Origin of the sequence: Mesorhizobium sp. C372A (genome assembly GCF_030323245.1) — a bacterium.
Lineage (GTDB): Bacteria > Pseudomonadota > Alphaproteobacteria > Rhizobiales > Rhizobiaceae > Mesorhizobium.
The window spans coordinates 1,879,708-1,993,778 of sequence record NZ_CP100475.1; the positions used below are offsets into that span (position 1 = coordinate 1,879,708).

General features: G+C 64.0%; 100 protein-coding genes, 1 tRNA gene and 1 pseudogene (2 of these 102 only partly in view). 63 read left to right on the forward strand and 39 right to left on the reverse strand.

The annotated features are described in order from the left end of the window. The 7 genes from NLY42_RS08835 to NLY42_RS08865 all read left to right on the forward strand — a co-directional run. On the forward strand, window positions 1-1,401 hold the 3' portion of the coding sequence (locus tag NLY42_RS08835; protein ID WP_023756508.1) for a sugar ABC transporter ATP-binding protein. 117 nt of this gene lie to the left of the window's left edge; 1,401 of the gene's 1,518 nt are visible here — the last part of the coding sequence; its start codon lies beyond the left edge, outside the window; it ends in the stop codon at window positions 1,399-1,401. A 1-nt stretch (window position 1,402) separates the two neighbouring features. Beyond that, entirely contained in the window at window positions 1,403-2,374 is a 972-nt protein-coding gene (locus NLY42_RS08840) for an ABC transporter permease (protein WP_023694460.1), read from the forward strand. 2 nt (window positions 2,375-2,376) lie between these two features. Further along, a complete protein-coding gene (locus NLY42_RS08845; RefSeq protein ID WP_023755614.1) occupies window positions 2,377-3,324 on the forward strand; it encodes an ABC transporter permease in 948 nt (315 codons plus the stop codon). Window positions 3,325-3,450: 126 nt separating this feature from the next. After that, complete coding sequence (locus NLY42_RS08850) at window positions 3,451-4,476, forward strand: BMP family protein (RefSeq protein WP_023670460.1); 1,026 nt, start codon at window positions 3,451-3,453, stop codon at window positions 4,474-4,476. A 175-nt stretch (window positions 4,477-4,651) separates the two neighbouring features. Beyond that, window positions 4,652-6,163, forward strand: a complete 1,512-nt coding sequence (locus NLY42_RS08855; protein ID WP_023756509.1) for an ABC transporter ATP-binding protein — start codon at window positions 4,652-4,654, stop codon at window positions 6,161-6,163. 281 nt (window positions 6,164-6,444) lie between these two features. Continuing rightward, complete coding sequence (locus NLY42_RS08860) at window positions 6,445-7,500, forward strand: ABC transporter permease (RefSeq protein ID WP_023755612.1); 1,056 nt, start codon at window positions 6,445-6,447, stop codon at window positions 7,498-7,500. Beyond that, window positions 7,497-8,441, forward strand: coding sequence for an ABC transporter permease (locus tag NLY42_RS08865; protein WP_023683938.1), 945 nt, complete (start codon window positions 7,497-7,499; stop codon window positions 8,439-8,441). Before NLY42_RS08860 ends, NLY42_RS08865 begins: the two co-directional genes overlap by 4 nt. Window positions 8,442-8,465: 24 nt before the next feature. Here the strand turns inward: NLY42_RS08865 and NLY42_RS08870 are convergent, their stop codons facing one another. Next, a complete protein-coding gene (locus tag NLY42_RS08870; protein WP_023686096.1) occupies window positions 8,466-9,233 on the reverse strand; it encodes an SDR family NAD(P)-dependent oxidoreductase in 768 nt (255 codons plus the stop codon). Between the two features lie 232 nt (window positions 9,234-9,465). Between NLY42_RS08870 and NLY42_RS08875 the strand changes: the two genes are divergently transcribed. After that, window positions 9,466-9,621 carry a hypothetical protein gene (locus NLY42_RS08875; RefSeq protein ID WP_023670454.1) on the forward strand — a complete coding sequence of 52 codons (156 nt, stop codon included), beginning with the start codon at window positions 9,466-9,468 and terminating at the stop codon, window positions 9,619-9,621. Between the two features lie 170 nt (window positions 9,622-9,791). Continuing rightward, complete coding sequence (locus tag NLY42_RS08880) at window positions 9,792-10,751, forward strand: LLM class flavin-dependent oxidoreductase (RefSeq protein WP_023732922.1); 960 nt, start codon at window positions 9,792-9,794, stop codon at window positions 10,749-10,751. Between the two features lie 195 nt (window positions 10,752-10,946). On the opposite strand, the gene NLY42_RS08885 is transcribed toward NLY42_RS08880, so the two are convergent. After that, window positions 10,947-11,615, reverse strand: a complete 669-nt coding sequence (locus NLY42_RS08885) for a cysteine hydrolase family protein (protein ID WP_023686098.1) — start codon at window positions 11,613-11,615, stop codon at window positions 10,947-10,949. A 325-nt stretch (window positions 11,616-11,940) separates the two neighbouring features. Here NLY42_RS08885 and exbB point away from each other — a divergent pair, with 325 nt between their 5' ends. The 12 genes from exbB (at window position 11,941) to NLY42_RS08945 (ending at window position 24,954) form a co-directional block, all read left to right on the forward strand. After that, a complete protein-coding gene (exbB, locus tag NLY42_RS08890) occupies window positions 11,941-12,930 on the forward strand; it encodes a tonB-system energizer ExbB (protein ID WP_023756510.1) in 990 nt (329 codons plus the stop codon). A gap of 6 nt (window positions 12,931-12,936) precedes the next feature. Then, complete coding sequence (gene exbD / locus NLY42_RS08895) at window positions 12,937-13,395, forward strand: TonB system transport protein ExbD (RefSeq protein WP_023752670.1); 459 nt, start codon at window positions 12,937-12,939, stop codon at window positions 13,393-13,395. Then, window positions 13,392-14,348 carry an energy transducer TonB gene (locus NLY42_RS08900; protein ID WP_023756511.1) on the forward strand — a complete coding sequence of 319 codons (957 nt, stop codon included), beginning with the start codon at window positions 13,392-13,394 and terminating at the stop codon, window positions 14,346-14,348. Before exbD ends, NLY42_RS08900 begins: the two co-directional genes overlap by 4 nt. A 171-nt stretch (window positions 14,349-14,519) precedes the next feature. Next, the gene (locus tag NLY42_RS08905; protein ID WP_023700174.1) at window positions 14,520-15,614 is read left to right on the forward strand and encodes a transporter substrate-binding protein; all 1,095 of its coding nucleotides are present in this window, start codon (window positions 14,520-14,522) and stop codon (window positions 15,612-15,614) included. Beyond that, on the forward strand, window positions 15,611-16,225 hold the full coding sequence (locus NLY42_RS08910; RefSeq protein ID WP_023755966.1) for an ANTAR domain-containing response regulator: 615 nt from the start codon (window positions 15,611-15,613) through the stop codon (window positions 16,223-16,225). The genes NLY42_RS08905 and NLY42_RS08910 overlap by 4 nt, the downstream gene beginning before the upstream one ends. Beyond that, window positions 16,203-17,105, forward strand: coding sequence for an ABC transporter permease (locus NLY42_RS08915; protein WP_023755965.1), 903 nt, complete (start codon window positions 16,203-16,205; stop codon window positions 17,103-17,105). Before NLY42_RS08910 ends, NLY42_RS08915 begins: the two co-directional genes overlap by 23 nt. A gap of 13 nt (window positions 17,106-17,118) precedes the next feature. Beyond that, complete coding sequence (locus NLY42_RS08920) at window positions 17,119-18,039, forward strand: ABC transporter permease (protein WP_023698726.1); 921 nt, start codon at window positions 17,119-17,121, stop codon at window positions 18,037-18,039. Between the two features lie 76 nt (window positions 18,040-18,115). Further along, a complete protein-coding gene (locus NLY42_RS08925) occupies window positions 18,116-19,711 on the forward strand; it encodes an ABC transporter substrate-binding protein (RefSeq protein WP_444849001.1) in 1,596 nt (531 codons plus the stop codon). Next, window positions 19,701-20,645, forward strand: coding sequence for an acetamidase/formamidase family protein (locus NLY42_RS08930; RefSeq protein WP_023755964.1), 945 nt, complete (start codon window positions 19,701-19,703; stop codon window positions 20,643-20,645). The genes NLY42_RS08925 and NLY42_RS08930 overlap by 11 nt, the downstream gene beginning before the upstream one ends. 187 nt (window positions 20,646-20,832) lie before the next feature. Further along, window positions 20,833-22,614 carry an ABC transporter ATP-binding protein gene (locus NLY42_RS08935; RefSeq protein ID WP_023755963.1) on the forward strand — a complete coding sequence of 594 codons (1,782 nt, stop codon included), beginning with the start codon at window positions 20,833-20,835 and terminating at the stop codon, window positions 22,612-22,614. Window positions 22,615-22,742: 128 nt separating this feature from the next. Further along, a complete protein-coding gene (locus NLY42_RS08940; RefSeq protein ID WP_031202896.1) occupies window positions 22,743-23,693 on the forward strand; it encodes a hypothetical protein in 951 nt (316 codons plus the stop codon). 49 nt (window positions 23,694-23,742) lie between these two features. Next, the gene (locus NLY42_RS08945; protein ID WP_023755962.1) at window positions 23,743-24,954 is read left to right on the forward strand and encodes a hypothetical protein; all 1,212 of its coding nucleotides are present in this window, start codon (window positions 23,743-23,745) and stop codon (window positions 24,952-24,954) included. A gap of 48 nt (window positions 24,955-25,002) precedes the next feature. Here NLY42_RS08945 and NLY42_RS08950 read toward each other — a convergent pair whose 3' ends face one another. From NLY42_RS08950 to NLY42_RS08960, 3 genes are all read right to left on the reverse strand, one after another. After that, entirely contained in the window at window positions 25,003-28,389 is a 3,387-nt protein-coding gene (locus NLY42_RS08950) for an acyl-[ACP]--phospholipid O-acyltransferase (RefSeq protein ID WP_032896430.1), read from the reverse strand. Between the two features lie 130 nt (window positions 28,390-28,519). Further along, window positions 28,520-28,807 (reverse strand): YiaA/YiaB family inner membrane protein, encoded by a 288-nt coding sequence (locus NLY42_RS08955; protein WP_023668598.1) that lies wholly within the window; start codon window positions 28,805-28,807, stop codon window positions 28,520-28,522. Window positions 28,808-28,918: 111 nt separating this feature from the next. After that, on the reverse strand, window positions 28,919-29,605 hold the full coding sequence (locus tag NLY42_RS08960; RefSeq protein ID WP_023755960.1) for a PspA/IM30 family protein: 687 nt from the start codon (window positions 29,603-29,605) through the stop codon (window positions 28,919-28,921). Between the two features lie 107 nt (window positions 29,606-29,712). On the opposite strand from NLY42_RS08960, the gene NLY42_RS08965 reads away from it, so the two are divergent. Both NLY42_RS08965 and NLY42_RS08970 read left to right on the forward strand, forming a co-directional pair. Further along, window positions 29,713-30,321 (forward strand): TetR/AcrR family transcriptional regulator, encoded by a 609-nt coding sequence (locus tag NLY42_RS08965; RefSeq protein ID WP_023755959.1) that lies wholly within the window; start codon window positions 29,713-29,715, stop codon window positions 30,319-30,321. Between the two features lie 102 nt (window positions 30,322-30,423). Further along, the gene (locus NLY42_RS08970) at window positions 30,424-32,385 is read left to right on the forward strand and encodes an acyltransferase family protein (RefSeq protein ID WP_081726890.1); all 1,962 of its coding nucleotides are present in this window, start codon (window positions 30,424-30,426) and stop codon (window positions 32,383-32,385) included. A 47-nt stretch (window positions 32,386-32,432) separates the two neighbouring features. Here the strand turns inward: NLY42_RS08970 and NLY42_RS08975 are convergent. Further along, a tRNA-Ala gene (locus NLY42_RS08975) sits at window positions 32,433-32,508 on the reverse strand. A 148-nt stretch (window positions 32,509-32,656) separates the two neighbouring features. On the opposite strand from NLY42_RS08975, the gene NLY42_RS08980 reads away from it, so the two are divergent. Both NLY42_RS08980 and NLY42_RS08985 read left to right on the forward strand, forming a co-directional pair. Next, window positions 32,657-32,947 carry a YggT family protein gene (locus NLY42_RS08980; protein WP_023668602.1) on the forward strand — a complete coding sequence of 97 codons (291 nt, stop codon included), beginning with the start codon at window positions 32,657-32,659 and terminating at the stop codon, window positions 32,945-32,947. A 13-nt stretch (window positions 32,948-32,960) separates the two neighbouring features. Further along, window positions 32,961-33,275, forward strand: coding sequence for a DUF167 family protein (locus tag NLY42_RS08985; protein ID WP_023755958.1), 315 nt, complete (start codon window positions 32,961-32,963; stop codon window positions 33,273-33,275). Between the two features lie 3 nt (window positions 33,276-33,278). Here the strand turns inward: NLY42_RS08985 and NLY42_RS08990 are convergent, their stop codons facing one another. From NLY42_RS08990 to NLY42_RS09000, 3 genes are read right to left on the reverse strand one after another with little or no spacing between them, the layout of a single operon-like run. Further along, window positions 33,279-34,160 carry a MurR/RpiR family transcriptional regulator gene (locus NLY42_RS08990; RefSeq protein WP_023681445.1) on the reverse strand — a complete coding sequence of 294 codons (882 nt, stop codon included), beginning with the start codon at window positions 34,158-34,160 and terminating at the stop codon, window positions 33,279-33,281. 10 nt (window positions 34,161-34,170) lie between these two features. After that, window positions 34,171-35,238 (reverse strand): ABC transporter ATP-binding protein, encoded by a 1,068-nt coding sequence (locus NLY42_RS08995; protein WP_023755957.1) that lies wholly within the window; start codon window positions 35,236-35,238, stop codon window positions 34,171-34,173. Window positions 35,239-35,240: 2 nt separating this feature from the next. Continuing rightward, window positions 35,241-36,011, reverse strand: a complete 771-nt coding sequence (locus NLY42_RS09000) for an SDR family oxidoreductase (protein WP_023755956.1) — start codon at window positions 36,009-36,011, stop codon at window positions 35,241-35,243. A 177-nt stretch (window positions 36,012-36,188) separates the two neighbouring features. On the opposite strand from NLY42_RS09000, the gene NLY42_RS09005 reads away from it, so the two are divergent. The 4 genes from NLY42_RS09005 (at window position 36,189) to NLY42_RS09020 (ending at window position 41,050) form a co-directional block, all read left to right on the forward strand. Next, the gene (locus tag NLY42_RS09005; RefSeq protein WP_023755955.1) at window positions 36,189-37,421 is read left to right on the forward strand and encodes an ABC transporter substrate-binding protein; all 1,233 of its coding nucleotides are present in this window, start codon (window positions 36,189-36,191) and stop codon (window positions 37,419-37,421) included. 425 nt (window positions 37,422-37,846) lie between these two features. Beyond that, window positions 37,847-38,716: a carbohydrate ABC transporter permease gene (locus NLY42_RS09010; protein WP_023726098.1), complete on the forward strand. Its 870-nt coding sequence runs from the start codon at window positions 37,847-37,849 to the stop codon at window positions 38,714-38,716. Further along, window positions 38,713-39,537 (forward strand): carbohydrate ABC transporter permease, encoded by an 825-nt coding sequence (locus NLY42_RS09015; RefSeq protein WP_023755954.1) that lies wholly within the window; start codon window positions 38,713-38,715, stop codon window positions 39,535-39,537. The genes NLY42_RS09010 and NLY42_RS09015 overlap by 4 nt, the downstream gene beginning before the upstream one ends. Before the next feature lie 25 nt (window positions 39,538-39,562). Continuing rightward, window positions 39,563-41,050 (forward strand): M81 family metallopeptidase, encoded by a 1,488-nt coding sequence (locus tag NLY42_RS09020; protein WP_023755953.1) that lies wholly within the window; start codon window positions 39,563-39,565, stop codon window positions 41,048-41,050. A 147-nt stretch (window positions 41,051-41,197) separates the two neighbouring features. On the opposite strand, the gene NLY42_RS09025 is transcribed toward NLY42_RS09020, so the two are convergent. The 6 genes from NLY42_RS09025 to NLY42_RS09050 all read right to left on the reverse strand — a co-directional run bounded on the left by NLY42_RS09025 (window position 41,198) and on the right by NLY42_RS09050 (window position 46,646). Further along, entirely contained in the window at window positions 41,198-43,252 is a 2,055-nt protein-coding gene (locus tag NLY42_RS09025; RefSeq protein WP_023755952.1) for a M3 family metallopeptidase, read from the reverse strand. A gap of 88 nt (window positions 43,253-43,340) precedes the next feature. After that, window positions 43,341-43,754: a hypothetical protein gene (locus NLY42_RS09030; RefSeq protein WP_023755951.1), complete on the reverse strand. Its 414-nt coding sequence runs from the start codon at window positions 43,752-43,754 to the stop codon at window positions 43,341-43,343. Between the two features lie 67 nt (window positions 43,755-43,821). Then, window positions 43,822-44,466, reverse strand: coding sequence for a carbonic anhydrase (locus NLY42_RS09035; RefSeq protein ID WP_023668613.1), 645 nt, complete (start codon window positions 44,464-44,466; stop codon window positions 43,822-43,824). A 149-nt stretch (window positions 44,467-44,615) separates the two neighbouring features. Continuing rightward, on the reverse strand, window positions 44,616-45,380 hold the full coding sequence (locus tag NLY42_RS09040; protein ID WP_023755950.1) for a DUF429 domain-containing protein: 765 nt from the start codon (window positions 45,378-45,380) through the stop codon (window positions 44,616-44,618). After that, entirely contained in the window at window positions 45,377-46,261 is an 885-nt protein-coding gene (gene pdxY / locus NLY42_RS09045) for a pyridoxal kinase PdxY (protein WP_023755949.1), read from the reverse strand. Before pdxY ends, NLY42_RS09040 begins: the two co-directional genes overlap by 4 nt. 133 nt (window positions 46,262-46,394) lie before the next feature. After that, a complete protein-coding gene (locus NLY42_RS09050; RefSeq protein WP_023755948.1) occupies window positions 46,395-46,646 on the reverse strand; it encodes a hypothetical protein in 252 nt (83 codons plus the stop codon). 163 nt (window positions 46,647-46,809) lie between these two features. Here NLY42_RS09050 and NLY42_RS09055 point away from each other — a divergent pair, with 163 nt between their 5' ends. The 7 genes and pseudogenes from NLY42_RS09055 (at window position 46,810) to ppa (ending at window position 51,860) form a co-directional block, all read left to right on the forward strand. After that, window positions 46,810-47,442 (forward strand): LemA family protein, encoded by a 633-nt coding sequence (locus tag NLY42_RS09055; RefSeq protein WP_023755947.1) that lies wholly within the window; start codon window positions 46,810-46,812, stop codon window positions 47,440-47,442. Between the two features lie 239 nt (window positions 47,443-47,681). Next, window positions 47,682-48,452 carry a TPM domain-containing protein gene (locus NLY42_RS09060; protein WP_198022225.1) on the forward strand — a complete coding sequence of 257 codons (771 nt, stop codon included), beginning with the start codon at window positions 47,682-47,684 and terminating at the stop codon, window positions 48,450-48,452. Window positions 48,453-48,501: 49 nt separating this feature from the next. Continuing rightward, window positions 48,502-48,957 (forward strand): annotated as a pseudogene (locus NLY42_RS09065) (TPM domain-containing protein); the annotation flags it as partial. 35 nt (window positions 48,958-48,992) lie between these two features. Beyond that, window positions 48,993-49,883: a TPM domain-containing protein gene (locus NLY42_RS09070; protein WP_023681431.1), complete on the forward strand. Its 891-nt coding sequence runs from the start codon at window positions 48,993-48,995 to the stop codon at window positions 49,881-49,883. 6 nt (window positions 49,884-49,889) lie between these two features. Next, window positions 49,890-50,528 (forward strand): TPM domain-containing protein, encoded by a 639-nt coding sequence (locus tag NLY42_RS09075; protein WP_023755945.1) that lies wholly within the window; start codon window positions 49,890-49,892, stop codon window positions 50,526-50,528. A gap of 168 nt (window positions 50,529-50,696) precedes the next feature. Then, window positions 50,697-51,203 (forward strand): GNAT family N-acetyltransferase, encoded by a 507-nt coding sequence (locus NLY42_RS09080; RefSeq protein ID WP_023668622.1) that lies wholly within the window; start codon window positions 50,697-50,699, stop codon window positions 51,201-51,203. A gap of 123 nt (window positions 51,204-51,326) precedes the next feature. Beyond that, a complete protein-coding gene (ppa, locus tag NLY42_RS09085) occupies window positions 51,327-51,860 on the forward strand; it encodes an inorganic diphosphatase (protein WP_023668623.1) in 534 nt (177 codons plus the stop codon). Between the two features lie 217 nt (window positions 51,861-52,077). Here ppa and NLY42_RS09090 read toward each other — a convergent pair whose 3' ends face one another. Continuing rightward, the gene (locus NLY42_RS09090; RefSeq protein WP_023668624.1) at window positions 52,078-52,674 is read right to left on the reverse strand and encodes a hypothetical protein; all 597 of its coding nucleotides are present in this window, start codon (window positions 52,672-52,674) and stop codon (window positions 52,078-52,080) included. Window positions 52,675-52,929: 255 nt separating this feature from the next. Continuing rightward, complete coding sequence (locus NLY42_RS09095; RefSeq protein WP_023755944.1) at window positions 52,930-53,547, reverse strand: TetR/AcrR family transcriptional regulator; 618 nt, start codon at window positions 53,545-53,547, stop codon at window positions 52,930-52,932. A 73-nt stretch (window positions 53,548-53,620) separates the two neighbouring features. On the opposite strand from NLY42_RS09095, the gene NLY42_RS09100 reads away from it, so the two are divergent. Together NLY42_RS09100 and NLY42_RS09105 are read left to right on the forward strand one after the other, a co-directional pair. Continuing rightward, window positions 53,621-54,904, forward strand: a complete 1,284-nt coding sequence (locus NLY42_RS09100) for an MFS transporter (RefSeq protein ID WP_023835196.1) — start codon at window positions 53,621-53,623, stop codon at window positions 54,902-54,904. 260 nt (window positions 54,905-55,164) lie between these two features. Next, window positions 55,165-56,739, forward strand: coding sequence for an alkaline phosphatase D family protein (locus tag NLY42_RS09105; RefSeq protein ID WP_023700189.1), 1,575 nt, complete (start codon window positions 55,165-55,167; stop codon window positions 56,737-56,739). A 47-nt stretch (window positions 56,740-56,786) separates the two neighbouring features. Here NLY42_RS09105 and NLY42_RS09110 read toward each other — a convergent pair whose 3' ends face one another. Next, entirely contained in the window at window positions 56,787-57,119 is a 333-nt protein-coding gene (locus tag NLY42_RS09110; protein ID WP_023681425.1) for a hypothetical protein, read from the reverse strand. A 143-nt stretch (window positions 57,120-57,262) separates the two neighbouring features. On the opposite strand from NLY42_RS09110, the gene typA reads away from it, so the two are divergent. Continuing rightward, entirely contained in the window at window positions 57,263-59,092 is a 1,830-nt protein-coding gene (typA, locus tag NLY42_RS09115; RefSeq protein ID WP_023755943.1) for a translational GTPase TypA, read from the forward strand. Between the two features lie 55 nt (window positions 59,093-59,147). Here typA and NLY42_RS09120 read toward each other — a convergent pair whose 3' ends face one another. Together NLY42_RS09120 and NLY42_RS09125 are read right to left on the reverse strand one after the other, a co-directional pair. Continuing rightward, entirely contained in the window at window positions 59,148-59,777 is a 630-nt protein-coding gene (locus NLY42_RS09120) for a DUF1062 domain-containing protein (RefSeq protein WP_023700190.1), read from the reverse strand. Between the two features lie 339 nt (window positions 59,778-60,116). After that, a complete protein-coding gene (locus NLY42_RS09125; RefSeq protein ID WP_023700191.1) occupies window positions 60,117-61,151 on the reverse strand; it encodes an L-idonate 5-dehydrogenase in 1,035 nt (344 codons plus the stop codon). 139 nt (window positions 61,152-61,290) lie between these two features. On the opposite strand from NLY42_RS09125, the gene NLY42_RS09130 reads away from it, so the two are divergent. After that, window positions 61,291-61,905, forward strand: coding sequence for a LysE family translocator (locus NLY42_RS09130; protein WP_023668632.1), 615 nt, complete (start codon window positions 61,291-61,293; stop codon window positions 61,903-61,905). 25 nt (window positions 61,906-61,930) lie between these two features. Here the strand turns inward: NLY42_RS09130 and NLY42_RS09135 are convergent, their stop codons facing one another. Next, window positions 61,931-62,371 (reverse strand): hypothetical protein, encoded by a 441-nt coding sequence (locus NLY42_RS09135; RefSeq protein ID WP_023700192.1) that lies wholly within the window; start codon window positions 62,369-62,371, stop codon window positions 61,931-61,933. A gap of 3 nt (window positions 62,372-62,374) precedes the next feature. Further along, entirely contained in the window at window positions 62,375-62,938 is a 564-nt protein-coding gene (locus NLY42_RS09140) for a peroxidase-related enzyme (RefSeq protein WP_023755942.1), read from the reverse strand. Window positions 62,939-63,069: 131 nt separating this feature from the next. Here NLY42_RS09140 and NLY42_RS09145 point away from each other — a divergent pair, with 131 nt between their 5' ends. After that, a complete protein-coding gene (locus NLY42_RS09145) occupies window positions 63,070-67,860 on the forward strand; it encodes an NAD-glutamate dehydrogenase (RefSeq protein WP_023755941.1) in 4,791 nt (1,596 codons plus the stop codon). 63 nt (window positions 67,861-67,923) lie between these two features. On the opposite strand, the gene NLY42_RS09150 is transcribed toward NLY42_RS09145, so the two are convergent. Continuing rightward, the gene (locus tag NLY42_RS09150; RefSeq protein ID WP_286489119.1) at window positions 67,924-69,102 is read right to left on the reverse strand and encodes an integrase core domain-containing protein; all 1,179 of its coding nucleotides are present in this window, start codon (window positions 69,100-69,102) and stop codon (window positions 67,924-67,926) included. Window positions 69,103-69,443: 341 nt separating this feature from the next. Between NLY42_RS09150 and NLY42_RS09155 the strand changes: the two genes are divergently transcribed. Next, complete coding sequence (locus NLY42_RS09155) at window positions 69,444-70,823, forward strand: MFS transporter (protein ID WP_031203244.1); 1,380 nt, start codon at window positions 69,444-69,446, stop codon at window positions 70,821-70,823. A gap of 44 nt (window positions 70,824-70,867) precedes the next feature. Here the strand turns inward: NLY42_RS09155 and purH are convergent, their stop codons facing one another. From purH to NLY42_RS09170, 3 genes are all read right to left on the reverse strand, one after another. Further along, window positions 70,868-72,484, reverse strand: a complete 1,617-nt coding sequence (gene purH, locus NLY42_RS09160) for a bifunctional phosphoribosylaminoimidazolecarboxamide formyltransferase/IMP cyclohydrolase (RefSeq protein WP_023755501.1) — start codon at window positions 72,482-72,484, stop codon at window positions 70,868-70,870. Between the two features lie 106 nt (window positions 72,485-72,590). Beyond that, window positions 72,591-74,315, reverse strand: coding sequence for a heparinase II/III family protein (locus tag NLY42_RS09165; RefSeq protein WP_023755502.1), 1,725 nt, complete (start codon window positions 74,313-74,315; stop codon window positions 72,591-72,593). Window positions 74,316-74,532: 217 nt separating this feature from the next. Continuing rightward, on the reverse strand, window positions 74,533-75,375 hold the full coding sequence (locus NLY42_RS09170) for a helix-turn-helix transcriptional regulator (protein WP_023829324.1): 843 nt from the start codon (window positions 75,373-75,375) through the stop codon (window positions 74,533-74,535). Window positions 75,376-75,549: 174 nt separating this feature from the next. Here NLY42_RS09170 and NLY42_RS09175 point away from each other — a divergent pair, with 174 nt between their 5' ends. Then, on the forward strand, window positions 75,550-76,401 hold the full coding sequence (locus tag NLY42_RS09175) for a phytanoyl-CoA dioxygenase family protein (protein ID WP_502882132.1): 852 nt from the start codon (window positions 75,550-75,552) through the stop codon (window positions 76,399-76,401). A 19-nt stretch (window positions 76,402-76,420) separates the two neighbouring features. On the opposite strand, the gene NLY42_RS09180 is transcribed toward NLY42_RS09175, so the two are convergent. Both NLY42_RS09180 and htpX read right to left on the reverse strand, forming a co-directional pair. Then, window positions 76,421-77,806: an RsmB/NOP family class I SAM-dependent RNA methyltransferase gene (locus NLY42_RS09180; protein WP_023756516.1), complete on the reverse strand. Its 1,386-nt coding sequence runs from the start codon at window positions 77,804-77,806 to the stop codon at window positions 76,421-76,423. Then, window positions 77,797-78,822 carry a zinc metalloprotease HtpX gene (gene htpX, locus NLY42_RS09185; RefSeq protein ID WP_023755504.1) on the reverse strand — a complete coding sequence of 342 codons (1,026 nt, stop codon included), beginning with the start codon at window positions 78,820-78,822 and terminating at the stop codon, window positions 77,797-77,799. The genes NLY42_RS09180 and htpX overlap by 10 nt, the downstream gene beginning before the upstream one ends. A gap of 105 nt (window positions 78,823-78,927) precedes the next feature. Here htpX and NLY42_RS09190 point away from each other — a divergent pair, with 105 nt between their 5' ends. Next, window positions 78,928-79,134, forward strand: coding sequence for a DUF1674 domain-containing protein (locus tag NLY42_RS09190; RefSeq protein WP_023688862.1), 207 nt, complete (start codon window positions 78,928-78,930; stop codon window positions 79,132-79,134). 86 nt (window positions 79,135-79,220) lie between these two features. On the opposite strand, the gene NLY42_RS09195 is transcribed toward NLY42_RS09190, so the two are convergent. Continuing rightward, window positions 79,221-79,886 (reverse strand): HAD-IA family hydrolase, encoded by a 666-nt coding sequence (locus NLY42_RS09195; protein ID WP_023755505.1) that lies wholly within the window; start codon window positions 79,884-79,886, stop codon window positions 79,221-79,223. Between the two features lie 180 nt (window positions 79,887-80,066). Between NLY42_RS09195 and NLY42_RS09200 the strand changes: the two genes are divergently transcribed. Further along, a complete protein-coding gene (locus tag NLY42_RS09200) occupies window positions 80,067-80,936 on the forward strand; it encodes a transglutaminase-like domain-containing protein (RefSeq protein ID WP_023726116.1) in 870 nt (289 codons plus the stop codon). Window positions 80,937-81,323: 387 nt separating this feature from the next. After that, window positions 81,324-82,592: a class I SAM-dependent methyltransferase gene (locus tag NLY42_RS09205; protein WP_023755506.1), complete on the forward strand. Its 1,269-nt coding sequence runs from the start codon at window positions 81,324-81,326 to the stop codon at window positions 82,590-82,592. Between the two features lie 100 nt (window positions 82,593-82,692). Here the strand turns inward: NLY42_RS09205 and NLY42_RS09210 are convergent, their stop codons facing one another. Together NLY42_RS09210 and acs are read right to left on the reverse strand one after the other, a co-directional pair. After that, the gene (locus NLY42_RS09210; protein WP_023755507.1) at window positions 82,693-83,433 is read right to left on the reverse strand and encodes an MOSC domain-containing protein; all 741 of its coding nucleotides are present in this window, start codon (window positions 83,431-83,433) and stop codon (window positions 82,693-82,695) included. A 6-nt stretch (window positions 83,434-83,439) separates the two neighbouring features. Next, a complete protein-coding gene (acs, locus tag NLY42_RS09215; protein WP_023755508.1) occupies window positions 83,440-85,395 on the reverse strand; it encodes an acetate--CoA ligase in 1,956 nt (651 codons plus the stop codon). 306 nt (window positions 85,396-85,701) lie between these two features. Between acs and NLY42_RS09220 the strand changes: the two genes are divergently transcribed. Next, window positions 85,702-85,974, forward strand: a complete 273-nt coding sequence (locus NLY42_RS09220; RefSeq protein WP_023668649.1) for an usg protein — start codon at window positions 85,702-85,704, stop codon at window positions 85,972-85,974. 59 nt (window positions 85,975-86,033) lie between these two features. Here NLY42_RS09220 and NLY42_RS09225 read toward each other — a convergent pair whose 3' ends face one another. Next, entirely contained in the window at window positions 86,034-87,068 is a 1,035-nt protein-coding gene (locus NLY42_RS09225; protein WP_023755509.1) for an aldo/keto reductase, read from the reverse strand. A gap of 43 nt (window positions 87,069-87,111) precedes the next feature. Then, on the reverse strand, window positions 87,112-88,293 hold the full coding sequence (locus NLY42_RS09230) for an MFS transporter (RefSeq protein ID WP_023755510.1): 1,182 nt from the start codon (window positions 88,291-88,293) through the stop codon (window positions 87,112-87,114). Between the two features lie 127 nt (window positions 88,294-88,420). On the opposite strand from NLY42_RS09230, the gene NLY42_RS09235 reads away from it, so the two are divergent. Beyond that, on the forward strand, window positions 88,421-89,329 hold the full coding sequence (locus NLY42_RS09235) for a LysR substrate-binding domain-containing protein (RefSeq protein WP_023755511.1): 909 nt from the start codon (window positions 88,421-88,423) through the stop codon (window positions 89,327-89,329). Window positions 89,330-89,380: 51 nt separating this feature from the next. Here NLY42_RS09235 and NLY42_RS09240 read toward each other — a convergent pair whose 3' ends face one another. The 3 genes from NLY42_RS09240 to NLY42_RS09250 all read right to left on the reverse strand — a co-directional run bounded on the left by NLY42_RS09240 (window position 89,381) and on the right by NLY42_RS09250 (window position 91,590). Next, window positions 89,381-90,430, reverse strand: a complete 1,050-nt coding sequence (locus tag NLY42_RS09240; protein WP_023755512.1) for an aldo/keto reductase — start codon at window positions 90,428-90,430, stop codon at window positions 89,381-89,383. A gap of 153 nt (window positions 90,431-90,583) precedes the next feature. Beyond that, the gene (locus NLY42_RS09245) at window positions 90,584-90,838 is read right to left on the reverse strand and encodes a type II toxin-antitoxin system Phd/YefM family antitoxin (RefSeq protein WP_023700209.1); all 255 of its coding nucleotides are present in this window, start codon (window positions 90,836-90,838) and stop codon (window positions 90,584-90,586) included. 89 nt (window positions 90,839-90,927) lie between these two features. After that, on the reverse strand, window positions 90,928-91,590 hold the full coding sequence (locus NLY42_RS09250; RefSeq protein ID WP_023755513.1) for a YggS family pyridoxal phosphate-dependent enzyme: 663 nt from the start codon (window positions 91,588-91,590) through the stop codon (window positions 90,928-90,930). Window positions 91,591-91,737: 147 nt separating this feature from the next. Between NLY42_RS09250 and leuS the strand changes: the two genes are divergently transcribed. Further along, window positions 91,738-94,365, forward strand: a complete 2,628-nt coding sequence (gene leuS / locus NLY42_RS09255; RefSeq protein ID WP_023755514.1) for a leucine--tRNA ligase — start codon at window positions 91,738-91,740, stop codon at window positions 94,363-94,365. After that, window positions 94,352-94,927, forward strand: coding sequence for an LPS assembly lipoprotein LptE (locus tag NLY42_RS09260; protein ID WP_023755515.1), 576 nt, complete (start codon window positions 94,352-94,354; stop codon window positions 94,925-94,927). The genes leuS and NLY42_RS09260 overlap by 14 nt, the downstream gene beginning before the upstream one ends. A gap of 89 nt (window positions 94,928-95,016) precedes the next feature. On the opposite strand, the gene fsa is transcribed toward NLY42_RS09260, so the two are convergent. After that, window positions 95,017-95,673 (reverse strand): fructose-6-phosphate aldolase, encoded by a 657-nt coding sequence (gene fsa / locus NLY42_RS09265; RefSeq protein ID WP_023698236.1) that lies wholly within the window; start codon window positions 95,671-95,673, stop codon window positions 95,017-95,019. Between the two features lie 90 nt (window positions 95,674-95,763). Between fsa and NLY42_RS09270 the strand changes: the two genes are divergently transcribed. The 4 genes from NLY42_RS09270 to NLY42_RS09285 all read left to right on the forward strand — a co-directional run bounded on the left by NLY42_RS09270 (window position 95,764) and on the right by NLY42_RS09285 (window position 102,102). Next, window positions 95,764-97,947 (forward strand): primosomal protein N', encoded by a 2,184-nt coding sequence (locus tag NLY42_RS09270; protein WP_023755516.1) that lies wholly within the window; start codon window positions 95,764-95,766, stop codon window positions 97,945-97,947. A 280-nt stretch (window positions 97,948-98,227) separates the two neighbouring features. Continuing rightward, on the forward strand, window positions 98,228-100,432 hold the full coding sequence (locus NLY42_RS09275) for a TonB-dependent receptor (protein WP_023755517.1): 2,205 nt from the start codon (window positions 98,228-98,230) through the stop codon (window positions 100,430-100,432). A gap of 15 nt (window positions 100,433-100,447) precedes the next feature. After that, window positions 100,448-100,822, forward strand: coding sequence for a hypothetical protein (locus tag NLY42_RS09280; RefSeq protein WP_156033769.1), 375 nt, complete (start codon window positions 100,448-100,450; stop codon window positions 100,820-100,822). Beyond that, window positions 100,819-102,102 (forward strand): MFS transporter, encoded by a 1,284-nt coding sequence (locus tag NLY42_RS09285; RefSeq protein ID WP_023755519.1) that lies wholly within the window; start codon window positions 100,819-100,821, stop codon window positions 102,100-102,102. The genes NLY42_RS09280 and NLY42_RS09285 overlap by 4 nt, the downstream gene beginning before the upstream one ends. Window positions 102,103-102,113: 11 nt before the next feature. Here the strand turns inward: NLY42_RS09285 and NLY42_RS09290 are convergent, their stop codons facing one another. Continuing rightward, window positions 102,114-103,280, reverse strand: a complete 1,167-nt coding sequence (locus NLY42_RS09290) for an MFS transporter (protein ID WP_023726130.1) — start codon at window positions 103,278-103,280, stop codon at window positions 102,114-102,116. Window positions 103,281-103,399: 119 nt separating this feature from the next. On the opposite strand from NLY42_RS09290, the gene NLY42_RS09295 reads away from it, so the two are divergent. The 5 genes from NLY42_RS09295 (at window position 103,400) to NLY42_RS09315 (ending at window position 110,202) form a co-directional block, all read left to right on the forward strand. After that, window positions 103,400-105,187, forward strand: coding sequence for an IucA/IucC family protein (locus NLY42_RS09295; RefSeq protein WP_031244845.1), 1,788 nt, complete (start codon window positions 103,400-103,402; stop codon window positions 105,185-105,187). After that, window positions 105,184-106,248: a GNAT family N-acetyltransferase gene (locus tag NLY42_RS09300; protein ID WP_023755520.1), complete on the forward strand. Its 1,065-nt coding sequence runs from the start codon at window positions 105,184-105,186 to the stop codon at window positions 106,246-106,248. Before NLY42_RS09295 ends, NLY42_RS09300 begins: the two co-directional genes overlap by 4 nt. After that, the gene (locus NLY42_RS09305; RefSeq protein WP_050591145.1) at window positions 106,245-108,065 is read left to right on the forward strand and encodes an IucA/IucC family protein; all 1,821 of its coding nucleotides are present in this window, start codon (window positions 106,245-106,247) and stop codon (window positions 108,063-108,065) included. Before NLY42_RS09300 ends, NLY42_RS09305 begins: the two co-directional genes overlap by 4 nt. After that, the gene (locus tag NLY42_RS09310; protein WP_023726134.1) at window positions 108,062-109,396 is read left to right on the forward strand and encodes a lysine N(6)-hydroxylase/L-ornithine N(5)-oxygenase family protein; all 1,335 of its coding nucleotides are present in this window, start codon (window positions 108,062-108,064) and stop codon (window positions 109,394-109,396) included. The genes NLY42_RS09305 and NLY42_RS09310 overlap by 4 nt, the downstream gene beginning before the upstream one ends. Before the next feature lie 110 nt (window positions 109,397-109,506). Continuing rightward, window positions 109,507-110,202 (forward strand): aspartate/glutamate racemase family protein, encoded by a 696-nt coding sequence (locus tag NLY42_RS09315; RefSeq protein ID WP_023726135.1) that lies wholly within the window; start codon window positions 109,507-109,509, stop codon window positions 110,200-110,202. 16 nt (window positions 110,203-110,218) lie between these two features. Here the strand turns inward: NLY42_RS09315 and NLY42_RS09320 are convergent, their stop codons facing one another. Further along, window positions 110,219-110,407, reverse strand: a complete 189-nt coding sequence (locus tag NLY42_RS09320; protein WP_023726136.1) for a hypothetical protein — start codon at window positions 110,405-110,407, stop codon at window positions 110,219-110,221. A 138-nt stretch (window positions 110,408-110,545) separates the two neighbouring features. Here NLY42_RS09320 and NLY42_RS09325 point away from each other — a divergent pair, with 138 nt between their 5' ends. The 4 genes from NLY42_RS09325 to NLY42_RS09340 all read left to right on the forward strand — a co-directional run. Then, complete coding sequence (locus NLY42_RS09325) at window positions 110,546-110,941, forward strand: AGROH133_08824 family phage infection protein (RefSeq protein ID WP_023684099.1); 396 nt, start codon at window positions 110,546-110,548, stop codon at window positions 110,939-110,941. A 246-nt stretch (window positions 110,942-111,187) separates the two neighbouring features. Next, window positions 111,188-111,748, forward strand: coding sequence for a F0F1 ATP synthase subunit delta (locus NLY42_RS09330; protein WP_023755522.1), 561 nt, complete (start codon window positions 111,188-111,190; stop codon window positions 111,746-111,748). Beyond that, window positions 111,748-113,277, forward strand: a complete 1,530-nt coding sequence (gene atpA, locus NLY42_RS09335) for a F0F1 ATP synthase subunit alpha (RefSeq protein ID WP_023684101.1) — start codon at window positions 111,748-111,750, stop codon at window positions 113,275-113,277. Before NLY42_RS09330 ends, atpA begins: the two co-directional genes overlap by 1 nt. Before the next feature lie 34 nt (window positions 113,278-113,311). Then, window positions 113,312-114,071: the 5' portion of a F0F1 ATP synthase subunit gamma gene (locus NLY42_RS09340; protein ID WP_023698225.1), read on the forward strand. It continues 125 nt past the right edge of the window; only the first 760 of its 885 coding nucleotides appear in the window; its start codon is at window positions 113,312-113,314; the stop codon falls past the right edge of the window.

Consider the following 114,071-nt stretch of genomic DNA (forward strand, 5'->3'; position numbering starts at 1 on the left):
GCGCTTAACGGCGTCGATTTTCATGTCGCATCAGGCGAATGCGTCGGGCTGGTCGGCCACAACGGCGCCGGCAAGTCGACGCTGATGCATATGGTGGCCGGTACGCTGCAGCCCGATGGCGGTGAGATCGCGGTGCGTGGCAATGCCGAAACCGACTACTCGGTGGCGCGCGCGCTGAAACTCGGCATACGCTGCGTGTTCCAGGAACTGTCGCTCTGCCCTAACCTCAGTATCGCGGAGAATACGCGCATCAACCATCCGGCGCTCACCGGCTTCGGCTGGCGACGCAAGGCGGCTGCTCTCATTGCCGCCAAGCTGGACGAAATCTTTCCGGATCACGGCATCTCGGCAGACGACATTGCCGGCGATCTCTCCATCGGCCGGCGGCAGATGGTCGAGGTGGCGCGCGCCTTCACGGTGACGCGCGATCCGCTCGACCTGGTCATTCTCGACGAGCCGACCTCTTCGCTGGACGCGCATACTGCGGGCCAGCTGCTTGCCTTCGTGCGCCGTTTCGTAGCCACCGGGGGCAGCTGCATCCTGATCTCGCATGTGCTGGGCGAGGTGCTGCAGAATGCCGACCGCATCGTGGTCATGCGCGACGGCAAGGTGGTCGCCACGGACGTTGCAAAAGCGTTCGACCGCGACCGGCTGGTGGCCACCATGGGCGGCGCGGAAGCGCGCGAGAAGATCGCGGCGGAGATCGCCGCCAGGCCGGCGGCGGGCCCGCTCAGGGTGCGGGCGCGGCCCGAGCGGCAGCAGGACGGCAAGGAGCTTGTCGCTCGCGCCGGCGAGATCATCGGGCTTGCCGGGCTTGCCGGCCATGGCCAGACCGACCTGTTGCTGGCGATCTTTGCCGCCGCGACGCGTAGAAGGCTTGATATCGAGGTGACCGCCCCGGTGGCGCTGGTGGCCGGAGACCGCCAATCGGACGGCATTTTCCCGCAATGGTCTATTGCCGAAAACATCGGCATCCGCTCGCTGGCGCGGCTGCGCGAAGGGCTGCTGATCTCGCCGCAGCGCGAGGCCGAGCTTGCTGAGTTCTGGAAGCAGAAGATCGGCATCCGCACGCCTGACATGACCAACAACATCTTCTCGCTGTCCGGCGGCAACCAGCAGAAGGCGCTGTTTGCCCGCGCACTGGGTTCCGATGCGCAGATCGTGCTGATGGACGATCCGATGCGCGGCGTGGACATCGGCACCAAGCTTGAGGTCTACGATCTCGTGCGCGAGGAGGCGGCCAAGGGCCGGACCTTCCTCTGGTACACCACCGAGACCGAAGAGCTCGACAATTGCGACCACATCCATGTCTTCAAGAACGGCCGCATCGTCGCCAATCTCACGCGCGACGAGCTGACCGAGGAAAAGATCATCCAGTCCTCATTCGGCGACGCGGCCTGAGATGACGGCAGTCGCTCCCGGCCCGACGTCCTCGCCGCGCAGCAGCGCGGCCCGCGCGCGCCTGCTGCGCAGCCTGTTGCCGGCGCTGTCGCTGGCGCTGGTGGTTATCGCCATCGCCTGGCTCAACCCACGCGCCATCAGCTATTTCGGCTTCAGCCTGATGTTGAACCTCGCTATTCCGATCGCGCTGGCGACGATCGCCCAGATGTTCGTCATCGCCGGTAATGAGCTCGATCTGTCGATCGGCACCTTTGTCGGCTTTGTCGGCTGCGTCACCGCGACCTGGCTGAAGGACGCGCCGCTGCTCGGCGTGATCATCCTGCTCGGCTCCATAGGCGTTTATGCGCTGCTCGGCGCACTGATCCATCTGCGCAATCTGCCGTCGATCGTGGTGACGCTGGGCATGAGCTTCGTCTGGCAGGGGCTTGCCATTCTGGTGCTGCCCAAGCCCGGTGGCAAGGCGCCGGACTGGCTCTTGTCGCTGATGGCCTTCAAGCCGCCCTTCATTCCGTTCCCTATCATCGCCGCGCTGGCGATCGCAGCGGTGGTGCATTTTGGGCTGATGCGCACCTCCTATGGCGTCATCCTGCGGGGATCCGGCGGCAATCCGGCGGCGCTCAGGCGCGCTGGCTGGTCGCTGCTTCGAACCAAGATCGTGCTGTTTGCGCTGACCGGCCTATTCGGCGTTCTGTCCGGCATGGCGCTGATCGGCATCACCACCTCGGCCGACGCCAATATCGGCAATGGCTACACGCTGCTGGCGATCGCCGGCGTCATTCTCGGCGGCGGCGAGTTCGTCGGCGGCCGGGTGTCGCCGATCGGCGCCGTGCTCGGCGCGCTGACACTGGCGCTGGCGGCATCGCCTCTGCTCACCTTCATGCACATTCCGCCGGACTGGCAGGTCGCGGCCAACGGCGCCATCCTGATCATCGTGCTGGCAGCCCGCGTCCTGATCAGCCGCAGGGAGAGGTAGCGATGACATTTGTGAAATCGCTTGTCGCCAAACCCTGGATCTGGTCGTTCATCGGCGCGATGTTCGTCTGGCTGGCGACCATCGCTTTCACCGGCGGCTATGGCGGCGGCGGCATGATCACGGCGGCACTTTCGCTTGCCGTGTTCACCGTGATCGTCGGCGTCGGCCAAATGTTCGTCATCACGCTCGGGCCAGGCAATGTCGACCTGTCGCTGCCGGCCAATATCGGGCTCGCCAGTGCCGTCGCCATGAAGGTCATGGGCGGCAGCGATTCCATGATCGTGGTCGGGCTGCTCGCCGCGCTCGCCTGCGGCGCTGCCATCGGTGCCGTCAACTATCTCCTGATCTGGGCGCTGAGGATCCCGCCGATCATCGCCACTCTGTCGGCCAGCTTCATCATCCAGTCGATCGACATCAGCTATGGGCGTGGCCTGCAGATCAAGCCGCCGCCCGGCTTTGCCGATTTTGCCAACTGGCAAATCCTGGGCATTCCAGTGCTGGCGATCCTTACCGTATTGTTCACCATCGGTGCGGCCATCGCCTTGCAGCGCATGATCTATGGCCGCTCGGTGCTGGCGATCGGCCAGAACATCCGCGCCGCGTGGCTTGCCGGCGTCAATGTCGGCCGCACCCGCTTCCTCACTTACACGCTGTCGGGCGCGCTCGGCGGCATGGACGGGGCGCTGCTCGCCGGCTATTTCCGCGGCGCCAATGTCGATATCGGCAACGAGTACCTGCTGGCCTCGATCGCCGTCGTCGTCATCGGCGGCACCTCGGTCGCCGGCGGCAAGGCCAATGTTCCCGGTGTCTGGGGCGCGGCGCTGTTCCTGGTGCTGCTTCTGACCATGCTCAACACGTTCGGCGTCAGCGCCGGCGTTCGGCTGTTGCTGACCGGGCTGATCATCGTCGGCGTCATCACCGTAGCCGGTGGCGAGAAGGCGGTACGCTAGCGCCGGCTCCTGCCAGCGACACGGCCAAATTTGACCATGTGGACAAAAGTCCGCACCCGTTCCATAGTTCCGCGTCTGATTTCGGAACAGCCGGCTCGACACGGCTGTCAAACAGAGGGGCACTAGATGGAAAACCGGAAAAACAAATCGCAATCGACCGGCCTGTCGCGGCGCGACGTGCTGGAACTCGGCGCACTTGGCCTGGCCGCAGCCATGCTGCCGGGTGCAGCCTTCGCCAAGGACAAGAAGCTGAAGGTGGCGGCGATCTTCGCCACGCCGATCGAGGAGCCGTGGGACAACCAGATCCACGTCGCCCTTCAGAAGGCCGAGAAGGAACTCGGCATTGAATACAAATGGTCGGAAAAGGTGCAGACCGCCGATTTCAGCCGCGTCATGCGCGAATATGCGCAAGGCGGGTATCAGTTGGTGCTGGGCGACGCCTTCGCCGCCGAGCGTGAATCGCGCCGCACGGCAAAGCAGTTCCCGAAGACGGCATGGCTGTTCGGCTCGGGCGCCGGGCCGGCCGAGCCCAATTTCGGCGTCTTCGACAACTGGATCCACGAGCCGGCCTACCTCTCCGGCATGATCGCCGGCAAGATGTCGAAGTCGGGCACGATCGGCGCGGTGGCGGCCATGGGCATTCCGGAAGTGAACCGGCTGGTCAACGCCTTCTTTGCCGGCGCCAAGGAGGTCAATCCCAACATCAAGAAGAAGGTCGCCTTCATTGGCTCGTTCTTCGATCCGCCCAAGGCCAAGGAAGCGGCGGTCGCCCAGATCGATGCCGGCGTCGATGTCATCTATGCGGAGCGCTTCGGCGTCATCGAGGCGGCGGTGGACAAGAAGATCCTCGCCATCTCCAACATGTCCGACCAGTCGAGCCTCGGCCCCGACACGGTCATAACCGGGCCGGTCTGGGACATGTATCCGACGGTCGAGCAGGCGATCAAGCTGGTCAAGGCCGGTGTCTTCACCGCGCAGGACTATGGCGATTTCTCGCGCATGGCCAAGGGCGGGTCGTTCCTGGCGCCCTACCATAAATTCGACAAGACGCTGCCGGCGGATGTGAAGGATCTGGTCGAGAAGAAGAAGGCCGAGATCCTGGAAGGCAATTTCCGGGTGGATGTGGATGAGAACACGCCGGTTTCGGATTAGCTCGGCGCACCCCCTCCCCCTTGAGGGGAGGGTGGCCCGCAGGGCCGGGTGGGGTCCTCCGCGAAGTGCTCCATCCTGCTAAGTCATGGGTTGAGGCAGTTGAGGTGACCCCACCCGCCTCGCTTCGCTAGGCACCCTCCCCTCGAGGGGGAGGGGTATCTCCGCAGGAGCATCCTTGTCCGCCCCTCTCATCGAAATGCGCGGCATCACCAAGAGCTTCGGCGCCGTCAAGGCGAATGAGGCTGTCGATCTAAGCGTCGCCCCAGGTGAGATCCTCGGCCTGCTGGGCGAAAACGGCGCCGGCAAGACGACGCTGATGAATGTGCTGTTCGGCGCCTATGCGCCGGATGCCGGCGAAATTCTTATCCAGGGCAAGACCGTGCGGATCACCAGTTCGGCCGATGCGCTGGCCGCCGGCATCGGCATGGTGCACCAGCATTTTCATTTGGCGCCAAGGCTGACGGTCCTGGAAAACCTTCTGATTGGCATTCCCGGCAAATCCGGCCGCATCGACCGCGCCGGCGGACTTGCCCGGTTGTCCGACATCAGCCGTCAGCATGGGCTGACGCTGGACCCCAACCTGCCTGTCTCCGCGCTGTCGGTCGGCGAGCAGCAGCGGCTCGAAATCGTCAAGGCGCTGTTTCGCGGCGCCAGGCTGTTAATCCTCGACGAGCCGACGGCGGTGTTGGCGCCGGGCGAGGTCGACGGGCTGTTTTCGGCGCTGCGCTCGATGGCGGCGCAGGGGCTCGGCATCATCTTCATCTCGCATAAATTGAACGAGGTGCGGGCGCTCACCCATCGCTGCACCGTATTGCGGCACGGCCGCGTCGCCGGCCGTGTCGACGATCCGGCGAACACGACATCGGCAGAAATGGCGCAGCTGATGTGCGGCCATGAGATCGTGCCGCCGGCAAGAGGACCTTCGACCCCAGGCGCGGCGGTGCTGACGCTCGACGGTATTTCCACCTCACGGCATTCGGGGACGCCGCTGCGCGACGTATCGCTTGCCGTTCGCGCGGGCGAAATCCTCGGCATTGCCGGGGTCTCCGGCAATGGCCAGCGGGCGCTGGCCGAGGTGATTTCCGGCACGCGCGCGCCCGACGCCGGCGCGATGACGATAGCCGGCAAACCTGCTACGCGGTTCTCGCCGCGCGAGGTGCAGGCGCTCGGCCTTGGCCGCATCCCGGAAGACCGTATGACGACCGGGCTGGTCACCAATCTGCCGCTCGCCGATTCCATGGTGTTGCCGCGCATTGGTACTGCGGCTTTCAGCAGCCGGGGCCTGCTCAAGCCAGATGCGATCCGCGCCTTCGCCGAAGAACAGATCAAGGCCTATGACATCAGGTGCCCCGGGCCGATGACCCGCGCCGGCGCGCTGTCGGGCGGCAATCTGCAGAAGGCGCTGCTGGCGCGCGAACTGGCTTTCGACCCGAAGGTGCTGATCGTCTCGCAGCCGACGCGCGGCCTCGACATCGGCGCCGCCCGCTTCATCCACGAAAAATTCCTCGACATGCGCGCGAAGGGCTGCGGGATCATCGTCATCGGCGAGGATCTCGAAGAGCTGCTGGTGCTCTGCGACCGCATCGCGGTGATGTATGAGGGCCGCATCGCCGGCACGCTGGACAGCGCCGATGCGAACATCGCGCGGCTTGGGCTGCTGATGACCGGGGCGGAGGGCAGAGCCTAGATGGACTTTCTCACTCGGTTCCTCGCAGAAACCTCAAATAATACTGCCCGCTTTTGGCTGACTTTAAGCGTCAGCGCTGCCCCTCACCTGCCTGCCGGCATCCTCTCCCCGTATAGAGACGGGGAGAGGGGCTCTCACCCATGGTTTCGCCAATCGCCACAGCTGCAAGAGGGGAGTTGCATAGGGCCCAGATCCCTTCTCCCCGTGTCTATACGGGGAGAAGGTGCCGGCAGGCGGATGAAGGGCGGCGCGACCGTCTGGGCGGCGGAGGGGCATAGCTGATGTTCCGCCTCGAAGCCCGCAGTTCCACCCCCGCCTGGTTCAATCTCGCTTTGCCGCTGCTGGCCATCGGCGCAGCGCTGGTCCTGTGCAGCGGCCTCATCGCGCTGGCCGGCGCCGGCGTGCTTGAGGCCTATGGCGTGATGCTGTCGGCCTCGTTCGGCGACAGCTATGCCATCACCGAAACGCTGGTGCGCGCCGCCCCGATGATCTTCACCGGGCTGGCTGTGGCCGTCGCCTTCCGGGCCAAATTCTGGAACATCGGCGCCGAGGGCCAATTGCTGGCCGGCGCCGTGGCCAGCTGCTTCGTCGGCGCCATCCCAATGCCGGGCGCGCTGGCGATCCTGTCGATGGCGCTGGCGGGCGCTGCTGCCGGTGCCGCGGTAGCGCTGGTGCCCGCGACGCTCAGGGTCAAATTCAAGGTGGATGACGTCGTCAGCTCGCTGCTGCTCAACTCGGTCATCTACTATGCGCTGATGGCGCTGATCGAGGGGCCGTGGAAGGACTCGTTCAGCGGCTATCCGATCTCGCCGCCGATCGAGGATTCGGCGAATTTCCCGGTGCTGCTCGAAGGCACAAGGCTGCATCTGGGTGTCATCGCCGCGTTGATCGCGGCACCGTTGATCTGGCTCCTGATCGTGCGGACCACGCTCGGCTTCCGGATCAGGGTCACCGGCGAAAGCCCGGAAGCCGCCCGCTATGGCGGCATACATGTCGAGCGGGTGCTGATCTCGACGGCGCTGCTGTCGGGCGCGCTGGCCGGGCTTGCCGGCGTCGGCGAGGTCGGCGGCGTGCATTTCCAGGTGATGAGCGACATTTCGCCGGGCTATGGCTATTCCGGCATCGTCGTTGCCATGCTGGCCAGGCTCAATCCGCTCGGCGTCGTACCGGCGGCGATCTTCCTGGCCGCCGTGATGACCGGCGCCGAAGCGATGTCGCGCGCCACCGGCGTGCCGGCGTTCCTCAGCGATGTCATCCAGGGCACGGCGCTGCTCGCCATGCTGGTGGCGCTGCTGTTCACGGCCTATCGCATCCGCCGCGTCGGTGCCGCCTTATGAGCGCGGTGTTCGAACAGATCTTTCAGGTCGGCTTCCTCGCCGCCATTATCCGCATCGCCACGCCGCTGGCATTTGCCACGCTGGGCGAGATGTTCTCCGAGCGGGCCGGCGTGCTCAATCTCGGTATCGAAGGCATCATGCTGCTCTGCGCGATGACCGGCTTCACCGCCGCCAGCCTCAGCGGCAGCCTGTGGCTCGGCGTGCTGGCCGCGGTGTTGACCGGCATGGCGATGAGCGCGCTGCATGCGCTGTTCACGGTGGCGCTCGGCCTCAGCCAGCATGTCTGCGGCATCGGCGTTACTTTGTTCTCGTCCGGCCTTGCCTATTTCCTCTACCGTCTGACCTTCGGCCAGCAATCGGTGCCGCCCAGCATCAAGGGTTTTCAGACGGTGCCGATCCCGCTGCTGTCGGATATTCCGGTTCTGGGGTCAGCGGTTTTCAACCAGTTTGCGCTGGTCTACTTGGCAATCATTGCCATCCCGCTCGCTGCTTTCGTGCTCGACCGCACGCCTTGGGGGCTGTCGGTGCGGATGGTCGGCGAGAACCCGCGCGCCGCTGATTCCGCTGGGGTCAGCGTCATCGCCACGCGCTTCCAGGCGGTCATCCTCGGCGGTGCGCTGATGGGGCTTGCGGGCGCCTTCCTCACCATGGCACAGTTCAACGCCTTCACCTTTGGTGTCGTGTCGGGCCGTGGCTGGGTGGCGATCGCGCTGGTCGTGTTCGGCCGCTGGGACCCGTGGCGCTCTGCGGGCGCGGCGCTGCTGTTCGCCTTCGTCGATGCGCTACAATTGCGCATGCAGGCGAGCGGCCTCGGGCATATTCCCTATGAGACGTTCTTGATGCTGCCGTTCATTTTCACCATCGTCGCGATGGCCGTGATGTCACGCAACGCGGTTGCGCCGTCGGCGCTGCTGAAGCCGTTTCGACGAGAAGAGCGGTAAGCGAGTAGGCCAAGCCTGGGATACTCACATCGCCGTAAAACCATTATCGACAAACAGATGCGTCCCGTTAACGAAGCTGGACTCATCGCTGGCGAGGTACAGCGCTGCCTTGGCCACTTCCTCCGGCTCACCGATGCGGCCCTGCTGTGCGGCCAATGCGGCGTCCGACACGTCGACGCCGAGCTTGCCGAGATCGGCGACCTCGCGCAGGCCGTGCGGCGTGCGGATGAAGCCGGGACAGACGGCGTTGCAGCGTATGTTGCGGTCGCGGAATTCGACTGCGATGGCGCGCGCGAACATGTGGCAGGCGCCCTTGGTGGTGTCGTAGAGCACCTCCATGGGTGTGGCCGCCACAGCCGAGATCGACGAGGTGCAGACGATCGAACCGCCACCGGCAGCGATCATGCCCGGCAACACGGCGCGCGTCATCAGGAACATCGAGCGGACATTGACCGCATGCAGCCAGTCCCATTCCTGCACTGTCGTCTCCAGGAACGGCTTTATCACGATGGTGCCGGCATGGTTGAACAACACCGTGGCCGGGCCGAGCCTGGCAGTCGCCGCCTTCACTGCGGCCTCGACCTGCGCCTCGTCCGAGACGTCGGCCACCCAGTGTTCGGCGATATGTCCCCGCGCGCGTATCGCCGCCGCAGTGGCTGCCGCCGCCTCGCCATTGCGGTCGATGATCGCCACCTTGGCGCCTTCGGCGGCGAACAATTCCGAGGCCGCTCCGCCCATTCCGGTCGCGCCGCCCGAGATGATTGCAATCTTGCCGGCTAGTCTTGTACCCATGTTCTGTTCCCGTTCCCGATCGAAATGATCCGCATTTATGCCGGAATGGCGATGCTATCGCCTATGCAGACGTCGGCCAAGCTTGTCGCTCGCTTGTCGCCAGCAGGGGTCCCCCAGCAATCCAAAACCAAATAATAAGGCATACTGAGAAAATCGTTCTACATATCGCCAAAAAATAGCACTCGACAAAGTCTACTGATTTTATAGATTAATCCGCAAGACGGAGGTCGATATGTCCTATATCCAGAACGCCGAGACGGACCGCACCAGCCAGAGGCTGGCCAATAGCCAGGCTTTCCGCCCGGCCTATGCCGGCGCCTTCGCCTATCTCGTCTTTGCCCTTGCGTTCGTGTTCACCGGGGCAGTCGTGCTCGGCTTGATTCCCTGACCCGTTCAGGCCGAAGGGTGGCGACCTATCGCTTTCAGTGAGTGACCGGAGTTGATGAACCGAATGCGGATGCGCTTTGGCGCTGACCGCTTGTTTTTACGCATGTCGTCGTCTCAAAAACCGGGGCCACTTTTGGGCGACATACATCCAACGTGATGGAGGAGATGGCAATGCCGATCGAGTTCACGCATGTTCCCGGTAAAACGCATGCCGCCGACGCCGGTTCGGCCGTTCCGTTCTTCTATGATTTCGTCGAGACGGCGACAAAGCTGTCGCTGATCGAGGATTCCGGCTTCCAGAACATCGTCGTCGACGACCCGGCCGGGCTGTTGACCAATATGGACATCGCCGCCCAGGCGCTGGACCGCACCTCGTCGCTGGAAGTGGTGCTGACGCACTGGGCCGGCGTGATCGCGCCTGCGGTTGCGGCGCGGCAACTGGCGGCGCTCGACGCCAGGAGCGGCGGCCGGCTGGCGCTGAGGATGCTGAGCGAGCCGCTGGATGACGACGATGCCGAGACGCGTCCGGTCGGCCACACCGTGGTCTGGCAGCGCATCGACGAATATCTGGTGCTGCTGAAGCGGCTGTGGTCGAACGACCGGCCCTTCGACCATGAAGGTGCGTTCTACAGCATCAAGGGTGGCTATGTGCCGCGCAAGGGGCCGCATGGCGTCGATATCACCATCCGCATGGGTGGCCAGTCCGGCACGGCGCTGAAGGTCGCCGGCCGCCATGCCGACGTCTTCGAGCTGGCGCCTGGTTCGCCCGACGAGATCCGCCAGCTGATGGAACGGGCGCGCAGCGCCGCCGCCGAGCATGGCCGCGCCGGCAAGCTGCGTTTTGCGCTTCCGGTCCGGGTCCGCTCGGAGGGTGGCGCCTCTACCGTCGGACACAAGGCGGTCGAACTTTCCGGACCACCGGCGCAGATCGCCCTGTCGCTGCTGTCCTATGCGGCGCTGGGCATCAGCGAGTTCATGATCGTTGGCGTCGACAGGCCGCGCGAGATCGCCGGCGTCGGCCGCGAGACGATCGCGCTCTTGCGTAATTCGCTGGCACGCCGTGAGGCGGAGGTGCCGCAGCCCGGCGCGTTTGCCTCGCGGGGCGGGTCGGATATTCACGCAGCTGGGTAGCGAGATCGCGATCGGGAACGCCGGCGGGGACAGCACCCCCCTCTGTCCTGCCGGACATCTCCCCCTCAAAGGGGAAGATTGGCAGCTTGAGCGCCGGCTCTCAACGTTGGTAATTGGCGAAAGCCGACGTGATGTCTGATCGCCCTCCTTGCGGGGGATGCCCGGCAGGGCAGAGGGGTGCTGTCCCGCCAGCGTCTAATCACCACTCAGCACTGCCAGCGCCTCCAACACCGCGTCAGATTCCGTCAGCGTACCAAATACCCCGTCCTCCACCGTCACCATATGCAGCGCCGCGTCATGCGCGTATTGGTCGCCGCTGGCGCAGGCATCGGCGATGGTCAGGCACTGGAAATTGCGGTCGCAGGCCTCGCGCAGCGTCGTGTGCACGCAGACATCGGTCGTGCAGCCGGAAAAGATCAGATGGGTGATGCCGCGTGCGCGCAGCACAAGTTCCAGGTCGGTGTAGGTGAAGGCGCTGTTGCAGGTCTTGTCGACGATGATGTCGTGCGGCGCGACGTCGATGTCGGCGACGATCTGAAAGCCGGGGCCGGAGCGCAGCAGCACGTCGGTGCCTTCGAGACCCGCCCGCTTGCGGCGCCATCTCTCGTACGGCGTCATGTCGGCCATGTCGCCGCGATATCCCTGCCTGGTGTGAATGATGGTGAGGCCGGCCGCGCGTGCCGCTGATATCAGTCGGTTGACTGTCGGCAGGATGGCGCGCAGCGGCGCGGGGTCATAACCCTTCCTGGCGAAATAGCCGGTCGGCGAGAGGAAATCCTCCTGCAGGTCGATGACCAGCAACGCGGTGTTTGCCGGCACCAGCCGGCCGTCATAGGGGAAATCGAACGGTATCGCCTTGATCATCGCAGCCTGCCTCAATTGCTGCCCGGTATCGTGGCCCAGCAACCCTGCGGCCGTCCATCCCTCAGTGCGACGACACCAGGTAGACCGATCCCAGCACGATGTGCCGTTGAGACATCGCGCCCACAATCGTTGGCCAAAAAAGCCATCTTGTTTGTTGACTAGTAAACTCATGTTTTATAGTCAAGCAGGGCACTCGGCCGCCTGAATTGTTTCCAGCGGCTGTGCCGCGTTTGAGAGAAGCCAGAACCAGTGGCTGGATTTCCGGGGTCGACATTCCGTCACCGACCAGCCGATCGTACGTGCAATGACGAAGCGAGGAAGAAGCGTGTCCAGAAATGGTTTGTTGGCGGCGCTGGCCGCGATCATGCTGTCGGCCGGCAGCGCTGCTGCGCAAGAGCAGCCAAACACGCAGCCCAGGGTGACGACGGAACCCGCTGCAGCTGCCCGGTCGGCGGCCCAGCCTTCCCCGGTCGCAGTCGAACGGCCCGCACCGGCTGCGCCTGTCGCGCCGGCTTCGCCAACTGCCGGGCAGGCGGCGCCGACCGCGCCACAGCCGGCAACCCAGCCCGGTGCATCCGCGCAGGCCGAGCCTTCGGCAATATCGCTGACGCTGCCGCACGATCTGTCGCCCTGGGGCATGTTCATGGCCGCCGACATCATCGTCAAGGCGGTGATGATCGGGTTGGCCTTCGCCTCGCTCGTCACCTGGACGGTGTGGCTGGCCAAATCGCTGGAGATTCTCTTCGGCAAGCTCGGCGCCCGTCGCGCTGCGCGCGCCATCGGCAATGCCGCCACGCTGCGCCAGGCCGGGCGCGCGCTTGGCAACAGTGGCGGCCCCGGTGCGCTTTTGGTGCGGGCGGCCGAGGAAGAGACTGCCCTTTCGGCCGGTGCGCTCGGCCATGTTACCGGCGACGGGCTGAAGGAACGAGTGACGTCGCGCCTGTCGCGCATCGAGGCGGCGGCGGCGCGGCGCGTGTCGCGCGGCACCGGCGTGCTGGCGACGATCGGCTCGACGGCGCCCTTCGTGGGCTTGTTCGGCACCGTCTGGGGCATCATGAACGCCTTCATCGGCATCTCGCAGGCGCAGACCACCAACCTCGCGGTCGTCGCGCCCGGCATCGCCGAGGCGCTGCTCGCCACGGCGATGGGCCTGGTCGCGGCCATTCCCGCGGTGGTCATCTACAACGTCTTTGCGCGGTCGATAGCCGGCTACCGGCAGCTTCTTGCCGATGCCTCGGCCGGGGTCGAACGGCTGGTCAGCCGCGATCTCGATTTCCGCACGGTGCCGCAGGCGCCCGCGCTGGCGGCGGAGTGATGGGCCATGGCGGCTAGAATTCGCGAGGCTATCGATGGCGATCTCGAAGAAAACCACGAGATCAATGTCACCCCGTTCATCGACGTCATCCTGGTGCTGCTGATCATCTTCATGGTCGCTGCCCCCTTGGCGACAGTCGACGTCAATGTCGATCTGCCGGGTTCGACGGCGACGCCAGCACCCCGGCCGGAAACGCCGCTGTTCCTGACGCTGAAGGACGATCTGACGCTGGCGATCGGCAATGACAGCGTGTCGCGCCAGGCTTTCGCCGCGGTGCTCGACGGCAGAACCAAGGGCGACAAGCAGACCCGCATCTTCCTGCGTGCCGACAAGGCGGTCGGTTATGGCGAGCTGATGGAGGTGATGAACCTGCTGCGCGGCGCCGGTTATCTGAAGATCGCGCTGGTGGGGCTGGAGACGGTGCCGGCGGACGCATCCGCGGCGCACCCGGGCGCCGCCCCGTGACGCAACTGGCCGCCGCCGCCCCCGCGGCCGACCCGCCGCGCGCCGGCGTGCGCGAAATTGGCTTGTGGGCGGCTGCGGCCATTGTCATTGTCGGCGCGCATGTCGCGATCGTCTATGCCGTCCAGAGCTTCAGCCTGGCCAACATGGCCGATGGCGGCCCGCCGCCGGCTGTGGCTATCGAGCTGTCGCCGATGATGGTGGCGCCGGCGGTGCGGGTGGACTCAGCGGCCGACGTGGTGACGCCCGAGCCGCCGAACCAGATCGAGGAGGCGGTTGCCGAACTGAAGCCCGTCGTAGAGCCCGAGCCCGGTAAGCCGGAGCCGGTCACCGAGAAGAGGGAAGCGGCTCAACTCGCCGCTCCGATCGAGACGGCAGCGGCCGAGCAGTCCGATCAATCGCCGCCGCTGGATGAGGTGGTGCCCGACATCGTCCCGGCCATAGCGCCGGATGTGGTCATTCCGCTGCCCCAGACCAAGCCGGCGGAGACCAAGCCGGTGGAGGCCAAGCCGATCGAGAAGGCGAAGAAGGCTGCCGAAAAACCCAAGCCGAAACCGAAAGAGAAGAAGGAAAAGGCCGCGCCGGCGAAAGCGGTCGTGACCGCCAGTGTCGATCAAAAGGCAGCGGCGAAGGCGTCGGCGCCGAAGGCTTCGCAATCGAGAGGATCATCAGTCAGTGCAAGCAAATGGAACTCCCAGCTGATCGGATGGATCAATCGGCACAAGCGCTACCCGAGCGCGGCAAGGTCGCGGCGCGCCGTGGGTACCGCAAATGTGACCTTCGTCGTCAGCGCTTCGGGCAAGGTGACCTCCGTCCGGCTGACACGATCTTCGGGGGACGCCGATCTCGATCGCGCCGCGCTCGGCATTCTGCAGGGTGCGACGGTGCCCGCGCCACCGCCTGAGAAGGCCGGGACGGCTGTCGTGGCGCCTTTGATGTTCACGCTGCGGAACTAGAAGCAGCCGGACAAGGCCGATCCCATGACCACGTACTTTCCCGCTTGACTGACCCGCCGGACCGAATACGCTAGCGTAAAATACCGGCCTTGGTCGCCGGGCGGCAAATATGCCTCGCATGCCTCGCCCTCCGGCGCTGGCTGCGGGGCATTGTCATTTCTGAGGATCGGTTTGAAACGGCGTATCGAGATCGGCATCCTGTACTCCCGCTCGGGCAGCTATCAGCTGGTCTCCGATGCGTGCCGGATGGGCGCCATGCGCGCCATCGCCGACATCAATGCCGATCGGAGCTATGGCATCGAACTGGTTCCGGTCGAGCGCGATCCGCAAAGTAATGCCGATCGCTACGCGACTTTGTGCGAAGATATTTTCAGGACCAGCAGCGCGCGCCATGTCGTCGGTTGCGTCACCTCCTGGAGCCGCAAGGAAACCATCCCGGTGCTGGAGAAGGCCGGCGGCATGCTCTGGTATGCCTGTCCCTATGAAGGGTTCGAGGCCAACGAGCATGTCGTCTACATGCACGCCTGCCCCAACCAGCATCTGGTTCCGCTGATGGCGCATGTCGTGCCGCGTTTCGGCGCCAACGGCTTCCTGCTCGGCTCGAACTACATTTGGGGCTGGGAGATGAACCGCGTGGCGCGCGACCTGATCGCGGATGCCGGCGGCAAAGTGCTGGGCGAGCGCTATCTGCGCATCGGCGAGACCGACGTGTCGCGGCTGATCGCGGAAATCCGGGCGACGAGGCCGAGCTTCATCCTCAACAATCTGATCGGCACCTCATCCTACGCCTTCCTGGCGGCTTACCGCGAGCTGGGCGACGAGGATGCGGCATTCAGGCCGGAAAACTGCCCCGTCATCTCCTGCAACCTCACCGAAGGCGAGTTGCCGGCGATCGGCGATACAGGGAAAGGGCATCTGTCGGTCGGGCCCTATTTCGCGCCCCGGCCGGCTGCCTTCGCTTCGTCCTTCGAGGCCTCCGCCTATGCCTCGGTGCAGGTGATGGCCGACGTGCTGTCGCGCGACACTGATGCCGGCCCGGCGGAATTTTCCAAAGCCTTCGCCGAGCGGCGCTTCTCCACCCGGCTCGGGCCGATCGCCATCGACGCCCACTCCCAGCACGCGACGCTGCCGGTGATCATCGGCCGGATCGCCGATGGCTTCTTCGAGGTCGTCAGCCAGGAGGATGAGGTCGCGCCGGATCCATATCTGTCGCGCTACGACCCCGCCAAGACATTCGGCCGTCCGCGTCTGAGAGTGGTGTCATGACCCGGACGCGCATCCCCAATCTCGGCGGCGCGCGGGCTTTCATCCTGCATCGCCCGCATCCGACGGTGCAGGCCATCACCAGGCAATTGTCGGCCATCGGCCTGGCTACGATCGACTGCTGGCCGGAATTGCCGCCGGAAGCTCTCGCCGCCGATTTCGTCTTCTTCGATGCCGATCTCGGTTTCGACGAGCAATTCCCGTGGAAGCCGAGCGAGGCGCCGATGCCGCTGGTGGCGCTGATCGGTTCCGAGGCGCCGGGGCGTATCGAATGGGCGCTGTCGCACAAGGCCGATGCGCAGCTGCTGAAGCCGGTCGGCAATGCCGGCGTCTACAGCGCTCTGTTGATCGCGAGACAGAGTTTCGAGGCCCGAAAACATTTAGCCGGCGAGATAGCGTCGCTGCGCCAGCGCGTCGCCGAGCGCCAGACCATCGTGCGCGCGGTGACGGCCTTGTCGAAAGGCAGCGACGACGAGCGCGCCTATGCGCAGCTGCGTTCGCTGGCGATGAGCTGGCAGATCAGCGTCGAGGATGCCGCGCGTCGGATCGTGGCAATGACAAGCGAGGAAGCGACGGGGGAAGAAGGCGGCGATGACCAGTCCCATCGCGCCTGATCTACCGGTGCGCATGCCGGCAAAACCGCGCGCCGGTGTCTGGCGCCGGCTGGTGAAACGCCGCCTCGCGCTGCTCGGCCTGGTCATCGTCGCCATTGTCCTTGCCGGCGCTGTGCTGGCGCCCCGGCTGACCGGCTATGACCCCAACGAGCAGATGTTCGACGGCCTGACCATCGAGGGCTCGCCGCTGCCGCCCAGCGCCCAGTACTGGCTCGGCACCGACCTGCTCGGACGTGACCTCTTGACCCGCATCCTCTACGGCGCCCGCACCTCGCTCATCATCGGCATCGTCGCCAATGGCGTGGCGCTTTTGATCGGCACTTTGGTGGGCGTCACCGCAGGCTATTTCCGCGGCTGGATCGGCAGCGCGCTGATGCGCTTCACCGATCTGATGATGGCGTTCCCGGCGCTGCTGCTCGCCATCTGCCTGGCGGCAGTGTTTCAGCCCAGCCTGTGGATCGTCGCCATGGTCATCGCGCTGGTCAACTGGGTGCAGACGGCGCGTGTCATCTACACCGAGACATCGTCGCTGGCCGAACGCGAGTTCATCGATGCCGAGCGCAGCATCGGCGCCGGCGCGCCGCGCATCCTGTTTCGCCACATCCTGCCGCATCTCCTGCCCACCATCATCGTCTGGGGCACGCTCGGCATTTCCACCACGGTGCTGCTGGAGGCGACGCTTTCCTTCCTCGGCATCGGCGTGCAGCCGCCGACCGCGTCGTGGGGCAACATCATTTTCGAGAACCAGACCTATTTCCAGGCCGCGCCCTGGCTGGTGTTCTTCCCCGGCGCCGCAATCCTCGCGTTGGCGCTGGCCTTCAATCTGATCGGCGACGCGTTGCGCGACATCCTCGATCCGACGCAAAGGGGCCGGGAATAATGGGGGGCCGGTCATGATCGCCTATCTCGGCCGCCGGCTGATCCAGTCGCTGCTCATCCTGCTTGGCGTCTCGCTGATCACTTTTGCGCTGCTCTACCTCTTGCCGGCCGACCCGGTGCGGCAGATCGCCGGCCGCAGTGCCACGCCGCAGACGGTGGAAAACATCCGCCAGCAACTCGGCCTCGACCAGCCTTTCGTGGTCCAGTACTGGCACTATCTGACGAAGCTACTCAGCGGCGATCTCGGCCGCTCCTACATCCAGCGCTCGGAGGTCACCGAACTCATCGTCTCGCGGCTGCCGGCCAGCCTGCTTTTGATGGTCGGCGCCATCCTTTGCGAATTGCTGATCGGGCTCTCGATGGGCCTGATCGCGGCCGTCAAGCGCGGCACCGCCACCGACCAGACGCTGATGGTCGCCTCCTTCGTCGGCGTCTCGGCGCCGCAATTCGTGGTTGGCCTGTTGCTGCTCTACGTCTTTGCCGTGCGGCTAAGCTGGTTTCCGATCGGCGGCTACGGCACATGGCGCCATCTGGTGCTGCCGTCGTTGACCATGGGCGTACTCGGCGCCGGCTGGTATGCGCGCATGATGCGCTCGTCGATGATAGACGTCCTGCGCCAGGATTATGTCCGCACGGCGCGGGCCAAGGGCCTGGCGCGCAGCGCCATCATATTCCGCCACGCACTGCCGAATGCCATCCTGCCGGTCATCGCCATGATCGGCATCGACATCGGCATCTTCATGGGCGGCATCGTCGTCGTCGAAAGCGTGTTCGGCTGGCCCGGCATCGGTCAGCTGGCGTGGCAGGCGATCCAGCGCGTCGACATTCCGATCATCATGGGCGTCACGCTGGTGTCGGCCTTCGCCATCGTGCTCGGCAATCTGCTCGCCGACATCATCGCGCCGTTCATCGATCCCCGCATCAAGCTCAGATGAAAATGAAACAGAGAAAGGGAACACAACAATGAAAAAGTTTCTCGCATCCACAGTCGCGGCATCCGCCTTGGCCCTCATGCTCGGCATGACAAGCGTCCGCGCCGAAGACACGGTCGATCCCAACGCCAAGCAAGGCGGCGCCATCACCATCACCTACAAGGACGATGTTGCGACCCTCGATCCGGCGATCGGCTATGACTGGCAGAACTGGTCGATGATCAAGAGCCTGTTCGATGGGCTGATGGATTACGAGCCGGGCACCACCAATTTGAAGCCCGACCTCGCCGAAAGCTACGAGATTTCGCCCGACGGCCAGACCTTCACCTTCAAGCTGCGCCATGGCGTGAAATTCCACAATGGCCGCGAGATGACGGCCGACGACGTGAAATATTCGCTTGACCGCGTCACCAATCCGAAGACGCAGAGCCCCGGCGCTGGCTTCTTCGGCTCGATCAAGGGCTATGACGATGTCGCCGCCGGCAAGGCCGAAGGCCTTTCCGGCGTCACCGTCGTCGATCCCTACACGGTGAAGTTCGAGCTGACCCGGCCCGACGCCACCTTCCTGCATGTCATGGCCATCAATTTCGCCCATGTCGTGCCGAAGGAAGAGGTCGAGAAATATGGCGCCGATTTCGGCAAGCATCCGGTGGGCACCGGCGCCTTCAAGCTCGCCGAGTGGACACTCGGCCAACGCATCGTCTTCGAGCGCAATGCGGATTACTGGCACAAGGGCCTGCCGCATCTCGACAAGATCACCTTCGAGATCGGCCAGGAACCGATCGTGGCGCTGCTGCGCTTGCAGAAGGGCGAGATCGATGTGCCCGGCGACGGCATTCCGCCGGCAAAATTCCAGGAGGTGATGGCCGATCCCGAGCAGAAGGCGCGCGTCGTCGAAGGCGGTCAGCTGCACACCGGCTACGTCACCATGAACACTACCATGGCGCCGTTCGACAATGTGAAGGTGCGTCAGGCCGTCAACATGGCGCTCAACAAGGCGCGCATCATCCAGATCATCAACGGCCGCGCCGTGCCGGCCAACCAGCCGCTGCCGCCGTCGATGCCGGGCTACGACAAGGAATACAAAGGTTATCCCTATGACGTAGCCAAGGCCAAGGCGCTGCTGGCCGAGGCCGGTCATCCCGATGGTTTCGACACGCAGCTGTTCGCCATGAACACCGATCCCAACCCGCGCATTGCCCAGGCGATCCAGCAGGACCTGGCGGCCATCGGCATCAAGGCCAGCATCCAGTCGCTGGCGCAGGCCAATGTCATCGCCGCCGGCGGTGACAAGGCCGGCGCGCCGATGATCTGGTCGGGCGGCATGGCCTGGATCGCCGACTTCCCCGATCCGTCGAATTTCTACGGCCCGATCCTCGGCTGCGCCGGCGCGGTGCCGGGCGGCTGGAACTGGTCGTGGTACTGCAATAAGGACCTCGACGCCAAGGCGGCCGAGGCGGATTCTGTGGTCGACCCGGCAAAGGCCGGCGAACGCGACAAGATGTGGAGCGCCATCTACGACAAGGTGATGGAAGACGCGCCCTGGGCGCCGGTCTTCAACGAACAGCGCTTCACCATGAAATCCGCCCGAATGGGCGGCGCCGACAACCTCTATGTCGACCCGGTCCATATCCCGATCAACTATGACAATGTGTACGTAAAAGATGTGCAATAGCTGCGACTACACCATCCATGGGCGCCATCACCATTTCGGCTGGGACAATTCCTTTATCCCGGCCGAGCGGGTGGCGCCCGGCGCGACCATCGAGTTCCAGTGCCTCGATGCCGCCGGCGGCCAGCTGAACGCCGACAGCACGGTCGCCGAAATCGTCAAGCTCGACTTCGCCGGGGTCAACCCGGTGACCGGGCCGATCTTCGTCGAGGGCGCCGAGCCGGGTGACGCGCTCAAGGTGACGATCGAGATGTTCAAACCGTCCGGCTTCGGTTGGACGGCGAACATTCCCGGTTTCGGCCTGCTCGCCGACGACTTCACGGAACCGGCGCTGAACATCTGGAAATACGATGCAGCCGCGCTCGAACCGGCGCTGTTCGGGAAAAACGCGCGCGTGCCACTGAAGCCGTTCGCCGGCACCATCGGCAATGCGCCGGCTGAGATGGGGCTTCACTCGGTGGTGCCGCCACGGCGGGTCGGCGGCAATCTCGACATCCGCGATCTCGCTGCCGGCACGACGCTCTATCTGCCGGTTGAGGTGGCCGGCGCGCTGTTCTCGGTCGGCGATACGCACGCCGCACAAGGCGATGGCGAGGTCTGCGGCACGGCGATCGAGAGCCCGATGGACGTCGTGCTCAAGCTCGACCTTGTCAAGGACGCCAAGCTGAAGACGCCGCGCTTCACCACGCCGGGCCCGGTGACGCGCCATCTCGACGCCAAGGGTTACGAGGTGACGACGGGGATTGGGCCGGATCTGATGGCGGGCGCGAAGGAGGCGGTGGCGCAGATGGTCGATCTGCTCGCTGGGCGTTACCAGATCGATCCGGTCGAGGCCTATATGCTGGCCTCGGTGTGCGGGGACCTGCGCATCAGCGAGATCGTCGACATGCCGAACTGGGTGGTGTCGTTCTATTTTCCGCGTTGCGTGTTTGAATGACGGTACGTCGGCGCCGCACCCCCACCCCGCTGCTTCGCAGCGACCCTCCCCACAAGGGGGAGGGTAAAGCGCTGCCACCCTACCTCCCCCTTGTGGGGAGGTCGGACCGGAGGTCCGGGTGGGGGGCAGCGCCAAGGTTTGTGCGAATGGTGCGACGGAACCAATCCGTCGCAGGGCTCCACCCACAATGACCCTCGCCGACACCCCCGTCCTCTCCATCGCCAACCTCTCCGTCAGCGTGCGCGGCGAGGACGGCGAGCGCAATGTAGTCTCCAACCTGTCGCTGACGCTGGCGCGCGGTGAGACGCTTTGCATTGCCGGCGAATCCGGCTCCGGCAAGTCGATGACCGCGCTGGCGATCATGCAGCTTTTGCCGCAGCCGGCGGCGCGCATATCGTCAGGCATGATCCGTCTTCGGGATGGGAATCGGGGCGACACCGACCTAGCAACCCTCGACGAACGCCAGATGCGGCGCATTCGCGGCGACCGCATCGCCATGATCTTCCAGGAGCCGATGACCTCGCTCAATCCGGTGCTGTCGATCGGCCGGCAACTGACCGAATCCATCGAAGCGCATACCAGCCTGTCGTCGGCGCAAGCCCGCCAGCGCGCGATCGAGGCGTTGAAGGCGGTGCGCATTTCGGAGGCGGAAAGCCGGCTAAAGCAGTTTCCGCACGAACTCTCCGGCGGCATGCGCCAGCGGGTGATGATCGCCATGGCGCTGGCGCTCGAGCCCGACGTGCTGATCGCCGATGAGCCGACGACGGCGCTCGACGTCACCGTGCAAGGCGAAGTGCTGGAGCTGTTGCGCGACCTGCAGCGCCAGCATGGCACCAGCGTCATCCTGATCACCCACGATATGGGCGTGGTTGCCGAAATGGCCGACCGGGTCATCGTCATGCGCGACGGCCGCATGGTCGAAGAAGGCACGACATCGGATATTTTTGCCCGCCCGCAGGCCGACTATACGCGCGAACTGCTGGCTGCCGTGCCGCGCATCGGCAGTGGTGTCGGTCGACAGAAATCCAGGGATGCGATTGACGTCTTGAAACCGGCCAATGTCGCCGAGGTCAACGACCTGCAAGTCCGCTTCGATCTGCGTGGCGGCATCTTTGGCCGGGTCACCCGCCGCGTCCACGCCGTCGAGGGCGTCAGCTTCTCGATCGCGCCCAACGAAACGCTTGCTCTGGTCGGCGAATCCGGCTGCGGCAAGTCGACGACCGCCAAGGCGCTGGCCGGACTGGCGCCGTATAGCGGCGACATCGTCATTGGCGGGCGCAATCTCTCCGGTCTTGGCCGCGACGAGCGCAAGGCGGTGCGCCGTGACGTCCAGATGATTTTCCAGGATCCCTTCGCTTCGCTCGATCCGCGCATGCGCGTCGGCGAGCTCGTCGCCGAGCCGCTGGTGATCCATGGCATCGCCTCCAAGGACGAGCGCCGCGAACGGGTAGGGGCGCTGTTCGAGCGCGTCGGCCTGTCGGCCGACCAGATGGAGCTTTACCCGCACGAATTCTCCGGTGGCCAGCGCCAGCGCGTCTGCATCGCCCGAGCGCTGGCGCTACGACCAAAACTGATCATCGCTGACGAAAGCGTCTCCGCGCTCGACGTCTCGGTGCAGGCGCGTGTGCTCGATTTGCTGAAGGAATTGCAGCGCGAATTCGGCGTCGCCTATCTCTTCATCTCGCACGACATGGCGGTGGTCGAGAACATTTCCGACCGCGTTGCCGTCATGTATCTCGGCCAGATCGTCGAGATGGGCACGCGCGACCAGGTGTTTTCCAACCCGCGCCATCCCTACACCAGGCGGCTGATCGACGCCGTGCCGGTGCCCGATCCGGCGCAGCGCAGAACGCGCTTCGCGCGCCTCGACCAGGAAATCCCGAGCGCCACCCGCAGGATCGGGGAGGCGCCGCTGAAGCTGGCGCTGAACGATGTCGGTGGCGGCCATCTGGTTGCTGCGGAAAGCTGAGCCCGCACTGGCTGGCAGCTGTTCTTTTACTTTGTTGAGTACAACCAAGAACTGCCGTCTCGGGTTTACCGCGTCTTAGGTGGACGGCGGCCACTATACGGTCGGAGTTCTTGCCAAGGGGAAAAATAGTGCTCAAGGCGGTTCTGCAGCTGCTGCCGGGTCGGTTCATGGATGTGCGCATGCGCGTATCCGCCGACTACGAGACGCGCGTCGTGGAGCGGCCCGGGCGCTGGATGAAGGCTGCCGAACTGGAGCAGCTGAGCAGCGATCTGCGGCTGGTAGCGTCCAAGACACTGAAGTTCGGCAGCCTGACCTATGGCGTGTTTTCCGGCGACCGCAGCCGGCTGGAACATTCCATCATCACCATTGTCTACCGGCGCAGCGACCGGCAGCCGATCGCCTTCAACTCGCTGGCGCTGATGGAGATATCGCTCGCCGGCAAGCCCTATGAAGTCTTGCACCTCGGTCTGGTCATGATCGATCCCGACGAGCGCAGCCGCGGACTGAGCTGGATCCTCTACGGCCTGACCTGCTTCCTGATGTTTTTGCGCAATCAACTGCGGCCGATCTGGATTTCCAATGTCACCCAGGTACCCGCTGTCGTCGGCATGGTCGCGGAGGCGTTCAGCAATGTGTTCCCAGGACCGCATGCCGGCGCGCGCCGCTCGCTTACCCATGTGCTTCTGGCGCGGCAGATCATGGCGCGCCATCGCCATGTCTTCGGTGTCGGCCCCGAAGCTGGTTTCGACGAAGAGCGCTTCGTCATCACCAACGCCTATACGGGCGGCTCGGACGATCTGAAGAAGACCTTCGACGAGGCGGCCAAGCACCGCGTCGAGACCTTTAACGAGTTCTGCCACAAAGAGCTCGACTACACGCGCGGCGATGATGTGCTGCAGATCGGACAGATGAGCTTTCAGTCGGCGCGCACCTATCTCGCCGACGCGGTTCCGCGCGGCTCGCTTGCCGCCCTTGCGGTAGCAGGTGCGGCGGCCACGCTGCAGCGGCTGGTTTTGCCGGTGGTACACTGGGCGGATAGCAGCCGCCAATGGAATGTGCTGAGACCATGGACACGCTGATGGCTTCATCCGTGATGATGCCTGGGTGTGAGCTGATGGGCGCTGACCGATGAACCTCGACGGCACGCTCGTGGCCGACACCATCACCTCGCTGGCGGCGCTGTTCGGGCTGCTGATCGTGATATCGGTCGTCGGCGGGCGCGACACCGGCGATCCGCTGTCGCGGCGTTTTCTGTTCGGTTTGCGGGTGCTGGCGGTGCTGCTCGCCTGCCGAATCCTCGACTGGACTACCGGCCTCGCACTCTTCCGCTTCGTCACCATCGCGGCGGCGGGCCTGCTGCCGCTGGCCGCACTGCTGCTGACCGAGGGGCTGTTGCGCCGGCATGCGCCGTTTGCGCTAAAGTTCTTTGCCGCCGGCGGCGCCCTGCTGTTGCTACTGCTGGCGCCGATCTCGGAACGCTTTGCCGAGCCATGGCGGATGGCGGTACTACTTGCCTTCCAGTTCGGAGGTTTTCTCGCCATCGGCTGGCTGGTGATGACGCGCGATCGCGACAGCCTGTCGGCGGCCGAAAACCGCACGGTCGAGCGCATGGCGCTGTCGCTGCTGTTGATCATTCCGTTCATGGTCACCGACTACCGGCCCGGCCTGTTCGAAGTGCCGGTTCGGCTTGGCGGCATCGCCATCCTGTTCCTGTGCTGGCTGACGATCGGCCTTGGACGGGCAAGCCTCGGCCATCGCGACACGATCGGCGCCTTTGCCGTCATTGCGCTGAGCTCGGTGTTTGCCGGGCTGGCGCTGGGCGGCATCGACGATCTCGGCTGGCGCGGCAGTGTGCAGGGCGTGGTTATCGTACTTTCCGCAACGCTGCTGGCAGTCATCTACAATGACAGCGTCAGCCTCACCGCCGAGAAGCGCCGCGACTCGTTGCTGAAGCATATGGCCGAGGGTGATCTCACCGATTCGGCGCGCTTCCTGCGCGGCCTGCAGAGCCATATCCTAGTCGACGGTGCGCTTATCCTGCCGGCAGCCGACCTCGGTGATTTCGACCTCAAGGTGCTGGCCCGGACACTGGAGCAGGAGCCCGTGCGCTCGCTCGCCGATGTCCAGCCGGATTCACCCGTGGACGAGAACATACGCGAGCAGTTGGCATGGCTGTTCGAGAAATATGAGGCGACCCATGTACTGCTGGCGACGCTCGATCCGCTGACCGTGGTGGCGCTCAACATGCCGACGCTTGCCTCATCGCCGGGCGTGGAAATGGAGCTGCGGGCAGTCCAGCGCATGGCGATGCTGATTTCGCAGCGGCAGGCGAAGGGTTGATCATACTGAACGGGCCGGCTCTTGCGTCGGCCCGTTGCCGTAGCCGGGTCAGGCGGCCTTGGTCTTCAAGGCCTCTTCGTCGCGCACCATTTTTGTCACGGCGGCGAAGTCGAGCTTGCCGGAGCCAAGGACCGGTACCTTTGAGACCACCCGCACTTCGGCCGGGACCATCAGGTCCATGGCGCCGTTGGCCTTGGCGTAGGCGAGGAATTCCGCTCGTGTGGCGCCGGATGCCTCAGTGATGAGGATCAGCTTTTCGCCCTTGCGCGCGTCGGGCACCGTGGCGACCGCCGACAGCGAGCCCTTCCACAATTCGCCGGCCAGCGCTTCGACAGCGGCGAGCGAGATCATCTCGCCGCCGATCTTGGCGAAGCGCTTGGCGCGGCCGCGAATGGTGATGAAGCCGCCTTCGTCGATAGCGACGACGTCGCCCGTATCATGCCAGCCGTCCTCCAGCGGTTCGAGCACGCCGGGCTTCTCGGCCCGGAGATAACCGGCCATGACATTGGGGCCGCGCACGAACAGCCGGCCGCCTTCGTCGACGCCGGGGACCGGATCGAGGCGGTATTCCATGCCGGGCATGATCTTGCCGACGGTTCCGGAGCGATTGTACATCGGCGTGTTGATGGAGATCACCGGCGCCGTCTCGGTGACGCCGTAGCCCTCGAGGATGCGTAGGCCGAACTTCTCCATATAGGTCATGCGCGTCGCTGTCTTGACCGGCTCTGCGCCGGCAAAACAATAGCGTATCGAGCGGAAGTCGTAGGGGTGCGCGGTGCGGGCATAGCCGGAGAGGAAGGTGTCGGTGCCGAAGATGATCGTCGCGTTCGAGCCGTAGATCAGTTCCGGCACGAGGCGGTAGTGCAGCGGCGAGGGGTAGAAATAGACCGGCACGCCGGAGATCAACGGCAGCACCGTGCCCGCGGTCATGCCGAAGGAGTGGAAGATCGGCAGCACGTTGAACACCTTGTCGCCCGAATGGAAGTCGATACGCGACGCCGCCTGGGCGGCGTTGGCCAGGATGTTGCGGTGGGTCAGAACGACGCCCTTCGGCGTGCCTTCCGAACCCGAGGTGAACAGGATCACCGCCGCATCGCCGGGCTTGCGTTTCGCGCGTGGCGTCGACTTGCGCAGCAAGCCGAGCAGCTTATCCTTGAGACTGATGGTCTTTCTGAGATCGTCGAGCCACACGATGTCGACCGAGCGACCGAGTTCCTCGACTACAGCGCCGAGCTTTGCCTGTTCGACGAACGCGCGGGACGTCAGCACGGTGCGGACTTCGGCGGCCTTGCAGGCGGACAGAATATTGGCAGCACCTGCGGTGAAGTTCATCATCGCCGGAACCTTGCCGGCGGACATGACGCCGAGCAGCGTCGCGCAAGAGCCGTTGGCGTTGGGCAGCATGATGCCCAGCGTCTGCTGGTCGGCATAAAGGGTCTGGAACTTCTCACCAAGCACGGCGGCAGCCGTGAGCAGCTTGCTGTAGCTGAGAGAACCGGTGACCGGATCCTGAACTGCGAGCTGTTTCATGCCGCGTTCGTTCGCCGTCTCGATGATCTTTTCCAGTACGGTCTTGTCGATGTCCTGGGTGCGGAAAACGAGATCCGACATCACCTGGTAGAGCGCGGAACCCGCCGCGGCGCGGCGCTTGCGGCCCTTCAGCTCCTGCGGCACCTCGAGCTTGACCGGTTCCAGAATAGTCACCTTGACCTTCGGGAACAGGCGGCGGCGCACATGCTGCGAGCTCAGCCGCGAGAAGTAGGTCTTCTCCAGCCCGTCGATGCGCACCGGCACAACCATCGAGCCGGTCTTGTCGGCAACCATGGCGGCGCCGTCATAGACTTTCATCAGGCCGCCGGTCACGGTGATGCGTCCCTCCGGGAAGATCACCAGCGGGTCGCCGCCCTGCACGATCTTGATCAGCGTGCGGGTCGACATCGGCTTGGCCGGGTTGAGCGGCAAGGCGCGGGCAAGTTTCATGAACGGCTTCATCCACCAAGCCTGGGCAATGGTGTAGTCGATGGCGAAGACCGGTTCCTCATCGGTCAGCGTCAAGGCGAGCGGACCGTCGAGGAAGCTGACATGGTTGAGCGCCAGGATCGGCGCCTTGCCGGCCGCCTTGAGGTTTTCCATGCCCTCGACTTCGAGGCGCAGGAAAGCGCGGAACAGGATGGAGACGAAGTCACGGAAGGGGTTCGTCGGCAAATATTTCAGCATCAGCCAGGCGGCAATCGCATTGGCCGCGACGAGGCCGAACAGGATGCCGCCGGTCGAGACCTTCGTCTGGATCAGGGCCATGATGATGCCGCCGCCAGTCATGAAACCGGCATTGACGATACTGACGGCGGCGACGACCCGGGCGCGCCGCGCTTCGGGCGACCAGGCCTGCACGGCGGCGAAGGTCGGCACCACCAGGAAAGCGGCTGAAATGGCCATGCCGGCGAGGTCGATGGCGACGCGGATCGTGTTTGGGCCGGCGAAGAATGCGCCAAGGGTTTCCGCCTGGGGCGACGGCGTCATGCCGGAGATGGTCCAGGCGAGATGCAGGCCGAACAGGGCGAGCAGCGCCGTGCCGACCGGTGCCGGCAACAGCACGATGCGGCCCTGCGACATCCAGGCGGCGATGGCCGAACCGATGGCGATCGAGACGGCGAACACGGCGAGGTAGACGGTGACGGCCATTTCGTTGCCGCCGAGCGAATCCTTGATCAGGACCGGCAGGAGCGAGAGCACGATGGCGCCGATCAGCCAGAACCACGACGTCATCAGGCCGGCGCGCCAGATGCGCGTGTCGGTGCGCAATTCGGCGACCTGGCGCCAGGTCGAGCGGAAGATGTTCTTGTCGATGACAAGGTCGGGCGCCGCCGAACCGGTGGACCGGATATAGCGGCTGACGAGCCAGCAACCGACGGCGAGCGCCATCATGATCGGTCCGAACACCGCGACGCCGATACCATCGGCGGAAACGACGCCGCCAGCTATGGTGCCGCCGAGAATCGCGGCAAACGTGGCTGACTCGATCCAGGCGTTGGCCTTGGGCAGTTCCTTGCGTTCGAGGTGATCGGGCAGGATTCCGTATTTGATCGGTCCGAACAGCGCCGAGATGATGCCGAACATCAACAGCGCCGTCATCAGCACGGGAATGGACGACAGGGCGATGCCGACGACGGAGACACCCGCCGCGGCGATCTCGGCGAATTTCAGACGCTTGGCTATGAGAGCCTTGTCGAAGCGGTCGGCGAGCTCGCCGCCGAGCGCCGACAAGAGCAGGAAGGGAGCCATGAAGACGGCGCCCGCCAAGGTGACCAGTGATGCCGCCTGGTCCGCCGCCAGCGTGAACAGAATAAGGAACACCAGCGTGTTCTTGAGGAAATTATCGTTGAAGGCGGACAGGAACTGCGTCCAGAACAAGGGCGCAAAGCGCCTGGATGTCATCAGATGAGCTGTGGGACGATTGATCGGGGCGATTTCCATAGCGGCGACTTCCATTGGGCAAGACCGGTGAAAATCCTGACTGGATTGATCAGCGGTCTTGCGCGTTGAGCCTTGTTTAGCGGGAACCCGGTTACACTTCGTTACTGCGGCTGACTTCCATCAGCAACTTCTCGGTCTTGGCGTCTTCCAGCCGGTTGATGAAGCGGCTTGCCTCTTCCGAGTCGCGCAGTGTCTTGGTGATGGTGATCGAGGTGTGCACGAGCATGATGGCGGCCATGGCATAAAACCCCTTGGCGGCGAAGCTCGCCTCCATGAAGTAGATGCCGCCGGCCATCATTGTGGCGGCAACGGCGAAACTGGCCATGGTGAAGGTCTTCCAGGCGCTTGAGTCCTTGGGGGAATAGGTGTTCGGGGTCATCGATATGGTCCTTTCGTTTCAAGGTTAGGTTGGTTGGGCGTGGGTCTGTTTCAGGCTGGATACAATCAGGCTGGATACAATCAGACTGGATAACAATCAGGCCGGGTACGATCAGGCCGGCTTGGTCATGGTCTTCGTGAGCCGTTCGAGCACGGCGTCGGCGCTGCTTCTCAGCGGCGCACCGCAGCCGGCGGCCGCAAGCTTCTCTGAGACCGCGGCAGGATCGCCCGACTGTTCCATCTCGGCCATGGCGGCCGCGGTGTCGTCGATCTGCTTTTGCCTGGTGCGCAGGCGCAGCAGCGTCTCCTCGGCGTCCCTGAGCGCCGACAGGCTGGAGCCGGGCGCGCTTTCTCGCAGGCGCTGGGTCGAGTCGACCGCGGCAACGATGCGCTGGCCGCGCTGCAATTCGCGCAGGCGCATTTCGGAGACGCGGATAATCCGCTTGAGACGCTCAATCTCGGTGCCGAAGCTTTTCTGCGCCTCGGCGGAGGCGTCGCGTTCGGCTTCCAGCATGGCGATGGTTTCGGCGGCTTCGCGGGACAGTTCATTCTGTCCCTGCTCGATCGCGGCGATCGTGCGATTCTCCAAGTCGTCGATGCGGAGGACAAGCTTCTTGTACTGCGCGACTTCCTGTTCGTTCTGGGCGATGGCGATTGCAACCGCCCGGCGGGCGGCCGCGATAGCGTCGGCGCAATCGCGGATCTGCTGGCGCAGGATTATCAGCGCGTTGCGGTCGACGACCGCCTCGGCGGCTTCGTAGCTTCGGCCGCGAACGAGAGCAAAAAACTGTTTCAACATTTCCGTTTCTCCTCTATGAACGTTGTTCATGAGGCAAAGTAGCACATTGTGAACGGCGTTCAAGGAGAAAATGAACGGTGTTCATGATTGCGCATAAGAGAAGGTTAATGACCGCAAAACGGGACGCCAAACGCGAGGACCTCAAAGGCAGGCTGATCGAGGCCGCGCAAGCGCGCATCCAGTCCTCGGGGCTCGCCGGTCTGCGTGCGCGCGACATCACGGCCGATGCCGGCTGCGCGCTGGGCGCGCTCTACACCGCCTTCGCCGACCTGGACGAGCTCATCCTGCACGTCAATTCGATCACACTGGCCAGGCTGGGGGCGGCCCTGCAGCAAGAGGCGACCGGCGTCGCCGAGCCTAGGGCAAGGCTGAAGGCGCTGGCCAAGGCCTATCTCGGCTTCGCCCGCGACAACCGCATGGCGTGGAAGGCGCTGTTCGAGCACCGTATGGCGCCAGGCGTGGCGGTGCCCGAATGGCATCTGGCCGAACATGCGGTGCTGGTCCAGCATCTGGTTGAGCCGCTGGCCCAGCTGCTCCCGGCGGCGGCAACGCCGGAGCTTTTGGCCTGCGCGCGCACGCTGTTCTCCGCCGTGCATGGGATCGTCGCCATCTCGCTCGAAGACCGTTTCATTGGCCTGGCGTCCACCGACCTCGAAAGTGAGCTGCTGGGTTTCGTCGACACGCTGGTGAGCGGACTGGAGACGGAAAGGGAATGAACTGCTGCGATCGGCTCTTGCCTCACGGCACTCTGCCCTTATGAAGATCGTGGCGCGGACTGCCGGTTGATCCAGGCCGGCTGAGACTGTTGGGGATATCCGGTGACAATCGATCAGAACCGTCGGTTTCGACCCGAAATACAGGGGCTGCGCGGCTTGGCGGTCGCGCTTGTCGTGGTCTATCACATATGGCCGGATGTGCTGCCTGGCGGATATGTCGGCGTCGACGTCTTTTTCGTCATCTCTGGCTATCTGATCACGGGCCTGCTGGCGCAGATGGCGCTGCGCGGCGGCCGGATTTCACTGATCGAATTCTACTCGCGACGGGTGCGACGGTTGTTGCCGGCAGCAACCCTGGTGCTGCTGGTGGCATTGCTGGGCACGCTGCTTTTCATCTCAAAGGCGCGCTGGGAGGAAATGGGCAACCAGATCGTGGCGAGCGCTCTTTATGTCGAGAACTGGCGGCTGGCCTCGATTGCGGTCAGCTATCTCGAGGCCGACACCTTGCCGAGCCCGGTGCAACACTACTGGTCGCTTTCCATCGAAGAGCAGTTCTACATCGCCTGGCCGTTGGTGATGATCGGCGTGATCTGGCTGGCGCGCCGCCGTGACCTTCCGCTGAGGGCCTGCTTGATCGGGGCGTTGTCGCTCATTTTCGCGGCATCACTTGTTGCCTCTGTCGTTTTGACGGCGACGGATCCGGCCCAGGCCTATTTCGTCAGCCATACCCGCCTGTGGGAATTGGCGCTGGGTGGTCTGCTGGTGCTGACCGAACACCAGTTTCGACTGGCGGCACTCACTAGACAGTGGCTGGCGATCGCCGGCATCCTGGGCATCGTTGCGTCCGCCTTGCTGTTTTCCGCTGCAACTCCATTTCCCGGCGTCAGTGCGTTGTTGCCGACCTTGGCCACAGTGCTGGTCATCCTGGCTGGCGAGGTTGAAGTCGGCCGGTTTCGTGGGCTCGATTCGTTGCCACTTCGTTTCATCGGCGATCGCTCCTACTCGGTCTATCTATGGCATTGGCCGCTGATCACCATCTCCCAGGCGCAGGGTCATTCGCTGACCCTTGCCGGCGGTTTCGGCCTGATTGCGGCGACCCTGCTTCTATCGGATCTGTCCTATCGATATGTTGAGCAGCGCTACCGGCAAGCTCGGGGCGGCGCCTGGTGGAAGCCGCTGGGATACGGCACCGCGGCGGTTCTCACATGCGTGGCCGCATCCGGCAGCCTGCTGCTCTTTCTGAAGACCGAACGCATCGACACCGCGCTGATCGGCACGCCTTCCTACCCTGGGCCCGCCGCTCTCGTCTCCGGCGCCGTGGTCCCGGACGGTGTGAACCTTCTGCCGCCGCTGGCCCGGCTGAGGCGGGACGTGCCGGTCGTGTATGCAAGGAAGTGCCACCAGGAGGAAAGCTCGGAGCCCAAACGATGCTCTCTAGGCGATCCCACGGGTGCGAAAACAATGGTTCTGGTGGGAGATTCTCATGCAGCCCAGTGGGTGCCGGCACTGGACAAGATCGCAAAGGACCGCAACTTCAAACTGGTTACCTTTACAAAATCCGCCTGCCCATTCACCCGCGTGGCCATCACGGCGGATGGCAAACCCAACGTCTTATGCGCGCAGTGGCACGAAAAGGTGCTGGCCGAGATCCTAAAGCTGAAACCGGATCTGATCTTCACCAGCCAGTCCAATTACGGAGCGGTTCAGCAAGACGTGATGATCGAGGGGCTGCGAAGTCTCTGGGGCGGGCTGACGGACGCCGGCTCGCAAATCGTTGCCATCCGCAACACGCCCTATATGAAATTCGACCCGGGCGAATGCCTGAGTTCGACCCCAACGAAATGCGTCACCAAACTGAGCGATATTGAGCGGAGCAACGTGTTGGCGCTGGCCGCGGAAGGACAGAAAAATGTGCGCGCCATCGATATGCTCGATGCCATTTGCGGGCCGCAACTATGCCCGGCAGTTGTCGGCAACATCATCGTCTGGCGGGACAGTCATCATCTGACCGCCAGCTACTCGCTTGCCCTGGCGCCCTATCTCGCAGCGAAGGCGGGGCTTTGACGAGACGTCTCGGAAGTTAGATGTGTCGACAGGCAGGAAAATTCCGCTGGTGGAGCTGAGGAGGATCGAACTCCTGACCTCGTCATTGCGAACGACGCGCTCTCCCAGCTGAGCTACAGCCCCGTCCAGCGGATGGCGCATTTATCGAAGGCTGCGGTTTCCTGTCAAGGCGGGGTTTTGCTGAAATCCCTTGTGCCCGGTGCTTGCAGGCGACCGGCCCTTGCCGGTTTCGCGCGCAATGGCTACATGTCGGCAACAATCGGAGACCGGCATGCTCGCCCTCATTCAAACAATCGTCATGGCGCTGGACCTGTACTGGTGGGTCATCATCGCCTCGGCGATCTTTTCCTGGCTCTATGCGTTCAACGTCGTCAACTCGCGCAATCAGTTCGTCGGCAGCATCGGCAACATGCTCTACCGGCTGACCGAGCCGGCGCTGCGTCCGATCCGTCGGTTCATGCCCGACCTCGGCGGCGTCGACATTTCGCCGATCATCCTGCTTCTGCTCCTGTTCTTTCTCAGGCAGCTCATTCTCACCACGATAGCGCCGCTGGTCCTGTGAACCTGACGATGGCATGAGCGCGCCATTCCGCTTGCGCGCCGACGGCATCGACCTGTTTATCCGGCTGACGCCGAAGTCTTCCGTGGACAGGCTCGGAGGCGCCGAAAAATCGGCCGACGGGCGCAGCCATTTGAAGGCGCGCGTGCGCGCCGTGCCGGAGAATGGCGCGGCCAATGCGGCGCTGGAACGGCTGGTGGCCAAGGCGCTGGGCGTTCCGGCATCGGTCGTGTCGGTCATTGCAGGCGGCACGGCGCGGCTGAAGACGGTGCGTGTGGTTGGCGAACCATCGACGCTGGTGAAGAGCATCGAGGCACTGGCCGCCGGATAATCCTCAATCCCCCAGCGGCAACTTTGGATCGTCGACCTTCAGCGTGTTCACGCTCTGCTTGATGCGGCGCAGGTTTTCGAGAACCCTGGGTCCGCGCGTTTCGGCCACGGAGGTGACGATCATGTCGACGATCGACAGCAGCGCGTAGCGCGAAGAGGTCGGCTTGTAGATGTTGCCGTCTTCCAGCGACTGGAACTGGATGACGGTATCGGCGGCCTTGGCGAGCGCTGATTCCGGCGGGGTTACGGCGATGGTGGTGGCGCCATATTGCTGGGCCACCTGAACGGCGTCGATCACCGAGCGCGCATAGCCGGACACCGAGAACGCGATCAGCGTCGTCTCCGATGTGGCGACCGCGGCATACATGCGCTGCAATTGCCCGTCGATCTGCGCCAGCACCGGCACGCCGAGCCGAAACAGCCGGTTCTGCATCTCGGTCGCCATCATCGAGGAAATGCCGCCGGAGCCGATGCACAGCACATTGCCCGAACTGACGATGCGAGCGGCCACGCCCACCAGCGTCTTCATGTCGAGGTTTTCGCTGGCGCGCTGGATGGCGGCGATTGCCGCTTCGGTGATGGCCGACGCAATGCGCTGCTCGCGCGCGTCGCGGTTCAGCGGCTCGGGCGACAGATACTGGCCGCCAATGGCAATGGCCTGCGCCAGGTAGAATTTGAAATCGCGCAGACCCTCGCAGCCTAGATTGCGGCAGAAGCGGGTGACCGTCGGCTCGCTGACGCCGACGCGCGCGGCAATTTCCGAGATTGCCGCCTTGGAGGCGAAGTCGAGATCGGTCAGCACGAGGCCGGCCAGGCGGCGGTCCGATTTGGTGCCGTCCTGCGACATCAATTGCAGGCGCGTGATGATGTCGGCCGGCGTTTTCATGGCTCGGTCTTCATAGCGGCAGGCCTGTGGCCGTGTCGAACAGATGGATGTTGCCCGGCGCGACGGAGACCGGCAGCATTTCGCCCGGTTTGACCTGCACCCGGTCGCGGAACACGGCGCGCACCGTATCAGTGCCGATGGCGCCATAGATATGGGTTTCCGAGCCGGTCGGTTCGACGACATCGACCTTGATCGCCATGGCGTCGGCGGTCTCGCCGATGACGAAGTGTTCGGGCCTTATGCCGGCCTCTACCGTGCTGCCTGCCGGCACCGTCTTGCCGCCGAGAGCCAAACGTCCGCCGCCGGCCGATTCGAACCAGGTCCTTTCGGGCGTGGTCTTCAGCGCCCCGGACACAAAACTCATCGACGGCGAGCCGATGAAGGAGGCGACGAATTTGTTGGCGGGACGGTCGTAGAGCTCCAGCGGTGCGCCGACCTGCTGGATCTTGCCGCGGTCCATCACCACGATGCGGTCGGCCATGGTCATGGCCTCGATCTGGTCGTGGGTGACATAGACGATGGTCGATTTCAGCCGCTGGTGCAGCGCCTTGATCTCGGTGCGCATCTGCACGCGCAATTGCGCGTCGAGATTGCTGAGCGGCTCGTCGAACAGGAACACCGAGGGTTCGCGCACGATGGCGCGGCCCATGGCGACGCGCTGGCGCTGGCCGCCCGACAACTCCCGGGGATAGCGGTCGAGATAGGAGAACAGGTTGAGGACGCCGGAGGCCTTTTTCACCTTGTCGTCGATTGCCGTGCGACTCTCGCCGCGAATCTTGGGACCAAAGCCGATATTGTCGGCCGCTTTCAGGTGCGGAAACAGAGCATAGGACTGGAAGACCATCGCGATGTTACGCTGTTGCGGCGGCAAATCGTTGGCGCGCACGCCGCCGATCAAGAGGTCGCCTGAGGTGATCGGCTCCAGCCCGGCCAGCATGCGCAGCAAGGTCGACTTGCCGCAGCCGGAAGGGCCGACCAGCACGACGAACTCGCCGCTCTTGATGTCGAGGCTGATGTTTTCGAGGATCTTATGGCGTCCGAAAGATTTCGACAGGTCGCGGAACTCGACATCGGTCATGGTCAGGCTCCCAATATGTCGTCGATGAAGGGCAGGAAGCCGGCGGTCAGTCCGGCGTCGACCGGCACCACCGCGCCGGTTATCCCCGATGCGCGATCCGAAACAAGGAAGGCCACCGCTTCGGCCACTTCCGTGGCGTCGACGATGCGGCCGAGCGGATAGAGCCGCTTGAGCTTGCCGAGAACATCCGGGTTCTTGGCCAGCCGATGGTCCCATGCGGCGGTGCGGATCGAGCCGGGGCAGACGACATTGGCGCGCAGCCCGTTGCGGCCGAGTTCCACAGCGATCGCTTTGGCATAGGCATTGATGCCGGCCTTGGCTGCGGCATAGGCCGGGTTGCCGAAGTGGGCGATGGCGTTGACGGAAGAGATGAAGACGACACTGCCCGAACCGCGCGCGGCCATCGCCTTGATCAGTGGATCGGCGAACAGCATCACCCCGGTCAGATTGAGGTCGAGCTCATGCGTGATCTTGTCGGGGGTCAGCGCTGCAAGAGTCTCGGCGCGCGTCCAGCCGGCATTGTTGATCAGGATGTCGGGCACGCCGTCTTTCCCGAGGATCGCCGTGATCGCGGCATCGGTGGAGATCCGGTCGAGAAGGTCGAAGACGTGGCGCGACGCCAGATGCGGACTGCCGAGCTGGTCTTGCGACTGGTCGCAGCCGACGACGCGCGCGCCTCGTTCGGCCAGCAGCGCCACAATAGCCGAGCCGAGCCCGCCGCCGGCGCCGGTCACCAGCACGGTCTTGCCTGCGAATTCGGCCTTTGAAACCACGCTGCGCGCCTCCTGGGATCTACGATAATCGGAAAACGCTATTTTAAGAAATGTAATTAAGCAACAGGATAATCCGCTTGCACAGCGTCAAATGATGGATAATGTAGGAAAGTCACATAAAGCCTTGGTCGCCTGGAAGCCGCAAGAGCGCAGGCGCAATCAAATGGGAGAGATCGAATGAGGCTTGCAAAATGGACTGTCGGCCTGATGGCCGGAATGAGCCTGCTCGCCCTGGCCGCGCAGGCAGGTGCCGGCGAGGTGCGCGTAACCGTCGCCGAATACAGCGCCAAGACCGGCCCGTATTTCGAAGCGGTGAAAAAGGAATTCGAGGCAGCCAACCCGGGTATCACCGTCAAGTTCGAAGTTGTGCCGTGGGACGTGCTGCTGCAGAAGCTGACCACCGACATCACGGCCGGCACCAATGCCGACCTGTCGATCATCGGCACCCGCTGGCTGATCGATTTCGTCCAGCAGGATGTCGCCGAGCCGCTCGACGGCTATATCAAGCCGGAGTTCAAGGACCGCTTCATCGACACCTTCCTGTCGCCCTCGATCATGGAGGGCAAGACCTACGGCCTGCCGATCGCGGCCTCGGCGCGCGCCATGTACTACAACAAGGAATTGTTCGAGAAGGCCGGAATCGCCAACCCGCCGGCAACCTGGACCGAGCTGCAGGAGGATGCGCGCAAGATCAAGGCACTGGGCACCGGATCCTTCGGCTTCGGCCTGCAGGGCAAGGAGATCGAGACCGACGTCTATTACTATTATGCGATGTGGTCGCAAGGCACCGAGATCCTCAACAAGGATGGCACGTCGGGCCTCGGCACGCCGGGCGCGCTCGAAGCCGCCAAGCTCTACAAGTCGATGATCGACGAAGGCCTGACGGAACCCGGCGTCACCTCCAACAACCGCGAGGACGTCCAGAACCTGTTCAAGCAGGGCAAGGTCGGCATGATGATCACCGCGCCCTTCCTGTCCAACCAGATCAAGGACGAGGCGCCGAACCTGAAATATGGCGTGGCCGCTATCCCCGCCGGACCGACCGGCGCGCGCGGCACGTACGGCGTCACCGATTCCATCATCATGTTCAAGAATTCCAAGAACAAGGATGAGGCCTGGAAGCTGCTCGACTTCCTGTTCACCACCGAACAGCGCGCCAAGTTCACGCAAGGCGAAGGCTTCCTGCCGGTGAACAAGGAAGAGGCCAAGATGGACTATTACGTCAACAATGCCGATCTGGCAGCGTTCACCGCGCTGCTGCCCGACGCTCGCTTTGCACCGGTCATCCCCGGCTGGGAAGAAGTCGCCCAGATCACCTCGGATGCCATGCAGAAGATCTATCTCGGCGGCGACCCCGAGGCAGGCTTGAAGGAAGCGGCTGCCAAGGCCAACGCCGTGATCAAGAAATAGGGCGTATCTCCCTGCGCCCGGCGCGCCCCAGAGATCGGGGCGCGCCACACTTTCCTCTCCCTCCGGAGGGGGAGAGGTGGCTCGGCGAAGCCGAGACGGAGTGGGGGAACCACCTGGCAACCGCCGCGATGGACATAGGAAGGGCAATAGGGGCAAACATCACCTCGCCTTGCGCCCCAAGGGTCGACATCCACTCCGTCGACCCCCACTCCGTCGAGCTTCGCTCGACACCTCTCCCCCGATCAACGGGGGAGAGGAAGGGCTCCCTTCCGCAACCGCTGCGGAGGATGGGCAGGCAGGTGAGGGGCAGCGCAAACGTCCGCAGGAGATTCAAACCCTGAAGCGCTGCCTTAGACCGATATGCGAGATTGATCCGAGCTGGCGGGCCAGCGCCACTTATGTCCAACACGGTACGAATCCGGCCGATGCAAAATCGTTACCTGCCCTATTTATTGACCTTGCCCAGCCTGTTTCTGGCCGCAGTCGTCATCTTCTGGCCGGTCTGGGACCTGATCCAGATATCGACGCATGATGTCAGCCGTTTTGGGCAGCTGCGGGACTTCAACGATTTCGCCAATTATTCCGCCTTCCTCGCCGATCCCGATTTCCTGGCGGCACTCTGGCGCACCGGCCTGTGGACCGTGCTGGTGGTCGGCGGCGCGCTGCTGTTGTCCGTCCCCGTGGCGATGATCCTCAATACCGATTTCTACGGCCGCGGCATTGCCCGCGTCATCATCATGCTGCCCTGGGCGGTGTCGCTGACGATGACGGCGGTGGTCTGGCGCTGGGCGCTCAACGGCGAAAGCGGGATGCTGAACTCGGCGCTGATCGGGCTTGGCCTGATCCATGAGAACATCCAGTGGCTGGCGCGCGCCGAGACGGCATTCCCGATGCAGGTGCTGATCGGCATATTGGTGACGGTACCGTTCACCACGACCATCTTCCTCGGCGGCCTGTCGTCGATCCCCGACGACCTCTACGAGGCGGCGGCCCTGGAGGGGGCGACGCCACTGCAGCAGTTTCGCGAGATCACCTTTCCGCTGCTGAAGCCGTTCATCAACATCGCCATCGTGCTCAACACCATCTACGTCTTCAATTCCTTCCCGATCATCTGGGTGATGACGCAGGGCGGGCCGGCCAACTCGACCGACATCCTGGTCACCCATCTCTACAAGCTGGCCTTCCGCATCGGCAAACTGGGGGAAGCATCGGCAGTGTCGCTGCTGATGTTCGCCATCCTTTTGATCTTCACCATGATCTATGTGCGCCTCGCCATGCGGGAGCAACGCGCATGACGCCCAAGCTGAAGCGCACGATCATTGCCTGGCTGCTGCTTTCGCCGCTGCTCGTGGTGACGATCTTTCCGTTTGCCGTGATGTTTTTGACCGCGGTCAAGCCAAGGCAGGAGGTGCTGTCGCCGACCTGGTGGCCAAGCGAATTCGACTGGTCGAATTTTGCCGACATGTGGTCGGCGACCGGCTTTGGCCAGGCGCTGGCCAATTCGCTCTATGTCTCTGTTATCGCCACCGTCGGCGCCATCCTGATCTCGGTGCCGGCCGCCTATGCCATGTCGCGGTTTCGCTTTGCCGGCTATGGCGCCTTCCGCCAGTTCCTGCTGATCTCGCAGATGATCTCGCCGATCGTGCTGGTGCTCGGCCTGTTCCGGCTGATGGCGGCCTGGGGTCTGATCGAATCCACGACCGCGCTCGGCGTCATCTACATGGCTTTCAACGTCGCCTTCACCGTGTGGATGCTGCAAAGCTATTTCGACACCATCCCGCGCGATCTCGAGGAAGCAGCGTGGATGGAAGGCGCCGGCCGATGGCTGACCTTGCGAAAAGTGTTTCTGCCGCTTTGCCTGCCGGCAATAGCGGTGACCGCCATCTTCACCTTCATCAACGCATGGAATGAGTTCGTCGTCGCGCTCACAATGCTGCGCAGCCAGGAAAGTTACACGCTGCCGATCCAGGTGTTCTCGCTGGTCGCCGGCCGCTACACGATCGAATGGCACCATGTAATGGCGGCGACGCTGCTGGCGACGCTGCCGGTGGCGATTCTGTTCATCTGGCTGCAGCGCTATCTCGTCCGCGGGCTGGCGCTCGGGGCGGTCAAATAACGGCGCCATTCACAACGGAGCTTTCATGCGCATCTTCACCGCCTCGCTGGCGACCGAAACCAACACCTTCTCGCCGGTGCCGACCGACCGGGCGTCGTTCGAGATGGCGTTCTATGCCGGGCCGGGCAAGCATCCAGACACGCCGACCTTGTGCTCCTCGCCGATGGTCGCGCTGCGCCGGCGTGCGGCTGCCGAAGGGCTGACCGTCATCGAAGGCACCGCCACCTGGGCGGAGCCGGGCGGGCTGGTGCAGCGGCAGACCTATGAGGCGTTGCGCGACGAGATTCTCGGCCAGTTGAAGGCAGCCTTGCCGGTCGACGCCGTCATCCTCGGCCTGCACGGCGCCATGGTGGCGCAAGGCTATGACGATTGCGAAGGCGATCTGCTGGAACGGGTTCGCGCAATCGTCGGGCCCGACGTGGTGATCGCGGTCGAGCTCGACCCGCACAGTCATCTGACCCCAAAGCGCGTCGCGGCATGCAATGTCATGGCCTATTTCCTCGAATTCCCGCACACCGACTTCTATGAGCGCGGCGAACATGTCGTCGAGCTTGGATTGGCGGCGGCGCGTGACGAGATCAAGCCGGTGATCTCGACGTTCGACTGCCGCATGATCCAGGTGCTGCCGACCAGCCGCGAGCCGATGCGCTCCTTCGTCGACCGCATCAAGGCGCTGCACGGCAAGGACGGCGTGCTGTCGGTCTCGGTCATCCATGGCTTCATGGCCGCGGACGTGCCGGAAATGGGCACGCGCATCCTGGTCGTCACTGACAATGACAAGGCCAAGGGCGATGCGCTGGCGGAGAGGCTAGGGCACGAGCTTTACGCCATCCGCGAAAGGACGGCGATGACGATGCTGAACGCCGAGGACGGCATCGCGCGGGCACTGGCCGTGCGCAAGGAAAATCCCGGCAAGCCGGTTGTGATTGCCGACATCTGGGACAATCCCGGCGGTGGCGTCGCCGGCGACGGTACGGTCGTGCTGCGCGCCATGCTGGAACAGGGCGTGAACAATTTTGGCGTGGCGACGATCTGGGACCCGATTGCTGTCACATTTTGCCAGGCGGCAGGCGAAGGCGCCGTCATCGACCTGCGCTTCGGCGGCAAGGCCGGGCCGCTGGCCGGCGAACCGATCGATGCGCGCGTCAAGGTGTTGAAAGCCGTCCCCGAGGGCTGGCAGAGCTTCGGGCCAAGCCGGGTGACGCTCGGGCCGACGGCGCTGGTGCGCATCGAAGGCACCGAAATCGACATCATCCTCAACACCAACCGCACGCAGACCTTCGAGCCGGATATTTTCTCGAACATTGGCATCGATCCGTTGTCGAAGGACATATTGCTGATCAAGTCGACCAACCATTTCTACGCCGGCTTTGAACCGATCGCGGCGGAGATTATTTATGTCTCGGCGCCGAGTTCGTATCCGAGCAACCCGGCGGTGACGGATTACAGGAAGCTGACGCGGCCGGTGTGGCCACGGGTGGCGGATCCTTGGCGCGGTGATCGCCCCGCTTGAGGGGGAGATGTCGCCAAAGGCGACAGAGGGGGTCCTCGCGCGTGAAGCGCCGACCTTCATCTGCCGCAGCGGGTCGAGCCCAGTCGGGCCGACCCCCTCTGGCCGCTTTGCGGCCATCTCCTCCTCGAGGGGGGAGATAAGCCGGCGCTACACCAATCCCCGCTTCACCATCATCGCCTCAGGCGAAGGCATCTTGCCGCGGAACGCCGTGTACAATTCCTCCGGATCCTTCGACCCGCCGGCGGCATAGATATTCTTCCGAAGCCGCTCCGCCAGCGCCGGGTTGAAGGGATCGCCGGTCTCCTCGAAGGCGGCGAAGGCGTCGGCGTCGAGCACTTCGGACCACATGTAGGAATAGTAGCCGGCTGAATAACCGTCGCCGGAGAAGATATGGCCGAAATGCGGGGTGCGATGACGCATGGCGATGGTGTCGGGCATATCAAGCTTTTCCAGCGTTTCGGCTTCGAAACGCAGCGGTTCCGCCGGCGCATCCGGCCGCGCGTGATACGCCATGTCGATCAGCGCCGACGCTGTGAACTCGACCGTGGCGAAACCGGCACCGAACGTGCGGGCGGCCAGCATCTTGTCGAGCAGCGACTTCGGCATCGGCTTGCCGGTCTTGACATGCAGCGCATGCTTTTCCAGCACCGCGGGCACCGTCAGCCAGTGCTCGTAGAGCTGCGAAGGCAGTTCGACGAAATCGCGGGAAACCGAGGTGCCCGCCACCGACGGCCAGGTGACGTCGGTCAGCATGCCGTGCAAAGCATGGCCGAATTCGTGGAACAGGGTCTTGGCCTCATCGACCGACAGCAACGCCGCTTCCCCCGCCGGCGGCTTGGCGAAGTTCATGACGTTGTAGATCACCGGCTTTGAGCCATCCCCAAGCTTGTAGCCAGACTTCAGCGCGCTCATCCAGGCGCCAGAACGCTTCGAGGATCGGGCGAAATAGTCGGCGAGGAACAGGCCGCGCTCGCTGCCATCGGCGTTCTTCACCACGAAGACGCGCGCGTCGGGATGCCAGGCGGCGATGCCCTTCTTCTCCTCGAAAGTGATGCCGAACAGTTTGGTGGCGACGTCGAAGCAGGCGTCGATGATGCGGTCGAGCTGCAGATAGGGTTTCAGCTCCGCCTCGTCGAAGGCGAATTTTTCGGCGCGCAATTTCTCCTGGTAGAAGCGCCAGTCCCAGGCGGCGAATTTTTCGTTGCTGCCTGCCTTGGTCGCCAGCCGCTCCAGCTCCTTCTGGTCGGCGCCGGCCTTCTCCAGCGCTTTCTCCCAGACCGGGTCGAGGAGGTCGTGCACCGCCTTCGGCGTCTTGGCCATGGTGTCGTCGAGCTTCAGCGCGGCGAACGAGGCATAGCCGAGCAGCCTGGCCTTTTCGGCGCGCAATTTCAGCATGTCGCGCACCACTGCGGTGTTGTCGCTGGCGCCGCCATTCTGGCCGCGCATGGTGAAGGCGCGGAAAGCGGTCTCGCGCAGATCGCGGCGTTCAGAAAAGGTCGTGAACGGCTCATAAATCGAGCGCGACAAGGTGACGGCGTAGCGGCCCTTCTGGCCGCGCGTCTCGGCGGCTTCGGCCATCGAACTCTTCACGAAGTCCGGCAGGCCCGCAAGATCAGCCTCGTCGAGGAAAAGCGCCCAGTCGCGCTCGTCGGCCAGCACGTTCTGGCCGAAGGTCGTGCCGAGCGAGGACAGCTCCTCGCTGATGTTGGCCAGCCGCTTCTTGCCGTCGGCGTCGAGTTTTGCGCCCGATCGCACAAAGCCTTTCCAGGTCTTCTCCAGCACCCGCAGCGTCTCGACGTCGAGTTTTAGCGTCTCCCGGCGCTGGTAGAGGTCGTCGATGCGGGCAAACAGTTTCTCGTTCATCGAGATCGCCGAGAAATGCCGCGACATCTTCGGCGAGATCTCACGCTCCAGCGCCTGGATCGCATCGTTGGTGTGGGCGCCGGCCCGGCACCAGAAGATCGACGAGACATGGTCGAGCGGCTCACCGGCGAGCTCGAGGGCTGCCAGCGTATTCTCGATGGTCGGCGCATCCTTGTTGCCGGCGATCGCATCGATTTCGGCCTCATGTGCCTTCAGCGCCGCGTCGAACACCGAGGAGAAATCGTCGTCGCCGATGCTGGCAAAATCCGGCAGGCCGAGCGGCCCTTGCCATTTGGTCAGCGGATGGGCGGCGAGATCGACGGTTTTCGTGGACGGCATGGGGGATCTTTCGATGATTGGCGGAGCTTGCTGACCGATGTAGGGCGATGACTGGCGCGGCGCAACAGCGCGGCCGTTCAAGCCCGCGTCAGAAGCCGTCGCAATTTTCCGCGATCGCCGCTTGCGAACTGGCGGTGATGCGGTTGCCGGTGACGGCGAACGTTTCCTGCATCAGCATGTCATTGTTGGGGAAATCATAGCAGGCGATGACAGTGGTGACGCCGGCCTCGCGCTTTTCGACGCGATGCCGGATTGCGGCGCCGGCGACCGCGCCCTTCCATTCGTCGATCGACGCGATGAACTCCTGCTTCGACTGCACGACGCCGAGATCGTCGAGCTTGATGCGGACATCGTCGGCGAGCAGGTCCGACAATTCGGTGCGATCGGCGACCAGCAGCGCCGAATACCAGCGGTCGATAATGGCGCCGTCATCGGAGCGGGCAGGGACGAGCGAAATCAGCAGCGCCGCTACGGCGAAAGCGATCGCAGGCCAAACCCGCATTCTTCCCTCCTCTTATTTGACCATGCCCTTATCCGAAAACCGGTTCCCACTTTTCGGGATCATGGGTCTACGTCAAATCCGGCCGCTCGAAGTCGCCAGTGTCCTTGTTCATCACCCAGAGCTCGCCTGTCGAGATGTCGAACCAGGCGCCATGCAGCGACAGCCGCCCCTTGCCTTCGAGGATGGAGACGCAAGGGAAGGTCCTGAGATTGGCGATCGAATAGCGGATGGAAATCCGCTCCAGCGCCGTCTGCCGTTCGGTTGTCGTCATGAACGTGCTGGACGAAACGGTTTCGGCCGCCGGCGCGATCAGGCTCATCCATTTGCCGATGAAGTCGCCGGGCGACAGCGGCGCCGAATTGGTGTCGAGCGCGGCGCGGATGCCGCCGCAGCGGCCATGGCCCATCACCACGATGTTTTTCACCTTCAGGCTCTGCACGGCGAATTCGAGCGCGGCCGAGGTCGAGTGGAACTCGCCGTCCGGCGCATAGGGCGGCACCAGATTGCCGACATTGCGCAGGACGAACAGTTCGCCCGGACCGGCGTCGAAGATCGCCTCGGGGGCAGAGCGGGAATCGCAGCAGGCAACGATCATGGTTTCGGGCGCCTGCCCTTCGCGGGCGAGCTCGCGATAGCGTCCGCTCTCGGTGAGATAGCGGCCATTCATGAAGTTGCGGTAGCCGGTCCAAAGATGTTCGGGGAGATGGGGCATGGGCTAGGGATGAAGCCTTTCGGGGTTAGCGACGGCAGCTCATTTCAAGTTAGAAAGGCTCTAACGGCAAATGCCCGTCGCGGGCAATGCCGAATTGCGGATGGCTTCGTCGCAAATCGCCATGCCGCACGCATGGCTCGCCGCTTGCCTCACGCCCAGATCGCCAGGGGAATGCCCAAACGGTCGGCAAGCGGCGGGTCGGGAAACGGCTTTGCCTCGCCGCCGGCGATGCGCCCGGCCATCAGCATCATCACCGCTGCGTCGAGGAAATCGTCGGCGGCAGCACCGCGTGGCGGCGGCTGGTCGAGGAAAGCTCTGGTATAGCCGTGCCGGCAGAGCAGTGCCTTGCGCTCTTCCATCCCGGCAGGATTGACTGCGCCCTTGATCTTCTTCGGCAGCGTCATCGGTTTTTCGCCGTTCAGCCGGCAGAAGGCCACTTCGGGGTGCGATTCGAAGACGCGGCGGCGCAGTTGCGGACGTGCGATCAGCAGCGCGTCGATCTCGCGTATCTTGGCAAAGATGCCGAAGGCCTGGATCGAGACGCCGCGTGGCGGATCGGAGGTCGCCTTGGCCACCTCGCTGGCGCGCCGATGCGCCTCATACCAGGCCTCGACCGTGGTGAAGTCGCTGATGTCGGCGTAGAGGGCCGCGCGGGACGGGATAGAGAAGACGCTGGATTGCCGTGCTCCGAGCATTGGCCGTACCAAGGTCTCCGGCCCGCGCCCGCCTCTTTGCGAGACGGCCGGCAGGCCGATCGGCATGTCGACGGCCACTGTCGCATCGGCGGGCAAGGTGTCGAGCAGGGCCGCAAAGCTGGGAAAGACGCGGACTGACGGCGCGGCATCCAGATCGCGGCGGACGGCGATCCAGCCGGCCTTGCAGCCGTCGGCGCCGACGACCACGGTCGAGATCACGCCCGGCGGTCCCGCCCCGGATGCGTGAGGTGGCGCAGCTGCACCATCGCCATCGGATGCGACAGGCTCTGGGCATCGGTTTCAAGCTGCAGCTCGTCGCCGCCACGCTTGGCGGTTCGCGCCAGGATTTCGTAGACGGCGGCGGTGGTCGATTGCAGCGCCTTGATCGGCGGCTGCCCCGACAGGATGCGGGCGAGGTAGACGGCCGCAGTCAGGTCGCCGAGGCCATTCGGCGGCTTGTCGATGAGGCGGTGTTCGGCCAGCAGCGCCTGGGTGCCGTCAAGCAGCAGATTGCCGGTGCCGCCGGTCATCATCGACTGTGCCGACGTCACCAGCATTGTTGACGGTCCGGCATGGAGGGCGGCCGAGATCACCGATTTCAGATCGGGCAAGGGCGCGTCGGCCATCCACTCCAGCTCATAGCGGTTGGGGGTGGCGATGTCGGCGATCGGCATCAGTCGATCACGCATGGCGGCGGCCGTCGGCTCGGGCACATAGAGCCCGCCGGAATCGCCCATCACCGGATCGCATATATAGATCGCGTCCGGCGTCTTGGCCTTGACCGCCGCAACCAGCGAGGCGACGGCCTCGGCCTGGCCGGCCTCGCCAAGATAGCCCGACAGCACCGCGCCGACCTCACCCAGCCAGGGCGCGCGCTCGAGATCGGCCATCAGCGCCTTGAACTGGTCGAGCGGCGGCACGATGCGCGTGGCGCGGCCATGGCCCGGATGCCAGGGCAAGATGACCGTCGGTACCGCCCACACGGGAAAGCCCAGCGTCTCCAGCGCAAACACGGCGGCGCGGTTGCCGACCGAGCCGCGGGCGACATGGCTGGAAATGACGATGACCGCGCGCGGCGCGTCGGCTTTTTCGCGGTTCATGGAAAATCCTAGATACGGATAATTTTTCGTTGAATCGTCATCCTGATCTATCTCTTTGGTTGGAGCATGATCTCCGGACAAAACGGTTCCCGTTTGTCCGAGAAAACCGGTTCCCACTTTTCAGGATCATGCTCTAGCTGCCCCGGGAGACGTAGTACACGAGCCAGATCAAAAGGCCGAGGGCGACGATGAGCCCAAGTGCGCGACCGATGCGGGTGCCCCAGACCTCGATCGGATCGGATCGGTCGACCTCCGCTGCGGTAACATGATCGCGCGCGCCTTTCGTTGCCCGTGACACCAGCGATGCGCCGCCAAGGCCGCCCTCGTTCGCCACGCGCTCGATAATGCGGCGCGATTCGCTGTCATCGTCGTGGCGTTCCGCCATGATCCTGTCCTGTTTGCCGGCAACCATACCGTGTTCGCGCGATCAATCACAGGGCCTCGCCAGCGCATGAATGCGCGCCAGGAATGCGCGCCAGCGGCAGACATTTTCTTGAGCGCGGATTGTGCTAATGCTTCGCATGCAACTTCTGTCGAGGGACCTCACCATGTTTGCCCAGCGCCTTGCCTTCCCTTTCCGCAGTCTGCCGGCCGTGCTGATGTTGGCCGTCGTGCTGCCTCTGCTCGCCGGCTGCGGCTTCAACACCATCCCGACGGCGGAGGAAAACGCCAAGGCGGCATGGAGCGAGGTGCTGAACCAGTATCAGCGTCGGTCCGACCTCATTCCCAATTTGGTCGAGACGGTGAAGGGCTATGCCTCGCATGAAAAGGACACGCTCGATGCGGTGGTCGAAGCGCGCGCCAAGGCGACGCAGATCACGGTGACGCCGGAAACGCTGAAGGACCCCGAAGCGCTCAAGAAGTTCCAGGATGCGCAATCAGGGCTGACCAGCGCGCTGTCGCGGCTGATCGCGGTGTCGGAGGCCTATCCCGACCTCAAGGCCAACCAGAATTTCCTGGCGCTGCAGGCGCAACTCGAAGGCACCGAGAACCGTATCGCCGTGGCGCGGCGCGACTACATCCTGGCGGTCAAGGATTACAATCTGACGCTGAGGACCTTTCCGTCGGTGCTATGGGCAACCTTCTGGTTCCGCAGCAACGAGCCCTTCGCCAACTTCACCGTCGAAGAAGACAAGATGCAGCCGCCGAAGGTCGATTTCGGCACGAAGCAGGGCGGGTGATGACGTCTGGGTGAGCTTGGCCTTTGCCAGCCTTGCGTTCCTTCACACCCCCCTCTGTCCTGCCGGACATCTCCCCCTCAAGGGGGGAGATCAGCTGTCTTCTGTCCTTGCGCCAAATATCAGCGTTGCCGGCTGAGCGTCGGCAGCGAGATTGCCAATCTCCCCCCTCGAGGGGGAGATGTCCGGCAGGACAGAGGGGGACGCGAAGGAACGCCAACCTTGGTGTTCTTCTCGCCTTTCTGGCCGTCTTCCTGCCCCTCACCGCCTTCGCCGCCGACCTCCCCGCGCTGACCGGCCGCGTCGTCGACAATGCCGGGATCATCGATGCAGGCACCAAAGCCGCGCTCACCCAGAAACTCGCCGACTTCGAGACCAGAGGCTCCGACCAGATCGTCGTCGCAACCATCCCCAGCCTCGACGGCGAGGAGATTGAGCCTTACGCCAACCGACTGTTCCGCTTCTGGAAGCTCGGCCAGGCCAAGGAAAACAACGGCGTGCTGCTGCTGGTGGCGCCGAACGACCGCAAGATGCGCATCGAGGTCGGCTATGGGCTGGAAGGCACGCTGACCGATTTGCACACCAAGCTGATCATCGAAAACGACATGGTGCCGGCGTTCCGCGCCGGCGATTTCTCCGGGGGCATTTCCAAGGCCGTCGACGACATGGTGATGGTGCTGGAAGGCAATCCGGAGGAATTGGAGGCGCGCGGCGAGCGCAACCAGAAGCCGCCCATCAATACCGACAATCTGTTCTTCGGCGTCTTCATCAGCATCTGGGCAATCATGTTCTTCGGCAGCATGGCCGCCTCCATCCTGCCGCCGATCTTCGGCCAAAAACTCGGTCCCGGCCGCTATCGCTGGCTCGGCATGACATTCGAGCCGCACAAGCGGTCATCCAGCGGCGGCTGGTCTTCGGGCGGGGGCGGCTGGTCGTCGGGTTCAAGCGGTGGTGGCGGCTTTTCCGGCGGCGGCGGTTCGTCCGGCGGCGGCGGCTCCTCGGGAAGCTGGTGACGAGATGACAACACGCATCGCCAATCCCTGGCATGGCCGCTTCGCCACGATGACCGGCGCTGCCTTGCTGGTCTTGCTCGTCAGCTTCGCGGCGCTGGCGGCGGAACTGCCCGCCCTCACCGGTCGTGTCGTCGACAATGCAGGCATCATCGATGCCGCGACCGAGGCGGCGCTCACCCAAAGACTGGCCGATTTCGAGACCAAAGGCTCCGACCAGATCGTCGTCGCGACGGTTCCCAGCCTCGACGGCGAGGAGATCGAGCCTTACGCCACCCGGCTGTTCAACGCTTGGAAGCTCGGCCAGAAGGCCAAGAACAATGGCGTGCTTCTGCTGGTGGCCGTGAACGACCGCAAGATGCGCATCGAGGTCGGCTACGGGCTGGAAGCCACGCTCACCAACCAGCACGCCACACGGATCATTGAAGGCATGGTGCCGGCCTTCCGCGCCGGGGATTTCTCCGGCGGTATTTCCAAAGCGGTCGACGACATGATCATGGTGATTGAGGACAGTCATGGTGGTTGAGGGGAACTGGTGACGGCATGACAGTACGCGTCTTCAATCCGCCAAGACCTGGCCGCGCAGCCGCGACGATCGGCATCGCGCTGTTGACGATGCTCACCATGCTGTTTGTAGCTTTGGCGGCAGACCTGCCGGCACTCACCGGGCGGGTGGTCGACAATGCCGGTATTATCGACGCCGCGACCAAGGCGGCACTGACGCAGAAGCTCGCGGATTTCGAGACCAAAGGCTCCGACCAGATCGTCGTCGCCACGATCAACAGCCTCGACGGCGAGGAGATCGAACCCTACGCCAACCGGCTGTTCCGCTTTTGGAAACTCGGGCAGGCCGGCGAAAACAACGGCGTGCTTCTGCTGGTGGCCAAGAACGACCACAAGATGCGCATCGAGGTCGGCTACGGGCTGGAAGGCACGCTGACCGACCTGCACACCAAACTGATCATCGAAAACGACATGGTGCCGGCGTTCCGCGCCGGTGATTTCTCCGGCGGCATTTCCAAGGCCGTCGACGACATGGTCATGGTGCTGGAAGGCAACCCGGAAGAGCTGGAGGCGCGCGGCAAGCGCAACCCGGCCGACCGCAGCACGCCCATCGATCCCGTCGTCGCGGTCTTCCTGATCCTGTGGGCGGCGATGTTCTTCGGCGGCCTGGCGATGGCCTTCCTGCCGCCGATCTTCGGCACCAAGCTGTCGCCGGGCGTGTATAAATGGCTGGGCATGACCTTTCGCTACGGCCAGGGGCCGAGCGGATCGTCCTCGGGCTCCAGCAGCTGGACAACAAGTTCGTCGTCGGGCAGCGGATGGTCATCGGGAAGTTCGGGCAGCAGCTGGTCTTCGGGCTCAAGCAGCGGCGGCGGGTTTTCAGGCGGCGGCGGTTCGTCTGGCGGTGGCGGGTCTTCAGGGAGCTGGTGAGAGAAGATGGCAACACGACCGATCAGCCCACAGGACCATGAGCGCATCGCCACCGCGATCCGCGCGGCCGAGGCCAAAACCGACGGCGAGATCTACTGCGTCGTTGCGCATGCCAGCGACGGCTATTTCTTTCCCGCCGCCTTCATGGCGACATCAGGCATGCTGATTGCCAGCCTCGCCGTCGCCTATGGGCTGGAAGCCTGGTGGCTGTCGATCCGGCTGCCGCATTTCGTCATTGTCCAACTGCTGGCACTGGCCTCGGTGTTGGTGCTTTTGTGGGCGCTGCCGGGCTTGCGCATCCATCTGGTGCCGCGCCGGCAGCGTTATCAGGCGGCACATGACAATGCGCTCAGGCAGTTCCTCGCCCGCAATGTCCACCGCACCACGGCGCGCACCGGCGTGTTGGTCTTCGTGTCGATCGCCGAGCGTTATGCCGAAGTGGTCGCCGATTCGGGCATCGACAGCAAGGTCGGCCAGCATGTCTGGGACGGCGTGGTGCGCGATCTCCTGCAGCATGCCGGTCACGACCGGCTCGCCGACGGCTTCGTCAAGGCGATCGGGCAGGTCGGCGCGGTGCTGGCCGAGCATTTCCCGGTGACGTTGGGCGATGCCAATGAACTGGACGATCATCTCGTCGAGATCTGAAAAGCCAGCACGCGCTACCCGGACGGACGCCTGACCGCGCCGGCTGGGTGCGTTTTCCAGGCAGGCTTTGCCCATTGTCAGCAGTGTCGCGATCGGCTGTGAGAAAGCGGTCGGCGGGCTGACCTCGACTCTTGCAAATGGCCGATGCGGGTTTATGGTTAACAAATCATGAATACGCTGAGCATCGACATCAGGAAAGCCGAACCGCGCGACGCTGGCGCCATTGCGGACGTGCACCAGCAGGCTTGGGAGGGCGCCTATTCCGGCATCATCCCGCATCGCTCGCTGACCTCGATGATCAACCGCCGCGGCGCCGACTGGTGGGCCAACGCCATCCGCCGCGCCGCCACCGTTCTGGTGGTCGAGATCGGCGGCACCATCGCCGGCTATGCCACGATCGGCAAGAACCGCGCCCGCGAGCTGAAGCAACAGGGCGAAATCTACGAACTTTACCTGCGTCCGGAATATCAAGGCATCGGGCTCGGCAGCCGGCTGTTCAAGGCGGCGCGGGCGCGGCTTGCCGACCACGGGCTGAAGGGAATGGTGGTGTGGGCGCTGGAAGACAACCAGAACGCACTTTCCTTCTATGCCGGCGCGGGTGGCCGTGACGTCGCCGAAGGCGTCGAGATTTTCGAGCAGAGGGCGCTCAAGAAGGTCGCCTTCGTCTGGGAATGACCGGCTTCGGTTACAAATCATCATAAACCGTGCGCTTCCGTTAGCGCTTCGCACCAATCGCCGCATTGCACCATGCTGCGCCGCCCGCTATCGATCTTGGACATCGAGAGAGGGATTTAAGCCATGCGAATCGAAGCCATTGCCATCGGAAAGAACCCGCCCGAGGACATCAACGTCATCATCGAGGTGCCGATCGGCGGCGAGCCGATCAAGTACGAGATGGACAAGGAGGCCGGCACGCTGTTCGTCGACCGTTTCCTGCACACCTCGATGCGCTACCCCGGCAATTACGGTTTCGTGCCGCACACGCTGTCGGGCGACGGCGACCCGATCGACGTGCTGGTCTGCAACACGCGCGCGCTGGTGCCGGGCTGCGTCATCAATGTGCGACCGATCGGCGTGCTGGTGATGGAAGACAATGCCGGCCAGGACGAGAAGGTCATTGCCGTGCCGTCGCCGAAGCTGACGCTGCGCTACGAAAACGTCACCGAATACACGCAGCTGCCCGAGATCACCCGCGACCAGGTCCAGCACTTCTTCGAGCACTACAAGGATCTCGAGCCCGGCAAATGGGTCAAGATCGAAGGCTGGCACGATTCCAAATACGCCAAGAAGATGATCGTCGACGCGATCGCACGGGCGAAGGCGGCAAAGTAGCGCCGAGAGAGGCCTGCGTCTCGTTCAAGTAAGCGGCAAACGCCAGCGCGAGGCACCCCCCTCTGGCCTGCCGGCCATCTCCCCCTCAAGGGGGGAGTCGCAACGGCTTTCGTCAATTTTCAGCGCCGAAAGAAAAGCGCCGCCAGCGAAGCTGCCAATCTCCCCCCTTGAGGGGGAGATGCCCGGCAGGGCAGAGGGGTGCCTTGCACCCACGTGACTAGTTATCCACCCGACCAAACGCCGGCACGTTGCCGATGAGGGTGTGCTTGTCCTTGCCACAGGCGAAACTCTTCGCCTTTTCGTCGGCCAGCTTGCGCGCCTGGTCATTGGCCTGCGGGTTGCCGGTGGCCAGCACGAGGCCGATGGTGCAGCCGTCGCGGGCTTCCATCTGGGCGACCTTGGCGACGAGCAGCACTTCGGTCGGCTTGTTCTCGTCCTCGGGATTGCTGATCGAGCGGCGGTGGATGACGGCAAAGGGAACGGCAACGTCGCCCTTGGTCTCGATGCGCCACTCGACCTTGGCGCCGGACGAGTTGAAGCCGGAAAAGCTCTCCCAGACCGAGGTCATGTCGCCGCCGGGCGGAAATCCGTAGAACAGCGATTCACGGGCGTCGTCATAGGCGATCAGCACGGGATAGCCACGATAGCCGGAGCAGGCGAGTTCGGCCCATTCGCCGTCGCCTTCCTGCGCCTGCGCATAGGTGACGCAGTCCTTTTGCGAGTCGAGGTCGGTGTAGACGCTTGATATGCCGTCGGCATGGGCGGTTTGGGATAGGGCGGCGAGGGCGAATGGAACAAGCAGCAGGGTTCGCATGCGGACGTCTCCCGTGAAGTTCGCCCCAGCCTATCGCCAAATCTGCGGCCGGCCTAGCGTGCCAATCTCAACGTTGGCGCCGCCCAAATCGCCCTGCCGGGCAATTCTCCCCCTGAACGGGAGAAAGTGGCCGGCTGCGCCGCTGGCGACAACCTTGCAACGCTGGCAATTGGCGAAATCGTGATGAGAGCGTTCCTCGCCCCATTTCCGGGAAAGGATGCCGGCAGGTGAGGGGCGGCGCCAACGTTCGAAATGTTATTTCTTCAAGCTCGCCTCGATCAGCAGGTCGGCGTTGTGGGCGACCGCTGCCGCCGGGCCTCCGAGGCCGAAGAGCTGGCCACTGATATAGGCGCCTTCGATCAACAGCAGCAGGCCGTCGCCGAGCGTGTCAGGGTCTTTAGCGCCCATCGCTGCGGCCATCGCGCGCAGGCGGTGGCGCAACTCCTGCTTGTTGGCCTCGCTGACGACGCGCGCCGGATGGCCATGTTCGGGATATTCCACCGCCGCGTTGGTCATGCCGCAGCCGCGATAGTCCGGCCTTTGCGTGCGCTTGCCGACGCGAGTCAGGAAAGCCCTGAGCTGTGCCCGTGGGTCGCCGGGATGGGCAGCCACGGCTTCGTCGAAACGCTCCCAATACTCACGGTCATATTGCCTGAGATAGGAAGCGGCGAGCTCGTCCTTGGAGGGAAAGCTGCGGTAGAGGCTGGGCTTGGTGACGCCGGCGCGCTTGACGATCTCGTCGACGCCGATCGCCCGGATGCCGCGGCGGTAGAACAGGTCGTAGGCCACGTCGAGGATTTTCTTGGCAGCCTTGGGCGGTGCGGCTGCATGACCGTCCTTGATGGTCAGTTCAATCTTTTTGTCCGTTGGCATGGTATGACTCGATTGACGTGTTACCGATCGGTACGTATACATGTCCTCACCCTGCAACGTACCGGTCAGTAACATGATAGCTCAATCCCGTCCCTTTGGCCAGCGCTACGCTTTCGTCGTGGTTGGCGTCATCTTCCTCTGCCTGTTGATCGCGGCCGGGCTTCGTTCCGCACCCTCGGTGATGATGCTGCCGTTGGATAAAAGCTTCGGCTGGGGGCGCGATACGGTTTCGATTGCCGCCGCGATCGGCATCTTCCTTTACGGCCTGACCGGGCCGTTTGCCGCCGCATTGATGGAGCGTATCGGCTTGCGCCGCACGCTGCTTGCCTCGCTTGTGATCATGTCGGGCTCGACCGCGCTCAGCCTGCTGATGACCGAGCCATGGCACCTGTTCCTCACCTGGGGCGTGTTTTCCGGCATCGGCTCCGGCGCGGTCGCCACCGTGCTCGGCGCCACCATCGTCAACCGCTGGTTCAAGACCAATCGCGGCTTGGTGATGGGGCTGATGTCGGCCTCCAGCGCCACCGGCCTCTTGGTGTTCCTGCCGCTGCTGGCATCGCTCGCCCAGTCGGGCGGCTGGCAGCCCGTCGCTACCGCCGTCTCGATCGCCACCGCCTGTCTTCTGCCGCTGGTCTGGCTGTTGGTTCCGGAGCGTCCCGCTTCGATCGGCATGGTGCGCTATGGCGCCGGGGCCGATGACGTGCCGCCGGTATCGCCGGCATCGCAAGGCAATTTCCTGGCGCATACGCTCAACACGCTGCGCCGCGCTGCCGGCACCCGCGTCTTCTGGTATCTGTTCGCCACCTTCTTCATCTGCGGCTTCACCACCAACGGGCTGGTCGGCACGCATCTGATCTCCTTCTGCGGCGATATGGGCATCCCCGAGGTACAGGCCGCGGGCCTGCTGTCGCTTATGGGCATTTTCGACCTGATCGGGACGACGCTCTCGGGCTGGCTCACCGACCGTTTCGACCCGCGCAAGCTGCTCGGCGTCTACTACGGCATTCGCGGTCTGGCGCTGATCTATCTGCCCTATTCCGGCTTCTCGGCGACCAGCCTGATCATCTTCGCGGTGCTCTACGGTCTCGACTGGATCGCCACCGTGCCGCCGACGCTCAGGCTCGCCAACGAGGCCTTCGGTGACCGCAGCGGCCCGATCGTGTTCGGCTGGATCGTAGCCGGCCACCAAGTCGGCGCCGCCACCGCCGCCGCCTTCGGCGGCACCATGCGCGAATTGCAGGGCAATTACGAACTGGCTTTCCTGATCGCCGGCATGACGGCGATCGTGGCTGCGTGTCTGTCGCTGCTGATCAATACGAGCAGGCCGGCTTTCGATCCGGAGCCGCAAGCGGCGTAAGGCGCGGTACTAATCTCCCCCCTCAGGGGGGAGATGGCCGCGAAGCGGCCAGAGGGGGTCCGTGCGACCGGACTCAGCCTCTTGCGCAGAGGTCGGCGCTCCAAGCGAGGCGACCCCCTTCTGTCGCCTTCGGCGACATCTCCCCCCTCAAGGGCGGAGATCACCTGTCGATTGTTATCAAAGTTTCATCTTCCCGAGATGTGGCTGAAACATTGAAGCTGGAGCTTGCTGGCACCGTTCGAAGCCATCAGGAGACCGCCATGAACAAGATCTCGTTGACCCGCCGCGCTTTCGTCACCTCTGCCAGCGCCGCCGGTCTGCTCGGCGCATCGGGGCTCGCTTTGCCCTATTATTCGCGCGCCAGCCAGCGCCCGGCCTTCACCCATGGCGTCCAGTCCGGCGATGTCGATGCCTCGAGCGGCATGGTGTGGACGCGCACCGACCGGCCTTCGCGCGTCATGTTCGAAGTGTCGTCGACGGAAAACTTCGCCAATGCGACGCGGCTGGCGCCGCTCGATACCTCGCCGGCCAGCGACTTCACGGTCAAGCGCCTGCTTACCGACCTCGCCTCCGACCAGGATATCTTCTACCGGATGACTGCCGCCGACCTGTCGGATATCAACGCCGTTTCCGAACCGATCGTCGGCCGTTTCCGCACAGCACCCGCCTCGAAGCGCGACATAAAATTCGCCTGGTCGGGCGACACGGCCGGCCAGGGCTGGGGAATCGATGAGACCGGCATGAAAACCTACGCCACCATCGCCAGGCACACGCCGGATTTCTTCCTGCATTCCGGCGACACCATCTATGCCGATGGCGCCATGAAGGACGAGGTAGACCTGCCTGGCGGCGGCAAGTGGAAAAACGTCGTCCTGATCGACGGCAAGCGCAAGGTGGCCGAGACGCTGGATGAGTACCGCGACCAGTGGAAATACAACATGATGGACAAAAACGTTCTGGCCTTGAGCGCCATCTGCCCGACCTTCTACCAGTGGGACGATCACGAGGTGCTGAACAACTGGTCGGATTCGAAGAATCTCGGCGCCGACAGCCGCTACACCGAAAAATCCATCCATGTGCTCGCGGCGCGTGCGGCGCGCGCCTTCCATGAGATGACGACGATCCGCTACGAGCCGTCCGAGCCCGGCCGCGTCTACCGCAAGATCGCGCATGGGCCGCTGCTCGACGTGTTCTTCCTCGACATGCGCTCCTATCGCGGCCCGAACGGCCCCGACATGCAGGAGGACATGACGCCGCAGTCACGCATGCTGGGCGAACAGCAGACGAAATGGCTGAAGCGCGAGCTGACGAATTCCAGGGCGACCTGGAAGATCATTGCCGCCGACATGCCGCTCGGCCTCGTCGTCTGGGACGACGGCGCCAAGAAGGTCGGCGCGGAAGCCATCAGCAATGGCGACAATGGCCTGCCCAAAGGCCGCGAGCTCGAGATCGCCGACCTGTTGCGCTACATCAAGACTGCCGGCATCACCAACACGGTCTGGTTGACCGCCGATGTCCACTACACAGCGGCGCACTATTACAACCCCGACAAGGCGCGGTTCCAGGATTTCAATCCTTTCTGGGAATTCGTCTCGGGCCCGATCCACGCCGGTACCTTCGGTCCCAATGATTTCGACATGACCTTCGGCCCGGAGCTGAAATTCATCAAGGCGCCGACCACCGAACAGGGCCAGAACCTGCCACCCTCGGCCGGCCTGCAGTTCTTTGGCCTGGTGGACATTTCAGGGGCGACAGAGCAGCTGACCGTGCGGCTGATGGATCGCGACGACATCGAGCTTTACAAGGTGACGCTCGATCCGGTGCGGTCGGCGTAAGCCTTTGGGTCGGTGCGAAGGATCGCTATGCCTGGAATGGGCAGCCGTCAGTCCGGGTAGCAAACCGTCGGAATCTTCGGCCACACCGCGCTGTCGCAGCCTGCAACCTGCTGCCTCTGCTTGAAAGAGGCGCTGACCGGGCCGGTGACCACGGGGTCGACGCCATCAGGGGCGTCGGCAAACATCTGCTCGGCCGTCCGGTCGGACGACGAAGCCGGATTGGCTTCCTTCACCGTGGCGGCCGATTGAGCGGCATTGGCCGCCAGCACGGCAGCGAATGCGACCGAAGCGATGAGGGGCCAAAATCGGTTGAGTTTGTCGGTCATGAATTTCGAACTACCCGGGCCCAGAAAGGTTCCCGCCTTGGTTAACAAAACCATCTCACACCGAGATGCTTAAGATTTGATGAGTATTTGGTGGTGCGCCTCCTCTTTCGCAATTGCGAAAAACCCTGTATGAGCCGCGCAACCGAAAGAGGCGGCGCCCTTTGGCCTGCTGCCTGCAACGCTCCCGAGACCACAAAATGAAAATTCGTAATATCGCGATCATCGCGCACGTCGACCATGGAAAAACCACCCTCGTCGACCAATTGCTGCGGCAATCCGGTTCCTTCCGCGACAATCAGCGCGTCGCCGAGCGCGCCATGGATTCCAACGACCTCGAAAAGGAACGCGGCATCACCATCCTGGCCAAGGCGACCTCGGTCGACTGGAAGGACACCCGCATCAACATCGTAGACACCCCCGGCCACGCCGATTTCGGCGGTGAGGTCGAGCGCATCCTGTCGATGGTGGATTCGGCGATCGTGCTGGTCGACGCCGCCGAAGGCCCGATGCCGCAGACCAAGTTCGTCGTCGGCAAGGCGCTCAAGGTCGGCCTGAAGCCGATCGTCGTCATCAACAAGATCGACCGTCCGGACGCCCGCCACGTCGAAGTGGTCAACGAGGTGTTCGACCTGTTTGCAGCGCTTGACGCCACCGACGAGCAGCTCGACTTCCCGATCCTCTACGGTTCTGGCCGCGATGGCTGGGTCTCGGAAAATCCGGAAGGCTCGAAGGACCAGGGCCTGGCGCCGCTGTTCGACCTCGTCATCAAGCATGTGCCGGAGCCGACCGTTCATCCCGGCCCGTTCCGCATGATCGGCACCATCCTGGAAGCCAATCCATTCCTCGGCCGCATCATTACCGGCCGTATCGAGAGCGGCACGCTGAAGTCCAACCAGGCGGTCAAGGTGCTGCACCATGACGGCACGCAGATAGAAACCGGCCGCATCTCCAAGATCCTCGCTTTCCGTGGCCTCGAGCGCCAGCCGATCGAAGAGGCGCAGGCGGGTGACATCGTCGCCATTGCCGGCCTGTCCAAAGGCACCGTCGCCGACACGTTCTGCGACCTGGCGGTGACCGAGGCGTTGCATGCGCAACCGATCGATCCGCCGACCGTGACCATGTCTTTCCTGGTCAATGATTCGCCGCTCGCCGGCACTGAAGGCGACAAGGTGACCAGCCGCGTCATCCGCGACCGCCTGCTGCGAGAAGCCGAAGGCAATGTCGCGCTCAAGATCGAGGAATCGCCCGACAAGGATTCGTTCTTCGTTTCCGGCCGCGGCGAATTGCAGCTGGCCGTGCTGATCGAGACGATGCGCCGCGAAGGCTTTGAAATCGCCGTGTCGCGTCCGCGCGTCGTCATGCAGAAGGGCGAGAACGGTGAATTGCTGGAGCCGGTCGAGGAAGTCGTCATCGACGTCGACGAGGAGCACGCCGGCATCGTCGTGCAGAAGATGTCGGAGCGCAAGGCCGAGATGGTCGAGCTGCGGCCTTCGGGCGGCAACCGTCAGCGCATCGTCTTCCACGCGCCGACGCGCGGACTGATCGGCTACCAGTCGGAACTGTTGACCGACACGCGCGGCACCGCCGTGATGAACCGGCTGTTCCACGCCTACCAGCCCTACAAGGGCGAACTGCCGGGCCGCACCAACGGCGTGCTGATCTCCAACGAACAGGGCGAGGCAGTGGCCTATGCCATGTGGAACCTCGAAGACCGCGGCCCGATGGTCATCGACCCGGGCGTCAAGGTCTATCAGGGCATGATCATCGGCATCCATAGCCGTGACAACGACCTCGAAGTGAACGTGCTGAAGGGCAAGAAGCTGACCAACATCCGCGCCGCCGGCAAGGACGAGGCGGTGAAACTGACGCCGCCGATCCGCATGACGCTGGAGCGCGCGCTGGCCTGGATCCAGGACGACGAGCTGGTCGAGGTGACGCCGAAGACCATCCGCCTGCGCAAGCTCTATCTCGACCCGAACGAGCGCAAGCGCTTCGAGAAGTCGGCCAAGGTTGTGGGCGCGGCGTAATCGTCTGATTGTCTAAATTCGAGAGGGGCGAAGCACCGGTGCTTCGCCCCTCTTGTCATTCACCCACGGCAGCCGAAATGATGGCTTCACGATCCGGCTCGTCGGCCAGGTCAATGCGAATCGCCGTGCCGTCGCGGGCTGGCTTGCGCAAAGCTCTGGCGCCTTCGGGAACAACAACCAGCAGTCGTTTCTCCTCCAGCGCCTGAAGCCTTGATCGGGAGATGCCGAGTTCGCCGGCGAGCAGACGGTTGAGCCGCAGCGATGTCGGCATTTCCAGCCCAAGCCTGATTTCAAGCGCGGCTGCGGGTCGGCCTTCGCCGCCGAGCCGGTGTTTGTGAACGGCGACATCGGGAAACTCCTCGACGCGGCCGACCCGGTTTCGCAAAGCCACGACATCGAAGGCATGGCGGCGGGCGAGGGCCGGATCGTTGCTTTCGAGCGCTGCCAGCAGCGCGGGTTCGATGTCGCGGCGGTTGCAGCGTTCGAAAATGCCGAAATTCCACGAATTGTCGCAGTCGATGCAGCGATAGATCAGCCAGACATCAATGCGTTTGCCATTGGCGTTGACGCGGAATTTGTCGCTGCAGCGATAGGCTTTCACGGCGCCGCAGCGGTTGCAGTGGATCAGGGGTCGAGGTGCGATTTCGGGCGCGATTGCCCAGCGGATAGCGAGATGTTGGGACAAGCCGGAAGACCTTCCAGTGTGGAAGTTCTTCAGGTCGGCAATGGCGAGATGCCCATGCGGGCACGGCGTGGCGAGAGCTAGCTATGTCGGAAATCAGCTGTCACGGGCGGCAAAGCGCGCGACAACGGTTCAGCAGTGCCAAACCGGTCTCGAACCGCCGCCTGAGGAACACGTGAAATGGAGCAGGCACCGCTTAATGCGGCGCCCTGCCAAGTGTGATCAGGGAGTTGGCGAGACCGGCGGTTACTGAGGCAAAATGAAGCTCGAAATGAATGTCGGGACGGTTCTTCTAGCGGCAAGATGCCGAGCGGGCAAGGTTCATAGGGTGTCTCGCCCTGCTCAGGCGAAGGCGATCTGTACCTTCATCGATTTGTTGCGGTCGCCGGCGATCTCGAAAGCCGCAACCGCCTCGTCCATCGGATAGATGCCGGTCAGCAGCGGCTTGACGTCGACGCGACGGTTGTTGATCAGATCGACGGCCAGCGCGAACTCGTCGTGGAAACGGAAGGAGCCGCGCATTTCGATCTCCTTGGCGACGATGAGATTCTGAGGCAGCGACATGTCGCCGCCTAGGCCGAGCTGCACGAGCACCCCGCGCGGCTTCAGCACATCGAGCCCGGCTCGCACCGCGCGCTCATTGCCGGAGCATTCGAACATGACGTTGAAACTGCCCTTCTCGACATTGTAGCCAGCGAGCTTGTCGGCATCTGTGGCGACATTGATGGTGCGGTCGGCGCCGATCTCGTTGGCCTTGGCCAGAACCGCGTCCATGACATCGGTGACGACGATCTCGCGCGCGCCGTGGACGCGCGCGGCCAGGATGCACAGCGCGCCGATCGGCCCGCTGCCGGTGACCAGAACCCGCTTGCCGAGCAGCGAACCGGCGCGGTTCACGGCATGCAGCGTTACCGCGAACGGCTCGGCAAAGGCGGCTTCGTTGATGGAGACATGGTCGGCGATTTTGTGGCACTGCCAGGCCTCCGCGACGAGGCGCTGGCGGAAGGCGCCCTGTATATGCGGCATCGGCATGGCGCTGCCGTAGAAGCGCATGTTGAGGCACTGGTTCTGCATGCCCTGCAGGCAATAGCGGCAGGCATTGCAGGGCCGGCTGGGCGAAATCGCAACGCGGTCGCCGACGGCAAGGCTGGAAACGCCGGCGCCAAGTGCCTTCACCGTGCCAGCGACCTCATGTCCGAGGATCATCGGCTCGCGCAGGCGCACCACGCCGAAGCCGCCATGATTGTAGTAGTGCAGGTCCGAGCCGCAGATGCCGCCGGCCTCGACCGATATTTCGACCTGTCCGGCGCCAGGCGCGCCCGAATCGGTCTCTTCGATGCGCAGGTCTTTTGCGGCGTGGATGACGATTGATTTCACGGCCGCGATCCTTTCTCAAACCGCTGGCACGGGCAAGTCCGATCTCCGAAATGTGTCGCGTTCGTTGGCCCTCAGGCAGAGGGTGCCAAATTGACGCCGATCGGATATTCTTCGCCATCCAACGCTCGAAGGCTCCGTCATGCACCTCACCTCGCTCCTGATCTTCGCCGCCGCCTTGTTCGTCGCTGCCGGTTCGCCCGGCCCGTCGATCGCCGCACTTGTTGCCCGCGTCATCTCGAAAGGCTTTCGCGACGTGTTCCCTTTCCTGCTCGCCATGTGGATCGGCGAGGCCATCTGGCTGTCGCTGGCGGTGTTCGGGCTGGCGGTCGTGGCGCAGACCTTCCATTTAGCCTTCGTCGTCGTGAAATGGATCGGCGTCGCTTACCTCGCCTACCTCGCCTTCAAGATGTGGACCGCACCTGTCGACGCAAAAGAAGGCGAGATGCCGCGCGAGGATTCGGCGACAAAGCTGTTCTTTGCCGGCATGGCGGTGACGCTCGGCAATCCCAAGATCATGATGTTCTATCTGGCGCTGCTGCCGACGATCATCGACCTCGCTTCGGTGAGTGTCATCGGCTGGGTCGAACTGACGGCGACGATGGCGGTGGTTCTGATCGCCATCGATCTCGCCTGGGTCGTCGCGGCCTCACAGGCGCGCAAACTGTTGAAGAGCAAGCGTGCGATGAAGATCGCCAACCGCATCAGCGCCACGACGATGGCCGGCGCCGCCGCGGCCATCGCGGCGCGATCCTGACCGCCTTTCTATGGGAACCTCAAAGCTAGACTTTGTCCAATAGACCCATGCTATCAGACGTGCCAACTTTCCAGCCGGCGAAGCATCCCAAAACGCCACAGGCCGCGCATCGTACGCCAACATAAAGCCAGCGAACGCCGTCACGTTCCGGGTAGATGGAAAACCCGACGCCGATGTTTGCAGCTTCGGAGCCGCACTCGGTGCACGCCCATCGTTCCGGCTGGGCTTCGTCCCAAAATTCCGCACTGTCGCAGATAAGATGCTCGGATCCGCAGACCGTGCACGTTCGTCGCGCCACACCCTCGTCATCGTCGGCATCGAGGAGAAACGAGATGGAACCGCACTTGCAGCGGGCGAGCCTGAAGTCATGAACCTCGGCGTTGTCGGCGCCATAGGCTTCCAAGTATTCTCCGATGTCAGTGGGCTCGCTGCCAACCCACCACTTGCCTGACGTATCTATCGTCATTGGTCACCTCGCCATTGAGTGGTATTCGTCGTTCGGGCGCATGTCGATGGCCGCCGCCACGCGGTTCGACATGTTGAAGAAGGCGGCGGTCGAGGCGATGTCCCAGATGTCTCGGTTGGTGAAGCCGGCGTTGCGCAGTGCTTCCCTGTCCGCCTCGACGATCTTTGCCGGCTCTTCCGTCAGCTTGACGGCGAATTCGAGCATCGCCGTCTGTTTCGGTGAAAGATTGGCAGCGCGGAAGTTCATCACCATCATCTCGCCGAGAGCCGGATCGCCGGAGAGCTGGCGCACCGCCGCGCCATGCGCGGTCAGGCAATAATAGCAATGGTTGATCGAGGAGACGACGACCGCGATCATCTCCCGTTCCAGCTTCGACAGGCCGGATTCACCCAGCATCAGATCATTGTAGGTTTCGGTAAAGGCGCGCAGCTTCTTCTCGTCGAAGGCATAGGCAAGAAGCACGTTGGGAACCAGGCCGAGCTTTTCCTCGCATTTGGCGAAATAGGCTTTTGTCGCCTCGCTCAGTTCCGCGATACCCAAGTCAAGTGCGCTGATTTTGCCGGACATGGGGTCTTCCTCCTCGTTCACCGCCGCCTGACCGTCGAATTCCTGTAATTCTTATCGAGCCGTCAAACCTTTGTCGCCAAACAGCGGTCATCTGCTACCATAGTCGTAAAAGCATGTGACGGGAGGACAACATGGCGAGCGTGAAATCCGCAGCTAAGCCGAAGAAAACAGCCACTGCCGGGGTGAAACCCGACGGGAAGCCGGCCAGGCTCGCCGACTATCTGCTGGCCCGCGCGCCGGCCGAAGACATTGCCGCCTATGACGCCGCCGACCTGGAGCGAGCCGCCGACCTGGCAGGACGTGCGGTCGCCGCCCACAAGAAGGGCCAAAGTGTCGTCGCCGTCGATGCCGGGTCGGGCGTCTCCCGCGAGGGCCGCCCGATGACGATCATCACCGTCGTCAACGACAACATGCCGTTCCTGTTCGATTCGATCCTCGGCGAGATCACAGAAACTGCCGGCGAACCGACTTTGGTCACCCATCCGGTCATCGTCGTGCGTCACGGCAAGGCCGGCGTCGACGAGATCCTCGGCGACGGCAGCGCCCTCAAGGACGATGGCAATCACGACCGCCTGAGCGTCGTCCATGTCCATATTCCGCGCCTGACGGCGGAGCAGGCCGACGCGCTGGCCGACCGCCTGCGCAAGATGCTCAACCAGGTGCGCGCCGCCGTCAGCGACTGGAAGCCGATGCTCGCCCGTCTCGACCAGGCGATTTCCGAATTCCGCTATTCCGCCGTGCCGCTCGACAAGAAGAGCGTTGCCGAGGCCATCGCCTTCCTTGAATGGCTGCGCGACGACAATTTCACTTTCCTTGGCATGCGCGAGTTCAAATATTCCGGCGGCGCGGAGAGCGGCAATCTAGAGCGCGCCGACAAACCCGGTCTCGGCATCCTCGCCGACCCGGATGTGCTGGTGCTCCGGCGCGGCACCGAGGCGGTGACGACGACGCCCGAAATCCGCGCCTTCCTGCATGGGCCGGAGCCGCTGATCGTCACCAAGGCCAACGCCAAGTCGCTGGTGCACCGCCGCATTTATCTCGATTATATCGGCGTCAAAACCTACACCGCCAAGGGCACGCTTGCCGGCGAGTTGCGCATGGTCGGCCTGTTCACCTCGACTGCCTACACGCGCTCGGTGATGAAAATCCCGTATCTGAGGTCAAAGGCCGAGACCATCATCGCCAAGTCCGGCTTTGACCGGCACGACCATTCCGGCAAGGCACTGATCAACGTTCTGGAGAGCTATCCGCGCGACGAACTGTTCCAGGTGCCGGTGCCGATCCTGAAGAAGCACGCCGCGGCCATTCTCGGCCTGGTCGAGCGGCCGCGGGTGCGGGCGCTGGTGCGCGCCGACCAGTTCGACCGCTTCGTCTCGATCCTCGTCTTCGTGCCGCGCGACCGCTATGACAGCGTCGTGCGCGAGAAGATCGGCACCTATCTCAAGACCGTCTTCGAAGGCCGTTTGTCGGCTTACTATCCGGCTTTCCCCGAGGGCGGGCTGGCGCGTGTGCATTTCATCATCGGCCGCTCGGGCGGCAAGACGCCGAAGGTCGAGCAGGCGGTGATCGAAGCGGCGATCCGCGACATCGTGCGAACCTGGGACGACGCGCTGGCCGAAGCTGCGGAAGCCGTCGGCGGCGATCCATCGCTGAAGGCGATCGCCGCGCGTCTGCCTGAGAGCTATCGCGATTCCTTCAGCGCGGCCGTCGCGCTGAAGGATGCGGGGCGCATCGCCGGCATCAGCACCGCCAACCCGATCGCCATCGACTATTACCGCCATGCCGAGCAGAAACCGCATCAGGCAGCGCTGAAGATCTACCACCACGGCAGCCCGGTAGCGCTGTCGCGTCGCGTGCCGGTGCTGGAAAACATCGGCTTCCGCGTCATCAGCGAGCGCACCTTCGAGGTTGGCGAGGACGGCGGCGACACCGTCTTCGTCCACGACATGGAGCTGGAGAACAGCTACGGCAAGCCGATCGACCTCAGCGATGGCGGCGCGCTGTTCGAGGACGCGTTCCTGTCGGTCTGGCGCGGCGACATCGACAATGACAGCTATAACGGGCTTGCCCAGACCGCCGGCCTGTGGTCGGGCGAAGTCAGCATTCTGCGCGCCTATGGCCGCTACCTGCAGCAAGCCGGTATCCCGCAGAGCCAGGATTTCATCGCGGCCGCGCTCAACCGCTATCCCGACATTGCGCGCGGCCTGCATGCACTGTTCGTCGCTCGTCTCGGCCCGACCGCCGAGACGGAAGGCGTCATCGCCGCCAAGCACCTCAAGGCCAAGATCAAGGACGCGCTGGAGGAAGTCCCTAACATTGATGACGACACCATCATCCGCCGCTATCTCAACCTGATCGAAGCCTCGTTGCGCACCAACCATTTCGTTGCGGGAACGAAGGAGCGGGGCCAGTCACTGGCGATCAAGCTCGATTCGCAAGCGGTCGAAGGATTGCCGGCGCCGCGGCCGTGGCGCGAGATCTTCGTCTACGGTTCCGAGGTCGAAGGCGTGCATCTGCGCTTCGGCCCGGTTGCGCGCGGCGGCCTGCGCTGGTCGGACCGCGCCCAGGATTACCGCACCGAGGTGCTCGGCCTGGTCAAGGCGCAGCAGGTCAAGAACGCCGTCATCGTGCCGGTCGGCGCCAAGGGCGGCTTCTATCCGAAGAAGCTGCCGATGAGCGCCGTCCGCGACGCCATCTTCGAGGCCGGCACCTCGGCCTACAAGAATTTCGTTTCCAGCCTGTTGTCGATTACCGACAATATCGGGCTGGACGGTGTCATCCCGCCGGCCGGCGTTGTCAGGCGCGACCCCGACGATCCCTATTTCGTCGTCGCCGCCGACAAGGGCACGGCGACCTTTTCCGACACCGCCAACGCCATCAGCGAAAGCCACGGCTTCTGGCTCGACGACGCCTTCGCCAGCGGCGGCTCGGCCGGTTACGACCACAAGAAGATGGGCATCACCGCCAAAGGCGCCTGGGAAGCGGTCAAGCGGCATTTCCGCGAGATCAACTGCGACATCCAGGCCACCCCCTTCACCGTCGTCGGCGTCGGCGACATGTCGGGCGACGTGTTCGGCAACGGCATGCTGCTGTCGCCGCAGACCAGGCTGATCGCCGCCTTCGACCATCGCGACATCTTCATCGATCCCGATCCAGACAGAGTGGCGTCGATGGCCGAGCGCGAGCGCATGTTCGCGCTGCCGCGTTCGTCCTGGCAGGACTATGACAAGACCAAACTGTCGGAAGGCGGCGTCATCGTCTCGCGCAGCCAGAAGTCGATCACGCTGCCTGCGGCAGCGGCGGCGGCGATTGGCCTCGCCAAGACCACCGCGACACCGGCCGAGATCATGACCGCCATCCTCAAGGCGAACGTCGACCTTCTGTGGTTCGGCGGCATCGGCACGTATTTACGGGCCTCGGGCGAAACCAATGCCGAAGTCGGCGACCGCGCCAATGACGCCATCCGCATCACCGCGCTCGATTTGCGGGCCAAAGTGATCGGTGAGGGCGCCAATCTCGGCGTCACGCAGCGTGCCCGCATCGAATTCGGCATGAATGGCGGTCGCTGCAACTCCGATGCCATCGACAATTCCGGCGGCGTCAACTGCTCCGACGTCGAGGTCAACATCAAGATCGCGCTGGCGTCCGCCATGCGCAAGGGATCGCTGACCCGGCCGGCGCGCAACAAGCTGCTGGCCGAGATGACCGACGAGGTCGCCGGCCTCGTGCTGTCCAACAATTACGAACAGACGCTGGCGCTTTCCATCGCCCGCAAGCGCGGCCTTGCCGACATCGCGCACCAGAGCCGGTTCATGGCGGCGCTGGAGGCTCGGGGCCTGCTCGACCGCGCTGTCGAGACGCTGCCGTCGCCGGCCGCCCTTGCCGAGCGCGAGGCGCGTGGCGAGCCGCTGACCCGGGCGGAGCTTGGCGTGCTGCTCGCCTATGCCAAGATCGTGCTGTTTTCCGACATCGTCGCCAGCGACGTGCCTGACGACGCGCATTTCGACCGCGATCTGATGGGCTATTTCCCTGACCGGATGGCGAAGAAATATGCGGCCGAGATCCATGGCCACCGGCTGCGCCGCGAAATCATCGCCCGCGTCGTCGCCAACGATCTCGTCAATCGCGGCGGACCGTCATTCGTCAACCGGCTGCAGGAAGCCACGGGGCGCAGCGCGGCCGACGTGGTGCGCACCTTCGCCGTGGTGCGCGACGGCTTCGCGTTGCCGACGCTCTATCGGGAGATCGATGCGCTGGACAGCCACATCGACGGCCAGGCGCAGCTCGATCTCTACCAGTCCGTTAGCCGGCTTATCTTCGTGACCAGCGGCTGGTATCTGAAGAACGATGCCGGCACCGCAGCGCTCGGCCAGCGCATTGCCGAACTGCAAGAGGCGCGCATGGCGCTGGAGCCGAAGCTGCTGTCGCTGCTACCGGCCTTCTCGCGCGAGCGGGTCGAGGAGCAGCGGCACGGCCTCTTCAAGGCCGGCGCCCCGGAAAAGCTCGCCGGGCAGCTGGCAATGGCCGATGTGGCGGGACTGATCCCCGACATCGCACTGACGGCGCGCACGGCCAATGCCGACGTCGTCGCCTCGGCCAAGGCGTTCTTCGCCGTCAGCGATGCCTTCCGCATTCCGCGCGTCGAAGAGGCGGCGCGTTCTATCACGCCGTCGGACTATTACGACCAGCTGGCGCTGTCGCGCGCCACCGACACGATCGGCGCGGCGCGGCGCGGCATCGCGGTGGCGGCTCTCGCCGGCCATGCCGGGACGGCGGATCCTGTGGCGGCCTGGCTGGAAGCCGGCGGCGAGCGCGTGGCGCGCATTCGCGAGCGGCTGCAGGCGCTGACCGAAGGCGGGGATATCACCGTGTCCAGGCTGTCGGTGGCTTCGGGGCTGATGAGCGATCTGACGGGGATGTGAGGCTGTCCAGCCGATAGATGGGTAACACTTTGAACCGGATACATAGGTGACACTTCTCTCCCCCTATGCGTCCGCCGCAGCGCCAAGCGGATTGGTTGGCGCGGCGCTGCGGCGGACAAGCTTCATGTGCCGTGTGTCGATGATGCCGAGCGGGTGGGCATGGAATGAGAGTGTCCATTGTCCGTCTTCGGTCTCCAACGCAGCGACCGGTTCGCCCGCCAGCGCTTGCGAGACATATATGAAGCCGCCATTCCATCGGATCTCGCCATTGTGGCGCACGCGGCGGACCGAGGCCTCGGCCGGATAGACGGGCTCGGGTGGTGTCCTGGGCATGGCGCGCTGTGAGGACCGGTAGTGCTGGGCGGGCGTATCCATGCCCAGCGCCTCATGGGGACGTTCCTCATTGTAGCTGTGGCGGAAGGTCTCGAAGGCCTGGCCCTGTGCCGTTCGGTCGGCTTCCGGTGCCTCGGCCATCGGCAGCATGGTCAGGTGAAAGCGCTCGTGACGTCCGTTCTGCTGTGGCCTGCCGGGTGCGATCCGCTCCAGGGTGATGCCGAGCTTGATGAAGCGCACGACAAGCGGCGTCAGCCCGGTGACGCCGGCCGATGCGAAGGGCGGGCCATTGTCGCTTCTGAAGCGATCCGGCAGGCCATGCTCTTCAAACAGCCGTTCGAACACCGGCCAGGCTTCGCTATCGGCCGTCGACCCCGTCGCTTCGAGCGCCAGAAGATAGCGGCTCGACGCATCCATCACCGTCAAGGGTTCGCAACGCCAGCCGAACCAGCCCTTGTGATCGCCAGTCCACACCGCGTTCGGTTCTTGCGGCTGTGGCCAGGGTCCATTGCCGCAGGCCCGCAGGCGGGGTCGCTTGCGGGCGCGGACAAGCCCATGCCGCGCAAGGATCGCGCCGACCGTCGAGGCTGAAGGCCACATGAACTCGGGAGCCGTGCGCCTGAGCCGTGCCACGATCTTCTTTGGACCCCAAAGCGGATGCAGCTCCTTGGCCGCCACAATCCGCTCAACCAGATCCTGAGCTGTCGCCCGGCCATGATTGAGCGGGGCTCGCGGCAGGTCGTGCAAACCCTCAGGCCCAAACGTCCGATAGCGTCCTAGCCATTTGTAGCCGTTCTTGCGTGAGATCCCGTAGGCCGCACAAAGCGCAACCATCGTCTCATCCCCAGAAAGACACTCCACAACAAACCGTAGCCGCTCGTCCATGATGCCAGTCTCTCGCCAAACCATCGCCGGTCCTCCGGCGGACAAGAAAACTGTCGCCCATGCTATCGGTCCATTCTGTTACCTATCTATCCGGTTCGGACAAGGCTCGGGACTTACCCTCCCCCTTGTGGGGAGGGTCGCTGCGAAGCAGCGGGGTGGGGGTGCGGCACCGACCCCCACCCGGACCTTCGGTCCGACCTCCCCACAAGGGGGAGGTAGGGGCGCGGCGCCTTTCTTCGCGTCTCTATGCAGGTAGACAGCGGCGACATCCAGGTGAGGGGCAGCGCGAATCTTTGGCGGTTTGCATGAGCATTCGAAACATGCAGACATGGCGTCCGACAAGCGCGGTGTCCGAGGGAATCATCATGGCGGCAGTAGAAACAGCGCAGCGGGCATCCGGGCGTGGCATCTGGGGGTGGATGTTCTTCGACTGGGCGGCGCAGCCGTTTTTCACCGTCGTCACCACCTTCATCTTCGGGCCTTATTTCGTCTCGCGCATGGCGAGCGATCCGGTCTCAGGCCAGGCGGCCTGGGGCTACGGCATCGCTGTTGCGGGCCTGGTCATTGCCGTGCTGTCTCCCATCCTCGGCTCGATTGCCGACCAGACCGGGCCGCGCAAACCGTGGATTGCGTTCTTCGCCTCGATCAAGATCATCAGCCTTTGCCTGCTATGGTTCGCCGCTCCCGGCTCGAACCTTTTCCTGGTGGTGCTGTTCTTTTCTCTCGCTTCGGTCGCGGCGGAATTCTCGACCGTGTTCAACGATTCGATGATGCCGCGCCTGGTGCCGAAGAGCGAGATCGGCCACGTCTCCAACATTGCCTGGGGACTTGGTTATCTCGGCGGCATGATCGCGCTGATCTTTGTTGTCGCCTGTCTTGCGGGTTCGCCGGAGACCGGCAAGACGATCATCGGCATCGACCCGCTCTTTGGACTCGACCCGAAACTCGGCGAGGACGCGCGCGCCACCGGGCCGCTGTCGGCTGGCTGGTATTTCCTGTTCATCCTGCCGATGTTCTTCTTTACGCCGGACGCCATCAAGGGGATTCCGATCGGGCCCGCGGTGCGCGAGGGGCTGTCGGAACTGAAGTCGACGCTGACTGAAGTGCGCCGGCGCAAAGGCATCTTCCGCTTCCTTGTCGCCCGCATGATTTATCAGGACGGCGTCAATGCGCTGCTCGCTTTGGGCGGCACATTTGCGGCAGCGATGTTCCACTGGTCGATCACCGAGATCGGCATGTTCGGCATTATTCTCAACGTCGTCGCCATCGTCGGCTGCCTGGTTGCCGCATGGCTGGACACCGCGCTTGGCTCCAAGACCATCGTGATGATTTCGCTCGTCCTGCTCAGCATCGCCACCATCGGCATCGTTTCGACCGGGCCAGGCTACACGCTGTTCGGCGCCTGGATGATACCGGGAGCCGATAGTGGCGGCCTGTTCGGCACGGCGGCGGAAAAGGCCTACATTTTCTATGGCCTGTTGATCGGGCTGGCGTTCGGACCGGTGCAGGCGTCGTCACGCTCCTACATGGCGCGCAGCGTGACCGCGGCCGAATCCGGCCGCTATTTCGGCATCTATGCGCTGGCCGGAAGGGCGACGAGTTTCCTGGCGCCGTTCATGGTGGCGTCGATCACGCTCGCCAGCGGCTCGGCGCGGCTCGGCATGGCGGCCATCGTGCTGTTCCTGGGCGTTGGGATCGCGATATTGACCTGGACGCCGTACCCGGCGGATCAGCCGGTGGAATAGCGACGCACTTTTCCTTCTCCCCTTGTGGGAAAAGGCAGAGGCGCTCAATGCCTGAAATGCCTCACGCCGGTAAACAACATGGCGATGCCATGCGCGTCGGCAGCGGCGATAACGTCGTCGTCGCGCATCGAGCCGCCGGGCTGGATCACCGCCGTGGCGCCGGCTTCGATCGCGGATATGAGCCCGTCGGCGAAAGGGAAGAAAGCGTCGGAGGCGACCACCGAGCCCTTGGTCAACGGCTCCGCGAGGCCAGCTGCTTCCGCCGCGTCGAGCGCCTTGCGTGCGGCGATGCGCGAGGAATCGACGCGGCTCATCTGGCCGGCGCCGATGCCGACCGTGGCGCCGTCCTTGGCGTAAACGATGGCGTTCGACTTGACGTGCTTGGCGATGCGGAAAGCGAATTTGAGGTCGGCCATCTCGGCCGCCGTCGGCGCGCGCCTGGTCACCACCTTCAGTTCGAAATCGTCGACCACCGCGTTGTCGCGGCCTTGGACGAGCATGCCGCCAGCGACGGATTTCACAGTGATGCCGCCGGCGTGCGGATCGGGCAGACCGCCGGTGACCAGCAGTCGCAAATTCTTTTTGGCGGCGATGATGCGGACAGCGTCCTCCGAAGCGTTCGGCGCGATGATCACCTCGGTGAAGGTTTTTACGATCTCCTGCGCCGCTTCGGCATCGAGGATGCGGTTCATGGCAACGATACCGCCAAAGGCCGAAACCGGGTCGCAGGCCAGCGCTCTCGCATAGGCAGCAGCCAGCGAAGCGTCCTCGGCGACGCCGCACGGGTTGGCGTGCTTGATGATGGCAACGGCGGCGCAGCGGTTGGGATCGAACTCGCCCACCAGCTCGAAGGCGGCATCGGTGTCGTTGATGTTGTTGTAGGACAGCTGCTTGCCCTGCAACTGGCGAGCCGTGGCGACCCCCGGCCGCTTGTCGCCATTGACATAGAAGCCGGCGCTCTGATGCGGGTTCTCGCCATATCGCATGACACTTTCCAGCCTGCCCCCGAAGGCGCGCCAGGTCGGATGCTCGATCTCCAGCGTTTCGGCGAACCAGCCGGAGATCGCCGCATCGTAGCTGGCGGTGCGGGCAAAGGCCTTTGCCGCCAGCTTCTGGCGGAAATCCAGCGACAGCGAGCCGATGTTCATCTCCAGCGCGTTCAGCACCGAGGCATAATCGCCGGGATCGGTGACGATGGCGACATAGGCATGGTTCTTGGCCGAGGCGCGGATCATCGCCGGGCCGCCAATGTCGATGTTCTCGACAACAGCGGCATAGTCGGCGCCGGAGCGGCGGACCTCCTCGAACGGGTAGAGATTGCAGACGAGCAGATCGATCGACTCGATACCGTGATCGTGCATCGCCTTGGCGTGTTCGGGATCGTCGCGCACGCCGAGCAGCGCGCCGTGCACCGACGGGTGCAGCGTCTTGACGCGGCCGTCCATGATCTCGGGAAAGCCGGTCAGTTCCGAGACGTCACGCACCGCCAGCCCCGCCTCGGCGATCGCCTTTGCCGTGCCTCCGGTCGAGACCAGCTCGACGCCGGCCGCGACCAGCCCTTTGGCGAAGTCGATCAGGCCGGTCTTGTCGAAGACGGAAAGCAGGGCGCGGCGGACCGGAACGAGGTCGGGTGCCGGAATGTTCTTGGCGGAGACGGCCATGGGCTGGCGGCCTTTCAGGGCTGATTGGAGAGCGTTGCCGGGCCGTAGCACATGAGGTCAGGAAATCAAGCCGGAAGCTCGATCAAGCCGGCGCCGGCAACGACGCTCAGCTGTTCTCGGGATAGCCGGCGATGCCGGTGCGCGTGAGCTGCCAATGCACCTCGGCGATCTCCGAGGCCTTGAAGGCGAGCACGATCTGGCGGCTGCGGCGCGGGCCGCCAAGGCCGGCGAAATAGATCGATTCCTCGACCTCCGGCACCACTTCGGTGCAGGTGAACACCCAGGTGTCGGCTTGGTCGGCGGTCAGCACCAGGCGGTCATGCTCGTCCTGCAAAAGGTTGATGTCAGGGTGGATGTGGAAGCGCACCACGACGAAGTCGCGGCCATTGTTGCGGATCGCCGCACCGCCCGGACGGAGGAAGCGATCCCTGCCGGCGAGCACATTGCCCTCGCTCGACAGTTTCAGCTCGCGCTCATGCAGGAAGCCGAAGCGCTGCACATAGCCGTCATGGCGGGCGATGAAGCCTTGCGCGCCCTTCTGGTCGATGCGCTTGCAAGGCACATGCTGCGGGCCGCCGAGCAAGGGTGAGCCGAGCAGGTCGTTGACGCGCAGCGAATGGGAAAACCGCGCCGACGAGGTGTCGTTGATGGTGGCGGTCGAATGCGCCGCAGTGGCACGGGCCAGCGGCCGGAACTCGGCAGCGCCATAGGTGTCGATGCCGGCATTGACGATATAATGCTGGCGACCGGACGAGAGTTCGAAGGCCAGGCACCCGGCATGCGCGGCGTTGGACACATCGACGGCCGGCGACGGGCCGGTATCGGCAATCACCGTGACGCCGCCCATACACAGCCGCTCATAGCCGGAATGCGGCGCGTGCAGCAGCGGCGCGCCGGCGGTGTCGTCGTGGCGCAAGATGGTGGCAATGCGGTCGTGGATGGTGGCGCCCATGCCGTTGAAGCGGGCCAGGCTGCCATCCTGATGGCGGAAGAAGCGCAGCGCCGGCAGCATGCGGTCGATGGCGCCCATCAGGGCTGCCGGTGGCGTTTCGGCCTGATTGGCATAGGTCTGGCGCAGCGGCAGGAGATCGGCGAGCAGTTCGAGAACCGCCATCGGGTTGCGCGAAATATGGCCGCCGTCGGGAAGGATCTGGCGGTCGAGTTCTTCCGCCAGGTTGCGGGTGGCGCCGCGCAGTGCCGAGGCCGGCGCCGGCAGCGACAGCGCGGCGAAGGCAAGCGCGATACGAGCGCGCAGCCTGTCCTTGCCGTCCGGCATCTCGCGCGCCATCGAGCGGAGATAGCGGATCTGCACGGCGAGCGATTTCAGGAAGGCGCGATAGAACGGAAATTCGGCCCCTTGTAGGACAACCGAGGAGTGTTGCAACCAGGCAATGACTCGCTTGGCTGTGGTGCCGGGCTCCCAGGCTATGCCGGAAATCTGGTTGCCATGCATGGCGATCCAGTCGGAGACAAGCGCGCGTGCATTGGCGGCGGCCAGCTCGGTGCCGGCGGCGCGCATATGGCGCAGCCAACGGAAACCGTGCAGCGTCTTCACCCAGCCGCGATTGGCGACATTGATCTGGAATGGCGATTTGCCGCCGGTCTCGACGAGGTGTCCCGACAGCGGATAGCGGCCATAATAGATCTCGAGCGCGATCTGCGGATCGGCGAGCCTGAGGTCGGGCGGTGCAATCAGGACGCGTTCGGGCGTGCGCCCGGAATAGCGCCAGCGATAGACTGGCCCTGCGCGAAGGCGCCGGCGCGTCTTGCGCCAAAACTCCTTAGCGACAAGCGTCCACAGACGTGTCGTGTTGCCGGCAGCCAGTGCCAAAACCCCTCCTCGTCGCCTGGAGATAGAGCATGCTGTCGTCCGAAAACCGCGTCGCAGGTTTCGGCATCATGTTCCGGTACCCCAGCACAAGCTTATATGATTCAAGAACTTATGCGAAGTCGAATTCCGCCGACGTGAAGCGCCTCACGCTGCCGGCCACCGACCCGCCCCGAAAAAAGTCAAGCGCTTCGCGGGTTTAAGCCCGGCAATCCGGCACTCACTTGCGGTTGTGGCGAGACCGAAATTCGCTGGGCGAACAGTTTTCCCGGTCGCGAAACAGACGGGAGAAATAGAAGGCGTCGTGGATGCCGACGGCGGCCGCAATGGACTCGATGGGCGAATCGGAGGCGGCCAGCATCTGTTTGGCGCGGTCGAGCCTCGTGCGCAGTTGGAAGGCCTTGGGCGACATGCCGGCTGCCCGCGCAAATCTGCGCCGCAAGGTTGCCGGCGACATCGAGAATTTCGCGGCGAAGGCATCGAGATCCACCGAGTCGCACGCGCAGCGGCGCAATTCGTCGACGATGGGCTGCATGTCGGCGGCATCCTGGAGGCTGGGGTTTCGTTGACGGTTGTTCCAATCGATTGCCTGGCGGGCAGCACGCACGACGATGCGATGCATCGTGGCGGCGGCTTCTGCCTGGCTCAGCATCGTATCGAGCGACAGCTCACCATGCAGCCTGTCGAACAGCCGCTGCATTTTGCCGAGGTCGCGCAAGGGGACGACAGGGGCGTCCTCGGCGATGAGCCGCAGCCGGGTGAAATCGCGTATCAAGGCCCCGTCGAAGAGTGCCCAGCGTTCGAGCCAGCCCGATGCGTCCGGGCCGTAGGAATGCATCCTCCCGGGAAGCAGCCAGAACAGGGCCGGCGCTTGGATCGTCTGCATGCCGGCAGTCCTGGTTTCAAGCCAGCCTTGACCGTTCTCAATCAGCACCACGGCGAATTCCGGCAATTTGCGCGCTTGGATCGCCTGCGTGACGCGATGCCGACCAATCCCTGTAACCGACAGGCCGCCGGCCGCGGCCGGTGCGGATCTGTAGAGTGCGTAAGAGAGATCGTTCATGAGCGAAAAGTCCATGGCTTCGTTCCGTCCATGGGCGAGTGTGCAAACAGTATGGCATTTCCAGCTAAGGATGGAAAATCGCAGGTGGCTGAAATGTCAAGCTCAACAGGTGGCATGCAACGACGGAGTCCTGTTGCGTCAATCGATCTGAACGCCAACGGCAAGACATTATCGATGGCGCCGAACCGGTTGGGTCATCTCGTGCCAACCGACGCCGGGATCGGCATCGATGCCATTCGAGGCCTCCTTGCCGAGCAAGGCTATGTCTGGCTGAAAGGTATTCTGCCGCGCCGCGACGTCATGGATTTTCGCGGCTGGGTGTTTTCGTATCTGGCCGACACCGGCTTGCTGCAGCCCGGGTCCGATCCCGCGCTTGGCCTGGCGGCCGGCACGTTCGACCGTCAGCTCGCCGATCGCCGATTGATGGCGCTGGTTCGCTCCACCGCCTATGAAGGGTTCTGCGCACAGCCCCGGATGGCCCGGCTGATGGATGCGTTCGTCGGCGGGCTGTCCTATTTGCACAAGCGCAAGATCATGCGCTTCACCCAACCGGGCACCACCGTGGCGACGCCGGCGCATTACGATCTCGTCTATCTTCGCGGCGGCACCAGCCGCATCGTCACGGCCTGGATCCCGATCGGCGACGTTCCCGTCGACATGGGCGGCCTGGTCTATCTCGAGGGATCGCACGCCATCGGCCTCGACATGGAGGCCCGGTTCGCCAGGGACAATGCCGGGCTGAGCCCGCAGGAGCGCATCAGCGCCTACAACAGGAACATGAGCGAGGGCGGCTGGGTGTCGAAGGACCTGCCCGACATGGCGGAGCGGTTCGATACACGCTGGCTGATCGCGGACTTCGAGGCCGGCGATGTCGTCCTCCACTCGCCCTATATGATCCACGCCTCGACGACCAACCAGAGTGCGGAGGGGCGTATCCGGCTCTCCACCGATATCCGCTACCAGAATGTCGATGATGAGATCGATGCAAGGTGGGGGAAGCACTGGAGTCTGAACGACATGCTTTAGGCATGTCGTCGCGTCGGAGTCAGGCCAGACGTCGCATGCGGGCGGCAAAGAAGCCGTCCAGGCCGGAAACCCCTGGCGAACCACGGTCAAGATCGGCGGGTGTGGTGCGCAGCGTGCCTTGCGGGGTCAGGAAGGCGTCGATGCCGGCGATTTCGCCGGGCAGCAGTGGATCGTCGGCGACGGTTTTGTTGCCGGCCAGAAAGACGCGATACAGATCCTCGCCTTCGATCGGGTCCAGCGAACAGTTGGAAAAAACAATCCGGCCGCCCGGTTTGACCAAAGTGACGGCGCGGGCGAGCAGCTTTGCTTGCAGATCGGCTAGCTTTTCGACGTCGGCTGCCGTCTTGGTCCATGGCACGTCAGGGTGGCGCCGAACCGTGCCTGTGGAAGAGCAGGGCGCGTCGAGCAGGACGGCGTCGAAAAGCTCCGCCGGCTGGTATTTCAGCAGATCGGCCTGCACGATCTCGGCGGACAGCGCGAGCCGTTCGAGGTTCTGCGTCAGCCGCGCCAGCCGGTTCTTCGAGGTGTCCACGGCGGTGACTTTGGCGCCGGCAAGGATCAACTGGGCGGTCTTGCCGCCGGGGGCGGCGCAGAGGTCGGCGACGCGTAATCCTTTGACATCGCCGAACAGCCGCGCCGGAAAACTGGCGGCGGCGTCCTGGACCCACCATGCGCCTTCGCTGAAGCCCGGCAGTTCGGTGACGGAGGCGTTGAGCTTTTCCACTCGCACCGTGCCGGTCGGCAGCACGATGCCGCCGAGCTTTTCGGCCCACAGTTCGGGATCGGCCTTGACCGTGAAATCGACGGGCGACTCAACGCGATGCGCCGCCAGGATCTGTCTGGTCATCTCGGCGCCATAGGCGGCCTTCAGCCGGTCGGAGAACCATTTTGGCGCCTCGTCGGTGGCGGCAAGAGCTGCCGGCAGTTCGGTCTCCTTGGCCCGCACCAAAGTGCGCAGCACGCCGTTAACGAGGCCGGAAAAGCGCTGCGTGCGTGGGTCCGACTTGGCGTGGGTCACAGCCAAATCGACGGCGGCGCTGTCGGGGATGTCGAGGAACAGGATCTGCGCCGCCGCAACATGCAGGATGTGCGACAGCGCTGTGGCGTTGGGCGGCAGCGGCTTTTCAAGGCGGCGGGCGAGGAGCCCGGCAATGGTCATGCGGTAGCGCAGCGCGGTTACCAGTATGGCGCGCACCAGGCCGCGGTCGCGCAGGTCGAGCACCTTGTATTGCGGATGGCCGTTCTCGTGGTTCGTCAGCCCGTCGAGCGGCGTTTTGGCGTCGATAACGGCGGCCAGGAGCCGCGCCGCTGCCTTGCGCGCGGCGAGGCCGGCGACGAATTCGTCCGAGCTGTTTTCGCGAACGCCTGAATGTGCGGGCCGGGGTCTGGCGCCGCTCACGACCACGGACCTTTGGGTCCGGTCGGGTTGCGGCCCCACGGATTGGCTTTCGGCTTGGCCGGTTTGGTCGGCGGCGTGGGTTGTGCTGCCTTGCCCCACGGGCCTTGCTCGACATCGGCCGGGAATTCTTCTGTTTGCTCTGGCGTCGGCGCCTGGCGCGGCGCCGGCTGGCGGCCTGCCATGTCGCGCGCCATCGCCTGCAGCGCGGCGATGCGGTTGTCGGTGTTCGGGTGGGTCGAAAACAGGCTGTCCATGCGCTCGCCGTGAAGGGGATTGATGATGAAGAGATGCGCGGTCGCGGGATTGCGTTCGGCATCCGGGTTGCGGATGCGTTCGGCGCCGCGGGCGATCTTGTCAAGCGCTGATGCCAGCCAAAGCGGATTTCCAACGATTTCGGCGCCGCGCCGGTCGGCCTCGTATTCGCGCGTGCGGCTGACCGCCATCTGCACGATCATGGCGGCGAAGGGCGCGACCAGCATCGCCACCAGCACGCCGACAAAGCCGAACGGGTTGTTGTTGTCGCGGCTGCCGCCGAAGAAGAAGGCGAAATTGCCGAGCATCGAGATGGCGCCGGCGAGTGTCGCGACAATGGTCATGGTCAGCGTGTCTCGATGCTGGATGTGGGCCAGCTCATGCGCCATGACTGCCGCCACCTCCTCATGCGACAGGCGCTCCAGCAGCCCGGTCGAGGCCGCGACCGCGGCGTTCTCGGGATTGCGGCCGGTGGCGAAGGCGTTCGGCTGCGGATTGTCGATCAGATAAGTCTTGGGCATCGGCAGGCCGGCCTGCTTGGCCAACGCCTCGACGATGGCGTGGAATTCGGGCGCGTTCTTCGCGTTGACCTCGACGGCGTGGTTCATCGACAGCACCATCTTGTCGGCATTCCAGTAGCTGAACAGATTGGTGCCCGCGGCGACCAGGAAGGCGATCATCATGCCGCCAGTGCCGCCGATCAGGAAGCCGACGCCCATGAACAGCGCCGTCATCGCGGCCAGAAGCATGGTGGTGCGTAGCGTGCTCATCATCTGCTCCCTGTGCGGCCGTGGCAAAAAAAGGTCGATCGGGGTGAACTCATGGCTATATGATGGGAAATGCCGCCCTTCGTTTCAATCCGCCCGGACTATCGCATGACCGACCAACCCAGCAAAGCTGATGCCGACCGGGAGAAGGACCTGACGCCGGCGGCCAGCCGAGCGCTGGCTGAAGCCGAGGCGCGCCGTGAAGCGTATCGCCAGAAGGAAGCTGCGTTGCCGAAGGAAATCGGCGGCCGCGGCGGCAAGGAACCCGGCCGCTACGGCGACTGGGAAGTGAAGGGACTGGCTAGCGATTTCTAGGGGTTCAGGAACGGAAGAACTGGGGAACTGGTGAACTGAAGAGTTGAAGAAAAAGGCGCATAGCAGTCCTCCAGTCCTCCAGTTCCTCAGGCCGCGCTGCGCTGTGCTCCCAGCGTCATCCAGCCGCTGTCATCGATGGCGATGGAGACGGTTTCGTAGCCGCTAATCGAGTTGTGCTGAGTCGTCATTGGATGCTGGTGAGTGGCGCTGATCACCATCACCGACGCTCCCGCTGCTTCCGCCGCCGCGATACCGGCCGGTGCGTCCTCGAAGACCAGACAGTCGCCGATATCGACGCCGAGCTGTTTTGCCGCCAGCAGGAAACAGTCGGGCGCCGGCTTGCCGTGCGACACATCCTCGGCCGCGACCACCAAGGCGGGAACCGGGATGCCGGCGGCCCGCATGCGCAGCAGCGCCAACGGGCGCGGCGCCGAGGTGACGATCGCCCAGCGCTCTGGCGGCAAAGCGTTGAGGAACAGCACGGCGCCGGCGATCGGCAGCACGCCTTCGACATCGTCCGACTCGGCCTGCAACAGCACAAACGCCTCATGAACAGGGTCGACGCCGGGAAGCGCCAGCCTGGTGATGGTCTCGACCGCCCGCACGCCATGGATCGTCGGCAGGAAGGCTTCGACGTCGAGACCGTGCTTAAGCGCCCACGCCGCCCAGACGCGCTCGGCCGAGGCGATCGAATTGAGCACCGTGCCATCCATATCGAACAGGAACGCGGCGAATTTTCTGCCTGCAAACATCAGATTTTCCACGGGGTTAGGGATCGTTTCGGGAGGGTCAAAACATGTCGTGCGACCGTAACGTCGCCACGCCTGCCTGGGAAGCCGCGGGAGAGCCTTTTCGATAGTTCCAGGGAACCATGGTCCCGCCTCTGGCGTTTTGAGCATACTGTTTTCCACGGGATCGAAGGGGCAATCATTGTGCTGATCCGGCTCGGCTACGAAATCGCCATTGAATGCGTCGGCGCCACGCCGGTCATCTCGCTGCTTGATATCCACAGGGATCGTCAGGCCGACATCAAACGGCAGACGCGCGTGCTGACGTCGCCTTCAGTGCCGAGCAAGGTCTATCACGATCTGTTCGGCAATACCTGCCGCCGCTTCACCGTACCCGCCGGCAGTTTCCGCATTCTCTATGACGCAGCCGTCGAGGACAGCGGCGAGCCTGACGCGGTCAACACGCTGGCCAGGGAAGTGCCGGTGGCGGAACTGCCGGACGATGTGCTCGGCTACCTCCTCGGCAGCCGCTATTGCGAGACCGATCATCTGAGCAGTCTGGCCTGGCAGCTTTTCGGCCATGTTCCCTCCGGCTGGGCGCGGGTGCAGGCGATCGTCGACTATGTCCACAACCGGCTGTCCTTCGGCTATGGCTATGCGCGGTCGACGCGCACCGCAGCCCAAGCGCATGAGGAGCAGGTTGGTGTATGCCGCGACTTCGCCCATCTGGCGATCACGCTCTGCCGCTGCATGAACATCCCGGCCCGCTATGTGAACGGTTATCTCGGCGACATCGGCGTACCGGCCGACCCGGCGCCGATGGACTTTTCGGCCTGGATGGAAGTGTTCCTCGACGGCAAATGGTACACGTTCGACCCCCGTCATAATCGTCCGAGGATAGGCCGCGTCGTCATCGCGCGCGGTCGTGATGCCACGGATGTGCCGCTGCTGCACAGCTTCGGCCCACACCAACTCTCGCTGTTCAAGGTCTGGACCTACGAGCAGGAGGGCAAGCTGTTCAATCCGCCCTATCACGGCGTCGACAAGACGGTCAGCGCGCGGATGCTGGCGTGACCGGATTCTGATCCGCTTCGACGCACAATCCGGAAATGGAAAAGGCCGCCGCTTCTTGACGAAGCCGGCGGCCTTCCGTGTTTCCGTCCGTGGCGCGGCCAATGGCGGCGACCGAGGTCACCCGCCGCGCTTATCGCGCCTTAACGGGAAGACTGCTTCCCGAAAGTGCAATCCGCTGAGGCCACGTTCTGGAAAACGAAATCACTCGACATCGGATCACCTCCTTTCGATTTGTTGAACACGTACAGATGATGGGGTGCGTTGCAGCAAAAAACAAGATGCCGATTTGAAATAGCTGGCGAGCCGCCTTTTGCGCCGGGTTGCGAAGAGCCGCGAGGGCGGGCAAAATCCATGCAAGGTGGATTGTCAGGACTCGGGAGGATGGCCATGGAGGCAGCCGAGAAGGCCGCGCGCATCGTGCGAACGGTGATCGAAACGCTGAAGCCGGGTTTTGCGGTCAAGCTGTGGACCGGCGAGCGGATCGGTCCCGCCATCGGGCCCGTGCTCACCATCAACGACCAAGACATCGTCTGGCAGGTGGTGAAGCGGCCATCGTTGTCGACGCTGATCGAGATGTGGATATCCAAGACGATAGACATCGAAGACGGGACGATTTTCGATTTCTACGCACTGCCGTCGCAAGGCAAGCTCAGGACCAAGCTCAAGTCGCTGCCGAAGCTGGCGATCCTGCGCGACCTGCCGGCGGTGCTCCTGTCACGCAAGCAGATGAGTGCACGCACCGATCTGTCGGGTCGCAACCCCTATGTCAGCGGGTCGAGCCAGGAGGCGATCCAGCATCACTACGACATTTCGAATGCCTTTTACCGGCTCTTCCTCGACGAGCGCATGGTCTACAGCTGCGGCTACTTTAAGAATTTCGCCGATGGCATCGACCAAGCGCAGGCCGACAAGCTCGACCATATCTGCCGCAAGCTCAGGCTGAAATCGGGCGAAAAGCTGCTCGACATCGGCTGCGGCTGGGGCGCCATGCTGATCCATGCGGCCAAAAATTACGGCGTCGTCGGCCATGGCGTGTCGCTGTCGCAGGCGCAGACCGATCTCGCCCGCGAGCGCATCCGCGCCGAAGGGCTGCAGGACCGCATCACCATCGAAATCAAATCCTATACGGAGCTCAAAGGCTCCTTCGACAAGATATCGTCGATCGGCATGTTCGAGCATCTCGGCCTCGCCAACCACGCCACCTATTTCAAGACCATCCATCGCTTGCTGAAGCCCGGCGGCATCTATCTGCACCACGCCATCACCAGGCGCAGCAAGGGCGACTTGAAGAAAACCTTGCGCAAGGGGCCGGAGTTCAAGGCGCTGCTGAAATACATTTTCCCCGGCGGGGAACTCGACACGATCGGCATGACGCTGGGCAATCTGGAGGCGCATGGCTTCCTGGTCTACGACGTCGAGAATCTGCGCGAGCACTATGCGCGCACCTGCCGGCTGTGGGCCGAGCGGCTGCAGGCTCGCTTCGACGAGGCGGTCGCCGAAGTCGGCGAGGCCAAGGCACGGCTGTGGCTGCTTTATCTCACCGGCTGCTCGATCACCTTCGAGCGCGCCTCGGCGCAGATTTTTCAGACCGTCGTCACCAAACGCGCACGCGGCCCGAGCGGGCTGCCGCCGACACGGGCGGATCTGTATCGGTAGTAATCGGCGAAGAACGCTACGGCTCAGACTGAAAGCCGTCCTGCTGCGATCCTTCGCGCCCTCCTCTGTCCTACCGGCATCTCAAGGGTTCTGCACCAACCTACACGAACCGCATCGGCGCGCCGATCTCGACACGGGCAGGCCTGTCCACAGTGCAATAGACGCCGAGATTATGGGCGTTGTGGCGGACCAGATTGCGCAGGATGCCGGGATCGTGGTCGAAGCCGTCCTGGCTGATGATGGTGAAGCCGCAGCGGCGGCACGGCTCCGAGACGGTCACCAGCAGATCGCCGATGGCGAGCTTGCGGCCAATCCATTCGGTCTCGGGAAACGAGCCTTCGACCGCCGCCATGTCGACGACAATGTTGGGGCGGAAGCGGCGCGGATCGGGAATGCCTTCGGGGTGCAGCGCCTTTAGCCGCGCCAGCGATGCGGTGGTCAAGAGATGGATCGGCGCTTTGCGGTAGCGCGCCGCGGTGAGCGGGCCGGTGTAGCCGGGGGCGTTGTCCTGGCTGAACGGCCGGATCGAGGCGGCGAAGCCGAGATAGGCCGAGATGGCTTGGTCGCATTCCACACCCGGCACTGCCAGCCAGTCGCCGCCGGGAACGGCGATCTCCAGCTCGCGATGGTTGGTGAGCCGGGTGCGGATGCGCGGCACCTTGTGCCACTTGGCGTCGCGGTCGGGCCGCGCGATCTCATTGTCCGAGACATCGACAAGGCCGAACAGCCGGTCGCCGTCGATGGTTTCAAGGCCGACCGAAATGGCGTCCTGGCGTTCGCCGGCAAGCGAACTTGCGGGGTAACGCCAGAGCTCCGTGACTGCGCCCAGTGCAGCCGTCAAATCCCTTCAGCCCTTCTTGTTCTGGCGGTTGGCGATCAGATCATCGACCACGGCCGGATCGGCCAGTGTCGAGGTATCGCCGAGCGCGGAAAAATCGTCCTCGGCGATCTTGCGCAGGATACGGCGCATGATCTTGCCGGAGCGGGTTTTCGGCAGTCCGGGCGCGAACTGCAGCTTGTCGGGCGAGGCGATGGCGCCGATCTCCTTGCGGACATGGGCCACGAGCTCCTTGCGCAGTTCCTCGCTCGGCTCCACGCCTTTCATCAAGGTAACGTAGCTGTAGATGCCCTGGCCCTTGATGTCGTGGGGATAGCCGACGACAGCTGCTTCCGACACCTTCTCATGGCTGACGAGCGCCGATTCGACCTCGGCCGTTCCCATGCGGTGGCCGGAAACGTTGATGACGTCGTCGACGCGGCCGGTGATCCAGTAATAGCCGTCGGCGTCGCGGCGACAGCCGTCTCCGGTGAAGTATTTGCCCTTGTAGGTGGAGAAATAAGTCTGCACGAAGCGGTCGTGATCGCCATAGACCGTGCGCATCTGGCCGGGCCAGGAATCGGCGATGCAGAGATTGCCGTCGGCCGCCCCTTCCAGCACCTTGCCTTCGCCGTCGACCAGCTGCGGCTTGATGCCGAAGAAGGGCCGCGTCGCCGAACCGGCCTTGAGGTCGGTGGCGCCGGGCAGCGGCGTGATCAGGATGCCGCCGGTCTCGGTCTGCCACCATGTGTCGACGATCGGCACCTTGCCGTTGCCGACGATGTTGAAATACCACTCCCAAGCTTCCGGATTGATCGGTTCGCCGACCGAGCCCAGCACGCGCAGCGACTTGCGCGAGGTCTTCTTCACCGGTTCGTCGCCGGCGCCCATCAGCGCGCGCAGTGCCGTCGGCGCGGTGTAGAAGATGTTGACCTTGTGCTTGTCGATGACTTCCCAGAAGCGCGACTGCGAGGGGTAGTTCGGCACGCCCTCGAACATCAGCGTGGTGGCGCCGTTGGCGAGCGGGCCATAGACGATGTAGCTGTGGCCGGTGACCCAACCGACATCGGCGGTGCACCAGTAGATATCGCCGTCATGGTAGTCGAAGACATATTGGTGGGTCATCGAGACATAGACGAGATAGCCGGCGGTGGTGTGCAGCACGCCCTTCGGCTTGCCGGTCGAGCCCGAGGTGTAGAGGATGAACAGCGGATCCTCGGCCTTCATCTTCTCCGGCTTGCAGTCTGCCTTCACCGTGGCGATCTCGTCATGGTACCAGACGTCGCGCCCCTGAACCCAGCCGGTCTTGCCGCCGGTGCGGCGCACGACGACCACTTTTTCGACCTTGGTGCCGGCCTTGGCGGCGATTTCGATCGCTCTGTCGGTGTTTTCCTTCAGCGGGATCGGCTTGCCGCCGCGCAGGCCCTCGTCGGCCGTGATGACGAAGGTTGACTTGCAGTCATCGATGCGGCCGGCCAGCGCGTCCGGTGAAAAGCCGCCGAAGACGATCGAGTGGATGGCGCCGATGCGGGTGCAAGCCAGCATCGCGTAGGCCGCTTCCGGGATCATCGGCATGTAGATGGTGACGCGGTCGCCCTTCCTGACGCCGTGCTTCTTCATCACATTGGCGAGCCGGCAGACATGCTCGTAGAGCTCGTTGTAGGTGATCTTCTTGTCGTCGTAGGGATTGTCGCCTTCCCAGATGATGGCTGTCTGGTTGCCGCGCTTCTTCAAATGGCGGTCGATGCAGTTGTAGGAGACGTTGGTTTCGCCGTCCTCGAACCATTTGATCGAGACCTTGCCGTCGAAGGAGGTGTTCTTGACCTTGCTGAAAGGCTTGAACCAGTCGATGCGCTTGCCGTGCTTGCCCCAGAACCTGTCCGGATTTTTCACGCTGTCGGCATACCATTTGAGGTAGGTGTCATTGTCGATCAGCGCGTTCTTCTTCCACGCCGGCTGGACGCGGTGGATCTTCACCTCGGACATGTCTTCACTTACCTCCCAAACGAGCCCGCCGGCTTGACCACCGCCAGGATCACGGCGACGCAGCCGCGAATTCGGCGGCATTATTAACAGTTCCGCGCTGACGGCAACATTAGACGTTGGATTCGCGTGGCGGGATGCCGCAGCTTCCGTTTTCGGTTGTATCAGCACTCGGCGGCGGTCGCTGCTAACCGCATGTTTTCGTGTGTAAAACCCGATTGGGATCAGGAAAATCATAGACAGTTAAGGAACGGCGCGCACAATTCGGTGTTGGGAGGAATGGAGAATCAACTAGGCCAAGGGGCTGTCATGCGCGATCATTCCGAAATGGACCTGATGCTCAAGGGGTATGGCCTGACCACGGCCAAGATTCTGTACCATTTTCCCGACCACCCGCATCTGCTGCAGAGCTTCATCTGGCAAGATTACGATCTGGCGCCGAAGTTTCCGGTGCTGATCAAGTTCATCGAGTTCTGGAAGGCCAGGCTTGACGGGCCGCTGCATTCGATTAGCTACACCCACCAGAAGCTGATCGCGCCGAACGAGTGGCGGAAAGTGGATGGGGAGTTCGTGCTGCACTGAGCGGCAGTATAGCTGATCTCCCCCGCAAGGGGGGAGATTGGCAGCTTCAACGTCGGCGATCACACCGCAGACGGGTTCAGTCGGGCGAAACCTTCCTGGCGGTGATAGGGGAAGTACGGGTAGGGCGCGGTCACTTCGCTTGCGGCGTCGAGCTTTTTGACCTGCTCCGGCGTCAATGCCCAGCCGACGGCGCCGAGGTTCTGGCGCAGCTGTTCCTCGTTGCGGGCGCCGATGATGACCGAGGACACGGTCGGGCGCCGCAACAGCCAGTTGATGGCGATCTGCGGCACGGTCTTGCCGGTCTCTTCAGCCATCGCATCAAGCGCATCCATGACCCGGTAGAGATGTTCGTCCGCGACCGGCGGGCCGAAATCGGCGGTGTCGTGCAGCCGGCTCTTTTCCGGCAGGGGCTGGCCGCGGCGGATCTTGCCGGTCAGGCGGCCCCAGCCGAGCGGGCTCCACACCAGCGCGCCGATGCCCTGGTCGATACCGAGCGGCATCAGCTCCCATTCATAGTCGCGACCGACCAGCGAGTAGTAGACCTGATGCGCGGCGTAGCGCGGATAAGCATGCTTGTCAGCTTCCGCCAGCGATTTCATCACCTGCCAGCCGGAGAAGTTGGAGACGCCGACATAGCGCAGCTTGCCGGCGCGCACGAGGTCGTCCAGCGTCGACAACACCTCCTCGATCGGCGTGCCGGCATCGAAGGCGTGCAGCTGCAACAGGTCGATGTAATCGGTGCCCATGCGCTTCAGGGCGGCGTCGACGGCTTTGATCAGCCGCGAGCGCGACGAGCCGTAGTCGGCCGGTCTGTCGCCCATCGGCAGCGAAGTCTTGGTCGAGATCAGCACCGCGTCGCGGCGGCCTTTGATGGCTTCGCCAAGCACTTCCTCGGAGGCGCCGTTCGAATAGACATCGGCGGTGTCGAACAGATTGACGCCGGCCTCGAGGCAGATGTCGATCAGCCGCCGCGCTTCCTTGGCGTCGCTGTTGCCCCAGGCCCCGAACAGCGGCCCGGAGCCGCCGAAAGTGCCGGCGCCGAAAGAGAGTGCGGGCACTTTCAGGCCCGATGCGCCGAGACGTCGATAATCCATTTTATGCTCCTTGATGATGTCGAAGAAGGATTGCGCGTGATGCTCATGACTGGGCGCAGACCGGCGCCCCGATTGTGGGGGCGCGATCGAGGCGCAGCGCCAGGGCAGCGACGCCAAGAGCCGCGACCGGCAGCAAAGCGGCGATCCAGGTTAGTGAGCCGAGGCCGAGGCCATGGGCAATCACCGCGCCGCCAAGCCAAGCGCCGGCGGCATTGCCGAGGTTGAAGGCGGCGATGTTGAAGGACGAGGCGAGGCTCTGGCCCGCGCCTTGCGCCTTTTCCAGCACCCACATCTGCAGCGGCGCCACGGTGGCGAAGGCGGCGGCACCAAGCAGGCCGACATAGATGACGGCCAGGATTTGGCTGTGGACGGCGAAGGTCATGGTGGCCAGCACCAACGCCAGCACCACGAGGCTGCCGAGCACAGTCGGCACCAACCAGCGGTCGGCGACCTTGCCGCCAAGCAGATTGCCGGCGATAAGACCGCCGCCGAAGACGAGCAGGATCGGCGACACGGCGGCTTCCCCAAAACTGGTGATCTCGGTGAGCAGCGGGGCGATGTAGGTGAAGACGGCGAAGACGCCGGCGTAGCCGAGCACGGTGGTGGCGAGGCCGAGCAGCACCGGCGTGCGGCGCAGCACGGCGAGGTCGGCGCGCAGATTGGTCTTCTCGGGCGCTTCCTTGCTGCGCGGCACCAGAAGCAGGATGACGGCAAAGGCTGCCAAGCCGACCAGGGTTACCGCCCAGAAGGTGGCGCGCCAGCCGAAGGCCTGGCCTAGCCAGGTGCCGAAGGGCACGCCGAGGATGTTGGCGATAGTCAGTCCGGTGAACATCAGCGCGATCGCCGAGGCTTTCTTGTTGGGCGCGACCAGGCCGGTGGCGACCACCGAGCCGACGCCAAAGAAAGTGCCATGGGCAAAGGCGGTGATGATGCGGGCGCCCATCAGCGTCCAGTAGTCGGGGGCGATCGCACAGGCGAGGTTGCCGAGCGTGAAGATCGCCATAAGGGCCAGAAGGACGGTCTTGCGGGGCCAGTTGCCGGTGGCGATGGTCAAAAGCGGCGCGCCGATGACGACGCCCAACGCGTAGCCCGAAATCAACTGGCCGGCGGCCGAGATCGAGACTCCGAGATCTTTGCTGACATCGATCAGCAGCCCCATGATGACGAATTCGGTGACGCCGATGCCGAAGGCGCCGGCAGCGAGGGCGTAGAGAGCAAGAGGCATGGCGGTTTCCAGTTCGAACTCGAATGAGCGCGCTGTCCAGACCCGCGCCCCGACCGCAGAGATCGTGTTGCCATGCCTTGTGAACCAGACTTGCCTTGGGCATATTTCCTGTGAAATAGATTCACAGATGGCCAGACCCGACATCAACCGTTCCGGCGAGATCGAAGTGTTCGTCCGCGTCGCCGAGGCGAGCAGCTTCTCGGCTGCGGCTCGTTCGCTGCGTATGACACCGTCGGCGGTGAGCAAGCTGATCGCGCGACTGGAGGCAAGGCTCGGCGCGCGGCTGGTCACCCGCTCGACGCGCAAGCTGCAGCTGACGCCGGAAGGGACGGCGTTCTATGACAGCGGGGTGCGCATCTTGGCCGATATGGCGGCGGCCGAGCGCGAGGCGGCCGTGGGTGCCGCGCCGCGCGGACGGCTGCGCGTCAACTCCTATGTGCCCTTCGGGGTGCATCGGCTGATCCCGCTGCTGCCTGATTTCCTCGAACGCTATCCCGAGATTTCGGTCGATCTGGTGCTGACCGACAGCGTCATCGATTTGATGGCTGAGCGTGCCGACGTCGCCATCCGCGCCGGGCCGCTCGGCGAATCGCGGCTGGTGGCGCGCAAGCTCGGGCAAACCCGGATGACGGTCGTTGCCGCACCGTCCTATCTCAAGACACATGGCACACCGCTGATTCCAGTCGATCTCAGCCGGCACAATCGCATGGCTTTCGGCTTTGTCCGGCATGTCGATGGCTGGCAGTTTGTCGACGCAGCTGACAATGCCATCACGGTTCCCATCGTGGGAAACACGCTGGTCGGCGATGGCGAGTCGATGCGGTTGATGGCGGTCGGCGGCGCCGGCATCGCCCGGCTGGCACACTGGCATGTGGCCGATGACATCGCGGCGGGGCGGCTGACGGCGCTGCTGGAGGATTTCAATCCGGGCGACGAGGAGCCTACCCACGCCGTCTATGTCGGCCAGGGCCGGCATTTGCCCGCACGGGTGCGGGCGTTTCTCGACTTTCTGGTCGAGAGCGTGCGGATGAGCTGAAAAGACGTTGGGGAGCCAGATGACCCCCCAAGCATCAGGCGACAGCGATGACTATTTCTTCGGGGTGAACGGCGCCGGGCGGCGACCGGCGCCCTGACGCTCCAGCATCCAGCCGGGATATTCGGCCGGCAGCGCACTGACCTCATCCAGTCTGGCGAGATCGTCGGCGTCGAGCTTCACCTCGGCCGCGGCAAGGTTCTGCTCGAGCTGCTCCATGCGGCTGGCGCCGATGATGACGCTCATGACGAAAGGTTTGGCCAGGACATAGCCGAGCGCGACCGTAGCGACGCTGACATCGTGCTTCTTGGCGATGTCGCGCATGACGGCGACGGCGGCCCAGGCGCGGTCCTCATTGACCGGCGGGAAGTTGAAGGCGGCGCGGCGGCCCTCGCCATTGCCGGGCGCGCCGGGGCCGTATTTGCCCGACAGCAGGCCGCCGGCCATTGGCGACCAGACCATCAGGCCGAGCTTTTCCTCGTTGATCAGCGGCACGATCTCGCGCTCGAGGTCGCGGCCGGCGATCGAATAATAGGACTGGATGGTCTCGAAGCGGGAAAACCCCTTGCGGTCGGCTATGCCGAGGGCCTTAGAGATGCGCCAAGCCGCCCAGTTGGAGACGCCGACATAGCGAACCTTGCCGCTGGCGACGAGATCGTCGAACGCCCGTAGCGTCTCGTCGATCGGCGTCACCGTATCGGTGCCGTGCAACTGATAGAGGTCGATATGGTCGAGCTGCAGCCGCTCCAGGCTGCCCTCGACCGAATCCATGATGTGGCCTCGCGACGAGCCGCGCTCGTTCGGGCCCTGGCCCATGGTGCCATGCACCTTGGTGGCGATGATGACGTCCGAGCGCTTGACGCCGAGATCCCTGAGCGACTGGCCGAGCAGGCGCTCGGACTGGCCGAAGGAGTAGACGTCGGCGGTGTCGAAGAAATTGACGCCGGCGGCGATGGACCGGCCGACGATGTCGTTGACGCCCTTCTGGTCGAGGCTGGCGATCAGGCCCCATTGGGCATTCTCGCCGGCGGCGCCGAAGGTCATGGTGCCGAGGCAGAGTTCGGAGACGAACATCCCCGTATTTCCAAGTTGATTGTAGCGCATGGTTGCGGCTCCAGCAGAATTGTGATGACGCCAAGCAAATAGGAACGGTACGTTTCGTTTCCAGTCGTGGCGTAATCGACCGGATGCATCTGGCCCCATAGAACTCGTCAACCGTGGCGAGATGCGCGAGGCGATGTTTGTGTCGAAAATCTATCAGAATTCCACGGGTCGGATCATCGTCTCTGAGCGGCGGTTGACCTCCTCGACGAAATCGTCGTCCCATGCGGGACCGGAGAGGAGATATTCCGCAAGCGAAGGCTTTGCGCCGATCAGTTGGTCATAGTCATCAGGAGACAACACGACGGCAGCTGGCTTTCCGCGCAAGGTGATGGTTTGCGGCCCTTCTTCGCGCGCCTGTCGCACAAGCTTCGAAAGATTGTTTCTTGCGTCCCTGAGGTGCCAGTCCAAGAAGAATAGTCCTCGCTAACTCGGCCGGATGTGCTCGATACATTAGCTCGAAAAATCGGGGATCGACAGGTGTCTCGCGAAGCCGACGACTACCGGGTGCCAAAAATCGCCGAGCCGACGCGGACGCTGGTGGCGCCGAAGGTGATCGCTGTCTCGTAGTCGCCGGACATGCCCATCGACAGTTTGGCGACGCCGGCCTCCTTGCCGAGCTTTTCCAGCAGGGCGAAATGCGGGCCGGGGTTTTCATGCGCCGGCGGAATGCACATCAGGCCTTCGATGGCCAACCCATGGACATCGCGGCAACGGGTGACGAAGGCGACAGCGTCGTGCGGCTCGATGCCGGCCTTTTGCGGCTCCGAACCGGTGTTGACCTGGACATAGAGCTTTGGTGTTTTACCCTGCCGGACAATCTCCTTGGCGAGTTCGGCGGCGATTTTTTCGCGGTCGACGGTCTCGATGACGTCGGCGAGCGCAACGGCTTCCTTCGCTTTGTTCGATTGCAACGGGCCGATGAGATGCAGCTCGATATCCGGGAATTCGGCTTTCAACGCCGGCCATTTGCCATGCGCTTCCTGCACGCGGTTTTCGCCAAAGACGCGCTGGCCGGCTTCGATGACCGGGCGGATGGCGTCGGCCTCAAAAGTCTTCGACACCGCTACCAGCGTTACCGAACCGGCGTCGCGGCCGGCCTCGCGCTCGGCGGCAGCGATCCTCGTTCTGACGGCGAAAAACTGTTCGACGGCGCTCGCCATGCCTATATCCTGCCTGTCTTTCTAGCCCTCGCCGGCTCGCCGCAGTTGACGGGTCCGGCAATCCATGGTGAACACCGCCACGACATTTACCTTGGCCACCGGGCCTTGTCCGGCGGTCTGCGCCTGCTTTTAAGTGAAAATCATCCGATGGCAACCGAACGATACAATCCGCGCGCGTCAGAGCCCAAATGGCAGAAGGCCTGGGCCGAAAAGAAGCTGTTCGAAGCGCATAACGACGATCCGAAGCCGAAATACTACGTGCTGGAGATGTTCCCCTATCCCTCCGGGAAGATCCATATCGGCCACACCCGCAACTACACGATGGGCGATGTGGTGGCGCGCTACAAGCGGGCCAAGGGTTTTAACGTGCTGCACCCTATGGGCTGGGACGCTTTCGGCATGCCGGCCGAAAATGCGGCGATGCAGAACAAGGTCCATCCCAAGGAATGGACCTACGCCAACATCGCCGCCATGCGCGAGCAGCTCAAGATGATGGGCCTGTCGCTGGACTGGTCGCGCGAGTTCGCCACCTGCGACGTCGACTATTACCACCGCCAGCAGATGCTGTTCCTCGATTTAGTCGAGAAGGGGCTGGTGACGCGCAAATCCTCCAAGGTCAACTGGGACCCGGAGGACATGACGGTGCTCGCCAACGAGCAGGTCATCGACGGGCGCGGCTGGCGCTCGGGCGCGCTGGTCGAACAGCGCGAGCTGACGCAGTGGTTCTTCAAGATCACCGACTACGCGCAGGACCTGCTGGACTCGCTGGACGGGCTTGGCGAATGGCCGGAAAAGGTCAAGCTGATGCAGCAGAACTGGATCGGCCGCTCGGAAGGGCTGCTGATCCGTTGGCCGCTGGCCGCTCCGATCGGCGATGCGAACGAACTGGAAGTCTACACGACCAGGCCCGACACCATTTTCGGCGCCTCTTTCATGGCGGTCGCCGCCGACCATCCGCTGGCCAGGAAGGCCGCCGAGACCAATATCGAGCTGGCCAAGTTCATCGACGAGGTCCGTCACATGGGCACCTCGGTGGCCGCGCTGGAGACTGCCGAGAAGAAAGGCTTCGACACCGGCATCCGCGTCGTCCATCCGTTCGACGACTCATGGAAACTGCCGGTCTATGTCGCCAATTTCGTTTTGATGGAATACGGCACCGGCGCCATTTTCGGCTGCCCGTCGGGCGACCAGCGCGACCTCGATTTCGCCAACAGATACGGCCTGCCGGTGATCCCGGTGGTGATGCCGGAAGATGCCGACGCCAAGACCTTCCAGGTCACGGAAGAGGCCTATGTCGATGACGGCGTGATGATCAATTCGCGTTTCCTCGACGGCCTGAAGCCGGAGCAGGCGTTCGACGAGGTGGCAAAGCTCCTGGAGCAGAAGACCATCGGCGGCCGGCCGATGGCCGAGCGCAAGGTGAACTTCCGCCTGCGCGACTGGGGCATTTCGCGGCAACGTTATTGGGGTTGTCCGATCCCGATGATCCATTGCGAGGATTGCGGCGTCGTGCCGGTGCCGAAGGCCGACCTGCCGGTCAAGCTGCCCGACGACATCGAATTCGACCGTCCCGGCAATCCGCTCGATCGCCATCCGACCTGGCGGCATGTGAAGTGCCCGCAATGCGGCAAGGACGCTCGGCGCGAGACCGACACGATGGACACGTTCGTCGATTCGTCGTGGTATTTCGCCCGCTTCACCGCGCCCTGGGCCAATGAGCCGACCGAGCCGAAGGCTGCCGATGACTGGCTGGCAGTCGACCAGTATATTGGCGGCATCGAGCACGCGATCCTGCATCTGCTCTATTCGCGCTTCTTCACCCGCGCCATGCGCGCAACCGGTCATCTCGACCTCGCCGAGCCGTTCAAGGGCCTGTTCACGCAAGGCATGGTGGTGCACGAGACCTACCGCGTCGGCGGTGCGTCGAACAATGGCCGCTGGCTGTCGCCGGCTGAGGTCAGGATCGAGGATGCCGGCGGCACGCGCCGCGCCATCGAGATCGCTACCGGCGAAGAGGCAGCGATCGGCTCGCTCGAAAAGATGTCGAAGTCGAAGAAGAACACGGTGAGCCCGGAAGACATCACCGACGGCTACGGCGCCGACACCGCACGCTGGTTCATGCTGTCGGATTCGCCGCCCGAGCGCGACGTCGAATGGACCGACGATGGCGCGGCCGGCGCGCACCGCTTCATCCAGCGCATCTGGCGCCTGGTGTCGATTGCCGCCGAGACGCTCGACCGCGTCAAGCCGCAGGCGGCGAAGCAGGGCGAGGCGGGTGCCGTTTCCAAGGCCGCGCACAAGATCCTGAAGGCGATCGGCGAAGATATCGAGAAGCTCGGCTTCAACCGGGCCATCGCCCGCATCTACGAACTGGCCAATGCCTTGACCACGCCGCTCAACGACGTCGCCGAGGGCAAGGCCGATGCGGCGCTGAAAGGCGCCTGCCGCGAGGCGGTGGAGATCCTGGTGCATGTGGTCGCGCCGGTCATGCCGCATCTGGCCGAGGAGTGCTGGCACACGCTGGGCGGCACCGATCTGGTCGCCGAACGGCCTTGGCCGGTCTACGATCCGGCGCTGGTCGTCGACAATGAGATCGTGCTGCCGGTCCAGGTCAACGGCAAGATGCGCGGCTATTTGACAATTGCCCGCGACGCGGACCAAGGTGCGGTCGAAAAAGCGGTTCTGGCTCTCGACTTCGTGCAGAAAGCGCTGGAAGGTAAGGCGCCCCGCAAGGTGATCATCGTGCCGCAGAGGATCGTCAATGTCGTTACCTAATCTGGAAAAGACGACGCGGTTGCTGCGCCGCGCCGCGCTGTACGGCATGGTCGCCTCGATGGCGCTGGTTTCGGCCTGCACGGTCAGGCCGCTCTATTCCAGCGCGCCGCTGACGGCCGGCTCGACGCTCAGCGCTTCGGCGGAACTGGCGTCGGTCGCGGTCAAGCCGGTCAAGACCCGCTACGCCCAGCAGGTCCGCAACAATCTGATCTTTGCCTTTGGTCAAGGCGCCGGCGAGCCGCCGGCGCCGGCCTACATGCTCGATCTCGGCGTCACCGAACTGGTTGAATCGGCCGCGGTGGTGCAGATCCAGACCGACGAAGACGAGCCGACGGCAGGCACGGTGACGCTGACCGCAAGTTATGTGCTGACCGATGCCAAGACCGGCGTGGTGATCGCCACCGGCAAGCGCTCGATCCCGTCATCCTTCGACAAGCCGACGCAGGAGTTCGCTTCCTACCGGGCGCAGCTCGACGCCGAGAACCGCGCCGCGCGTGAACTGGCTGAAATGGTGAGCCTGTCGGTCGCCCAGGATTTGGTCAGGCACGGCAAAAAGGCCTGAGCATTTCCCTGGCCTTGCCAACCCGACTTTAGCAGTTCGCAACAAAAAGGCCGGTTTCCCGGCCTTTTTCGTTGATATCGAACCCGATCTCAGCCGATCTTCTGGCCGGTCTTGGCCCAATCGGCCGCGAACTGATCCAGACCCTTGTCGGTCAACGGGTGCTTGACCAGCGCCTTCAGCGTCGCCGCCGGCGCGGTAACGACATCGGCGCCGATCAGGGCCGCCTGCTTGACGTGGTTCACGGTGCGAACCGAAGCGACGAGGATCTCGGTGTCGAAATCGTAATTGTCGTAGATCTGCCGGATCTCCTGGATCAGTTCCATGCCGTCCGCGCCGGTATCGTCGACGCGGCCGACGAAGGGCGAGATGAACGAGGCGCCGGCCTTGGCCGCCAGCAGCGCCTGGTTGGCCGAGAAGCACAGCGTTACATTGACCATGCGGTTCATCTCGGTGCGGATCGTCTTGCAGGCGCGCAGGCCGTCGAGCGTCAGCGGCACTTTGATGCAGACATTGTCGGCGATCTTGGCCAGGATGTTGGCCTCGGCCATCATGTCCTTGTATTCGACCGCAACAACCTCGGCCGAAACCGGGCCCCTGACGATGTCGCAGATCTGCTTGGTGACCTCGGCGATCTTGCCGCCGGATTTCAGGATCAGCGAGGGATTGGTGGTCACGCCGTCGAGCAGCCCCAGGTCGTTCAGTTCCTTGATGTCCTTGATGTCAGCGGTGTCGACAAAAAATTTCATGGGGGTCTCCTGAAAGAGTTCCATGTGCATGCCATGCACATTCGGGGTTGCCCTTTGATCTAGACCAAAGTCGGGGCAAGGTCACGCCCGATGATCGAAGATTCGCCCTTTGTCGCAGCCGCGCCGGTGCTGGTGCCGATGCCCGCCGAACGGCCCTACACCTACGCTGTGCCTGCCGGCGTGCGCGTGGTGCCGGGCTCGATCGTGCGCGTGCCGCTCGGTCCGCGCCAGGTTGCCGGCATCGTCTGGGATGGTGCGGTCGAGAATATCGACGCCAAAAAGCTGCGCCCGATCGAACAGGTCTTCGACTGCCCGCCGATCGACCGCGGCATGCGCCGCTTTGTCGACTGGCTGGCGCAGTACACGCTGTCGCCGCCCGGCATGGTGGCGCGCATGCTGTTGCGTGCGCCGGAGGCGTTCGATCCCGAACCATGGATCGAGGGCCTGCAGCGGACCCTCGTCACGCCCGACCGGATGACGGATGCCAGGACGCGCGTGCTGGAGACGGCGGAAGGGGGGCTTGCCTGGACGCGATCCGGCCTGGCGCACGCGGCGGGCGTGTCGTCGACGGTGGTCGAGGGGCTCAAGGCGCAAGGCGTGTTCGAGACGGTGATGATCCCGCCTCGACCGGTGGTCGCCGCGCCCGATCCCTCCTACGCCATGCCGGAGCTGATGCCGGACCAGGCAGACGCGGCCGCCATGCTGCGCGCCAATGTCGCGGCCGCTGCTTTCAACGTCACGCTGCTCGACGGCGTCACCGGCTCGGGCAAGACGGAAGTTTATTTCGAGGCGGTGGCGGCAGCCCTCGACCGGGGCAAGCAGGTGTTGATCCTTTTGCCGGAGATCGCGCTGACGCATGCCTTCCTCGAACGCTTTCAGCAGCGCTTCGGCGCCAAGCCGGCGGAATGGCATTCCGACCTGCCGCCCCGAATGCGCGAAAAGGTCTGGCGACAGGTGGCGGAAGGCGGCGTGCGCGTCGTCGCCGGCGCACGCTCGGCGCTGTTCCTGCCGTTCCGCGAGCTCGGGCTGATCGTCGTCGACGAGGAGCACGACCCTGCCTACAAGCAGGAGGACCGTGTCTTCTACAATGCCCGCGACATGGCGGTGGTGCGCGGCCATATCAGCGGCTTCCCGGTGGTGCTGGCGTCGGCGACGCCATCGGTCGAAAGCCGGGTCAATGCGCAGCAGGGCCGCTACAGCAGGGCGGTGCTGTCGGCGCGCTTTGCCGAAGCCGCGCTTCCCGATCTCAGGACGATCGACATGCGGCGCGCGCCGCCGGCCCGCGGCGGCTTTCTGTCGCCGCTGCTGATCGACCAGATGCAACGTACGCTGGAGAAGAAGGAGCAGTCGCTGCTGTTCCTCAACCGGCGCGGCTATGCGCCGCTGACGCTGTGCCGTGTCTGCGGCCACCGCTTCGGCTGCCCGGTCTGTTCGGCCTGGCTGGTTGAGCACCGCTTTCGCGGCCAACTCGTCTGCCATCATTGCGGGCACAATGAGAAGCGGCCGGAGGCTTGTCCGGAATGCGGCACGCTCGACCATCTGGTCGCCTGCGGGCCTGGCGTCGAGCGGATAGCTGAAGAAGTCGTGGCGCATTTCCCCGACGCGCGCACGATCGTCCTGTCATCCGATTTGATGGGCGGGGTGCGCCGGCTGCGGCTGGAGCTCGAGGCCATCGCCAATGGCGAGGCCGACATCGTCATCGGCACGCAGCTGGTCGCCAAGGGCCATAACTTTCCCAACATGACGCTGGTCGGCGTCGTCGATGCCGATCTCGGCCTCGCCAATGGCGATCCGCGCGCCGCTGAGCGCACCTTCCAATTGCTCAGCCAGGTGACTGGACGCGCCGGCCGCACCGGCAAGAAGAGCCTCGGCCTGCTGCAGACTTTCCAGCCGGACCATCCGGTGATGCGGGCGATCGTCTCGGGCGATGCCGAGGCCTTTTACGAACGCGAGATCACTGAGCGCGAACGGGCAGCCCTGCCGCCCTTCGGCAGGCTTGCCGGCGTCATCGTCAGTGCGGTGACGCGGGCCGAGGCCGAAGGCCACGCGCGCGGCCTGCGCCGTGCAGCACCCCAGGCCAGCGACCTGTTCGTGCTCGGTCCGGCCGAGGCGCCGCTGTCGCTGCTCGGTGGGCGCCATCGTTTCCGTTTGCTGATCCAGGGTGAAAAGCGCGCCGACATCCAAGGCTTCATCCGCACCATGCTGGCCGAAGGGCCGAAGCAGCGCGGCTCGGTCCGCGTGCAGGTCGACATCGATCCGCAGAGCTTCTTGTAAGCACAAAGGCTGACGCCGCCGCCGGCCGCCCGTAAGCCGTTTGTCAAGAAAACTCAGCATCTTAGTGCCGGCTAAAATGCGCGCCGTTCATGTACCCGGCTCCCATCCGTTCGCTGACTAATCCTGATTTGAAAAGCCACAAAATAAATGTTGACTCGTTTTATCATGAATTATAACTGGGCCTTTCCGCTCTGGCGATGGGGACCAGGGCATGGATGGGGACAGCATGCGCAGATTTTTCAGTACGCTTCTTTGGTCATCGGCTTTGGGTTCGTCGATTATGGCAGGCGCGGCATTTGCCCAGGAAGCCGCTCCGACGGACCAGCAGGGAGCCACCGTGCTCGATCAGATACTGGTCACCGGCCGCAATGAAAGGTCGATTTCCAGCGTCGCTCAGTCTGTCCAGGTCGTGGAACAGGAACAGGTCGAGGAAGCCGCGCAGGAAAATATCGACGCGGCGACCCTGATCAGCCGCATCGTCCCCGGCTACGCGCCACGCAACCAGACCATTTCCGGCGCTTCGGAAACCTTCCGCGGGCGCAGCGTTCTCATCATGGTCGACGGTGTGCCGCGCAACACACCGCTGCGGGACGTCTCACGCATCCTGTCGATGATAGACCTGAATTCGGTCGAGCGCATCGAAGTCATCAATGGCGCGTCCAGCCTTTATGGCGCCGGGGCCACCGGCGGCACGATCAACTTCATCACCAAGCGCGGCGATAGCGACAAGCCGAAGGTGACAGTGCGCACCGGCGTCACCGCCTTCACCGAAAACCCCGGCAAATCGGCCGGGCCCAGCACCAGCGTCTCGGTCGAGGGCAAGAAAGGCGATTTCGACTATTTCTTCTCGGCGTCCGGCGATCTGTCGCGTCGCACCTATGACGGCCACGGCAACGAGGTGGCTTCGGACGCCATGCTTGGCCAAGGCGGCGGCGACCGCACCGGCACGGGCAATCTGTTCGGCGTGGCCGGCTACCAGTTCGATTCCAGGCGCTTCGAGGCCAGCGTCGACTGGACCTATGCCAACCAGAAGCCGCACTGGTTCACCGATTACACGACCAATCCCGTCTCCCCGGATTTCGGCGATCCCTATGAAGGCAAGCCGCTGAAGGAAGATTCGAAATATCTGACCGCCAAATACACCGACAGCGACTTCGCGCTCGGAAACCTCGAGGTCAAGGCGTTCTACAACGACATCTTCAAGCAGTCGCCCTTTACCAAATTCTCGGCCGTCAACAGCCAGGTGTATTTACCGACGAACCCGACGCGGCCGGTGATCCTGCCGCCGGGTACCGACCCGACCGCCGACTTCAACCAGACGGCGCTGCAATCGCGGCGCAGCGGCGTCAACCTGACCGTCAACACGCCGATGAACTTTATCACTCAGGGCAGCACGCTGACCTGGGGCGCCGACTACGTCTTCGATGCCACCGATCAGCAGCTGACCAACGGTCAGGACGCCATCTCGCCCACGACCCAGAACTCGGTTGCCTTGTTTGCGCAAGGCGAAATTCCGGTGACGGATCGCTTTCGCATCAGCGGCGGCGCGCGCTACGACCAGTTTTATCTCAATGTTGAAGACTTCACCCGGCCTGCCGCTGCCGTTCTGCTCGGCCGCAACATTATCGGCCTGCCGGCGATCCGGGTGACCGGCGGCTCGTTCGACTACGACGCCGTCACCTTCAACGCCGGCGCCGTCTACGATCTGACCGAAAGGATGCAGCTTTTCGGCAATTTCTCGCAAGGCTACAGCCTGACCGACATTGGCGGCTTCACCCGCCGGGCCGGGTTGAACTCCAACGCCGAAACCTGCGACGCCTATGGCACCGCCATCCGGCCGCTGCTGCCGTGCACCAACGCGCCGGATTATGCGATCAGCTATGCCGATATCGCGCCTGAACCCCAGCTGGTGAACACCTGGGAAGCCGGTCTGCGCGGCGATTGGGGCGACTATCGCGGCGGCGTCAGCACCTATCTGTCGACCTCGGACAACGGCGTCAGCTACGACATCGTCAACAACCGGGTATCGCAGCAGAAGGAACGTATCTGGGGCGTCGAAGCCAATCTCGAGGCAGACCTCAGCGGCATGTTCACGCTGGGCGGATCGGTCGGCTATGTCGAAGGCAAATACGACGCGGATCACGACGGCCACATCGAAGCGAACGAGTATCTGCCGAACAACCGTGTCCCCTCGACCTACAAGGGCCTGGTCTATCTCACCACCCGTTTCGAGAACGAGCTGACCCTGCGCAGCGAGTTGGAGCTGTTTTCCGGACGCGACCGCATCGCCACCCAGGAACTGGACGGTGCAGCACTGGTCAATCTCGCCGTCTCGAAGACGTTCGGCAATGAAAGCGTGCTGAACCTTGCCGTGCGCAATGTGTTCGACACCTACTACATCAACCCTTCCGCATCGGCGACCCGCGGCGCCGACGTTCCGGGTCTGGGACGTTCGGTCGCTCTGTCCTACCAGATCACATTCTGAGGGGCGGCGGTGGCGGTGTCTCTCCAACGAAACGGTGCATTAGTCTCGCTGCTGGCAGAAGCGCCAGCCGATCCGGCGGATGGCGCGCGCTATATCGAGGCGCTCGGCCGCCTTTCGCAGGAACGGGAGCCGTTCGTGCTCCTGGTTGATATCCGCATCGAGATCGCGCTGAGCGACGCCCGGCGCAAGGCGCAAAACCTCTGGTACAAGGCGGAACGCGAGCAGCTCGAAAAAGCCTGCCGCGCCTGTGCGCTGGTGCGCCCCGCCGCCGACGAGAACATGCAGCGCGTCTGGCAAAGCCTGTTCGGCTTTCCAGTGCTCGTCACCCGCAGCCGGGCGGAGGCCGGCGCCTTCCTGAACGGTTACGCACCGAAGGACTATGTCAAATGAGCGCCGACGCAGACCGGCCGGCGCCCGCCGGGCTTCCGCGCCTGCGGCTTTTCGTCGTTCTCGCCTGCCTTTATCTGGCGCAGGCCATCCCGAGCTATCTGTTTGCCGCGGCGATCCCGCCGATCCTGCGCGAGCAGGGCGTGTCGCGCACCGCCATTGGCTTGATCGCGCTGCTGATGCTGCCGCTGGTGCTGAAATTCCTATGGGCGCCGCTGGTCGACCGCTTTCGGCCAATGGCCCGCGCCCATCGCGCCGGCTGGGTCATCATCACCCAGATCGGCGTCATCGCCGGCATCGCCGCCATGCTTTGGATCGAGCCGACCGATGTCGCCGGTATCTTTGCCGTCGGCCTTGTCGTGAGCCTGTTGATGTCGACCCAGGACATCGCCACCGACGGCTACGCGGCCAAATATCTCGACCCGAAGGACAGGCCGATCGGCAATGCGATCCAGGGCGGCGCCGTCGCGCTCGGCGTCGTTCTCGGCGGCACGCTCGGCCTGTTGGCTTATCATCATGCCGGCTGGCAAACCATGGTGGCCATGGTGGCCGCGCTGTCCATCATCCCGCTGGTCGCCGCCTTCGCCATGCGCGAGACCGATCCCGTCGCCAGCGCGCCGCAGGCGGCCATCGACCGCCCCTCGATCCTGCGCTTTCTGCGCCGGCCGGAGGCACGCCAGATCCTGTGGATCGCGCTCATCTACCGCGCCAGCGAGGGGCTGGTGAAGTCGATGGAAGGCTCCTATCTCGTCGATGCCGGCGTGCCGCTCGATATCATCGGTTATCTCTCGGGCGGTGCCGCGCTCACCGTCGGGCTCGGCGGCTCGGCGCTGGCGGCGTGGCTGCTGCACAACAGGGGCGCCGCCTCGGTGCTCGGCCTGCTCGGCGCGCTGCGAACCATCTGCTTCCTGATCTTCGCGCTGCACGCTTTCGGCGCTATCGCCGGCTTCTGGCCGATCTTCGGCGCCTCGTTCCTGCAGACGCTGGTGCGCTACATGGAGATCGTGGCGCTCTACAGCCTGTTCATGTCCGTCACGTCGTCGGACCAACCCGGCACCGATTTCACCATCCTGTCCTGCGCCCAGCTCATCGTCTACCTCGTCGGCTCCATGCTTGCCGGCCGCCTTGCCGACATGCTCGGCTACTCCGCGTTGTTCACCCTGGCGACAGTGCTGTCGGGCATCGCCGTGGTGGCGACCTATCGCATGCTGAATGCCCATTTCGCCGATGCCGCAAAGACCCAGCCAGGAACGCCGATGCCGCTGCCGGAGGTCGCCGAATGAGCGCGGGTTCGCTAGTGCTTATGAATCATGGCTGCAAGACCGGCGGCGGCCAGAGCCAGCGCGGCGCAGCCGGCCAGCGGCGCAAAGGGCCAGAGCGTGAAGGCGAAGCCGCCGGCCAATGCGCCGATGCTCTGGCCGAGCACATGGGTGCTGGTGAGCCAGCCGGCCGCCGCGCCCTGCTCGCCGGGCTCCAGGCGCTTCATCAGCCAGGCGGTGTAGCCGGGTGTAGCCAGCGCAATGCCGGCCGCTGCCACCACCAGAGACGCTGCCGAGGCAACATGGCTGGCCGTGACGGCCAGCGCCGTCATGCCGACGCAAACCATGAGACAGCCGACGATGACGCTGTTGCGCTCCGCCAGCCGCAGGCGCGCCATGAGCAGTCCCTGGACCAGAACCATGACGACGGCGACCAGCATCAGGGCCAGGCCGGTCAACGTCGTGGCCTGCGTCGCACCAAGGCCAAAACGCTGCTGGGTCATCGGGCCGAGCATCATCTGCACCTGTCCGAAGCCGAGCGTCAGGCACAAGCCCATCGCCAGGCAAGGCAGAGCGCGGCGATCGAAGGGCGATATTCCTCGGCCGACGTCGGCCGCCCTGCCGTCGGTCCGTCCGCCGGCTTCCCCTTTGCCCCGCGCGAGCCACAGCAACAGCGGGCTGAACAGGAACAGGATGGGCGGCAGCAGCGGCGACAGGACGGCAGCCGTTGCCGCCAGCGCGCCGGCCAGCCGCCCCATGCTGACGCCGGCGCCAAGCAGTCCCAGCGCGGCCTGTCGCCTGTCATCGGCAACCGAGCGGCTGGCCCAGACCTGCGCCGTCGGCATGACGCCGGACGCGGCAAAACCGTACACGGTTCGCGAAAGCATCAGCAAAGCGATGCCCAGCGCGGCTCCCGTGCCGGCTATCAGCAGAATGGCGAACACCGCCTGGCCGGCCAGCATGGCGAGGCCGAGCAAGCGCAGCAGCCTGGCATGGCCAAGCCGCTCGCCCATGCGACCCCACAGCGGCGAGCCGACCAGAAAGGCCGCCGCGCCGACAGCAGTTGCCGCGCCGATGGCAAACGTGTCGAGCCTCAGCCGCTCCATCACCAGGGGAACGAGCGATACGAAGGCCGACTGGCCGAAGCCGATTGCCGAGACCGCGGTTGCCAGGCGGCGCAGAAGCGAAGATCGATTTTTCATACGGGTCGTCACAAGACCAAGCTTATTTCTTGTTCAGAATAGATAATCAACAGAAATGTTTAAAGACGACAACGTATAAATGCAATGCATGCAGTTATTGGGATTTATGGGGGATGCACATGGAACAAGTAAAACCAGAATCTTTCTCTGCATTAAGCCCGTTACTCAATGCGTTGCTGCGGGAATGGGATAGCTGGGAATTCGTCGACGCCAGGCAAACCGGGCTGTTTCGGCCGCAGGCAGCCGTGCTGCGTCTGAATTTCCCTGCCTCGCGCGCGGCGGTGCTCGTCGAGGCGCGGCATCGCTCGAAGGTTGGTTACCACGATTTAGCGATGCCGCTCTGGCGCCTCGATATTAGTAACGAGGGGGCCGATGGCGAAGCGACCGAGATCGACCTTTTCAGCCTTTTGGCGCTGATCCTGGCGGATCCCGACATTGCCGGCCGGGCGACAGCGAAAAGCCGACTGACCTTCCTGCGCCGCAGCCTGGCCAGCATCGCCGCAATCGCTGACGCGACTGCGGCGCGTGGATCGTCGCGGCCCTTCTCCGAAGGCGATCCTGATTTCATCGATGCCGAAAGCGCCCTGCGCTTCGGCCATGCCGTGCATCCGGCGCCGATGAGTCGCGAAGAGTTCACGCACACGGATTCCGCGCGCTTCGGGCATGAATACTGCAATGCGTTCAAACTGCGCTGGTGGGCCGTCGACCCGACCATCCTCACTGGAGGCAGCGTCGAGCCGCTAGATGTCACCGAGATGGTCCGCGGGCTTGCCGCCAGCGATCCGCAGCTGCTTGCTCGGGCTGGCAAGCAACAGGGCAAGGTTCTCGTTCCGATGCATCCGTGGCAGGCCGTACGGCTCATGCTGGAAGACCGCGTCGAGCGCCTGTTTCGCGCCGGTCGTATCGTCGATGTTGGGCTCGGCGGACCAGCGTGGCGGGCCACGACCTCGCTGCGCACGGTTCATTCGTCTGAAGCCGAGTGGATGCTGAAATTCTCGCTCAGCCTGCGCCTGACCAATTCCAGGCGCATCGTCGAGGAGCATGAGTGCCGGCGCGGCCTTTCGGTGCACCGGCTGGTCAAGGGCAAGCTCGGCTATGCCTTGCAGCGGCGCTGCCCGACCATGACGGTGCTGGGTGAGCCCGCCTGGTTCGGCCTGCGTGACGAAGACGGCCGGCTGATGACGGATACCATCGTCTCGTTTCGCGAAAATCCGTTTCGCGGCACGGGCAATCCGCCGGCTGCCGTTCTCGGCGCGCTTTGCAAGCGCCATCCCGGCCGTACCGAAAGCCATCTGTCCGACCTGGTCCACCGTATCGCCCGCGACGAGAAGCGACCTGTCGAGGAAACGGCGCGTTTGTGGTTCGAGCGTTTCCTTCATGCCGCCATCGAGCCGTTTATCGTTGCCTTCTCGGAATTCGGCCTGCTGTTCGGCGCCCATCAGCAAAACCTCGTCGTCGGCCTCGCCGGCGGCTGGCCGAATGCGCTCTATTTTCGCGACTGCCAGGGCACCGGTTATGTCGAGGAATTCCTGCCCAGGCTGCGCGAATTCGCGCCCGAGGCTGGTCAGGCGGGCGATCATGTCTTCCCAGCGGAAGCGGCCGCGAAGCTGTTCGGCTACTATCTGGTCGTCAATGGCGCTTTCGCCGCCGTCGCAGCCCTTGCCGCCGCTGGCCTCACCAACGAAGACGATCTGCTGGCGATATTCCGCCGCTCGCTCGAGCGGCTGGCCGCCACGCCGATGGCTGACCGGTCCTGCGTCGACTATTTGCTCAACGCGCCGACGCTCGCCGCCAAGGGCAATTTCCTGATCGCGCTGCGCGACATCAATGAGAACACCGAGGTGACCGATCCGCTGGCCGGTTACGTCGAGCTTCCCAACCCCCTGCATGTGAGAGAATACGCATGAACATCGAGGCTGCGAAAAACTGGTCACCCGCCACCGTCGCCGGCAACGAAGGATGGCAGCATCTGGCCTCGGCCGCGGAGCCGCTCGCCATTTGTGCCGGCGATGGCCATGTCAGCCTGGTCAACGCTGAGGGAACAGCGGTGGGACAGGCCCGCATCTCCATCGCGGATGGCCGCCTGCTCATCGACGATGTCGCGTTCATTGGCGGCCGCCTCGACCAACCGCAAATCCTGGCAGGTCTCGTCGACGCCGCGCTGCGCCTGCATCCTTCCTTCGACTGCGCCTTCCTGCCGGCGGCCAAGACGCTGTGGCCGGTTTCGGCGCTGGCCACCGAGACGGCCGCAGGCGAACCGGAGCGCGCCGTCATTCATCGCTCGGTCCTGCGCCAGCTGCCGCTGCTGTGGCGCAGCCAGGCCTCGCATGTCACCTATCCGGCATTGACGACCGCTATCGGCCCGGAAGACCGGCTGCCGCCATTGCGCCAACCGCGCCCCTGCGGCCCGATGTACGAACGCTGGATTCCGGAAATCGGCCTCACCGTGTCGCTGCGGCCGATCGACCGCCGGACCGATCTCGACCTCTTCCATCGCTGGATGAACGATGGCCGCGTCGCCTTCTTCTGGGAACTTGCCCAGAGCCATGAGGATCTCGACAAATATCTCGCCGAGCAGGAAAGCGATCCGCATATTTTCGGCGTCATCGCCAGCTTCGACGGCGAGCCGACCGGCTATTTCGAGTTCTACTGGGCCAAGGAGGACCGGCTCGGGCCCTATTATGAGCCGCACGACTGGGACCGCGGCTGGCATGGGCTGATCGGCAATATGCGCCATCTCGGCCGGCCGAAGACGCTGTCACTGTTCCGCTCCGTCACCCACTATCTGTTCCTCGACGAGCCGCGCACGCAGCGCGTCGTCGGCGAGCCACGCGCCGCGCACCAGAAGATGCTGAGCTATTGCGCCGGCGCCGCCTACGACAAAGTCAAGGAGTTCGACTTCCCGCACAAGCGCGCGGCGCTGGTCTGCTGCGAACGCGAGCGCTTCTTCCGCGAGGTGCCGCTGTGACGGTGCAGCAACCGATTGCCAAAGCGGGGGAGGCGACACGCTGGGCCGCGATCAACCGCGACGCCGTCGCCAAGGCCATTTCCGAACTGACCTTCGAGGAGTGCCTGTCGCCGCGCGAGCTTTCGCCCGGCCGATGGGAGCTGACGCCCGGCCCCGGCGTGACCTATCGCTTTGCCGCGACGCGGCGCCTGTGGGGCCAGATCGCCGTCCGTCCGGAGACGCTGACTCGCGACGCCGGCATCGAGCTGCCGGTCGACGATGCGGTCGCCTTCTTCGCCGACGCGCGCGAGACGCTCGGCATGTCGCCGGCAACATTCTGCACCTATGCGAAGGAGCTTTACAACACGCTGATGGCCGACATGCGGATCGCCAAGGCACGCGGCAATCGACCGGCCGCCGATCTAGCCGCGCTGCCGGATACCGAGTTGCAGGCATTGCTCGACGGCCATCCGAAGGCCCCTGCCAACAAGGGACGGCTTGGCTGGGGACGGGACGACTTCGAGCGCTACGCGCCAGAATCGGCCACCGCATTCCAGCTCTTCTGGCTTGCCGCCGCCAGCGATCGCTGCCTGCTGGCGCTTGACTGCGGGCTCGACGAAGAGGCGCTGCTGCAGGCCGCACTCGGCGACTACGAGCGCGCAAGGCTCGAAGCGGCTTTCAGCGCCGCCGGGATCTCGCGATCGACGCATAGGCTGCTGCCGGTCCACCCCTGGCAGTGGCAGGCGATGATCGCCTCGCAATATGGTAGCGAGATCGCCGCCGGCCGGCTGGTGCCGCTTGGCCAGTTCGGCGATCCGTTCCTGCCCTTGCAGTCGCTGCGCACGCTTGCCAATGTGGCACGGCCCGAGGCGCTGCACGTCAAGCTGCCGCTGACCGTCCTCAACACCTCAGCGTGGCGCGGCGTGCCGGGCAAATACATGGCGATCGGCGCCGATCTGTCGCGCTGGCTGGCCACGGTGGCGGCCGCGGACCCGGTGCTCAAGGACGTCAAGGTGCTGAGGGAAGTCGCCGGCGCCTTCTATCCGCACCCGCACTACACCGGCGTTGAAGGCGCGCCCTACCAATTTTGCGAGATGCTGGGCGCCATCTGGCGCGAAAGCCCCGAAAAGGATCTGCCGGCGGGCCAGCGGCCGATGATGATGGGCGCCCTGCCGCAGCGCGACGCGCATGGCAGGCCGATCGCCAGCGCCTTGATCGAGCAATCCGGCCTTGGTCCGGAGGCATGGCTCGATCGCCTGTTCTCCACGGCCTTCGTGCCGCTCTACCACTTCATGTGTCGTTACGGCGTCGGCTTCATCGCCCATGGCCAGAACGTCACCATCATCCTCGATGGCGCGACGCCCGTCGGCGTGGCGGTCAAGGACTTTCAGGGCGACCTCGATCTCGTCGACCAGCCGTTTCCCGAACTGGCCGACCTCGACGGAAAAATCCTGTCGACGCTGAAGCGCCGGCCGCCGGCGCATCTTCTCCAGCATTTGCAGACCGGCCACATCGTCAGCGTCCTGCGCTTCCTGTCCGAGGCGCTGGCCGCCTGGGACCGCTTCGACGAGAGGATTTTCTATGCCACCCTCGCCGGCGCCATCCGGCGCTACCAGGCGCAGAACCCTGAACTGGCGGAACGGTTCGCGCTTTTCGATCTGTTTGCGCCCAAGATTCCGCGCATCGCCATCAACAAGGTGCGGTTCGCGATCGGGTACGGCGACAGCGGCGAACGCCCTCTGCCTGACCTCGGCACACCGCTCGACAATCCGCTTAACCCCGAGTCAGCCCGGCGATCTCCCATCAGCCCAGCCAGCTCCACAAGGAGTTCGCCATGACCCATACGCTTGACCTCGCCGGCATCGGCATCGGGCCGTTCAACCTCAGCCTCGCCGCCCATCTCGATGCGGTGGACGGCGTCGACGCGCGCTTCTTCGACAGGGCGACGCGGCTCGAATGGCACCCGGGCATGATGCTGCCGGGCGTCGAACTGCAGACATCCTTCCTCAAGGATCTCGTCACCGCGACGCATCCGACCAGCCCATGGTCGTTCATGTCCTATCTGGTCGCGCAGAAGCGGTTCTATGAATTCCTCAACGCGGATTTCTCAGCCATCCCGCGGCCGGAATTCGCCCGCTATCTCGGATGGGTCGGCGAGAACTTGTCTTCGCTGCGCTTCGCCAGCGCCGTCGACCGGATCGACTTCGACGGAACGAATTTCAGGCTGCGTATCGGCCGCGAGCAGGTGAACGCGCGCAATCTCGCCATTGCCGTCGGGCTGGTGCCCAACATCCCCGCCTGGGCGCGGGCGGCGGCCTCCGATCAATGCTTCCACAACGCCCAGGCCGCCAACCGCCTCGATCGCCTGAGCGGACAGCGTGTCGCCGTGATCGGCGGTGGCCAGAGCGGCGCCGAAGTGCTTCTGCATCTGATCTCCTCCGACCGCTTCGCCGGCCGCGAAATCGAGTGGATCTCGATGCGGCCGAATTTCCTGCCACTGGACGACTCGCCTTTCACCGACGAACTCTTCACGCCGGGCTATGTCGAAAGCTTCCATCGGCTGCCGCAAGGGCGGCGTGAGACGATCCTGGAACAGCAACTGCTTGCCGGTGACGGCGCATCGACGAGCACACTGAAGGCGATCTATCGCCAGCTTTACACGCTGCGGCACCTCTCGGAGGAAACGACGGCGGTCAACATGACGCCGCACCGCGAAGTGCTGAACGTGACGCGGGAAGGCAGCGAATACCGGCTGATCATGCGCAACGGCTTCGACGGCGCCATCGAGACGCGCACCGTCGATGCGGTGGTTCTGGCCACCGGCTATGCCTTTGCCATTCCTGATTGCATGGCGCCGCTCATGAACAGGATCGCGCTGGACGAGCGCGGTCATTACAGGCTCAACGCCAGCTTCGAGGTCGAATGGGACGGGCCCGACGACCGCCGGATCTACGCGCTCAATGCCGGCCGGCTCAGCCATGGCATAGCCGAGCCGCAGCTCAGCCTGATGGCTTGGCGCAGCGCCAAGATCGTCAATTCGCTGCTCGGGCGGGCACAGTTCGATCTCGATCTGCCCGATCCGCCGGTTGCCTGGAGTTCAAGGCACACGACACAAAGCCTGCATCATCTCGGCGCCAATGCGAGGATGACCGAATCGGGCGCGCGGTGATGTTTGTGGAGGCGGGCCGAAGAGCGTGGTACGGCGCGCGTTAAGGTTGACATCGACCCGTAAAGCTTTTCTGTGAGAGAGATCGTTCGGTCCTGCTGGAGGCTCAGCGCATGAAAACCCTTGGCCTCATCGGCGGCATGAGCTGGGAATCGACGGCGATCTATTATCGCCTGCTCAACGAGATCGTGCGCGAGCGGCTGAGCGGGCTGCATTCGGCAAAGCTGTTGCTCTATTCCTTCGACTTCGCCGAAATCGCCGACCGGCAGCATCATGGCGACTGGGACAGTGCGGGCGTGCTGCTGGCGGATGCGGCGCGCAAGCTGGAGGCGGGCGGCGCAGAGGGGCTTTTGATCTGCACCAACACCATGCACAAGCTCGCCGACCGGGTGCAGGCGGCGGTGTCGATCCCGCTTATCCACATTGCCGACGCCACGGCCGTCGCGGTCAAGGGCGCCGGCGTCAAGCGGCCGGCGCTGCTGGCGACCCGCTTCACCATGGAGCAGGATTTCTACAAGGGCCGACTGACGGAGAAATACGGGCTGCAGCCCGTGGTGCCGGACCAGGCCGGGCGCGACATGGTGCACCAGGTAATCTACGACGAGCTCTGCCGGGGCATCGTCAGCGCGGCATCGAAGGCGGCCTATATCGACGAGGTCGCCCGTCTGCGACGCGATGAGAAGATCGATGGCGTCATCATGGGCTGCACCGAGATCACCATGTTGATTGGCGAGCGCGATTTCGACATTCCGGTGTTCGACACCACGCGCATCCATGCCGAGGCGGCGGTCGCATTCATGCTGCCCTGAAGGGCCAAAACAGAGATCAGGGCTGGGCGGCCACGGCGACATTGCCGCTGCCGACCACTTTCAGCTTCCATCGATCTGCTTCCGTGCCGGCCAGATTGAGGTGCCCGGTCAGGAAATAAAGGCGATCGGTGTCGGGGCCTTTGGCTGTGCAAAACCGGTCCTGCAGATAGGAGTGAGGCGTCGCCTGACAATACAGGTTGGCCACGATGCTGGCCGGACGCGCGCGCGGCCTAAACAGCCTTCCGCTCCTTCACGAATTGCGTGCCAAAACTGCCGCGCGCTTGACTTCTTTTTGCAGCGACATTCAATACATCCGGCATTGCTGTGAGGGGATGAAAGCAAGATGGAATTTGCGTTTCCGTGGCCGACCAGCCAGGGCGAATGGCTGGCTTGGTCCAGCGCCGTCGTCACCTTGGCGCTCGGTCTGCTGTTTTTCCTCGCGCCAGGGCTGGCATTTCGGATTCTGCGGCTGCAGGTCCGGCCCGAAAGGGCAGCGGCAATCGCGGAAGGGCGCGGCCGGATGTCGGGCTTCTATCTCGGCGTCAGCCTGTGCTGCATTCTGTTGGCGCAGCCGTGGCTCTATATGGCACTCGGCTTTTCCTGGCTGTTCACCGCTTTTGGCCGTTTGCTGTCGATGATGTCGGACGGCGCCAACACGCCTTTCAACTGGGCGTCGATCGTCGTCGAACTCGTCCTGGCCGCGTTGCCGCTTGCCTTCGTCTTCGGCTTTCTGCCCTGAATCGGCAGCCAATCCAAAGGCTTCGGTTGAACTCTGCGGCCGGATGCGACAATAGTGCCCGAAAAGCATGCGGGACGACGCATTGCGGTCTTAAAATGCCTGTGCTAGACGGCAATCGACTTTCGGCCGGGGATAGCGGAAGCCGCGCCTCCGTGCTTGGAAAAACTTAGTAAGGTCAAAGATTTAGCCAGAGTTTTTGCTCGCGCCAACAATCTGCGGCCCCTCAGACAAGAGAAAAGACGGTCCGTGGCTCAATCGTCATCGCCAATCTCGGGTGTCGCAGAACGCTACGCGGGTTCGCTGTTCGAACTTGCGCGGCAGTCGAATTCGGTGGCCATGGTCGAGGCCGACCTCGACAGTTTCGCCAGGATGCTGGATGACAGCGCCGACCTGACGCGCCTCATCAACAGCCCGGTGTTCTCCAGCGAGGACCAGGCCAAGGCAATCGCGTCGATCGCCGACAAGGCCGGCATCACCGGCCTGACCGGCAATTTCCTGCGCGTCGTCGCCCGCAACCGCCGGCTCTTCGCGGTGCCCGGCATGATCAAGGCTTTTCGCAAGATCGCCGCCGAACAGCGCGGTGAGACATCAGCCGAGGTCACTTCGGCGCATGAACTGACGGCTGCCCAGCAGACCGAACTCAAGGCCGCGCTGAAAGGCGTCGCCGGCAAGGACGTGGCCATCACTGTTACCGTCGATCCGTCGCTGCTCGGCGGGCTGGTGGTCAAGATGGGCTCGCGCCAGATCGATACGTCGCTCAAAACCAAACTCAATTCGCTCAAGCTTGCACTGAAAGAGGTCGGCTGATGGACATCCGCGCCGCGGAAATTTCCGCAATTCTCAAAGACCAGATCAAGAATTTCGGCAAGGAGGCCGAGGTCTCCGAAGTCGGCCAGGTGCTGTCCGTCGGTGACGGTATCGCTCGCGTCTACGGCCTCGACAATGTCCAGGCCGGCGAAATGGTCGAATTCCCCGGCGGCATCCGCGGCATGGCGCTCAACCTCGAAGCCGACAATGTCGGCGTCGTCATCTTCGGCGCCGACCGCGACATCAAGGAAGGCGACATCGTCAAACGCACCGGCGCCATCGTCGATACGCCTGTCGGCATGGGCCTGCTCGGCCGCGTCGTCGACGCGCTCGGGAATCCGATCGACGGCAAGGGCCCGATCAAGGCGACCGAACGCAAGCGCGTCGACGTCAAGGCGCCAGGCATCATCCCGCGCAAGTCGGTCAACGAGCCGATGTCGACCGGCCTCAAGGCCATCGATGCGCTGATCCCCGTTGGCCGCGGCCAGCGCGAGCTGGTCATCGGCGATCGCCAGACCGGCAAGACCGCGATCATCCTCGACACGATGCTCAACCAGAAGGCCGTGCACGACAACGGGCCGGAAAAGGAAAAGCTCTACTGCGTCTACGTCGCCATCGGGCAGAAGCGCTCGACGGTCGCGCAGTTCGTGAAGGTTCTCGAAGAGCGCGGCGCCCTTGAATATTCGATCATCGTCGCCGCCACAGCTTCCGATCCGGCGCCGATGCAGTTCCTGGCGCCGTTCACCGGCGCCACCATGGGCGAATATTTCCGCGACAACGGCATGCATGCGCTGATCAGCTATGACGATCTGTCGAAGCAGGCCGTCGCCTATCGCCAGATGTCGCTCTTGCTGCGCCGCCCGCCGGGTCGCGAAGCCTATCCGGGCGACGTGTTCTACCTGCATTCGCGCCTGCTCGAGCGCGCCGCCAAGCTCAACGACGATCTGGGCGGCGGTTCGCTGACCGCGCTGCCGATCATCGAGACGCAGGCCAACGACGTGTCGGCCTACATCCCGACCAACGTGATCTCGATCACCGACGGCCAGATCTTCCTCGAAACCAACCTGTTCTTCCAGGGCATCCGTCCGGCGGTCAACGTCGGCCTGTCGGTGTCGCGCGTCGGTTCGTCGGCGCAGATCAAGGCGATGAAGCAGGTCGCCGGCTCGATCAAGGGCGAGCTCGCGCAGTACCGCGAAATGGCTGCGTTCGCGCAGTTCGGCTCCGATCTCGACGCCGCCACGCAGCGCCTGCTCAACCGCGGCTCGCGCCTGACCGAACTTCTGAAGCAGCCGCAGTTCTCGCCGCTCAAGGTCGAGGAGCAGGTCACGGTGATCTTCGCCGGCGTCAACGGCTATCTCGACAAGCTGGCGCTGAACCAGGTCGGCAAGTTCGAGCACGGCCTGCTCAGCCATATGCGCTCGGCCGGCAAGGACGTGCTGGACGGCATCCGCAAGGAAAAGGCGCTGTCGGACGATCTGCGCGCCAAGCTGAAGGCCGAGATCGACGCCTTCGCCAAGACCTTCGCTTGAGAAGAAGCCGGACGCTCGGGATCAGGTTTGAAGCATGCCTTCATTAAAAGACCTTCGTAACCGTATCGCCTCGGTCAAGGCGACGCAGAAGATCACCAAGGCGATGCAGATGGTCGCCGCGGCGAAGCTGCGCCGCGCGCAGGAAGCAGCGGAGGCGGCGCGTCCCTATTCCGAGCGGATGGGTGCGGTGCTGGCCAATATCACGCAGGCGATCGGCGGCGGCGGCGATGCCCCGGCGCTGATGACCGGCACCGGCAAGGACGATGTGCATCTGCTCGTCGTCTGCACCGCCGAGCGCGGCCTGTGCGGCGGCTTCAACTCGCAGATCGCACGTCTGGCCCGCGACCATATCCGCCGGCTTCTGGCCGACGGCAAGCAGGTCAAGATCATCTGCGTCGGCAAGAAGGGTTTCGACATTCTGCGCCGAGACTATGCCTCGCTGATTATCGACCGCGTCGACCTGCGCGATGTCAAGAAGCTCGGCTTCGTCAATGCCGATGCGATCGCCCGTAAGATCATCCATCTGTTCGGCGAAGGCGGCTTCGATATCTGCACGCTGTTTTATTCGCAGTTCAAGTCGGTGATCAGCCAGATTCCGACCGCGCAGCAGATCATTCCTGCCGGCGTGGCTTCCGCTCCCGCCGAAGCGACCGCCGGTGGCAATGCCGTCTACGAATACGAGCCGGAGCCGGGCGAGATCCTCACCGATCTCATTCCGCGCAACATCTCGGTCCAGATCTTCCGCGCGCTGCTCGAAAACGCAGCCGGCGAGATGGGCGCCAAAATGAGCGCCA

What these genes read in the sequence shown, in the direction of transcription:
- NLY42_RS09050 (WP_023755948.1), bottom strand. Translation starts at nt 46,646, where the DNA reads ATGGCGGAACGCCACGACGATGACAGCGAATCGCGCCGCATTATCGAG.
- NLY42_RS08865 (WP_023683938.1), top strand. Translation starts at nt 7,497, where the DNA reads ATGAGCGCGGTGTTCGAACAGATCTTTCAGGTCGGCTTCCTCGCCGCC.
- NLY42_RS08850 (WP_023670460.1), top strand. Translation starts at nt 3,451, where the DNA reads ATGGAAAACCGGAAAAACAAATCGCAATCGACCGGCCTGTCGCGGCGC.
- NLY42_RS09080 (WP_023668622.1), top strand. Translation starts at nt 50,697, where the DNA reads ATGAATACGCTGAGCATCGACATCAGGAAAGCCGAACCGCGCGACGCT.
- acs (WP_023755508.1), bottom strand. Translation starts at nt 85,395, where the DNA reads ATGTCCGAGGTGAAGATCCACCGCGTCCAGCCGGCGTGGAAGAAGAAC.
- NLY42_RS09275 (WP_023755517.1), top strand. Translation starts at nt 98,228, where the DNA reads ATGGCAGGCGCGGCATTTGCCCAGGAAGCCGCTCCGACGGACCAGCAG.
- NLY42_RS09110 (WP_023681425.1), bottom strand. Translation starts at nt 57,119, where the DNA reads ATGGTTTTGTTAACCAAGGCGGGAACCTTTCTGGGCCCGGGTAGTTCG.
- NLY42_RS09075 (WP_023755945.1), top strand. Translation starts at nt 49,890, where the DNA reads ATGGCAACACGACCGATCAGCCCACAGGACCATGAGCGCATCGCCACC.
- NLY42_RS09090 (WP_023668624.1), bottom strand. Translation starts at nt 52,674, where the DNA reads ATGCGAACCCTGCTGCTTGTTCCATTCGCCCTCGCCGCCCTATCCCAA.
- NLY42_RS09325 (WP_023684099.1), top strand. Translation starts at nt 110,546, where the DNA reads ATGGAATTTGCGTTTCCGTGGCCGACCAGCCAGGGCGAATGGCTGGCT.
- NLY42_RS09035 (WP_023668613.1), bottom strand. Translation starts at nt 44,466, where the DNA reads ATGCCCCATCTCCCCGAACATCTTTGGACCGGCTACCGCAACTTCATG.
- NLY42_RS08925 (WP_444849001.1), top strand. Translation starts at nt 18,116, where the DNA reads ATGCTCGGCATGACAAGCGTCCGCGCCGAAGACACGGTCGATCCCAAC.
- NLY42_RS08960 (WP_023755960.1), bottom strand. Translation starts at nt 29,605, where the DNA reads ATGTTGAAACAGTTTTTTGCTCTCGTTCGCGGCCGAAGCTACGAAGCC.
- fsa (WP_023698236.1), bottom strand. Translation starts at nt 95,673, where the DNA reads ATGAAATTTTTTGTCGACACCGCTGACATCAAGGACATCAAGGAACTG.
- NLY42_RS09005 (WP_023755955.1), top strand. Translation starts at nt 36,189, where the DNA reads ATGAGGCTTGCAAAATGGACTGTCGGCCTGATGGCCGGAATGAGCCTG.
- NLY42_RS09025 (WP_023755952.1), bottom strand. Translation starts at nt 43,252, where the DNA reads ATGCCGTCCACGAAAACCGTCGATCTCGCCGCCCATCCGCTGACCAAA.
- NLY42_RS08980 (WP_023668602.1), top strand. Translation starts at nt 32,657, where the DNA reads ATGCTCGCCCTCATTCAAACAATCGTCATGGCGCTGGACCTGTACTGG.
- NLY42_RS09220 (WP_023668649.1), top strand. Translation starts at nt 85,702, where the DNA reads ATGCGCGATCATTCCGAAATGGACCTGATGCTCAAGGGGTATGGCCTG.
- NLY42_RS09315 (WP_023726135.1), top strand. Translation starts at nt 109,507, where the DNA reads ATGAAAACCCTTGGCCTCATCGGCGGCATGAGCTGGGAATCGACGGCG.
- NLY42_RS09295 (WP_031244845.1), top strand. Translation starts at nt 103,400, where the DNA reads ATGGAACAAGTAAAACCAGAATCTTTCTCTGCATTAAGCCCGTTACTC.
- NLY42_RS09285 (WP_023755519.1), top strand. Translation starts at nt 100,819, where the DNA reads ATGAGCGCCGACGCAGACCGGCCGGCGCCCGCCGGGCTTCCGCGCCTG.
- NLY42_RS08950 (WP_032896430.1), bottom strand. Translation starts at nt 28,389, where the DNA reads ATGACATCCAGGCGCTTTGCGCCCTTGTTCTGGACGCAGTTCCTGTCC.
- NLY42_RS09145 (WP_023755941.1), top strand. Translation starts at nt 63,070, where the DNA reads ATGGCGAGCGTGAAATCCGCAGCTAAGCCGAAGAAAACAGCCACTGCC.
- NLY42_RS09155 (WP_031203244.1), top strand. Translation starts at nt 69,444, where the DNA reads ATGGCGGCAGTAGAAACAGCGCAGCGGGCATCCGGGCGTGGCATCTGG.
- NLY42_RS09225 (WP_023755509.1), bottom strand. Translation starts at nt 87,068, where the DNA reads ATGGATTATCGACGTCTCGGCGCATCGGGCCTGAAAGTGCCCGCACTC.
- NLY42_RS09010 (WP_023726098.1), top strand. Translation starts at nt 37,847, where the DNA reads ATGCAAAATCGTTACCTGCCCTATTTATTGACCTTGCCCAGCCTGTTT.
- purH (WP_023755501.1), bottom strand. Translation starts at nt 72,484, where the DNA reads ATGGCCGTCTCCGCCAAGAACATTCCGGCACCCGACCTCGTTCCGGTC.
- NLY42_RS09250 (WP_023755513.1), bottom strand. Translation starts at nt 91,590, where the DNA reads ATGGCGAGCGCCGTCGAACAGTTTTTCGCCGTCAGAACGAGGATCGCT.
- NLY42_RS08920 (WP_023698726.1), top strand. Translation starts at nt 17,119, where the DNA reads ATGATCGCCTATCTCGGCCGCCGGCTGATCCAGTCGCTGCTCATCCTG.
- exbD (WP_023752670.1), top strand. Translation starts at nt 12,937, where the DNA reads ATGGCGGCTAGAATTCGCGAGGCTATCGATGGCGATCTCGAAGAAAAC.
- NLY42_RS08870 (WP_023686096.1), bottom strand. Translation starts at nt 9,233, where the DNA reads ATGGGTACAAGACTAGCCGGCAAGATTGCAATCATCTCGGGCGGCGCG.
- NLY42_RS08945 (WP_023755962.1), top strand. Translation starts at nt 23,743, where the DNA reads ATGAACCTCGACGGCACGCTCGTGGCCGACACCATCACCTCGCTGGCG.
- atpA (WP_023684101.1), top strand. Translation starts at nt 111,748, where the DNA reads ATGGACATCCGCGCCGCGGAAATTTCCGCAATTCTCAAAGACCAGATC.
- NLY42_RS09140 (WP_023755942.1), bottom strand. Translation starts at nt 62,938, where the DNA reads ATGTCCGGCAAAATCAGCGCACTTGACTTGGGTATCGCGGAACTGAGC.
- NLY42_RS08885 (WP_023686098.1), bottom strand. Translation starts at nt 11,615, where the DNA reads ATGATCAAGGCGATACCGTTCGATTTCCCCTATGACGGCCGGCTGGTG.
- htpX (WP_023755504.1), bottom strand. Translation starts at nt 78,822, where the DNA reads ATGAGCACGCTACGCACCACCATGCTTCTGGCCGCGATGACGGCGCTG.
- NLY42_RS09270 (WP_023755516.1), top strand. Translation starts at nt 95,764, where the DNA reads ATGATCGAAGATTCGCCCTTTGTCGCAGCCGCGCCGGTGCTGGTGCCG.
- NLY42_RS09260 (WP_023755515.1), top strand. Translation starts at nt 94,352, where the DNA reads ATGTCGTTACCTAATCTGGAAAAGACGACGCGGTTGCTGCGCCGCGCC.
- NLY42_RS09015 (WP_023755954.1), top strand. Translation starts at nt 38,713, where the DNA reads ATGACGCCCAAGCTGAAGCGCACGATCATTGCCTGGCTGCTGCTTTCG.
- NLY42_RS08965 (WP_023755959.1), top strand. Translation starts at nt 29,713, where the DNA reads ATGACCGCAAAACGGGACGCCAAACGCGAGGACCTCAAAGGCAGGCTG.
- NLY42_RS09300 (WP_023755520.1), top strand. Translation starts at nt 105,184, where the DNA reads ATGAACATCGAGGCTGCGAAAAACTGGTCACCCGCCACCGTCGCCGGC.
- NLY42_RS08880 (WP_023732922.1), top strand. Translation starts at nt 9,792, where the DNA reads ATGCCGATCGAGTTCACGCATGTTCCCGGTAAAACGCATGCCGCCGAC.
- NLY42_RS08875 (WP_023670454.1), top strand. Translation starts at nt 9,466, where the DNA reads ATGTCCTATATCCAGAACGCCGAGACGGACCGCACCAGCCAGAGGCTG.
- NLY42_RS09055 (WP_023755947.1), top strand. Translation starts at nt 46,810, where the DNA reads ATGTTTGCCCAGCGCCTTGCCTTCCCTTTCCGCAGTCTGCCGGCCGTG.
- NLY42_RS08845 (WP_023755614.1), top strand. Translation starts at nt 2,377, where the DNA reads ATGACATTTGTGAAATCGCTTGTCGCCAAACCCTGGATCTGGTCGTTC.
- NLY42_RS08915 (WP_023755965.1), top strand. Translation starts at nt 16,203, where the DNA reads ATGACCAGTCCCATCGCGCCTGATCTACCGGTGCGCATGCCGGCAAAA.
- NLY42_RS08985 (WP_023755958.1), top strand. Translation starts at nt 32,961, where the DNA reads ATGAGCGCGCCATTCCGCTTGCGCGCCGACGGCATCGACCTGTTTATC.
- ppa (WP_023668623.1), top strand. Translation starts at nt 51,327, where the DNA reads ATGCGAATCGAAGCCATTGCCATCGGAAAGAACCCGCCCGAGGACATC.
- NLY42_RS08840 (WP_023694460.1), top strand. Translation starts at nt 1,403, where the DNA reads ATGACGGCAGTCGCTCCCGGCCCGACGTCCTCGCCGCGCAGCAGCGCG.
- NLY42_RS09130 (WP_023668632.1), top strand. Translation starts at nt 61,291, where the DNA reads ATGCACCTCACCTCGCTCCTGATCTTCGCCGCCGCCTTGTTCGTCGCT.
- NLY42_RS09310 (WP_023726134.1), top strand. Translation starts at nt 108,062, where the DNA reads ATGACCCATACGCTTGACCTCGCCGGCATCGGCATCGGGCCGTTCAAC.
- NLY42_RS09175 (WP_502882132.1), top strand. Translation starts at nt 75,550, where the DNA reads ATGGCGCCGAACCGGTTGGGTCATCTCGTGCCAACCGACGCCGGGATC.
- NLY42_RS08935 (WP_023755963.1), top strand. Translation starts at nt 20,833, where the DNA reads ATGACCCTCGCCGACACCCCCGTCCTCTCCATCGCCAACCTCTCCGTC.
- NLY42_RS08990 (WP_023681445.1), bottom strand. Translation starts at nt 34,160, where the DNA reads ATGAAAACGCCGGCCGACATCATCACGCGCCTGCAATTGATGTCGCAG.
- NLY42_RS09095 (WP_023755944.1), bottom strand. Translation starts at nt 53,547, where the DNA reads ATGCCAACGGACAAAAAGATTGAACTGACCATCAAGGACGGTCATGCA.
- NLY42_RS08995 (WP_023755957.1), bottom strand. Translation starts at nt 35,238, where the DNA reads ATGACCGATGTCGAGTTCCGCGACCTGTCGAAATCTTTCGGACGCCAT.
- NLY42_RS09290 (WP_023726130.1), bottom strand. Translation starts at nt 103,280, where the DNA reads ATGAAAAATCGATCTTCGCTTCTGCGCCGCCTGGCAACCGCGGTCTCG.
- NLY42_RS09030 (WP_023755951.1), bottom strand. Translation starts at nt 43,754, where the DNA reads ATGCGGGTTTGGCCTGCGATCGCTTTCGCCGTAGCGGCGCTGCTGATT.
- NLY42_RS08910 (WP_023755966.1), top strand. Translation starts at nt 15,611, where the DNA reads ATGACCCGGACGCGCATCCCCAATCTCGGCGGCGCGCGGGCTTTCATC.
- NLY42_RS09105 (WP_023700189.1), top strand. Translation starts at nt 55,165, where the DNA reads ATGAACAAGATCTCGTTGACCCGCCGCGCTTTCGTCACCTCTGCCAGC.
- NLY42_RS08955 (WP_023668598.1), bottom strand. Translation starts at nt 28,807, where the DNA reads ATGACCCCGAACACCTATTCCCCCAAGGACTCAAGCGCCTGGAAGACC.
- NLY42_RS09150 (WP_286489119.1), bottom strand. Translation starts at nt 69,102, where the DNA reads ATGGTTTGGCGAGAGACTGGCATCATGGACGAGCGGCTACGGTTTGTT.
- NLY42_RS09135 (WP_023700192.1), bottom strand. Translation starts at nt 62,371, where the DNA reads ATGACGATAGATACGTCAGGCAAGTGGTGGGTTGGCAGCGAGCCCACT.
- NLY42_RS09190 (WP_023688862.1), top strand. Translation starts at nt 78,928, where the DNA reads ATGACCGACCAACCCAGCAAAGCTGATGCCGACCGGGAGAAGGACCTG.
- NLY42_RS09235 (WP_023755511.1), top strand. Translation starts at nt 88,421, where the DNA reads ATGGCCAGACCCGACATCAACCGTTCCGGCGAGATCGAAGTGTTCGTC.
- NLY42_RS09240 (WP_023755512.1), bottom strand. Translation starts at nt 90,430, where the DNA reads ATGCGCTACAATCAACTTGGAAATACGGGGATGTTCGTCTCCGAACTC.
- leuS (WP_023755514.1), top strand. Translation starts at nt 91,738, where the DNA reads ATGGCAACCGAACGATACAATCCGCGCGCGTCAGAGCCCAAATGGCAG.
- NLY42_RS09205 (WP_023755506.1), top strand. Translation starts at nt 81,324, where the DNA reads ATGGAGGCAGCCGAGAAGGCCGCGCGCATCGTGCGAACGGTGATCGAA.
- NLY42_RS09230 (WP_023755510.1), bottom strand. Translation starts at nt 88,293, where the DNA reads ATGCCTCTTGCTCTCTACGCCCTCGCTGCCGGCGCCTTCGGCATCGGC.
- NLY42_RS08860 (WP_023755612.1), top strand. Translation starts at nt 6,445, where the DNA reads ATGTTCCGCCTCGAAGCCCGCAGTTCCACCCCCGCCTGGTTCAATCTC.
- NLY42_RS09195 (WP_023755505.1), bottom strand. Translation starts at nt 79,886, where the DNA reads ATGTTTGCAGGCAGAAAATTCGCCGCGTTCCTGTTCGATATGGATGGC.
- NLY42_RS09100 (WP_023835196.1), top strand. Translation starts at nt 53,621, where the DNA reads ATGATAGCTCAATCCCGTCCCTTTGGCCAGCGCTACGCTTTCGTCGTG.
- NLY42_RS09170 (WP_023829324.1), bottom strand. Translation starts at nt 75,375, where the DNA reads ATGAACGATCTCTCTTACGCACTCTACAGATCCGCACCGGCCGCGGCC.
- NLY42_RS09020 (WP_023755953.1), top strand. Translation starts at nt 39,563, where the DNA reads ATGCGCATCTTCACCGCCTCGCTGGCGACCGAAACCAACACCTTCTCG.
- NLY42_RS08930 (WP_023755964.1), top strand. Translation starts at nt 19,701, where the DNA reads ATGTGCAATAGCTGCGACTACACCATCCATGGGCGCCATCACCATTTC.
- typA (WP_023755943.1), top strand. Translation starts at nt 57,263, where the DNA reads ATGAAAATTCGTAATATCGCGATCATCGCGCACGTCGACCATGGAAAA.
- NLY42_RS09070 (WP_023681431.1), top strand. Translation starts at nt 48,993, where the DNA reads ATGACAGTACGCGTCTTCAATCCGCCAAGACCTGGCCGCGCAGCCGCG.
- pdxY (WP_023755949.1), bottom strand. Translation starts at nt 46,261, where the DNA reads ATGAACCGCGAAAAAGCCGACGCGCCGCGCGCGGTCATCGTCATTTCC.